This window comes from Jeotgalibacillus malaysiensis (genome assembly GCF_044789845.1).
Lineage (GTDB): Bacteria > Bacillota > Bacilli > Bacillales > Jeotgalibacillaceae > Jeotgalibacillus > Jeotgalibacillus malaysiensis_A.
Map to the genome: position 1 here is coordinate 3,014,664 of NZ_CP085252.1, position 115,343 is coordinate 3,130,006.

108 protein-coding genes and 1 riboswitch (2 of these 109 cut by a window edge) are annotated in these 115,343 nt (G+C 44.8%); of the genes, 45 read left to right on the forward strand and 63 right to left on the reverse strand.

Going from position 1 to position 115,343, the window contains the following annotated elements:
• The 4 genes from argS to speE all read right to left on the reverse strand — a co-directional run.
• Positions 1-1,139: the 5' portion of an arginine--tRNA ligase gene (argS, locus tag LG330_RS15705; protein WP_404405473.1), read on the reverse strand. 532 nt of this gene lie to the left of the window's left edge; 1,139 of the gene's 1,671 nt are visible here — the first part of the coding sequence; it begins with the start codon at positions 1,137-1,139; its stop codon lies off the left edge, out of view.
• Entirely contained in the window at positions 1,136-1,567 is a 432-nt protein-coding gene (locus LG330_RS15710) for a DUF1934 domain-containing protein (RefSeq protein WP_039811703.1), read from the reverse strand. Before LG330_RS15710 ends, argS begins: the two co-directional genes overlap by 4 nt.
• Positions 1,568-2,240: 673 nt before the next feature.
• Positions 2,241-3,113, reverse strand: a complete 873-nt coding sequence (gene speB, locus LG330_RS15715; RefSeq protein WP_404405475.1) for an agmatinase — start codon at positions 3,111-3,113, stop codon at positions 2,241-2,243.
• A gap of 12 nt (positions 3,114-3,125) precedes the next feature.
• Positions 3,126-3,956, reverse strand: coding sequence for a polyamine aminopropyltransferase (gene speE / locus LG330_RS15720; protein ID WP_404405477.1), 831 nt, complete (start codon positions 3,954-3,956; stop codon positions 3,126-3,128).
• A gap of 658 nt (positions 3,957-4,614) precedes the next feature.
• Between speE and LG330_RS15725 the strand changes: the two genes are divergently transcribed.
• Complete coding sequence (locus LG330_RS15725; RefSeq protein ID WP_404405479.1) at positions 4,615-6,663, forward strand: transglycosylase domain-containing protein; 2,049 nt, start codon at positions 4,615-4,617, stop codon at positions 6,661-6,663.
• A gap of 162 nt (positions 6,664-6,825) precedes the next feature.
• Here the strand turns inward: LG330_RS15725 and LG330_RS15730 are convergent, their stop codons facing one another.
• The gene (locus tag LG330_RS15730) at positions 6,826-7,341 is read right to left on the reverse strand and encodes a YwhD family protein (RefSeq protein WP_404405481.1); all 516 of its coding nucleotides are present in this window, start codon (positions 7,339-7,341) and stop codon (positions 6,826-6,828) included.
• A 237-nt stretch (positions 7,342-7,578) separates the two neighbouring features.
• Here LG330_RS15730 and LG330_RS15735 point away from each other — a divergent pair, with 237 nt between their 5' ends.
• Positions 7,579-7,764 carry a 2-hydroxymuconate tautomerase gene (locus LG330_RS15735; protein ID WP_322420190.1) on the forward strand — a complete coding sequence of 62 codons (186 nt, stop codon included), beginning with the start codon at positions 7,579-7,581 and terminating at the stop codon, positions 7,762-7,764.
• Between the two features lie 571 nt (positions 7,765-8,335).
• On the opposite strand, the gene LG330_RS15740 is transcribed toward LG330_RS15735, so the two are convergent.
• The 5 genes from LG330_RS15740 to LG330_RS15760 all read right to left on the reverse strand — a co-directional run bounded on the left by LG330_RS15740 (position 8,336) and on the right by LG330_RS15760 (position 14,355).
• Positions 8,336-10,201: a fructose-specific PTS transporter subunit EIIC gene (locus tag LG330_RS15740; RefSeq protein WP_404405484.1), complete on the reverse strand. Its 1,866-nt coding sequence runs from the start codon at positions 10,199-10,201 to the stop codon at positions 8,336-8,338.
• Positions 10,198-11,118, reverse strand: a complete 921-nt coding sequence (gene pfkB / locus LG330_RS15745) for a 1-phosphofructokinase (RefSeq protein ID WP_404405486.1) — start codon at positions 11,116-11,118, stop codon at positions 10,198-10,200. Before pfkB ends, LG330_RS15740 begins: the two co-directional genes overlap by 4 nt.
• The gene (locus LG330_RS15750; protein WP_404405488.1) at positions 11,115-11,870 is read right to left on the reverse strand and encodes a DeoR/GlpR family DNA-binding transcription regulator; all 756 of its coding nucleotides are present in this window, start codon (positions 11,868-11,870) and stop codon (positions 11,115-11,117) included. Before LG330_RS15750 ends, pfkB begins: the two co-directional genes overlap by 4 nt.
• Before the next feature lie 661 nt (positions 11,871-12,531).
• Complete coding sequence (locus LG330_RS15755) at positions 12,532-13,032, reverse strand: YwgA family protein (protein WP_404405490.1); 501 nt, start codon at positions 13,030-13,032, stop codon at positions 12,532-12,534.
• Positions 13,033-13,047: 15 nt separating this feature from the next.
• Entirely contained in the window at positions 13,048-14,355 is a 1,308-nt protein-coding gene (locus tag LG330_RS15760) for an HD domain-containing protein (RefSeq protein ID WP_404405492.1), read from the reverse strand.
• Positions 14,356-14,904: 549 nt separating this feature from the next.
• On the opposite strand from LG330_RS15760, the gene LG330_RS15765 reads away from it, so the two are divergent.
• Positions 14,905-15,603 carry an RsfA family transcriptional regulator gene (locus LG330_RS15765; RefSeq protein ID WP_404405494.1) on the forward strand — a complete coding sequence of 233 codons (699 nt, stop codon included), beginning with the start codon at positions 14,905-14,907 and terminating at the stop codon, positions 15,601-15,603.
• Between the two features lie 280 nt (positions 15,604-15,883).
• Here LG330_RS15765 and LG330_RS15770 read toward each other — a convergent pair whose 3' ends face one another.
• On the reverse strand, positions 15,884-16,726 hold the full coding sequence (locus LG330_RS15770) for a biotin/lipoate A/B protein ligase family protein (RefSeq protein WP_404405496.1): 843 nt from the start codon (positions 16,724-16,726) through the stop codon (positions 15,884-15,886).
• Between the two features lie 170 nt (positions 16,727-16,896).
• On the opposite strand from LG330_RS15770, the gene LG330_RS15775 reads away from it, so the two are divergent.
• The 3 genes from LG330_RS15775 (at position 16,897) to LG330_RS15785 (ending at position 20,729) form a co-directional block, all read left to right on the forward strand.
• Entirely contained in the window at positions 16,897-17,982 is a 1,086-nt protein-coding gene (locus LG330_RS15775; RefSeq protein ID WP_404405498.1) for a Fe(3+) ABC transporter substrate-binding protein, read from the forward strand.
• 390 nt (positions 17,983-18,372) lie between these two features.
• Positions 18,373-20,013, forward strand: coding sequence for an ABC transporter permease (locus tag LG330_RS15780; protein WP_404405500.1), 1,641 nt, complete (start codon positions 18,373-18,375; stop codon positions 20,011-20,013).
• A gap of 2 nt (positions 20,014-20,015) precedes the next feature.
• Entirely contained in the window at positions 20,016-20,729 is a 714-nt protein-coding gene (locus tag LG330_RS15785; protein ID WP_404405502.1) for an ABC transporter ATP-binding protein, read from the forward strand.
• Between the two features lie 258 nt (positions 20,730-20,987).
• Here the strand turns inward: LG330_RS15785 and pta are convergent, their stop codons facing one another.
• Positions 20,988-21,959, reverse strand: a complete 972-nt coding sequence (gene pta, locus LG330_RS15790) for a phosphate acetyltransferase (RefSeq protein ID WP_404405504.1) — start codon at positions 21,957-21,959, stop codon at positions 20,988-20,990.
• A gap of 604 nt (positions 21,960-22,563) precedes the next feature.
• Between pta and hemQ the strand changes: the two genes are divergently transcribed.
• Positions 22,564-23,313, forward strand: a complete 750-nt coding sequence (gene hemQ / locus LG330_RS15795; RefSeq protein ID WP_404405506.1) for a hydrogen peroxide-dependent heme synthase — start codon at positions 22,564-22,566, stop codon at positions 23,311-23,313.
• Between the two features lie 132 nt (positions 23,314-23,445).
• Positions 23,446-23,823 (forward strand): spore coat protein GerQ, encoded by a 378-nt coding sequence (gerQ, locus tag LG330_RS15800; protein ID WP_404409637.1) that lies wholly within the window; start codon positions 23,446-23,448, stop codon positions 23,821-23,823.
• Between the two features lie 39 nt (positions 23,824-23,862).
• Here gerQ and LG330_RS15805 read toward each other — a convergent pair whose 3' ends face one another.
• The 5 genes from LG330_RS15805 to LG330_RS15825 all read right to left on the reverse strand — a co-directional run bounded on the left by LG330_RS15805 (position 23,863) and on the right by LG330_RS15825 (position 26,257).
• On the reverse strand, positions 23,863-24,234 hold the full coding sequence (locus tag LG330_RS15805) for a DUF423 domain-containing protein (RefSeq protein WP_039811746.1): 372 nt from the start codon (positions 24,232-24,234) through the stop codon (positions 23,863-23,865).
• A 223-nt stretch (positions 24,235-24,457) separates the two neighbouring features.
• Entirely contained in the window at positions 24,458-24,748 is a 291-nt protein-coding gene (locus LG330_RS15810; protein ID WP_404405508.1) for a YwdI family protein, read from the reverse strand.
• Positions 24,745-24,933 (reverse strand): uracil-DNA glycosylase, encoded by a 189-nt coding sequence (locus LG330_RS15815; protein ID WP_404405510.1) that lies wholly within the window; start codon positions 24,931-24,933, stop codon positions 24,745-24,747. The genes LG330_RS15810 and LG330_RS15815 overlap by 4 nt, the downstream gene beginning before the upstream one ends.
• 14 nt (positions 24,934-24,947) lie before the next feature.
• Entirely contained in the window at positions 24,948-25,619 is a 672-nt protein-coding gene (locus tag LG330_RS15820; RefSeq protein WP_404405512.1) for a uracil-DNA glycosylase, read from the reverse strand.
• Between the two features lie 14 nt (positions 25,620-25,633).
• On the reverse strand, positions 25,634-26,257 hold the full coding sequence (locus tag LG330_RS15825) for a DUF4230 domain-containing protein (protein ID WP_404405514.1): 624 nt from the start codon (positions 26,255-26,257) through the stop codon (positions 25,634-25,636).
• 222 nt (positions 26,258-26,479) lie between these two features.
• On the opposite strand from LG330_RS15825, the gene pdxK reads away from it, so the two are divergent.
• The 4 genes from pdxK to bshB2 all read left to right on the forward strand — a co-directional run bounded on the left by pdxK (position 26,480) and on the right by bshB2 (position 28,834).
• Entirely contained in the window at positions 26,480-27,319 is an 840-nt protein-coding gene (pdxK, locus tag LG330_RS15830; RefSeq protein WP_404405516.1) for a pyridoxine/pyridoxal/pyridoxamine kinase, read from the forward strand.
• A gap of 71 nt (positions 27,320-27,390) precedes the next feature.
• Positions 27,391-27,666, forward strand: coding sequence for a hypothetical protein (locus LG330_RS15835; protein WP_404405518.1), 276 nt, complete (start codon positions 27,391-27,393; stop codon positions 27,664-27,666).
• 115 nt (positions 27,667-27,781) lie between these two features.
• Positions 27,782-28,132 (forward strand): YojF family protein, encoded by a 351-nt coding sequence (locus LG330_RS15840; protein WP_404405520.1) that lies wholly within the window; start codon positions 27,782-27,784, stop codon positions 28,130-28,132.
• Between the two features lie 18 nt (positions 28,133-28,150).
• Positions 28,151-28,834, forward strand: coding sequence for a bacillithiol biosynthesis deacetylase BshB2 (bshB2, locus tag LG330_RS15845; protein ID WP_404405522.1), 684 nt, complete (start codon positions 28,151-28,153; stop codon positions 28,832-28,834).
• A gap of 139 nt (positions 28,835-28,973) precedes the next feature.
• On the opposite strand, the gene LG330_RS15850 is transcribed toward bshB2, so the two are convergent.
• The 3 genes from LG330_RS15850 to sda all read right to left on the reverse strand — a co-directional run bounded on the left by LG330_RS15850 (position 28,974) and on the right by sda (position 31,127).
• Complete coding sequence (locus tag LG330_RS15850) at positions 28,974-29,906, reverse strand: aminoimidazole riboside kinase (protein WP_404405524.1); 933 nt, start codon at positions 29,904-29,906, stop codon at positions 28,974-28,976.
• A gap of 88 nt (positions 29,907-29,994) precedes the next feature.
• Positions 29,995-30,864, reverse strand: a complete 870-nt coding sequence (locus LG330_RS15855) for a Cof-type HAD-IIB family hydrolase (protein WP_404405526.1) — start codon at positions 30,862-30,864, stop codon at positions 29,995-29,997.
• A gap of 128 nt (positions 30,865-30,992) precedes the next feature.
• Positions 30,993-31,127: a sporulation histidine kinase inhibitor Sda gene (gene sda, locus LG330_RS15860; protein WP_404409639.1), complete on the reverse strand. Its 135-nt coding sequence runs from the start codon at positions 31,125-31,127 to the stop codon at positions 30,993-30,995.
• 289 nt (positions 31,128-31,416) lie between these two features.
• Between sda and LG330_RS15865 the strand changes: the two genes are divergently transcribed.
• Positions 31,417-32,778 carry a YjiH family protein gene (locus tag LG330_RS15865; RefSeq protein WP_404405528.1) on the forward strand — a complete coding sequence of 454 codons (1,362 nt, stop codon included), beginning with the start codon at positions 31,417-31,419 and terminating at the stop codon, positions 32,776-32,778.
• 387 nt (positions 32,779-33,165) lie between these two features.
• On the opposite strand, the gene LG330_RS15870 is transcribed toward LG330_RS15865, so the two are convergent.
• From LG330_RS15870 to nikC, 6 genes are all read right to left on the reverse strand, one after another.
• Complete coding sequence (locus LG330_RS15870) at positions 33,166-34,464, reverse strand: ATP-binding protein (RefSeq protein WP_404405530.1); 1,299 nt, start codon at positions 34,462-34,464, stop codon at positions 33,166-33,168.
• Between the two features lie 438 nt (positions 34,465-34,902).
• Positions 34,903-35,853 carry an L-threonine 3-dehydrogenase gene (locus LG330_RS15875; RefSeq protein ID WP_404405532.1) on the reverse strand — a complete coding sequence of 317 codons (951 nt, stop codon included), beginning with the start codon at positions 35,851-35,853 and terminating at the stop codon, positions 34,903-34,905.
• 582 nt (positions 35,854-36,435) lie between these two features.
• Positions 36,436-37,491, reverse strand: coding sequence for an ABC transporter ATP-binding protein (locus LG330_RS15880; protein WP_404405534.1), 1,056 nt, complete (start codon positions 37,489-37,491; stop codon positions 36,436-36,438).
• The gene (locus LG330_RS15885; protein WP_404405536.1) at positions 37,460-38,494 is read right to left on the reverse strand and encodes an ABC transporter ATP-binding protein; all 1,035 of its coding nucleotides are present in this window, start codon (positions 38,492-38,494) and stop codon (positions 37,460-37,462) included. Before LG330_RS15885 ends, LG330_RS15880 begins: the two co-directional genes overlap by 32 nt.
• 29 nt (positions 38,495-38,523) lie before the next feature.
• Positions 38,524-39,474, reverse strand: a complete 951-nt coding sequence (locus LG330_RS15890; protein ID WP_404405538.1) for an ABC transporter permease — start codon at positions 39,472-39,474, stop codon at positions 38,524-38,526.
• A gap of 16 nt (positions 39,475-39,490) precedes the next feature.
• Positions 39,491-40,384: a nickel transporter permease gene (gene nikC, locus LG330_RS15895; protein WP_404405540.1), complete on the reverse strand. Its 894-nt coding sequence runs from the start codon at positions 40,382-40,384 to the stop codon at positions 39,491-39,493.
• 610 nt (positions 40,385-40,994) lie between these two features.
• Between nikC and LG330_RS15900 the strand changes: the two genes are divergently transcribed.
• Positions 40,995-42,632, forward strand: coding sequence for a glutathione ABC transporter substrate-binding protein (locus LG330_RS15900; protein ID WP_404405542.1), 1,638 nt, complete (start codon positions 40,995-40,997; stop codon positions 42,630-42,632).
• 116 nt (positions 42,633-42,748) lie between these two features.
• Here the strand turns inward: LG330_RS15900 and LG330_RS15905 are convergent, their stop codons facing one another.
• Entirely contained in the window at positions 42,749-43,939 is a 1,191-nt protein-coding gene (locus LG330_RS15905; protein ID WP_404405544.1) for a glycine C-acetyltransferase, read from the reverse strand.
• A 222-nt stretch (positions 43,940-44,161) separates the two neighbouring features.
• Here LG330_RS15905 and LG330_RS15910 point away from each other — a divergent pair, with 222 nt between their 5' ends.
• Positions 44,162-45,436, forward strand: a complete 1,275-nt coding sequence (locus LG330_RS15910; protein ID WP_404405546.1) for a tetratricopeptide repeat protein — start codon at positions 44,162-44,164, stop codon at positions 45,434-45,436.
• 70 nt (positions 45,437-45,506) lie between these two features.
• Here LG330_RS15910 and LG330_RS15915 read toward each other — a convergent pair whose 3' ends face one another.
• Both LG330_RS15915 and LG330_RS15920 read right to left on the reverse strand, forming a co-directional pair.
• The gene (locus tag LG330_RS15915; RefSeq protein ID WP_404405548.1) at positions 45,507-45,668 is read right to left on the reverse strand and encodes a hypothetical protein; all 162 of its coding nucleotides are present in this window, start codon (positions 45,666-45,668) and stop codon (positions 45,507-45,509) included.
• 88 nt (positions 45,669-45,756) lie between these two features.
• The gene (locus tag LG330_RS15920) at positions 45,757-46,083 is read right to left on the reverse strand and encodes a hypothetical protein (protein WP_404405550.1); all 327 of its coding nucleotides are present in this window, start codon (positions 46,081-46,083) and stop codon (positions 45,757-45,759) included.
• A gap of 322 nt (positions 46,084-46,405) precedes the next feature.
• Between LG330_RS15920 and LG330_RS15925 the strand changes: the two genes are divergently transcribed.
• The 3 genes from LG330_RS15925 to LG330_RS15935 all read left to right on the forward strand — a co-directional run bounded on the left by LG330_RS15925 (position 46,406) and on the right by LG330_RS15935 (position 49,130).
• Complete coding sequence (locus LG330_RS15925; protein WP_404405552.1) at positions 46,406-48,055, forward strand: PTS transporter subunit IIBC; 1,650 nt, start codon at positions 46,406-46,408, stop codon at positions 48,053-48,055.
• Between the two features lie 3 nt (positions 48,056-48,058).
• Positions 48,059-48,847, forward strand: a complete 789-nt coding sequence (locus LG330_RS15930) for an endonuclease/exonuclease/phosphatase family protein (protein WP_404405554.1) — start codon at positions 48,059-48,061, stop codon at positions 48,845-48,847.
• 88 nt (positions 48,848-48,935) lie between these two features.
• Positions 48,936-49,130, forward strand: a complete 195-nt coding sequence (locus LG330_RS15935) for a hypothetical protein (protein WP_404405556.1) — start codon at positions 48,936-48,938, stop codon at positions 49,128-49,130.
• 275 nt (positions 49,131-49,405) lie between these two features.
• Here the strand turns inward: LG330_RS15935 and LG330_RS15940 are convergent, their stop codons facing one another.
• The 4 genes from LG330_RS15940 to ybaK form a co-directional block, all read right to left on the reverse strand.
• On the reverse strand, positions 49,406-50,515 hold the full coding sequence (locus LG330_RS15940; RefSeq protein ID WP_404409641.1) for an acyl-CoA dehydrogenase family protein: 1,110 nt from the start codon (positions 50,513-50,515) through the stop codon (positions 49,406-49,408).
• A gap of 108 nt (positions 50,516-50,623) precedes the next feature.
• Positions 50,624-51,265: a YitT family protein gene (locus LG330_RS15945; RefSeq protein WP_404405558.1), complete on the reverse strand. Its 642-nt coding sequence runs from the start codon at positions 51,263-51,265 to the stop codon at positions 50,624-50,626.
• Positions 51,266-51,558: 293 nt separating this feature from the next.
• Complete coding sequence (locus LG330_RS15950) at positions 51,559-51,891, reverse strand: general stress protein (protein WP_404405560.1); 333 nt, start codon at positions 51,889-51,891, stop codon at positions 51,559-51,561.
• An 87-nt stretch (positions 51,892-51,978) separates the two neighbouring features.
• A complete protein-coding gene (gene ybaK / locus LG330_RS15955) occupies positions 51,979-52,452 on the reverse strand; it encodes a Cys-tRNA(Pro) deacylase (RefSeq protein WP_404405562.1) in 474 nt (157 codons plus the stop codon).
• A 544-nt stretch (positions 52,453-52,996) separates the two neighbouring features.
• On the opposite strand from ybaK, the gene LG330_RS15960 reads away from it, so the two are divergent.
• Positions 52,997-54,376 carry an MFS transporter gene (locus LG330_RS15960; protein WP_404405564.1) on the forward strand — a complete coding sequence of 460 codons (1,380 nt, stop codon included), beginning with the start codon at positions 52,997-52,999 and terminating at the stop codon, positions 54,374-54,376.
• A gap of 144 nt (positions 54,377-54,520) precedes the next feature.
• On the opposite strand, the gene LG330_RS15965 is transcribed toward LG330_RS15960, so the two are convergent.
• From LG330_RS15965 to LG330_RS15990, 6 genes are all read right to left on the reverse strand, one after another.
• Positions 54,521-56,671 carry a DNA topoisomerase III gene (locus LG330_RS15965; protein ID WP_404405566.1) on the reverse strand — a complete coding sequence of 717 codons (2,151 nt, stop codon included), beginning with the start codon at positions 56,669-56,671 and terminating at the stop codon, positions 54,521-54,523.
• Between the two features lie 298 nt (positions 56,672-56,969).
• On the reverse strand, positions 56,970-58,805 hold the full coding sequence (locus tag LG330_RS15970) for a cation:proton antiporter (RefSeq protein ID WP_404405568.1): 1,836 nt from the start codon (positions 58,803-58,805) through the stop codon (positions 56,970-56,972).
• Between the two features lie 73 nt (positions 58,806-58,878).
• The gene (locus LG330_RS15975; protein WP_404405570.1) at positions 58,879-59,526 is read right to left on the reverse strand and encodes a hypothetical protein; all 648 of its coding nucleotides are present in this window, start codon (positions 59,524-59,526) and stop codon (positions 58,879-58,881) included.
• Positions 59,527-59,660: 134 nt separating this feature from the next.
• Positions 59,661-60,512, reverse strand: coding sequence for a transglutaminase domain-containing protein (locus tag LG330_RS15980; RefSeq protein WP_404405572.1), 852 nt, complete (start codon positions 60,510-60,512; stop codon positions 59,661-59,663).
• 51 nt (positions 60,513-60,563) lie between these two features.
• Entirely contained in the window at positions 60,564-61,532 is a 969-nt protein-coding gene (locus tag LG330_RS15985) for an alpha-E domain-containing protein (RefSeq protein WP_404405574.1), read from the reverse strand.
• On the reverse strand, positions 61,513-62,979 hold the full coding sequence (locus tag LG330_RS15990) for a circularly permuted type 2 ATP-grasp protein (protein ID WP_404405576.1): 1,467 nt from the start codon (positions 62,977-62,979) through the stop codon (positions 61,513-61,515). Before LG330_RS15990 ends, LG330_RS15985 begins: the two co-directional genes overlap by 20 nt.
• A 367-nt stretch (positions 62,980-63,346) precedes the next feature.
• Between LG330_RS15990 and LG330_RS15995 the strand changes: the two genes are divergently transcribed.
• Both LG330_RS15995 and LG330_RS16000 read left to right on the forward strand, forming a co-directional pair.
• Positions 63,347-63,517 carry an SE1832 family protein gene (locus LG330_RS15995; protein WP_404405578.1) on the forward strand — a complete coding sequence of 57 codons (171 nt, stop codon included), beginning with the start codon at positions 63,347-63,349 and terminating at the stop codon, positions 63,515-63,517.
• Between the two features lie 105 nt (positions 63,518-63,622).
• Entirely contained in the window at positions 63,623-65,689 is a 2,067-nt protein-coding gene (locus LG330_RS16000; protein WP_404405580.1) for a cation:proton antiporter, read from the forward strand.
• Between the two features lie 41 nt (positions 65,690-65,730).
• Here the strand turns inward: LG330_RS16000 and LG330_RS16005 are convergent, their stop codons facing one another.
• Together LG330_RS16005 and LG330_RS16010 are read right to left on the reverse strand one after the other, a co-directional pair.
• Entirely contained in the window at positions 65,731-67,110 is a 1,380-nt protein-coding gene (locus LG330_RS16005; RefSeq protein WP_404405582.1) for an MATE family efflux transporter, read from the reverse strand.
• Positions 67,094-67,561, reverse strand: coding sequence for a MarR family winged helix-turn-helix transcriptional regulator (locus LG330_RS16010; RefSeq protein ID WP_404405584.1), 468 nt, complete (start codon positions 67,559-67,561; stop codon positions 67,094-67,096). The genes LG330_RS16005 and LG330_RS16010 overlap by 17 nt, the downstream gene beginning before the upstream one ends.
• Positions 67,562-67,709: 148 nt before the next feature.
• On the opposite strand from LG330_RS16010, the gene LG330_RS16015 reads away from it, so the two are divergent.
• The gene (locus LG330_RS16015) at positions 67,710-69,266 is read left to right on the forward strand and encodes an ABC-F family ATP-binding cassette domain-containing protein (protein ID WP_404405586.1); all 1,557 of its coding nucleotides are present in this window, start codon (positions 67,710-67,712) and stop codon (positions 69,264-69,266) included.
• A 255-nt stretch (positions 69,267-69,521) separates the two neighbouring features.
• On the opposite strand, the gene proC is transcribed toward LG330_RS16015, so the two are convergent.
• On the reverse strand, positions 69,522-70,331 hold the full coding sequence (gene proC / locus LG330_RS16020) for a pyrroline-5-carboxylate reductase (protein ID WP_404405588.1): 810 nt from the start codon (positions 70,329-70,331) through the stop codon (positions 69,522-69,524).
• A 463-nt stretch (positions 70,332-70,794) separates the two neighbouring features.
• Between proC and LG330_RS16025 the strand changes: the two genes are divergently transcribed.
• The 5 genes from LG330_RS16025 (at position 70,795) to LG330_RS16045 (ending at position 74,542) form a co-directional block, all read left to right on the forward strand.
• On the forward strand, positions 70,795-71,142 hold the full coding sequence (locus LG330_RS16025; RefSeq protein ID WP_404405590.1) for an ArsR/SmtB family transcription factor: 348 nt from the start codon (positions 70,795-70,797) through the stop codon (positions 71,140-71,142).
• 18 nt (positions 71,143-71,160) lie between these two features.
• Positions 71,161-72,456, forward strand: coding sequence for an arsenic transporter (locus LG330_RS16030; protein WP_404405592.1), 1,296 nt, complete (start codon positions 71,161-71,163; stop codon positions 72,454-72,456).
• A 357-nt stretch (positions 72,457-72,813) separates the two neighbouring features.
• Positions 72,814-73,233, forward strand: coding sequence for an arsenate reductase (thioredoxin) (arsC, locus tag LG330_RS16035; protein ID WP_404405594.1), 420 nt, complete (start codon positions 72,814-72,816; stop codon positions 73,231-73,233).
• Positions 73,234-73,324: 91 nt separating this feature from the next.
• On the forward strand, positions 73,325-73,609 hold the full coding sequence (locus LG330_RS16040; RefSeq protein ID WP_404405596.1) for a HesB-like (seleno)protein: 285 nt from the start codon (positions 73,325-73,327) through the stop codon (positions 73,607-73,609).
• Positions 73,610-73,735: 126 nt separating this feature from the next.
• Positions 73,736-74,542: an alpha/beta fold hydrolase gene (locus LG330_RS16045; protein WP_404405598.1), complete on the forward strand. Its 807-nt coding sequence runs from the start codon at positions 73,736-73,738 to the stop codon at positions 74,540-74,542.
• A 50-nt stretch (positions 74,543-74,592) separates the two neighbouring features.
• On the opposite strand, the gene LG330_RS16050 is transcribed toward LG330_RS16045, so the two are convergent.
• The 3 genes from LG330_RS16050 to LG330_RS16060 form a co-directional block, all read right to left on the reverse strand.
• Positions 74,593-75,549 (reverse strand): RimK family alpha-L-glutamate ligase, encoded by a 957-nt coding sequence (locus tag LG330_RS16050; protein ID WP_404405600.1) that lies wholly within the window; start codon positions 75,547-75,549, stop codon positions 74,593-74,595.
• A 12-nt stretch (positions 75,550-75,561) separates the two neighbouring features.
• Positions 75,562-76,620: an LLM class flavin-dependent oxidoreductase gene (locus LG330_RS16055; protein WP_404405602.1), complete on the reverse strand. Its 1,059-nt coding sequence runs from the start codon at positions 76,618-76,620 to the stop codon at positions 75,562-75,564.
• A gap of 81 nt (positions 76,621-76,701) precedes the next feature.
• Positions 76,702-76,805: riboswitch (SAM riboswitch) on the reverse strand.
• A 120-nt stretch (positions 76,806-76,925) separates the two neighbouring features.
• Complete coding sequence (locus tag LG330_RS16060) at positions 76,926-78,197, reverse strand: hemolysin family protein (RefSeq protein WP_404405604.1); 1,272 nt, start codon at positions 78,195-78,197, stop codon at positions 76,926-76,928.
• Between the two features lie 626 nt (positions 78,198-78,823).
• On the opposite strand from LG330_RS16060, the gene LG330_RS16065 reads away from it, so the two are divergent.
• On the forward strand, positions 78,824-80,197 hold the full coding sequence (locus tag LG330_RS16065; RefSeq protein WP_404405606.1) for a dipeptidase: 1,374 nt from the start codon (positions 78,824-78,826) through the stop codon (positions 80,195-80,197).
• Between the two features lie 270 nt (positions 80,198-80,467).
• Here the strand turns inward: LG330_RS16065 and LG330_RS16070 are convergent, their stop codons facing one another.
• The 6 genes from LG330_RS16070 to LG330_RS16095 all read right to left on the reverse strand — a co-directional run bounded on the left by LG330_RS16070 (position 80,468) and on the right by LG330_RS16095 (position 85,541).
• The gene (locus LG330_RS16070; protein WP_404405608.1) at positions 80,468-80,680 is read right to left on the reverse strand and encodes a hypothetical protein; all 213 of its coding nucleotides are present in this window, start codon (positions 80,678-80,680) and stop codon (positions 80,468-80,470) included.
• 99 nt (positions 80,681-80,779) lie between these two features.
• Positions 80,780-81,430, reverse strand: coding sequence for a PolC-type DNA polymerase III (locus LG330_RS16075; protein WP_404405610.1), 651 nt, complete (start codon positions 81,428-81,430; stop codon positions 80,780-80,782).
• A gap of 14 nt (positions 81,431-81,444) precedes the next feature.
• Entirely contained in the window at positions 81,445-83,319 is a 1,875-nt protein-coding gene (locus LG330_RS16080; protein ID WP_404405612.1) for a DUF294 nucleotidyltransferase-like domain-containing protein, read from the reverse strand.
• Positions 83,288-84,964: a sodium:solute symporter family protein gene (locus LG330_RS16085; protein WP_404405614.1), complete on the reverse strand. Its 1,677-nt coding sequence runs from the start codon at positions 84,962-84,964 to the stop codon at positions 83,288-83,290. Before LG330_RS16085 ends, LG330_RS16080 begins: the two co-directional genes overlap by 32 nt.
• Positions 84,965-85,035: 71 nt before the next feature.
• Positions 85,036-85,338 carry a DUF4212 domain-containing protein gene (locus LG330_RS16090; protein WP_404405616.1) on the reverse strand — a complete coding sequence of 101 codons (303 nt, stop codon included), beginning with the start codon at positions 85,336-85,338 and terminating at the stop codon, positions 85,036-85,038.
• Between the two features lie 17 nt (positions 85,339-85,355).
• Entirely contained in the window at positions 85,356-85,541 is a 186-nt protein-coding gene (locus tag LG330_RS16095) for a hypothetical protein (RefSeq protein WP_404405618.1), read from the reverse strand.
• A gap of 323 nt (positions 85,542-85,864) precedes the next feature.
• On the opposite strand from LG330_RS16095, the gene LG330_RS16100 reads away from it, so the two are divergent.
• Positions 85,865-86,056 carry a YwbE family protein gene (locus LG330_RS16100; RefSeq protein ID WP_374096966.1) on the forward strand — a complete coding sequence of 64 codons (192 nt, stop codon included), beginning with the start codon at positions 85,865-85,867 and terminating at the stop codon, positions 86,054-86,056.
• A gap of 196 nt (positions 86,057-86,252) precedes the next feature.
• Here the strand turns inward: LG330_RS16100 and LG330_RS16105 are convergent, their stop codons facing one another.
• The 3 genes from LG330_RS16105 to LG330_RS16115 form a co-directional block, all read right to left on the reverse strand.
• Positions 86,253-88,499, reverse strand: a complete 2,247-nt coding sequence (locus tag LG330_RS16105; protein ID WP_404405621.1) for a helicase C-terminal domain-containing protein — start codon at positions 88,497-88,499, stop codon at positions 86,253-86,255.
• Positions 88,500-88,701: 202 nt separating this feature from the next.
• A complete protein-coding gene (locus LG330_RS16110; RefSeq protein WP_404405623.1) occupies positions 88,702-89,883 on the reverse strand; it encodes a class I SAM-dependent rRNA methyltransferase in 1,182 nt (393 codons plus the stop codon).
• A complete protein-coding gene (locus LG330_RS16115; RefSeq protein ID WP_404405625.1) occupies positions 89,864-90,334 on the reverse strand; it encodes an SRPBCC family protein in 471 nt (156 codons plus the stop codon). The genes LG330_RS16110 and LG330_RS16115 overlap by 20 nt, the downstream gene beginning before the upstream one ends.
• A gap of 159 nt (positions 90,335-90,493) precedes the next feature.
• Here LG330_RS16115 and LG330_RS16120 point away from each other — a divergent pair, with 159 nt between their 5' ends.
• Positions 90,494-91,303 carry an SGNH/GDSL hydrolase family protein gene (locus tag LG330_RS16120; protein ID WP_404405627.1) on the forward strand — a complete coding sequence of 270 codons (810 nt, stop codon included), beginning with the start codon at positions 90,494-90,496 and terminating at the stop codon, positions 91,301-91,303.
• A 137-nt stretch (positions 91,304-91,440) separates the two neighbouring features.
• On the opposite strand, the gene LG330_RS16125 is transcribed toward LG330_RS16120, so the two are convergent.
• The 6 genes from LG330_RS16125 to LG330_RS16150 form a co-directional block, all read right to left on the reverse strand.
• Positions 91,441-91,749: a hypothetical protein gene (locus tag LG330_RS16125; protein WP_404405629.1), complete on the reverse strand. Its 309-nt coding sequence runs from the start codon at positions 91,747-91,749 to the stop codon at positions 91,441-91,443.
• A 14-nt stretch (positions 91,750-91,763) separates the two neighbouring features.
• Positions 91,764-92,768, reverse strand: coding sequence for a peptide-methionine (R)-S-oxide reductase MsrB (gene msrB, locus LG330_RS16130; protein WP_404405631.1), 1,005 nt, complete (start codon positions 92,766-92,768; stop codon positions 91,764-91,766).
• Positions 92,729-93,517 (reverse strand): hypothetical protein, encoded by a 789-nt coding sequence (locus LG330_RS16135; protein WP_404405633.1) that lies wholly within the window; start codon positions 93,515-93,517, stop codon positions 92,729-92,731. The genes msrB and LG330_RS16135 overlap by 40 nt, the downstream gene beginning before the upstream one ends.
• A gap of 236 nt (positions 93,518-93,753) precedes the next feature.
• A complete protein-coding gene (locus LG330_RS16140) occupies positions 93,754-94,131 on the reverse strand; it encodes a response regulator (RefSeq protein ID WP_404405635.1) in 378 nt (125 codons plus the stop codon).
• Between the two features lie 201 nt (positions 94,132-94,332).
• The gene (locus LG330_RS16145; RefSeq protein WP_404405637.1) at positions 94,333-94,704 is read right to left on the reverse strand and encodes a VOC family protein; all 372 of its coding nucleotides are present in this window, start codon (positions 94,702-94,704) and stop codon (positions 94,333-94,335) included.
• Positions 94,704-94,964 carry a hypothetical protein gene (locus LG330_RS16150; RefSeq protein WP_404405639.1) on the reverse strand — a complete coding sequence of 87 codons (261 nt, stop codon included), beginning with the start codon at positions 94,962-94,964 and terminating at the stop codon, positions 94,704-94,706. Before LG330_RS16150 ends, LG330_RS16145 begins: the two co-directional genes overlap by 1 nt.
• A 309-nt stretch (positions 94,965-95,273) precedes the next feature.
• Between LG330_RS16150 and argC the strand changes: the two genes are divergently transcribed.
• The 9 genes from argC (at position 95,274) to LG330_RS16195 (ending at position 105,901) form a co-directional block, all read left to right on the forward strand.
• Entirely contained in the window at positions 95,274-96,305 is a 1,032-nt protein-coding gene (gene argC, locus LG330_RS16155; RefSeq protein ID WP_404405641.1) for an N-acetyl-gamma-glutamyl-phosphate reductase, read from the forward strand.
• A gap of 54 nt (positions 96,306-96,359) precedes the next feature.
• Entirely contained in the window at positions 96,360-97,586 is a 1,227-nt protein-coding gene (gene argJ, locus LG330_RS16160; protein ID WP_404405643.1) for a bifunctional ornithine acetyltransferase/N-acetylglutamate synthase, read from the forward strand.
• Positions 97,549-98,319 (forward strand): acetylglutamate kinase, encoded by a 771-nt coding sequence (gene argB, locus LG330_RS16165; protein ID WP_404405645.1) that lies wholly within the window; start codon positions 97,549-97,551, stop codon positions 98,317-98,319. Before argJ ends, argB begins: the two co-directional genes overlap by 38 nt.
• Positions 98,316-99,470 (forward strand): acetylornithine transaminase, encoded by a 1,155-nt coding sequence (locus tag LG330_RS16170; protein WP_404405647.1) that lies wholly within the window; start codon positions 98,316-98,318, stop codon positions 99,468-99,470. Before argB ends, LG330_RS16170 begins: the two co-directional genes overlap by 4 nt.
• A gap of 473 nt (positions 99,471-99,943) precedes the next feature.
• A complete protein-coding gene (locus LG330_RS16175; protein WP_404405649.1) occupies positions 99,944-101,005 on the forward strand; it encodes a carbamoyl phosphate synthase small subunit in 1,062 nt (353 codons plus the stop codon).
• Complete coding sequence (locus LG330_RS16180) at positions 100,998-104,066, forward strand: carbamoyl phosphate synthase large subunit (protein WP_404405651.1); 3,069 nt, start codon at positions 100,998-101,000, stop codon at positions 104,064-104,066. Before LG330_RS16175 ends, LG330_RS16180 begins: the two co-directional genes overlap by 8 nt.
• A complete protein-coding gene (gene argF / locus LG330_RS16185; RefSeq protein ID WP_404405653.1) occupies positions 104,063-105,004 on the forward strand; it encodes an ornithine carbamoyltransferase in 942 nt (313 codons plus the stop codon). The genes LG330_RS16180 and argF overlap by 4 nt, the downstream gene beginning before the upstream one ends.
• Before the next feature lie 175 nt (positions 105,005-105,179).
• Complete coding sequence (locus LG330_RS16190; protein ID WP_404405655.1) at positions 105,180-105,650, forward strand: hypothetical protein; 471 nt, start codon at positions 105,180-105,182, stop codon at positions 105,648-105,650.
• Positions 105,651-105,724: 74 nt separating this feature from the next.
• Complete coding sequence (locus LG330_RS16195) at positions 105,725-105,901, forward strand: hypothetical protein (RefSeq protein WP_404405657.1); 177 nt, start codon at positions 105,725-105,727, stop codon at positions 105,899-105,901.
• Here LG330_RS16195 and LG330_RS16200 read toward each other — a convergent pair.
• From LG330_RS16200 to LG330_RS16210, 3 genes are all read right to left on the reverse strand, one after another.
• The gene (locus LG330_RS16200; RefSeq protein ID WP_404405659.1) at positions 105,896-107,098 is read right to left on the reverse strand and encodes a general stress protein; all 1,203 of its coding nucleotides are present in this window, start codon (positions 107,096-107,098) and stop codon (positions 105,896-105,898) included. The genes LG330_RS16195 and LG330_RS16200 overlap by 6 nt on opposite strands.
• Before the next feature lie 306 nt (positions 107,099-107,404).
• Positions 107,405-108,232: an aldo/keto reductase gene (locus tag LG330_RS16205; RefSeq protein WP_404405661.1), complete on the reverse strand. Its 828-nt coding sequence runs from the start codon at positions 108,230-108,232 to the stop codon at positions 107,405-107,407.
• Positions 108,233-108,334: 102 nt separating this feature from the next.
• Positions 108,335-109,078 carry a Cof-type HAD-IIB family hydrolase gene (locus tag LG330_RS16210; RefSeq protein ID WP_404405663.1) on the reverse strand — a complete coding sequence of 248 codons (744 nt, stop codon included), beginning with the start codon at positions 109,076-109,078 and terminating at the stop codon, positions 108,335-108,337.
• Between the two features lie 419 nt (positions 109,079-109,497).
• Here LG330_RS16210 and LG330_RS16215 point away from each other — a divergent pair, with 419 nt between their 5' ends.
• The 6 genes from LG330_RS16215 to LG330_RS16240 form a co-directional block, all read left to right on the forward strand.
• Positions 109,498-110,484 (forward strand): LacI family DNA-binding transcriptional regulator, encoded by a 987-nt coding sequence (locus tag LG330_RS16215; protein WP_404405665.1) that lies wholly within the window; start codon positions 109,498-109,500, stop codon positions 110,482-110,484.
• A gap of 21 nt (positions 110,485-110,505) precedes the next feature.
• Positions 110,506-111,828, forward strand: a complete 1,323-nt coding sequence (locus LG330_RS16220) for an ABC transporter substrate-binding protein (protein ID WP_404405667.1) — start codon at positions 110,506-110,508, stop codon at positions 111,826-111,828.
• Between the two features lie 402 nt (positions 111,829-112,230).
• Positions 112,231-113,508: a carbohydrate ABC transporter permease gene (locus LG330_RS16225; RefSeq protein WP_404409643.1), complete on the forward strand. Its 1,278-nt coding sequence runs from the start codon at positions 112,231-112,233 to the stop codon at positions 113,506-113,508.
• Positions 113,509-113,520: 12 nt separating this feature from the next.
• Positions 113,521-114,342: a carbohydrate ABC transporter permease gene (locus LG330_RS16230; protein ID WP_404405669.1), complete on the forward strand. Its 822-nt coding sequence runs from the start codon at positions 113,521-113,523 to the stop codon at positions 114,340-114,342.
• A gap of 177 nt (positions 114,343-114,519) precedes the next feature.
• Entirely contained in the window at positions 114,520-115,248 is a 729-nt protein-coding gene (locus LG330_RS16235) for a ThuA domain-containing protein (protein ID WP_404405671.1), read from the forward strand.
• A gap of 3 nt (positions 115,249-115,251) precedes the next feature.
• Positions 115,252-115,343, forward strand: the 5' end (the start) of a protein-coding gene (locus tag LG330_RS16240; protein ID WP_404405673.1) for a Gfo/Idh/MocA family protein. It continues 931 nt past the right edge of the window; only the first 92 of its 1,023 coding nucleotides appear in the window; its start codon is at positions 115,252-115,254; the stop codon falls past the right edge of the window.

Here is a 115,343-nt window from a genome sequence, read left to right on the forward strand (position 1 = left end):
TTCTCGCCGTCTTTATAAAGCTGAACCATCTGGATGACTTCAACTTCAAGACTGTCCCGTTTATAACCAAGCGCTTCTACAGCCGCTTTCATACGCGGGATGTAGCCGTGGTGATCAGCGCCCCAGATATTGATGACTTTATCAAACCCGCGCTCGAATTTATCACGGTGATAAGCAAGGTCAGGCGTCAGGTACGTGTAAGAACCGTCATTTTTAATCAGAACGCGGTCTTTATCATCACCAAGCTCCGTTGAACGGAACCATGTTGCCCCGTCTTCTTCGTAAATGTGGCCGTTTTCTCTTAACACTTTTAGCGCGTCATCAATTTTACCGCTCTTATAAAGTGATGTTTCAGAGAACCATACGTCAAATGGAACGCGGAATGCTTCCAGGTCGTCCTGCAGCTTTTTCAGCTCAAATTTCAATCCGTATTCACGGAAAAATTCGTAGCGCTCCTCTTCAGATGCATTCACGTATTGATCACCGAATTCTTCGGCAAGCGTATTGGCGATGCCGATAATATCCGCACCGTGATAACCGTCTTCAGGCATTTCTTTTTCCTGACCAAGCGCCTGGAAATAACGTGCCTCAACTGATAATGCAAGGTTGTGGATTTGATTACCGGCATCGTTAATATAGTATTCACGTGTCACATTATAGCCTGCTTTTGCAAGAACGTTAGACAGCGAATCACCAACTGACGCACCGCGCGCATGTCCAAGGTGAAGATCACCGGTCGGATTCGCTGATACAAACTCAACCTGCACTTTTTCACCTGCGCCTGTATCCGTTTCACCGTATGCATCGCCTGCAGTCAGGATTGATGGGATCAGGTCAGTGAGGTACGAGTTGTCCATATAAAAGTTGATGAATCCCGGTCCTGCGATGTCGAGCTCTTTAATAGAAGCTTTTGACTGATCAAAGTTGTCAACGATGTCCTGTGCAATCTGACGCGGCGCCTTTTTTGCAACACGCGCAAGCTGCATCGCCATATTTGTCGAAAAGTCGCCGTTTGCTTTATCTTTAGGTGTTTCCAAAATGACTTCAGACAGCTGCTCTTCAGTTGCGAGCCCTGCTTTTAATACTGCATCTTTGATTTCCTGCTTCAGTTTCTCCTGTACATCTAATGCAATGGTCATTGCACAGCCTCCTTGTAATCAATCGTCATTTTATAAGTGCCAACACTTGAGCCCTGCATTTCAAGACCGTACGTGATTTGAAAACGTCCGTCTTTTTTGCCTGGCGTATGATGTGTGTATGCTTTGGTATTTGTTAAAAGTGAAAGCGTGCCATGCTCACTTTCGTAAGAGCTCATCATTTTATTACCGCGGCTGAAAGCGAGTCGCATTTTAACCGCTCCGCTCCGCAGAATGACAGCACTGTCTTCTTCCATTTTCACAATGGTCCGGACGGTGCCTCCGTTTTGCTCTTCTTCATATTTTAAATAATCAATGTTGTTTTTTTGAATCCATTCCCCTTCAGACTCCAGGGTTAGTTTTTCCTTTGAGCCATCGGGCTGTGTGATCACTGTTGTCAGATGAATGGAGACGGGTGTTGCATTTTCCATCTTGCTCACTCCGTTTCGCTCAATTAATAACTTATCTATTATAAAAGAGGGTGGGTGTAAAATGCAATGGAAGTTGTCGGGGAAATTAATGAATGCTAGTACGCAGTCATTTTTTGATACCGGTTGATCTACGTTTCAGGGGGACGCTTTCCGGACGGAGGTTGCTGAGCCTCCTCGCCTTCGGCTGTGGGGTCTCAGCTTCCCTCTAATCGTCCCGGAGTCGCCCCCTGAAACTCCGCTCAACCTGAAGTAGTTTAAAATTTAAAGGATTTACATTGAACTCCTCTCTCTCAAGTGAGGAAGTGGATATAAAAGAGTAATGTATCTTAGTTTATGAGTGACGTAAATACACATTTGAGGTAGCGGCACACCAGGGTTAAGTGCTGTGAAACGTTGATCGAGTGTTGTAATGCTCAACTTGAACACTCTTCTAATCTAGACCACATGTTAGTTTATAGGACATTATTATTTCACACACAGCGGGTCCTTTCCGTGGCGGGCGAAGACTCCCGCCCCAGAAAGGGACAGGTGAGACCCCGCAAGCGAAGCTGAGGAGGCTCACCGCCCGGGGGCAGGAAAGCGCAGCCCGCCACGGAAAGGTCCAGCGCTTTTGAAAAATACACAAAATAAAAAGAATGGCCCTTATAAAAAAGAGCCATTCTCAATCCATTCGTTATTTCACAAATCCAAGCAGCATTTCGCGCAGCATTTTACTCGCTGTGTTAGCCGTTTGTTCTGAGTGATCATAAACTGGTGCGACTTCAACTAAGTCTGCGCCTACCACATTTACATTTGATCCTGCGATGGCATGGATTGAGGCAAGCAGTTCGCGTGAAGTGATGCCGCCTGCGTCAACTGTGCCGGTGCCTGGTGCGTGGGCCGGATCGAGTACGTCGATATCGATCGTTACGTACACGTTACGACCTGCGAGCGTCGGCAGGATTTCTTTTAGCGGCTCAAGCACTTCAAATTTTGAGATGTGCATGCCGTTTTCTTTTGCCCACTGAAACTCTTCTTTCATGCCTGAACGGATACCGAATGAGTAGACATTTTTCGGGCCGATGTGCTCAGCAATTTTTCGGATCGGCGTTGAGTGTGAAAGCTCTTCGCCTTCATAGTCTGTGCGGAGGTCTGTATGTGCGTCAAAATGAATGATGGCAAGATCATCATATTTTTTCGCAACAGCCTTCATCACGGGCCACGAGACAAGGTGTTCCCCACCCATACCTAGCGGAAACTTGCCGTCTTTTAAAAGAGAATCGATATATTCTTCGATTAAGTCGATGCTTTTATAGGGATTGCCGAATGGCAGCGGGATATCGCCTGCATCGAAGTATTTTACTTCATCAAGGTCACGATCGAGGTACGGACTGTACTCTTCAAGACCGATTGATACCTCACGGATACGGGCAGGACCAAAACGTGAGCCCGGACGGTAGCTGACTGTCCAGTCCATCGGCATGCCGTAAATGACTGCCTGGCTTTCCTCATAATTCGGGTGACTTTTAATAAAAACATTTCCTGAATACTGCTCATCAAATTTCACAGGGGATGCCTCCTATTCAGTTAAGTCTTTCACGAATTTCGGCAGCGCAAATGCTGCGTTGTGAAGCTCTTTCGTGTAGTACTTTGTATCAATTTCATGGAATCTTTCTTCCGCTACTTTTAATGGATCATGCTTTTTAGATCCAAGTGTAAATGCCCACAGACCGCTTGGGTACGTTGGGATATTTGCTGTGTAAAGGCGCGTGATCGGGAAAATTTCTTTTACATCACTCATGACCTGCTTGATCAGGTCAGATTTAAACCATGGGTTATCTGACTGGGCAACGAAAATACCGTCTTCTTTCAGCGCTTTTGAAATGCCTGAATAGAAGCCTTTTGTAAACAGGTTAACAGCCGGACCTACAGGCTCAGTTGAATCAACCATGATTACATCATACTCGTTTTCGCTTTCAGCAATATGCATGAAACCGTCTCCAACAATTACTTCCACGCGCTCATTTTCAAGGTCTCCTGCAATTTCAGGAAGATATTTCTTTGAGTATTCGATTACTTTTCCGTCGATTTCAACAAGTGTTGCTTTTTTAACAGATGGGTGCTTTAGTACTTCACGGATTACGCCACCGTCTCCGCCGCCTACAACAAGTACGTTTTCAGGATTTGGGTGTGTGAACAGTGGTACGTGTGCGACCATTTCGTGATATACGAATTCGTCTTTTTGCGATGTCATGACCATGCCGTCAAGGAACAGCATGTTGCCCCATTCTTCTGTTTCAGCCATGTCGAGCTGTTGGAAGTCTGTTTTTTCTGAGTGTAGTGTTTGTTTGATTTTCATTGTGATGCCAAAGTTTTCTGTTTGTTTTTCTGTGAACCAGAATCCGCCCATTTTGCATTTCTCCTTTTTAAATGAAATTGACTGAACCGCAATTTTTCTCCATGGAGGGCTGCGCTTTCCGCGGCCGCGCGGTGAGCCTCCTCGGCTTCGCCTGCGGGGTCTCACCTGTCGCTTCTATGCCGCAGGAGTCTCCGCCCTCCACTCCGAACAATTGCTATATCAGGTTTAACACCGTAAATATCTTTTATAAACAGAACAATCACTGTAGATCACATCATGATTGAACACAAAATCTATCCATACTAAATGTGTTTTCCACGCTGGGTTAAAAGAAAACACACATGAGGAAAAGTATAAACTTTTTTGGGGAGAATTCAAGATGTTTTTTGGATTGTTTTTGGGTGGTTGTATGAATTTTTTGATGCGAGTGTTTCTTTTTATAGGGTTGGGTAACTGGCTTTTGGTTTGTTAAGGGCATGAAGAGGTTGTGGGGGGCAACTATATTTGAGTAAACGACATCCTGGAGGGTAATTGCTACAAGTTCCCGGGTGTATCGCTACATCTTGAGTGCGGATTTGTGCATCTCAGAACGGAAATGCTCCATACTCAGCCAAAATAGATACATCTGCTAAAATCCAGCCTTCAGCTTTATAGATTAAATCCATCAAACTTTGCACATACTAATTTAAAAAAACAGGAGGCGGGGGCGTTGGGACGTGTTTCTCGGAGAAAACAGAGGAAGCGGGTAAGGATTTTGCAGCTTGCTCTGTTCAGTATGATTTCGTTCGTATTTTTATGGGGTGCTTCAGTTACTGTGCTGTATTTTTACGCTAAGACGACCGGTCCCCCTTCTATTGCCGTTACGCAATCAACGCTGCTTTTTGATGGGAAGGATCAGCTGATTGGGGAGCGGTCAGCGGGTGAAAAGCGTTACTGGAAGTCACTTGAAGAGATTTCCCCTTTTGCGGTGAATGCTGTGATTGCGGTTGAAGACCGTAAATTTTATGATCATAAAGGCTTTGATTTTAAAAGAATTGCAGGTGCTGTTGTAGCTGATATCCAGGCAATGGCAAAAGTGCAGGGTGCAAGTACGATTTCACAGCAGTACGCGCGAAACCTGTATTTAACGCATGATAAAACATGGGCGAGAAAGTTAAATGAAGCTTTATATACGATCCGGCTGGAATGGAATTATGAGAAGGAAGATATTCTTGAAGGTTATTTAAATACGATTTATTACGGACATGGGCGTTACGGTATTGAAGCGGCCAGTCAGTATTATTTCGGCGTTTCCTCTGAGGATCTGACGCTTGCACAGGCTGCTATGCTTGCAGGAATTCCAAAGTCTCCGTCCGGTTATTCTCCGGTCGATTATTTTGATGATGCGAAGGAACGACAGGAGCTTGTGTTGTCTGAAATGCTTGAGAACGGTGATATTACTGAAGCTCAGGCTGAAGAAGCGCTAAAAGAGAAGGTCCATGTAACAGCAACTCCACCTTCAGAGTCACTTGGCGCTGCCCCATTTTTTCAGGAGGCAGTGTGGAAGGAGCTTGAGTCGATTGATCTTGAGCCCTACTATTTAAAATATGGCGGGCTTAAAATTTATACGACGCTTGATACTGACCTCCAGAAAATTGCCGATGAGGTTGTAAAAGAAAATATGCCTGCCACTGAACTCGAAGTCGCATTTTCAGCAATCGATCCTGATAGCGGTGAAGTCAAAGCAATGACTGGCGGAAGGGATTTTGAGAAGAGTCCATTTAACCGGGTCACCCAGGCACTCAGACAGCCCGGGTCTACAATGAAACCGATTCTTTATACGGCTGCGCTTGAAAAAGGGTTCACCCCAGCTACAACGATGCGCAGCGAGCCGACTACATTTACCTATGATGAAGGCAGAAGTGAGTATGCACCGCAAAATTTCAACCAGAAGTATGCGAATGATGCGATTACACTTGCTCAGGCAATTGCCATTTCAGATAATATTTACGCTGTAAAAGCGCATGAGTTTCTCGGTAGCAATGTGTTAAAAAGTCAGGCAAAGGAGTTCGGTTTGAGTACACCGGTTGAAGAGGTCCCTTCTGCTGCACTCGGCACGTCTGAAGCTGTCCCGCTCGAGCTGTTTAATGCTTACTCCGTTTTTGCAAATGGCGGGAAGATAGTAAAGCCTGTGCTGATCAGAAAGATTGAAGCGCCTGATGGTGAAGTCATTTATGAGACAAAAAAGAATGCAAAGCGGATTATTGATGAACAGCAGGCGTTTGTCATGACGCATATGCTGACAGGAACGTTTGATCCGGCTCTGAATGATTATTCCACTGTAACAGGGATTACGCTTTTAGATGAAAAGACGCGTGAATACGCTGCGAAATCAGGTACAACTGACACAGACCAGTGGATGATCGGCTTTTCACCGGCGCTCACTGCAGGCGTCTGGACAGGCTATGACGATGCGCGGACGCTGACACTGACTGAAGATAAGCAGGCTGCGAAATGGATCTGGCTGCGATTTATGGAGCGGGCTCATGCAGATAAGCCGGAGGAGTTTTTTGTCCCTCCGCCTGGCGTGACTGCCGTTCAGATGGATCCGCATACAGGCCTTCTAGCAGGAGAATCTTGCGGAAAGCGCACTGCCTATTTTGTGGAAGCAACAGCACCTTTAGAGGATTGTGATGGAAATGTTGCGCCACCACCAGGAGAACCGGTCAATGGTCATACAGAAGATGAAAACTGGTTTGAAAAATGGTTTATGGAATAGACGCAAATTGCATGCAAAAAGACCCGAGGTGTGCGGCCTCGGGTCTTTTCGTGTCCTAGCTACATATTCAATGCAACTGTAAAATAATTTTACTCTCTTTATTCGCCTCTAGCAATAATCAGTGACAGTTTTCTACAATCCGTCACAATTTGTTCACGAATGTCATTTTTCTGTTGACAGCAGCGCCTCATGAAGCTCCGGCTCTGACGCCTCCCAAAATGCTTCATTATGAGCTTTCAGGAAATCTGCCAGTACTTTTTTAGAGGTGTCGTCCATGTGATCAACGATGATTTTACGCTTCATTGATTTATCCATCAGGTTCACATGATCTGCGAGAAGTTTATAACCTCTTCTCTTCTCTACATTCACAACCATTTCACATGCCGTCACACCCGCATAATAAGGTCCTTCAGGTTTACGGTCAATCGTCACCCAGACGAGCCAGTAATCCTTGCCGCCTGCTGAATCTTCACGGTTTGTTGTAAATTTAATTCGCTTTTCCACTTTGGATCTCGCGTGCATCGCGCCGATATCCACTTCTGCTTCCCGCTCTGCAACATCAACAATGACTGGTGATACATTATCAAGGCTAAGTGAGCCGACACCGAATCCGCCGTGGCCGTCTGTCGGGTCGTTTTTGATGATATTGAAACCGATGTTTTTCTTTTTGTCTGACATGTATGTTCGCTCCTTTACGTGTAACTTTTCTAACAACGGCTGTTGATTTCCACTTTCGCTCCAATCACAGCTATGCAGGTATTTTTAAAAGTGTTCCTAACCAAAACCAGCAAGTCAATCTTTACTTTATGTAAAAGTGTAAAAAATCATATACAATAAATGTGCGTTATCGTAGTTAATTGTATCATATGAGATCAATTGAAGACGATGAATACACTTTGGAAGGGGTTCTGAGATATGCCGATCGTTACAGTAAAAATGATTGAAGGTCGCAGTGATGACCAGAAAAGAGCACTTGTTGAAAAGGTGACAGATGCAGTCGTTGAGACAACTGGTGCAACGCCGGATAAGGTTTCAATTATTATCGAAGAAATGAAGAAGACGGATTATGGTGTTGGCGGCGTTAGAGTAAGTGATCAATAAGAAAAGCGGAAGCGCCTTGTTCAGACCCGACAAGCATAAGGCGACCTGAGAAACGGGTGGTTTTCCCCGTTTTCTCAGGTTGACTTATGACTCGAGGGTCTAGGCGCCTGGAGCTGGACAAAGAAAAGCGGAAGCGCCTTGTTCAGACCCGACAAGCATAAGGCGACCTGAGAAACGGGTGGTTTTCCCCGTTTTCTCAGGTTGACTTATGACTCGAGGGTCTAGGCGCTGGAGCTGGACAAAGAAAAGCGGAAGGCGCTTGTTCAGCTCCGACAAGCTTAAGACGCGGAGCAGAAAACGGGTGGTCTTTCCCGTTTACTGATGCGTGGCTTATGACTCGAGGGTCTGCCTGCTGGAACTGGACAATAAGAACAGAAAAAACTTCCTCAGGCTCTGCCTGCAGGAAGTTTTTTGGTGCTTTCACGCATAGGTCAAATGATACGAAGCCTCGAAGTTAGTTCATAAAGTGGCGAACCACCAATATTTAGTGGCGAACATTATACTTCTTCCACCGAACACTGGTAGTTCAACGTCGAACAAAACACATTCAACGCCGAACCGCACACGCCACTTACGCCACAACCGGCTTTTTCAAAAACCCAACCGTCAGCGCAGTCACAACTGTACCCGCAACAATCGCAATCGCGTACAGCAAAATGTTAATCACTGCCCCTTCAAGCGTTGGGAATACGAAGATCCCGCCGTGCGGTGCGCGCAGTGCAAGGTCAAACCATAGCGTCAGACCCCCTGCGACTGCTGAGCCGGCAACTGCTGAAGGAATCACGCGCAGCGGATCGGCTGCTGCGAACGGGATCGCACCTTCTGTGATAAAGAATGCACCAAGGAAATATGCTGAAACCCCTGTTTTACGCTCCTGCTCATTGAACTTTTTACGGAAAAGTGTTGTTGCAAGTGCCATTCCAAGCGGCGGCACCATACCACCGGCCATAACAGCTGCCTGAGGTCCGAACTGACCGTCAGCTGCTACTGCAAGTGCGAACGCATAAGCGGCTTTGTTAATCGGACCACCCATATCAATCGCCATCATACCGCCAAGCAATAATCCTAATAGCGCAAGGTTTCCTGTTCCAAGACCACCTAACCAGTCAATGACGCCCTGATTAATCGCGCTAAGTGGTTGAACTGCCCAATACATGATTAACCCTGTAATCAGTATCCCAAAGAATGGATAAATCAAAACCGGTTTCAACCCATTAAACACTTGTGGCAAGTTTGCAAAGACACGTTTCAATCCAAGTACTAAGTAACCGGCAAGGAAACCGGCGATAATTCCTCCAAGAAAACCTGCATTCCCTGTAGCAACCATCAAACCACCGACCATACCAGGTGCAAAGCCGGGACGATCAGCAATACTCATCGCAATGAACCCTGCCAGTACAGGAATGATTAAAGCAAATGCGTTTGCGCCACCAATATAACTTAAGATATCACCAAGTGCTGAACGCTCACCTGTGATTTGATCTTCAAACATAAAGGATAGTGCAATCAGGATCCCTCCACCTACGATAAACGGAAGCATATTGGATACACCGTTCATCAGGTGTTTGTATACGCCTGAACGTCCTTTTGCCTGACCCTCTTCTTTCTTTTCACCCGATCCACCGCTGCCCTGGTACACAGGTGCATCCTGTTTAATCGCGCGGTTGATCAGTGTTTCAGTCTTACGGATACCGTCTGTTACAGGTACTTCAATGACTCGCTTCCCTTTAAAACGTTCCATTTCAACCTTTGTATCAGCTGCCACGATAATCGCTACAGCATTTTCAATTTCTTCAGCAGTCAGCACGTTTTTCGCACCGTCTGAACCGTTCGTTTCGACTTTGATCGGCACATTCATTTCTTTCGCTTTATTTTTCAGCGCATCTGCTGCCATATATGTGTGCGCGATACCTGTCGGACATCCTGTTACTGCTAAAATCTGCCCCTGCACTTCTCCAGTCGTTTGCTCTTCTTCTGCTTCCTCTTCTTCAAAGCTCGAGATCAGCGCAATGACGTCATCAGGCGTTTTTGCATCAAGCAGTCCCTGTTTCACTTCATCTTTTAAAAGTAGTACTGACAAACGGCTCAGCGCCTGTAAATGTGTGTCATTTGCGCCTTCAGTTGCTGCTATCATAAATACGAGATGTGCCGGCTGGCCGTCGAGCGATTCGTAATCAAGTCCTTCTACTGAGCGTCCGAATGCAATGGCAGGCTCTTTTACTGCCTTTGTCTTTGCATGCGGAATCGCAATGCCTTCTCCAATACCAGTTGTCGTCTGGTCCTCACGTGCCTGGATTGCTTCGCGGTATGCTTTCGCATCAGCAAGCTTTCCTGCACGATCTAACAGGCTGACCATTTCATCAATCGTGCCCTGCTTTTCTGTTGACTTCAGCTCCAGATTAATTGTGCTTTTTGTGAGTAAATCCGTAATCTTCATTTTACTAACCCCCTTATTTGTACCATTGGCAAGTAGTGATCAATTTGTTCTTTTACAGCAAGACCTTCTGAAAATGCGGTTGCTGCGCCGCATGCCATACTGAGTGCAAATGTATCTTCTATTGAATAACCTTTTTCAACACCTGCAAGGAACCCTGCTACAGATGAGTCGCCTGCCCCTACACTGTTAATCAGCTCACCTTTTGGCGGCGTTGCAATGTAAGTTTCATCACCTGCAAATAATACTGCTCCATGTTCGGCCATCGATACCATTAGGTAGTCAATGCTGTGTTCATTGTAAAATTGCCTGCCATATGTCACTGCATCTTCCACCGTTTTAATCTCACGGCCAATATAGCCGCCGAGTTCTTTATGATTCGGCTTAATTAGTGCGAGTGGCGTATCGAGCGCCGGTTCAAGCAGTGATTTTTCAGAATCAATGACAACCTGCATATCATTTTTGTGAGCTGCCGCTGCAAGTTTTCCATATAAATCCCGCTCCACGCTTGAAGGGATACTTCCTGCAAGCACAAGCGTATCGCCTTTTCCGTAACGGCTGACCAGCTCAACTAGTTCATCCACTTTTTCAGATGAAATCAAAGGCCCGGCTGCATTAATTTCCGTTTCTTCATCCGTTTTGAGTTTGATATTGATACGCGAAGGATCTTCCACGTGGATGAAATCAGCTTTTATCTGTTTTTCAGAAAGCGTATCTTCAATGAACCTTCCGCTGAAACCGCCGGTAAATCCTGTTGCCGTACTCTGAACACCCAGCTCTTTTAGCACCTGCGAAACGTTAATGCCTTTTCCACCTGCATAAAATGCCGTCTGATCCGTTCTATTTAGATGTCCCTCGTTGAATTGTTCAACGCGGACTACGTAATCCACTGAAGGATTGAGTGTCACTGTTAGAATCATGCTTTCACCTCTTTTACACTGGTCTGGTTTTTATAAAGTGCTAAGTTTTCCTCAAAAGTCTCTGTAATGAGCACCGCTTCACTTAACTCGCCAAACCTTGCAAATGCAATTTCACCGATTTTTTCTGAATCCGCCAGCACAAAAGCTTCCCGCGAAAGACTGATCGCCGCTGCTTTCACCTGGGCTTCCTCAGGGTCAGGCGTGGTGTAACCCGACTCGTAATGGACGCCGTTCGTTCCCATAAACGCTTTATCAAACCTGTAGCCGTTCAGCGAATCAATCGCTCCCCTTCCGATCAGTGCATTCGTCTTCGGCTTCACCGCACCACCTGTCAGATAAGTACGAATTCCTTTTTTCATTAAAGCCTCAATGTGCATCAGACCATTCGTGACAACGATGATGTCTCCGTCAGGCAAATAAGGAACCATGTGATTTGTCGTCGAGCCTGCATCAATAAAAATACAGTCACCTTCTTCCACAAATGCTGCCGCTTCCTGAGCGATTAGCTGCTTTTGATAAAGGTTTTTGACTGATTTCTCTTCCATACCCGGCTCATCCATTTTCCGTTCCATTCTTCTGGCCCCGCCATGAATCCTTTTAATGAACTTCTTTTTCTCAAGCTCCGTTAAGTCACGCCTGATTGTAGATTCTGAAGCACCGGTGATCTCGATAAGCTCCTGAATTTTCACTGTTTCAAAGGACTTCAGCTTATCTAGAATGATGGAATAACGCTCTTCGGTCAGCATTTCCATTCTCCTTCTCGTGTTGTTTATAATTTCATTATAAAGAGAACGCTTACATAAATCAATCATTTTCTTTCAAAAACATTCAAAAACGTTCAAAAAAATATAAATTAGTGTTCTATACAGGTTTATTTCCGCTTCAGGGGGACGCTTTCCTTTGCCGGGCGGTGAGCCAGCAGGCTTCGCCATGCTCTGTCTCACACGTCCCTTCCTGCCACAGGAGTCACCCCCTTACGCTCCAATAAACCTGAGTGGTCATTATGTTTTGTAATTACAAATCATATTTCTATCTGAAAGAGGCAGGTCAAATTACACAATTTCAGTAAACACATATAAAATTTCCTGAACCGCCGTGGTAATCTCCTGAACACCATGTGTAATTTCATGAAAATACAATATAATCTCCGGGACACCACCGGTAATTTCCGGAACCACCATCTGACATGACAGATCAGCACAAAACAAAAACCCCTCCATCATTGGAGAGGTTCAAAGTAAACAAAGAATCTTATAAATAAAAATTTTTTTATACCATCTAGCGGTTGATCGTAGTGGAGGACGGAGACTCCCGCCCCAGGAAGGGATAGGTGAGACCGAGCATGGCGAAGCCTGCGGGCTCAGCGCCCGGGGGCAGGAAAGCGCAGTCCTCCACGGAGATCAATCGCGGCTATTAAGATAATGTCTTCAAATGTGCTATGTAAGCCAAGGCTTCCTGACATTCTTCATCTGTATAGTTCTGTTTTTCTTTCACTTTTCTTACCTTCTCAATACACTCCTGCTCTTCCAGTGAATCAAAGTAAAGAATCGTTGAGACAAGTTCTAAAAATCTGGAGGATTGCTGGTTGAGGTCTGTTAGAAACGGCTTCAGTTCAGCTGATGGCAGTTCCTGTGATGCGAGAAAGTCTCTTCCTTCATCCGTGATTTCGTAGCGGTACTGGTAATAGCCACTTTTTTTCTCGTTATACTCTTTTAAAAAGCCCATATTACACAGCTCTTCCACTCTTAGCGTCAATTCTTCCGAGTAAGGTCCGAAGAAGTGGAACTGATATTTTTCGTGAAATGCATAATCGTGCTTTTTGGCGATAAAAATGATCTTCTGCAGCTTCTTTCTGCCGACAATTTCATCTACTGCTGAAAATGCCTGCATGAGCCGGGCGTGATCCTTCATCATTGACTTTCTCCCCTTTTAGCGTTCTGTTACCCCGAGGATGTCGAGGATTTTCTGTTTTGTATCTTTATGAGATGAATCATCCATCAGGCAATCTTTTGGATAATACAATTTATGGTCTGTTCTTCTTTTCCCTGAAATTGCGTCTACAATCTCAGATTGACGTGAAAGTTCTCTAATTTCACCGCCGGGCATTAATAAATGGATCGGAACTCTTTCCTCTTCTTCTCCAGGCCGGTAGAAATCATACGGCAGATCTGAAGACGAGTCAACCACCAGATAATAGTCCGGATCGAGCTCAGCCTCTTTAAACAGCTGTTCAAGCTGATTCAATTTTTTATATTCCTTCGATGGATCGAATTCGACATATTTAAACAGCCTGCGCTGCATAAAACGGTCACACAGATCTCTTAAAATCGGATCCTTTTCATCTTCCCACATTTGAAAATAGTAAGTGACAACGGACTCATCAAGATTCAGGTAATCTTTCAGCGTAACGTTACCTGTGAACATTGACTTAAAGTGTCTTGGCTCATAAGCGAATTCATACCCTTCGGCGCTTAATTCTTTTGCACGGTGAAGGATTTTCGTCAAAATGACTTCCGAGCTTCGCGTAACCGGATGGAAGTACACCTGCCAGTACATCTGATAGCGGCTCATAATATAGTCTTCCACAGCGTGCATCCCGCTCGATTTAATGACAACCTGATCATCCACAGGTCTTAACACACGAAGGATTCTTTCCATATCAAAATGCCCGTAGCTGACGCCTGTAAAATAAGCATCACGCTGAAGATAATCCATACGGTCAGCGTCAATCTGACTTGAGATCAGGCTGATGACCTGTTTGTTGTCATAGGTTTTTGCAATGACATCTGCCACTTTCTGAGGAAAGTCAGATGAGACTTTCGATAATACCTGATTTACTTGGGTATTGCCTAAAATAATTTCCTGTGTGAAATCTTCATGATCGAGATCAAACACTTTTTCAAACGAATGTGAAAACGGACCGTGCCCCAGATCATGCAGCAGAGCAGCACACAGGCATAACAGCCGCTCGCTGTGATCCCACTCAGGTCTCGAAGTAAAAACGTCATCCACGATCCGGCGGATAATTTCATATACACCGAGCGAGTGATTGAAACGGCTGTGCTCTGCACCATGAAAAGTCAGATAGGTCGTCCCGAGCTGGCGGATTCTTCTCAGACGCTGGAACTCACGCGTTCCGACAAGGTCCCAGATCACCTGGTCCCGAACGTGGATATAGCGGTGGACCGGGTCTTTGAATACTTTTTCCTCAGCCAGTTTTTGCTGCGCATATGTCATGTGTGTCCCTCATCTCTTTCGTTATTTCTTATTATAACGGGTTATTTTTTTACTTCACGACTTGACAAATTTCAAGGTTTTTCAAATGCCGGCGTCTCAGTTTTTGAGACGGGAAATTTTTTTAGAGAATGAAAACTTTTATAATCGCTGGCCCTTTCCATGTAGGACTGCGCTTTCCTGCCCCCGGGCGGTGAGCCCCTGAATGCTTCGCATCCAAGGTCTCACCTGTCCCTTTCTGGGGCGGGAGTCTCCGTCCTCCATTCCAAGGACCAGCTGAGTATATGATCTAAATTTACTTGATCTCAATTAATTAAAACATCAACAACCATATATCCTCTTTTCATAAGTAAACCAGCCATCAGCTTTATCCAAAACGGCTTTTAAATATGTATGTGCTCAAATGGATTCGTTCGCTACCTGTAATTGTAACTGACATGAAGTCACAGTTTCAATTTTGTAAGGTGGAATCTTTTTTAAAGCGGGATGTATAAAACTTTTACACTGGGGAGAAAATGGTAGCAGAAAGATTCAAAGATTGGAGTGACGAGGATGAAAAACCGTCAGGATGCATGGATGGAAGAGGATGATTTGTTGCTTGCAGACACTGTGCTGCGGCATGTAAGGGAAGGGAGTACGCAGTTAAATGCATTTGAGGAGGCCGGAGATAAGCTGGACCGGACTTCAGCTGCATGCGGGTTCAGGTGGAATGCGGTTGTTCGCAGTCAGTTTGAACACGCTTTAACTCTCGCAAAAAAGCAGCGGAAACAGAGGAATCGCCTATTAGGTAAGGATCATTCTGGTAAAAAGAAAGTATTATATCAGCCAGATTTTTCTGTTCCGGAAGGCTTTGAAATAGAAGAACCTGTTTCGCTGAATGAGGAAATTGCTGAGGAGCATGCTGAATCGGCACCTGCCTTCGCACAGCCTGCCCCTCAGCCGGAAAAGCGCGTATCAGAATTATCGCTGAGCGCTGTCATCGCCTATCTTCAGCAGCTGGACCGCACCGGCTCTCTGCAGGTTTCTGACAGGCTCTCATCAGAAGTGAAAGTCTGGCAGGAAAAGTGCCGCTCTCTTGAAAAGAAAGTACAGTTTTTAGAAGAACGAGAGTCTGCCATGAAAGAGGATTACGATACCTTGATGCAGATCATGAACCGCGCGAGAAAGCTTGTGCTGTTCAATGAGCAGGAGCATGCGAATACATTTAAGATGGACCGGAACGGGAATTTGGAGAAGGTTGCTGAGCACTGATACAACAGCGCACCACCAGTTCAATTACTTTAATTGGTGATAGATAAAAATTAAATGATGATTCAAATGTGGACAGTGGTGATCCAATTAGCTTACTTTCAAGGTATCGCTGATGCAATTAGTTGTCCCGCTGATTCAATAAAGAGTTTAGATGAATCAATTATCATTAGCCCCTATTCAATTATAGAAATATACCGGTACGGGCGCTTTGACCAATCGAGATAAGCTAAACATAAAAAGCGAAAGACCTTCACATCCCCCGGTCTTTCGCTCATCTTTTTTATCGCCCCAGCACACTCTCATTCCGCTTTACAACCCGGTCATAATAAGCTGCATACAAATCAAGCTCTTCACCATTCAATGAACCGGCAACCAGTTCGCCGCTGACTGACTTCAGTGCGTTTAAAAAGCGGAGCATGCCATCCTGAACCGTCAATTCAACGCCGAACAACTCTGATAAAGATGCCATGTCTTGCGGGTGAATGTCGGGATAGCTGAATTTTGTTTCTTCTCCCTGAATCGCACATTCATAGAAACGACGCACAAGTTCTGCACGCTCAGCGCCGCTGCCATTCATACACAAATAGATCTGAACGGCAATCCCGCCGCGCAGGCGTCTTTGTGAAATACCGGCAAATTTTCTGCCATTTATACTTAAGTCATAGCTCCCCGGGCAGTACGAGTGAACAATCTCATATGCCTCAATGTCCTGACCGAAATCAGCAAACATTTCTTTTACCAGGGCATGCATTGCGTCATAGCCGCTATTTATATCAATTCCTTTATCTGCTTCAGAAAATACGAGTGAGATGTTTAACACGCCATCATCAAGCACGACCGCCAGTCCACCTGAATTCCGGACAATGTAGCGCCACCCTTCTTCTTCAAGGAGTCTTAATCCTTCTTCTAAATGTGGTGTGCGGGCATCCTGCGTGCCGAGTACGATTGTACGGTGGTGCACCCATGAGCGTGCAGTGGCCGGTGCTTCCCCGCTTCCGGATGATGCACATAGTGTATCGTCCATTGCAAATGATTGCAGCGCTTCAAATGAAGGCCCGAGACTCGACTGGTCAATCACTCTCCACACAGGCTGTTTTAAAAGCGTTAAACCCTGATCTTCCATACGTTCTGATTCTCCTCTTTATCAAACTGAGAAAATTATATCACAGATACTCGGGAGAAAACGTTCACACTAATTTTCAAATAGCTATTGACTTGAGAATGATTATCATTATAATTTAGAGTGTGCTGATAATCATTTTCAATTAAATCTACATAAGAGGAGTGTACATCATGAAAAAAGCATGGTATTTATTTGGCTTAGCTCTGATCCTTGCAATCTTAACAGCTTGCGGAAATTCAGGTGAAGAGGAAACAACAGAAGAAAACGGTTCTACAGACGATTCTGCAGCAACTGAGGAATCAGGCGGAGAAGTTAATCTTTATACTGGCCGTCATTATGAGACAGACCAGTCGCTTTATGATCAATTTACTGAAGAAACGGGCATTGAAGTTAATGTCATTCAGGGTAAAGATGATGAGTTGATTGCACGTCTTGAGCGTGAAGGTGTGGCATCAGGAGCTGATGTATTTATGACAGCTGATGCAGGACGCCTGCACCGTGCGAAAGATCTTGAACTGCTTCAGTCAATTGAAAGTGATACATTAAATGAAAATATTCCGGAAAACCTTCGCGACACTGAAAATCAGTGGTTCGGGTTAACAAAGCGTGCACGTGTATTCGTATACGATCCGGAAAAGGTTGACGCTGAAGAAATCCAGACGTATGAATCACTAACTGAAGAAGACATGGCAGGCCGCGTGCTGATCCGTTCTTCTGAAAACATCTATAATCAGTCATTAGTAGCATCTTTCATCTCACTTAACGGTGAAGAAGAAGCAAAAGCATGGTCACAGGGAATTGTAGACAACATGGCTCGTAATCCTGAAGGTGGAGACCGCGACCAGGCTAAAGGCGTTGCAGCCGGTGAAGGTGATGTAGCTGTGATGAACACTTACTACCTTGGTCAAATGCTGAATTCTGAAGATGAAGAAGAAGTTAAAGTAGCTGAAGGTCTTGAGATTGTATTCCCTAACCAGGATACAACTGGAACACACGTAAACATCAGTGGTGCCGGCGTGACTGCAAGCAGCAAGAACACTGAAAACGCTCAGAAGTTCATTGAGTTCCTTTCTTCTGAAGCTGCACAAAAAGAATTCTCAGAAGCAAACTATGAATACCCTGCAAACGAAAGCGTTGAAGCTTCAGAGCTTCTTCAAAGCTGGGGCGAGTTCAAAGCACAGGATATCAACCTGACTGAGCTTGGTGAAAACAATGCCCGTGCCCTTCAGATTATGAATGAAGTTGGCTGGAAATAAGATGATCTAAGCTGTGTCGCCTGTTTTTAGGTGATGCAGCTTTTTTATATCACCTTTTGTGAGATATCTATCACCTTTTTGCTTATTTAACTCACCTTTTTGTGTTTTCAGCTCCTGCAGCCTGATAACGTGATTATTACCTCATCTCGGTAGATTTATCTATCACCTCCACACTTTTATCGATCACCTTTTCATTTTTTCGCCACCCCCTGCCCGATCACCCAGAATTTGTCTAAAATTTGACACAGCATACACTCTTTACTGCGACCATTCCTGCTAAAAAAGCGTTTACAGCTATACAAAACAATTGAGAACTGTTATCATTATCAGGGAACGATTGCAAGCTTTTTGTTTGTACATTGAATTGCAGATTTTAAGGACGTGTCCAGCTTGAAGGTGTTTCGAAAAATACCAGGTTATTTAAATATCTGGTCACTCTTAAGCTTAATCATTGTCATATTGATTTTGCTGCCGAATTTAACGATCTTAATTAACTTTTTTACTGAAAGAGCAGAAAACTGGGCACATATCCAGGAATTTATTCTGCCTGACCTGTTAAGGAATACAGGTTTGATCATGCTATTTACCGGATTTTTTACGATTTTAGTCGGTACGAGTCTTGCATGGCTTGTATCTGCATATGACTTTCCAATGAAGAAATTTTTCAAGTGGGCATTAATTTTGCCGCTTGCGATCCCTCCATTTATCGCAGGATACACATATAACGGGATCCTCGATTATACCGGAGTGATTCAAACAACGCTTAGAAACAACTGGGATATTACGGTGAATCAATCGTATTTTAATATCCTGAACCTGCCTGGTGCAGTGTTTATTTTTACAATGTTTCTATTTCCTTATGTATATACGATTACACGCGCTTTCCTTGCGCATCAGTCAGCATCACTTGTTGAAAATGCGCGGCTGCTTGGCAGGAATTCATGGGACATTTATTTCAAAGTGGTCCTTCCGATTTCCCGCGGAGCCATTGTAGGCGGCGTCAGCCTGGTCCTGCTTGAGGTGTTAAATGATTACGGACTCGTACAATATTTCGGTGTTCCAACGTTCAGTACAGCCATCTTTCAGACATGGTTTGGCATGAATGACTTAAACTCAGCGATCAAGCTCGCAGCAACATTAATGTTTATCGTATTTGCCATTCTGATTCTTGAAAAAGTGATGCGCGGGAGGAAGAAGTACAGTTCAACGACTGCCAAGACCAGACCGCTTGCACCGATTAAACTAAAAGGATCAAAAGCATGGATTGCTTTTAGCTACTGCTTATTTATTTTCATGCTGGCCTTCCTGATTCCATTTATTCAAATGGTGGACTGGATGATCTTAACGTTTGAAAAGATTGCATCGCCTGAATTTACATCATTCATTACAAATTCAGTCCTTGTTTCCTTTATCGGAGCAGCACTTGTTATGGTATTTGCAGTGATTATCGCTAACTTTGCCAGAATGCATCAGAGCTTTGTTTCCAAGTCTGCAGCCCGCGTGACGATCCTCGGATACTCAATCCCCGGAGCCGTTATCGCAGTCGGAATCAGTACAATCTTTATTGATCTTGATAAATGGCTGTTCGCTTTTTATGAAGCAGTCGGGATGGAACCGTCACTTTTCCTGAGTACCAGCTTATTCATTCTGATTTCAGCGTATATTATCCGTTTTCTTGCGATCGGCTACAATTCAGTTGAAGCCGGCTTTGATAAAATCGGAAACAAATATACTGAAGCGTCAAGAATGCTCGGTGAAAACCTGACGAAAACATTTTTCAAAGTAGACCTGCGTATGATTAAAGTTCCGCTGATCAGCGGATTTATCCTGGTCTTTATTGATATTTTAAAAGAGCTGCCATTAACCCTGATTTTACGGCCATTTAACTTTGACACTTTAGCCACTAAAGCTTACCAGTACGCAAATGACGAACAAATCCATGAGGCATCACTTGCTTCGATTCTAATTGTCGTCATCAGCGGTATTGCGATCTATATCTTCCATCAAGTTTTAGAAAAGGAGCCGAATTGATTATGTTCGTAGAAATCAAAGATCTGTGCTTTTGTTATGGAAAAACGAAAACAAATACAATTAACCATTTTCATTTAGAAATTGAACAGGGTGAAATTATTTCAATCCAGGGGGACAGCGGCAGCGGAAAAAGTACTGTACTGCGCCTGCTCTGCGGTCTTGAAGTCCCTTCCTGCGGTAAAATCTCAATTGACGGTGCAGTAATGACGGATGACCGCCGCTTCGTGCTTCCTGAAAAGCGCGGAATCGGCATGGTATTCCAGGATTACGCCCTGTTTCCACATATGACTGTGCTTGAAAACATTCAATTCGGCTTAAAAAAACTCAGCCGCCGCGAAAGAAAGCAGCGTGCTGAGGAAGTACTTGAGCTTGTGAATATGACTGCCTATGCAAAGCGCTATCCGCACGAATTAAGCGGTGGACAGCAGCAGCGTATCGCACTTGCACGTGCACTTGCACCGAAGCCTTCTCTTCTATTGCTTGATGAGCCATTCAGTAACCTGGATGCCGGCCTGCAGATTAAAATCCGCAGCGAGCTGAGAGAGATTATCAAAAAGACAGGCATCACATCAATCTTTGTCTCACATGACCTGGAAGATTCTAAAGCCATCGCAGACCGTATTGTCACAATGCGTGACGGCGCAGCACATGACTGGGAGTCGATCTGTACGACGAAGAAAGAAAAGCCTGAACTTCAATTAGTTGAAATGAAATAAGGTTTTTGGACAGCGGAGCGTGTGTCTCCGCTGTTTTTTTGTGGAGGTGGAGCTGGTGCGGATTGGTGTGTGTTGGCATTCAGGTTGGCGGATAGCGCACTCAATTGGATTTATACAGCACTCAACCCGGGTGGATCGCTACCTCAAATCGCTGCATACAACCTCCAATCAAAAACATACGACATTTCATCCCCTCATAAAATGCTTCGCACACCAAAAAATCCCCGGTCTGAACATCCAGACCGGGGATTCGTTAAATTATAGTGACTGACCTGCAGTAATTAATGCAAGCTTATACACGTCTTCTTCGTTACATCCGCGTGAAAGGTCGTTCACCGGTGCGTTCAGCCCCTGAAGAATTGGGCCTACTGCTTCGAATCCGCCTAGGCGCTGTGCGATTTTGTAGCCAATGTTACCTGCTTCAAGGCTTGGGAATACAAATACATTTGCATCACCCTGAATGTCTGAATCCGGTGCTTTACTTTTCGCTACTGAAGGAACGAAAGCTGCATCGAACTGGAATTCACCATCAAGTGTCAGTTCAGGATTCGCTTCTTTTGCGATCTTAATTGCGTCCGTTACTTTTTCAGTTTCAGGTGATTTCGCTGAACCTTTTGTTGAGAAGCTCAGCATTGCAACGCGCGGGTCTACATCGAACATTTCAGCAGTCTTTGCACTCTCAAGGGCAATTTCAGCTAGGTCGCTGCTGTCCGGTGAAATATTGATTGCGCAATCCGCGAATACATACTTTTCATCGTCGCGTACCATAATGAATACGCCTGACGTCTTTTTAACGCCTTCTTTTGTCTTAATAATCTGAAGTGCCGGGCGCACTGTATCAGCAGTAGAGTGTGCCGCTCCACTTACAAGACCGTCTGCACGGTTCGTGTATACAAGCATTGTGCCAAAGTAATTTTCATCTAAAAGAATTTCGCGTGCCTGCTCTACTGTTGCTTTCCCTTTCCGGCGCTCAACGAATGAAGAAACGAGTTCGTCGAATTCCGGGTAAGATGACGGATCTACGATGTCGCATCCATCTAAAATTACGTTTACGCTATTTGCTTTTTCTGCAATCGCATTTGGGTTACCGACAAGAATTGGTGTTAAAATATTTTCTGCTGCAAGACGGCTCGCTGCTCTTAAAATACGCTCGTCCGATCCTTCCGGAAATACGATACGGCGTTCTTTACCAGTTAATTTTTCTTTTAATCCTGTGAATAAATCGCTCATGATTCATCCTCCTAAATTGGTCTCTACTTGTAAGCATACCCCATCTGTAAGTGAATTCAACCAATAGCCTTTATGTCAACGTTTTCATAGAAAAAGTTTTAGTTTTCGGACAATTTTAACACTAAGGTTGTTGAAAACCGCTGATTTTCGTTCCAGGCGGGAGGCTTTCCGGACGGTGGTTGCTGAGCCTCCTCGCCTTCGGCTGTGGGGTCTCAGCTTCCCACTATTCGTCCCGGAGTCCCCCGCCTTCCACTACAATCAGCTAAGATTGTTTGAAACAAACTAATTTCAAGTATTATAAATGGGGATGGAGATAAAAATACTTTTAGCTAAACTTTAAATTGAGAAAGTATCATTCAGGTGATTGCAGCGGAGGAGGGGCGACTCCTGCGGCATAGAAGCGACAGGTGAGACCCCGCAGGTGCGAAGCGTCCGAGGAGGCTCACCGCGCGGCCGCGGAAAGCGCCCATCCGCAGCGGTAATCAGCGCTTAATAACTCCAACAATTTCATGAACCCTCCTCCCCTCATTAGCTGTCACACATTCCTTTATGATAAGATAGAAACAGTGAGTTTATATGACATTTCATTTAGGAGTGATGGAATATGAGTGAAGCAGCAACTACGCTGGATGGCTGGTATGGCCTGCATGATTTTCGTAAAATGGACTGGACTTCGTGGAAGCAGCTGACTAGCGATGAGCGCACAGCCGCAATTAATGAGTTCCAGCAGTTTTTAAAGAGACTGAATGACGTACAGGACCAGGATCAGGGCAGTCATTCGTTCTATTCAATCGTTGGACAGAAGGCAGATTTCGTATTATTTATTTTGCGTCCGACAATGGAAGAGCTGAATGATCTTGAGAATGAATTTAACAAATTAACGATTGCCGATTATACAGTACCTACTTATTCGTATGTATCTGTTGTTGAGCTTGGAAGCTACGGTTCTAAGGAATCTGATGAAGATCCATATGAGAACCCTTATGTGAGATCACGTCTGTATCCGAAGCTGCCAAAATCAAAGCACATCTGCTTCTATCCAATGGATAAAAAGCGTGAGGGCAATGATAACTGGTACATGCTTTCAATGGAAGACCGTAAAAAGCTGATGTATGATCACGGCATGATCGGCCGCCAGTATGCCGGCAAAATCAAGCAGATCATCTCAGGATCAGTCGGATTTGATGACTGGGAATGGGGCGTAACACTTTACGCTGATGATGTGCTGCAGTTTAAGAAAATTGTATATGAAATGCGTTTTGATGAAACGAGTGCGCGCTACGGTGAATTTGGTGCGTTCTATGTAGGTAACCTACTTGAAGATCAGGACCTGCCAAAGTTTCTGCACGTATAATGTTCTTCCTCCAGTCAAATAAGGCTGGAGGTTTTTTATGTATAAAATCCTTCTCCGTCACATAGCGTGTAATTGACAGGTTCGCAAAAAGACTGTCTAGCCTATTTTCAGAAATGGAGGATCACAATGACAATGAATCCATCTTATTCTACAGGGCAGTACGGTACGGGTCAGTACGGCGGTTACTACCCTAATTATCAATATTACTATGGCCAGCAGCCGCAGGCTCAGCAGCCGGCACGTCCGCCTGTGGAGGAATCGTATATTGAAAATATTTTCAGATTAAATCGCGGTAAGCCAACGACTGTCTATATGACATTTGAGAATAACAAGGACTGGAACGCTAAAATTTTCAAAGGCATTATCGAAGCAGCCGGACGCGATCATCTGATTTTAAGCGATCCCAATACTGAAAAAAGATATTTACTGCCACTCATTTATCTGGATTATGCAACATTTGATGGAGAAATTGAGTATGAATACCCTTTTAATAACACCGGGGGCCAGTAAACGAAAAGAGAGCCCGGAACCCCGGACTCTCTTTACTTATTATAAAACCTTCGCAATCGCAATAATCAGGCAAACCCAGCCGCCTAAGAATAATAGGCCGCCGATTGGTGTGATGGCACCTAATACGCTGATCCCTGTCAGACTTAATACATAAAGGCTTCCTGAGAAGAATACAATCCCCCCGACAAATAGCCACCCTGCAGTACCGAAAAGTCCTGATGCAGGAAGCGTACCGATTAATACGCCTGTGATTAAAATCGCTGTTGCGTGGAACATCTGATATTGCACAGCTGTGTTCCAGGTATCCAGATATTTCGGCTCTACTCTTCCTTCAAGTGCGTGTGCACCAAAGGCTCCGAGCGCGACTGATAAAAATGCGTTTATTGCACCAATAATTAATAGTATTTTCATTTGAGACTTCCTTTCTAGGATCATTCATTGCCGGGCTGCTGGCTGAAAAGTCGCAGATGTAGCAATTTTATTCCAGCCTGTTCGAATCTGTACTCAGGATGTAGCGATACACCCGGCAATTTGTAGCAATCAACTTCTAATTTGTAGCAGTTCCCCTCCAGCTTGTAGCAATCACCAAACGCGATGTCATTTCCATCAAACTGGTCGCAGTACTACACGTCTTTTAAAAATCAAACAGCGAATCGCCATTGCCGCCGTCTGTTTCGATTGGCTTTTCCTGTAGCGGGCTTGGCTGCTGGTATGATTGTACCTGCTGCGGCTGTGGTTGTACTGTCTGCTGAACCGGCGCAGGCTGCTGCCTTACAGGTGCTGAAGATTCCTCCTGCCCGAGAGCGAGTTCGCATAACGTCTGAATTGAACGTAAATGCTCGCGTTGACGGCCTGGCGTTGCACCCTGGGCTCTATTTGCTTCCTGCGAAATTTTCTGAAGCAGCTGTTCATATGAAATATTCATGTTGATCTCCTTCCCTGCTTTGGTTCAAATGCATAGCATGGCTGTCCTGATGCCCTGAACACTTCTAGTGATGGAAGGTGTCTGGTTTTGAACCCATGCGCTTTACATCCTTTAGGAAAGTTCGGATCCCAGGTGACATAATAGTATTTACACGCATTACAGTTAATACGCTTTGATTCAGTCAAAACGGATGCCTCCTTCAATCAAGTGACCAGTCGATCGGGTCAATGCCATGCTTATGCAGAAATTCATTCGTTTTGGAAAATGGCTGACTGCCAAAAAATCCTCTGTGCGCAGCAAGCGGACTTGGGTGCGGCGAGTTTATAATCAAATGCTTATCTGTATCGATCAGCCTGCTTTTAGCCTGAGCGGGCTTCCCCCATAAAATAAACACTAGCGGTTCTTCTCTCTCACCTAAAAGCCTGATCGCCTCATCAGTAATCTGCTCCCAGCCTTTCCCCTTATGCGAATGAGCCTGTCCTTCCTTTACTGTCAGTACTGTATTCAATAGAAGAACGCCTTCATCTGCCCACTTCGTTAAGTCCCCGGACTTTGGCGGGTCAACATCTACATCTTCCTTCAGTTCTTTAAAAATATTCTGCAGCGATGGTGGAATTCTCGTTCCCTCCTGAACTGAAAAGCTCAGTCCATGCGCCTGACCTTCCCCATGATACGGATCCTGGCCAAGAATAACCGCTTTTACTTTATGAAAAGGTGTCCGCTTGAATGCTTCATAAATATCATCCATTGGTGGAAATACTTTACCTGAGCTGTATTCCTGCTTAAGAAATTCTCTTAACTGCTGGTAATCCGGTTCATCAAAGACCGGCTGAAGCTGATCCTGCCAATCGTTTTGAATATTAACACCCATACGTGAGCACCTCATTATTCGAAAGTTATATCTGCATCGTACCCTGTAAACTCAAAGAACTCAGTTAAAGCCAATTCAGCATTGATTTCCGCCCGCTCAAGCACGCCTTGATCAATTGCCTCTTTTTTCATTTTCTCCTGTGCTGCAGCTGCAAAATCAACACTTTCTTCAAGGTTTACATTGCTTCTGAAAATTCCTTTGGTAGTGAAGGCTTCTACCTCATCCATTTGGATGGCAGGCTCCTGAAGCAGTTTTGCGCGCGGCAGCGTCAGGGAAACTGTTTTGTTTTCTTCATCTACTTCAATGTCTTCTTCTGATATCTGATCCATATCTATCCCTGCAAGGACTGTTCCGGGAACAACCATGAAAACTCTTCTTTCTGTACCTGGGAGATTCAGATTAATGTCCCATCCAAATACCTCATTGTCTTCCTCATCTATAACTGTTTTTAGAAAAGCCTGGGAAGTAGCAAGTGCATTCATATCTTTTATCTGCTCAACAAACGTTGCTGACCTTTGATTGTTGTCCTCTGTCATGTATTGATAACCAAAAAAACTTACTCCGGCAAGTAAAACGATCAATAAAAGTGCGAGCATTGTATTCTTCAGTCTTAAAAACATGTAAACTGCGTTTCTCATTTCATCACCATTAACAGCCTTCAGCTGGATTTTTTATTACATCACTCATTATACGGAATTTGCCGATCATTGGAAACCTGTTCCTGATATCAGGTGACACACAATGCTTCCCTGCGACAAAAACCTGTCAAAATTCCTCACTATTTCCCGGGAAATGCAGGACGTTTTCAAACATTTCCTATGCGTGCTATGATGTAGGAAATAATCTTTGGAGGGTTTTTTATGTCTTTAAATAAAACGTTAACGATCGCAGGATCAGATACAAGCGGCGGCGCAGGGATTCAGGCTGACCTCAAAACTTTTCAGGAGCACGGCACGTACGGTATGACGGCTCTTACGACAGTGGTAACGATGGACCCGTCAAATCACTGGGCGCATAACGTTCATCCGCTGCCAATTGATACGCTGAAAGCGCAGATCGACACTGCGCTCTCTACAGGCATCTCTGCTTTAAAAACAGGTATGCTTGGATCTGTTGAAATCATTGAGACTGCAGCTCAGGCAATCGACCGCGCTGAAACTGATAAAGTCGTCATTGACCCGGTTATGGTTTGTAAGGGTGAGGATGAAGTGCTGCATCCGGAAACGGTTGGCGCTATGCAGGAGCATCTTCTGCCCCGTGCAATGGTAGTCACACCTAACCTGTTTGAAGCATGGCAGCTGTCTGGTATAGGACCAATCCGCACAATTGACGATATGAAAGCTGCGGCAGCAAAAATTGTTGAGATGGGTGCAAAATCCGTGGTCGTAAAAGGCGGCAAGCAGCTCAAGCACGATCAGGCAGTTGACCTATTTTATGACGGTGAGACTTTTACTTTACTGGAAGCTGAAAAAGCAGAAACTTCTTATAACCATGGTGCAGGCTGTACGTTTGCTGCAGCGATTACAGCAAACCTGGCTAACGGACTTGAATTAAAGGAAGCTGTATCAAATGCAAAAGAATTCGTGACTTCAGCGATTCACCACGGCTGGCGTTTAAATGAATATGTGGGTCCAGTTATGCACGGCGCACACAGCCGCTTTGGCAAGGTAACTGTAAATAAAGAAACACTGAATACGTAATGATAAGTTTATTTTTTCTATTTTAAGGAATACACGTAAGAAATAAGGATTCCTTAAAATGAGGTGAAACGATGATTAACTTTATTATCGCAATTGCTGTTGTGCTTGGCGTATTCGGCGGATTTTATCTGATTACCGGATCGATTGGTATCTCTATTGTTGCCGGACTGATCGGCGGTGTGATCGCTGTTGTTGCTGTTGGAGCATATACAGGACAGCGCAAACAGCAGATCAAGCAAAATAATGAAGCACCACTCCATACAGACCGCACACCTGAAAGAGAAAATAAATCAGGCTACAATCCTGATAAAGAAAATGAACGCAAAATTAAAGATCCATCAAAATAACAAAAAGCCGCTCAGCGGCTTTTTGTTATTTTCAGGACAATCAAAACAGCCTTTTCGCATTCCGGAAAGTTTTGCAGTAAAATAGAACATATGATTAAAGGCAAGGAGGAGCATCATGGAGCCTGTCAAAATAGATGACGTACAACAACTGATTAACAGCTTCGCAAATAAGGAAGTGTATATCCATTTAGAAACTACGAACGGATCTTACGCTTCTCATTTTGATGAAAAGTTTTTTAACGCAGGGGCTTTTATCAGAAATGCAAAGGTAGAATATGAACTTGGTAAAATCATTGGCGATCCGCCATCACGAGTTGGCTTAAAGCTTGGAAACCTTGGATGGATTTATGCTCAGGGTATCACGCATTATGAACTGGATGAGAAAGGACGCCTGCTGATGGCTGGACACGATCATCAGGGTAAGCTTGCCGTCTCGCTGCAAATCAGTGAAACACCTTTTGAGTAACAGGAAGGAGTCAGAAATATGATTGAACAGGAAAATCACGTGTTAGTCGTGTTCCCTCACCCGGATGATGAAGCGTTCGGTGTATCCGGCACGATTGCATCACATATTAAAAATGGTACTGGTGTCACTTATGCATGTCTGACACTTGGACAAATGGGAAGAAATCTCGGCAACCCACCATTTGCAACAAGAGAATCTCTTCCTGAAATCCGTAAAAAAGAATTAAAAGCAGCTGCAAATGCTATGGGTCTTGCTGACCTCCGCATGATGGGTCTGCGTGACAAAACGGTTGAGTTTGAAGATGATGAATATATGGTTGAAATGATGGAATCACTGATTCAGGAAACCAATCCTTCACTCGTCATCACATTCTATCCGGATTATTGCGTTCACCCTGATCATGAAGCGACTGCACGTGCAGTGGTAAGAGCTGTCCACCGGATGAACGAGAGTGAACGGCCTAAGCTTCACTGTGTGGCGTTTGCTAATAACACAGCAGAAGAGCTTGGTGAACCTGATGTGATCAACGATGTAACTGAGGTAATGGATATCAAGTTAAATGCGATGCGCGCTCATATTTCGCAAACAGCATGGATGCTTGAGGATCTTGAGAAAAGACTTGGAGAAAATGACCCTGAAGCGATTCAGTGGGTGACGCAGGAGAGGTTTTTCAAGTATAGATTTGATCAAGGTTACGAATAAGAAAAAGGAAGATGGCCTTGTGCCATCTTCCTTTTTTAGGGTGACACAGCGGGGACGGAGTTGACTGTGTCGTTTTTAGAATCATTCTAAAAATGAACCACTGAACTCCGTCCCCAATGAGTCTCCTAATTAATCGTAATTACCCCTTCAATTCCTCAATCGTAGGCAGTGCTGTCATTGCACCTTTCACCGAAGCAGCAAGGGCACCTGAGCGGCTTGCAAGCTCCACCATTTCAACTGCCTGGTCAAGCTTCAGGTCGCGCACATCCCCTTCATATTCGTGAAGTGAATACAGCATACCTGATACAAACGCATCACCAGCACCTGTGGTGTCAACAGCCTCCACTTTTTTAGCAGGGACATGGCGCGTCTCTGTCTGCGTAAAGATCCAGCTTCCTTCAGCACCCATTGTGATCAGAAGTAGTGGAATGCCAAACTGCTTCAAAACCTCAGCACCTTTTTGAATATCCTCCGTACCTGTTAAGAACTCCAGCTCTTCTTCTGAAATTTTCACAACATCCGCCTGGTCAAGCATGGAAGAAATTGTTCTGCGTGCTTCTTCTTCGTTTGACCACAGTGACATCCGGAGGTTTGGATCATATGAAACGATCATTCCTTTTTCACGTGCCAGTTCAACTGCTTTTTTCGTTGCCGTTTTAGCAGGCTCACTGATCATTGAAATGGAGCCGAAATGAAGAATTTTCGCTTCTTCAAAAAGTGCCACGTCCAGCTCCTCCGCCTTAAGGAATCTGTCAGCACTCGGATCTATGTAGAAATCAAAGCTGCGCTCTCCTTGATCAAGCGTCACAAATACTGCTCCAGTACGATGATCCTGATCGAAATGTAGATGATCTGTATTTACCCCATACTGATTTAACGTACGTTCTAAAAACCTGCCCAGCACATCTTCCCCTACATTTCCTGCAAAATAGGATGGCAGTCCAAGACGAGCTACTCCTACAGCTACGTTAGCCGGTGCACCACCCGGACTTTTATAATAATAATCATTTGTTTCATCTGTTGGAATAAAATCAATTAAAGCTTCACCTAATGAAATAACACCTTTTTTCATCTGAGATCCTCCTGTTAATAGATAATAGTTAAAAGTTTATCATATAACAGAAAAACAAGCCGCTCCTAATACAGGATACGGCTCAGAATTATACTTTTGCTTCTGTTTCAGTTAATTTACGGATTGCTTTTGCTACGCCTTCTTCACGATTTGTAAAAGTCACAAAACGGCAAAGTTCCTGAATGTCTTTCGGTGCATTGCCCATTGCGACTGACCAGCCGGCAAGCTTCATCATTGAAACGTCATTGTAGTTATCGCCGATCGCCATTACATCTTCCGGATCAATGCCACGCTGCTTAACGTACCAGTCGAGTGCAATGCCTTTTTGAGCTTCAACACTTGTAATTTCAAGGTTTTCTTTACCTGATGAGCTGATCGCAAGGCCGCCCATCTGATGAAGTGCTTCTTTTGCCTGCTCAAGTTTTTCGGGCTTCGATGAAAACGCCAGAAACTTATAAACCGTTTCCGAGGAGTTAAACACTTCGTGGTAATCACCTACTACATGTACGTGACCATCATCATAGCGGTTTGCAGCTTCTTCCTGTACGTGGGGAAGTGGTGTGTCCGGATTAGATGTGAGGAAGATATCGATTAACAGCTGAATGCCGTGTTCTTTATGATTGGTATACGTACCATTTTCAGTATAAATCTCAAAATAAACATCCAGCTTTTCAAGGGCATCTGCTGCCTCTTCAGCCTTTTCAGGATTCAGCCCTTTTTGATACAGCTGCTTCCCTTCCGTATCCCTGATCTCAGCGCCGTTCACTACGATTAAAGGAAGTGAGAGACCTGCATTTTTAATAGGGAGAACTGCTTCTTTATAAGATCTGCCGGTTGCAATGATGACTTCAATCCCGGCCTCTTTTGCTTCTTTGATTGCGCTGATCGTTTCCTGACCAACTTCATGACTGCCATTTAGCAGCGTACCATCCATATCAGATGCGATTAGTTTAATCATCTTTTCACCTTCTTGTATTTGTTTGGACCATTGTATCACAGTGTCAGAACTGGAAACCTTTTCACTGCTCAGTCTTTACAAATTTCATACAATTAAAACTCAAAAATAAAAACAGCAGACAGCTGCTGTTAAGAACATAATAGAGCCCTTAGACCCCTTTTTTCTGCTTCTGTTTCGAGTAATTGAATAAAATCTTTAGCCAGGTTCAGCTTTTTGGCTGATTCTAGCGCTTCAAGTAACTTCTCATTTGATAAATGACTCATTGTATTCACTGAATCTCCGCCTCTCATTTTTCTCCATATAATAATGATATTTTGCCCGGATTAAATCATCATTAAACCTTGGAGTGTGAAATATATGTGAAATTTAACCACTGGGGCATCAACAAGATCATTGCCTATCCGATTTGAACGTGTTTAAATTAAGTTGCAAGCGCTTACTTCAAGTTTTATCAGTAAATCATTGATTTCACTGGGGGTGTGAATTAAAATTGAACTTGTCTTATTTTTATTCACTTTATTATTATCAGTCCATTCATAAAGGAGAAAAACGATGAATACTTTTACAACAAAAGATTATTTGCGCTTTATAATCCCTTCTATTATCGGGATTTTTCTATTCATGATGCCTCTTCCATCAGAAGATGCAGTTACGATTCCAATTGCGATTCTATCAGATTGGCTTCAGGGATTAATTGGCGGTGCCATTCCGGCAATTATGACTTTCATTATTGTGATTACAGCAGTTCTTTCTTTAATCGCACGTGCGGGAAAACCTGACTTCATCACGAACAATGACTTCAGAAATACTTTATTTAATGTGACGTGGTTCTGGGTAATTGTCAGAATTCTCGCTGCAGTATTTGCCCTGATTACATTTTTCCAAATCGGAGGAAGTTCAACAGAGCTGATCTGGTCTGAATACACAGGCGGTTTACTATTAGGTGAAGGCGGCCTGATTACGCTATTATTCTCTCTATTTCTATTTGCAGGTTTGTTCCTGCCATTACTTCTTAACTTCGGTTTGCTGGAGTGGTTCGGTACACTGATGGCTAAGATTATGCGTCCGTTATTCAAGCTTCCGGGCCGTGCTTCAATCGACTCTCTTGCTTCATGGCTTGGAGACGGGACGATCGGTGTTATGCTGACAAATAAACAGTATGAAGAAGGACATTATTCAAAGCGTGAAGCTGCAGTCATTGGAACAACCTTCTCAGTTGTATCCATTACTTTCAGTATCGTAGTCATTGAAACTGTTGGCCTGGCATCTTACTTTGTTCCTTTTTATCTGACTGTTGCATTCTCAGGTTTTATTGCGGCAATCATTATGCCACGGATTCCACCTTTGTCTTTAAAAAAGAAAACTTATATTTCTGAGGCTGAAGAGGAAGATTCCATAGAAGATGTGCCAGAATATAAATCTCGTATTCAGCATGGTACCGAGCTTGCGATCCAGACCGCGAGAAAAAATAACAGTGTTGGTCACTTCTTTAAAAGCGGTATGAAGAACGTGCTTGATATGTGGCTTGGCGTTGCACCAGTTGTTATGGCTTTTGGTACAATTGCGCTGATTCTGGCGGAAGAAACGAGCTTCTTCGTGATCCTTGGTACACCATTTGTTCCGATTCTGGAACTGTTACAGGTTCCGGAGGCTGCAGACGCGGCACAGACAATGGTTGTTGGCTTTGCAGATATGTTCCTGCCTGCGATTATCGGGGCTGATATTTCATCTGAAATGACGCGCTTTATTATTGCAGCCGTATCTGTTACTCAATTAATCTATATGTCTGAGGTCGGTGGCGTACTGCTTGGTTCAAAGGTACCGGTTAACTTCCTGGACCTTGTTCTGATCTTCCTTCTGCGTACGTTGATCACACTGCCTATTATTGCAGGTATTGCGCATATTTTATTCTAATATCGAAAAGCGTAAGCGCCTTGAACAGACCCGACAAGCATAAGACGCACTGAGAGAAATGGGTGAACTTTCCCATTTTCTCAGTGTGGCTTATGACTCGAGGGTCTAGGCGCTGGAGCTGGACACCATCGAAAAGCGGAAGGCGCTTGTTCAGCTCCGACAGGCATAAGACGCGCAGCGGAAAACGGGTGCAGTTTCCCGTTTACCGATGTGTGGCTTATGACCCGAGGAGCTAGCGCCTGAAGCTGGACATACCGAAAAGCGGAAGCGCCTTGTTCAGACCCGACAAGCGTAAGACGAGCTGAGAGAAATGGGCGACCTTTCCCATTTTCTCAGATTGACTTACGACTCGAGGGTCTAGGCGCTGAAGCTGGACAAAAAAGACACTTACGACGTTGTAAGTGTCTTTTTCTTTGAATACAGTGGTAACTGTACAATCGCATTCGTTCCGCCATCAGGCAGGTTTTCAAAAGCAAGTGAGCCACCGTGGGCAAGTACGATCCGGTGACAGACTGTCAGACCGAGACCCATTCCTTTTTCTTTCGTTGTATAAAAAGCTTCTGAGATTTTTTCAATCATCTCTTCAGGAATACCAGGTCCGCTGTCGCGCAGTTCGACCTGAATTTCATCTCCCTGCACAGATGGCTTAATTAAAATCTCCCCATCTTCCTCAATCGCTTCTATACTGTTTTTCACTAAATTCATAAACACCTGAACGATCTGATTCCGGTCACCATAGACAAATTTATCATCATGATTTAACCGTTTGACTTTAATATCAATATTTTTTGATGCCGCCTGGTACCTCATAAAATTAATCACATATTCGACTGAATCACAGATTGAGAACTGCTCATGCTTTTTAATTTCAGGCTTTGAAAGGATCAACAGTTCCTCTGTAATCGCATGGATGCGGTCAATTTCTGACGCCATCAGATTAACTCTCTCTGCTGTTAATGAGCCCGTTTCCTGCATCAGCTGTACATACCCTTTCAGACTGGTCAGCGGATTTTTGATTTCATGCGCAATCCCTGACGCCAATTCACCAGCAACTGAAAGCTTTTCTCTCCTCAGCAGCTGTTCTTCAGCCGCTTTTTGCTGGGAAATATCACGTCCGATCGTAATTAGTGCTTTCCGGCTGCCGTCTTTATGAAATATAGGTACTTTTATTACGTCGAAGGATTTATATTCACCTGATTCCACGTAAAAGGATTCCTCACTGCGGTCAGTCTCTCCCTTTTGCCAGGTTTGTTCGTCCGTCACTACACAATAATCGAACGCTTCTTTAAAAAAGGGATTCACTTCCCCAAGTTCAGCGTCAGTTTTACCGATATAGTGCTTTCCTTTTAAACCATACAGTTCAAGTCCGAAGTCATTCGTTCTGATCCATCTTCCTTTGCCATCTTTAAAGCACACAAAGTCAGGCATAGACTGGATCATTGCAGACATTTTAAACTCTTCCTCTTCCATGTCCTTAAAAAGACTTCTTAGTGCTGTAGCCCGCCTGTATATCATAAACGCCAGCCACAGCAGTATGATTGCCACAGCTACCTCAATCACAATGTAGGTTGTAGTGGGAAACCACCCGTTAAAGCCTGCAAATATAAAGATGATCTGTACAATAAAAATAAGTCCGATAATCCCGATCAGGCCTCTGATTTGTGAAAACGTATAGGATTGCAGCATTTTATCACCTGCCAATCTTAAAATTAGTCCAATCTTAAATCGTATGTATATGGTAAATATTTGCTCATAGCAGCATCAAAAAGATCCATTCAATACTACTATTATACCATGTCGATTTTTGAAGGAAAAGGTCGAAGCAAATACAGATGTTTTCTCTACCTTTTCCGGTATTGTAAAAGTCCTGTTTTTTAAAGGCTTTATAAAAGTGGGCTGATGATTTCAGCTTCAGGGGGACGCTTTCCGCGGACGAACGCTCAATCCTCCTCAGACAGAAAACCACTGCCTTCCGGGGTCTTTCACGATCGTTTTTCCGCAGGAGTCGCCCCCTTACGCTTCAATCATCAGCTGTGCATTTACAGCAATGACCTTTAACTAAGTTGTTAAAAAAGCTGTTCCTGCAATCCATTTGTGAGATTGCTGAAACAGCTTTTAATCACGTTAGTTTGTGATTGTCGTTTTTAACTTTGACAGCATATCAATTGTCATTGAAGACAAGTCATGCTGCGATTTGAATCCCCATTCCTCTTTTGCAGCGGTCGCATCAATCGCATCTGGCCAGCTGTCGGCAATTGCCTGACGAACAGGATCCGGCTGATAGTGCATTTCAAAAGAAGGCATGTGCTTTTTAATTTCTGCTGCTACCATTTCAGGCTCAATGCTCATTGCAGTTACATTGAACGCGTTGCGGTGCTTGAGCTTAGCAGGATCTGCTTCCATCAGGTCGACAATCGCCTGAAGCGCATCCGGCATATACATCATATCCATATAAGTACCCTTATTAATTGGAGAAGTATAGCTGCCTGATCTTAAAGCTTCATAATAAACTTCAACTGCATAGTCAGTCGTTCCACCACCAGGAGGTGTTACATAAGAGATCAATCCCGGGAAACGCACTCCGCGTGTATCTATGCCGAAACGCTTGAAATAATAATCACACAGAAGCTCACCGGATACTTTATTCACGCCATACATTGTTGTCGGGCGCTGAATCGTATCCTGGGGTGTATGTGTTTTTGGGGTATCCGGACCAAACGCACCGATCGAACTTGGTGTAAAGAACTGCAAATTGTGCTCACGCGCTGTCTCTAGCCCGTTCATCAGCCCACCCATATTCAGATGCCATGCAAGTTGTGGAGCTTCCTCAGCTTTAGCAGAAAGCAATGCTGCCATATGCATCATTGTATCTACCTTATACTTAGACACGATCTCATTCATTTTCGCGCCATCTGTCACATCCAGGATTTCAAAAGGTCCTTCTGTAACCGCTTCTGTATCTGCCGTACGAATATCAGATGCGATGACATTGTCTGAGCCGTATTCTGCACGCAGCTTTGTAATTAACTCTGAACCGATCTGACCAAGCGCACCTGTTACTAATATACGTTTCATGAGAAACCCTCCATTGCTATTAAATATTAGGCTTTGAAAAAATTGGCTGATGACTTCCGCTTCAGGGGACGCTTTCCGTGGCCGGGCGGTGAGCCCGCAGGCTTCGCCATGCTCGGTCTCACCTGTCCCTTCCTGCCACAGGAGTCGCCCCTTACGCTACAATCATCAGCTGTGCAGTAATAATAATGATCTTTAACACTTCGAAATATTAAAAGAACATTTGTCCTTATGAGAAATACACTTAAAGTTAATTTATAGTTGTTTCTTTACTAATTTAACATAAAACATGTGAAATGTTTATATCGGAAGGACATTTTTATTTGAGTTTGCAAAAGTTTGTGTTAGTTTGGCGGGGTGATTTGTATGGAATTTTGATGGTGTTCGACACTTAACATGCAAGGTTCGGGTGATAGTTGATGATATTCGGCGTTTAACTAGTCTGGTTCGCCACTTGAACTGCGTGGTTCGACGTTTAAGCGCTGATGTTCGACACTTAGGGTCATCTGACCTACTCCGTCACCCTTCTGTTCCACATTCCATCACACAAAAAAACCAGCCCGCAGGCTGGTTTTTCACAATCTATTATACTTCCTGCCCCTTACCGACAATTGCTTCAGCTGAATAGTCCTTTGGCTTGCGTTCACCTGATTCGATTTCTTCGATATAGTGACATGCAGCCTGATGACCTTCCTTCATGAAGTCAGTGGTGCGCAGTTCAGGTACGTCTGTTTTACATTTTTCAGTCGCAAACGGGCAACGCGTATGGAAACGGCAGCCTGCTGGCGGGTTGATTGGAGAAGGTACATCTCCTTTAAGTGCAATACGTTCTTTTTTAGCGTCAGGATCCGGAACCGGAATCGCTGACAGCAGCGCTTTTGTATAAGGATGCTGCGGATTATCAAACAGTGAATGCTTATCACCGATCTCAACAATTTTACCAAGGTACATAACAATGATCCGGTCAGAAATGTGACGAACAACACCAAGGTCATGCGAGATAAAGAGATACGTCAGTCCGAATTCTTCCTGCAGCTCTTCTAGCAGGTTCAGTACCTGTGCCTGAATCGATACATCGAGCGCTGATACTGCTTCGTCACAGATGATCAGCTTCGGATCTACAGACAGGGCACGTGCGATTCCGATACGCTGACGCTGACCACCTGAGAATTCGTGCGGATAGCGGTCTGCCTGGAACTTCTGCAGTCCTACTGTCTGAAGCAGTTCTTCGATTTTTCTGCGGCGGTCTTTTTTCGGTACCGCATTTTGAATATCCATTGCTTCTTCAATCACAGCAGATACGATCTGACGCGGGTTGATTGATGCGTATGGATCCTGGAAAATAATCTGAAGATCTTTGCGCATTGCGCGCATTTCTTTTTTACTTAATGTTGTCAGATCTCTTCCTTCGAAGGAAACTACACCTTCTGTCGGCTCATCCAGACGGAGGATTGCTCGTCCGGTTGTTGATTTACCACAACCTGACTCCCCTACAATACTCACTGTTTCACCTTCATATACTGTAAAGCTGACATCATCAACGGCTTTAACGTGGTTAACGGTACGACCGAAGAATCCACCTTTAATCGGGAAATACTGTTTTAGTCCCTCAACCTTTAGTAGTTCTTTCTTCGCTGTCATGGACATTCACCTCCGGATCGCCGTCCCACTCATCTGAGTAGATCCAACAGCGAATCTGATTATTATTTTCATCTGTTACAAGTTCAGGCATCGTTTCGCGGCAAAGCTCTGTCGCAAATGGACATCTCGGTGCGAATCGGCAGCCTGTTGGCATATTGTGCGGACTTGGAACTGTTCCATTGATTGGCTTCAGCTTGTCCTGCTCGATATCGTGTCTTGGCAGAGAGTTCAGCAGCCCTACTGTATACGGGTGCTTTGGATTCTTGAAAAGTGACCGTACATCAGAGAATTCTACTACCTGCCCAGCATACATAACGGCTACGTAATCACATGTCTCGGCTACAACACCAAGATCATGGGTAATCATCATGACAGACATGTGTAATTTATTCTGTAGTTCACGGATCAGATCAAGAATCTGCGCCTGAATTGTTACATCGAGTGCAGTTGTCGGCTCATCGGCAATCAGCATATCAGGATTACAAGAAAGTGCGATTGCGATCATGACACGCTGTCTCATACCGCCTGAAAGTTCGAATGGATACTGGTCCACACGTTTTTCAGGAGAAGGAATACCAACCAGCTTCAGCATTTCGATTGCTTTCAGCTTCGCTTCACGCTTATTCAGTCCCTGGTGAATACGAATCGATTCCATGATCTGCTGACCGACTGTGTATACAGGATTCAATGAAGTCATTGGCTCCTGGAAAATCATTGAGATATCATTACCACGGATGGCACGCATCTGCTTTTCTGAATACGTGAGAATGTTTTCTCCTTTAAAGCGGATTTCCCCGCCTTTAATTTCACCTGGCTTAGCCAGCAGGTTCAGAATCGATAAAGCTGTAATACTTTTACCTGATCCGGATTCACCTACTATACCAATCGTTTTACCGCGTGGCAGAGAAAAGCTTACGCCGTCAACTGCTTTTACTTCACCTTCATCTGTGTAGAAAGATGTCTGAAGTTCGCGGATCTCTAAAATATTTTCTGATGAGCTCATGTGATCACCCCTCATTTCTTTTAAAAATCTTAGTTCAGATCTATACGTTTATTCAGGAATCTGTAAGAAATATCAACAAGTAAGTTTACCATTACGAACAAAACGGATATAACAAGTACTGTACCCTGTACAACCGGGAAGTCACGCTGTCTGATTGCATCAATTGTCAGACGGCCCATTCCGTTGATTGCAAAGATTGTTTCAGTTAGTACTGTACCACCTAAAAGTGCACCGAATTCAAGACCGACAACCGTTACAACTGGAATCATAGCATTTTTAAGAGCATGTTGATAAATAACAACTCTCTCTTTCACACCTTTTGCACGGGCTGTACGAATATAATCCTGACTGATGACTTCAAGCATACTTGAACGTGTCATACGTGCGATAATCGCTGCACCTGCTGTACCAAGCGTAATAACCGGCAGGACAACCTGTCTCCAGTCATCACCCCAGCCGGATGCACGCATCTGCAGGAATGGCTGTAAGGAATCAGGGATCCAGTTACCAATTGCAAACCACTGGATCAGCATCAGTCCAAGCCAGAAGTTCGGCATTGAAAGTCCAAAGAGCGCGACAATCATGATGACTACATCTGATACAGTGTAGTGACGAACTGCTGACACGATTCCTGCAATCAGTCCTAAAAATACACTTAATATTGTACTATAAACTGCTAATTCTACGGTGACCCAGAAACGGGCACTGATTTCATCTGCAACAGGACGGCTGCTTCGTACTGAAGTTCCCAGATCACCTGTTACAACATTTCCAAGAAACGTACCATATTGTACATGTAATGGATCATTTAAACCCAATCTTTCACGAATCTGTTCAACCTGACGCTCAGGTGCAGCTTCTCCGGCGATAATCTGTGCCGGGTCACCCGGGATCAGGTGCATCAGAGAAAATACTAATATCGTAACCCCAAGTAAAACAGGGATCGTCTGTAGTAAACGACGGACAATAAATTTCGTCATATCAAAGCACCTCCAGTTATTGTTTCATTTTCGGATCTAGTGCGTCGCGGATTCCATCTCCAAAGATGTTGAACGCCAGAACGACAAGCACAATCATCATGCCAGGGAAGAACGCAACGTGCCATGCATCGTAAATGTAAGCACGACCTTCAGACAGCATCGCTCCCCATTCAGGCATCGGCGGCTGTGCCCCAAGACCAAGGAAGGAAAGACCGGCAGCTGTCAGAACTGCTGTTGCAATTCGAAGCGTTGCCTGAACAATAATAGGAGACATAACGTTTGGCAGGATGTGACGAAAGATAATTCTGAAATCTGTTGCGCCAAGTGCTCGGACCGCGTCTATGTATTCAAGCTTCTTAACTGACAGCGTTGAACCGCGGACAATACGCGCAAATGCAGGAATTGAGAAAATACCTACAGCAATAATAACGTTTTGAAGACTTCCACCAAGAACACTTACGATCGCGAGTGCGAGAAGAATACCCGGGAATGCAAGCAGAACATCCATGATACGCATAATCACGTTATCAATGCGTCCTCCATAATAGCCCGATATGATTCCAAGCGGCACCCCAATGACCAGACCAATCACCACAGATGTAAAACCTACATATAAGGTAATACTCATTCCATGGATAATCCGGGTGAAAATATCTCTTCCGAAGTTATCAGTCCCAAACCAGAATTCAGCTGATGGACCTGCAAGTTTGTTTGCAATATCTGTTTCATTCGGTGTTTTAGATAAAAACATCGGTCCAAAAATTGCAACAAGTATGAAAAAGACAATTAAATATCCGCCGATTAAAGCTGCTTTATTCTTTTTAAGTCTTTTCCAGATCATTTTATAGTTTTCTATTCTGGGATTGACTTTCTTAGCCGTAACCGGATGATTAACCGTATTTTCACTCATTTTTTTACACCCTCTCTTTTACGTATAAATCGTTTTGTAAAGTAATAGGAAAGAACTTTACGCACCTCAACAATATTAACGTATTTTCAACAAAAATGAAACTATTCTAATATCTTTTTTTATGAAATGATTTGCATAAAATCAGGCATGAAAATTTTCGTAAGGATAATAATGTCACATTGTTGATATTAGAATAACATTATTAAAATTACATATTTTATTTATATGTTTTTTTACAGCTTGATCTATGTGCTGACAAGCTTATCCTGACTTGCAAAGTTTTCTGTAAAATCTGGTTCGCGCAGATTTTTTCACTAAATTCAGTAATGAAAAAACGTTTTATTCCTGCTGATAAAAACAAAAGCTCTTTTGCAGTATTCATTATTTTAGCAGAGTAACGCTTTAAAGCTAAAACTAATCGCATAAATTATTCTAATATAATTATAAGATTTTCCAATATCATGAACATAGTTTGATATTCTTTATAAATACTACTGAAACTATTTTTACACGCTTGTAATATTTTAAAATTTGCGATATATTATTTTTTGAATATTGCGCTTTGTGCGTACATTTCAGAATCACTATCTAAATATGGGGGGTAATTTTTTTGACAAGTAAAAAGACGCTTTGGGCATTTTTACTAACGCTTGTACTTGCAATGTTCCTTGCAGCATGTGCCGGTGGAAGCGATGACGCTGATTCAGGCGACGGCGGTTCTACTGACGACGGCGGCGAAGAGACTACAGATGACGGCGCTACTGCTGAAGGCGGTTCAGGCGGCGATTTAATGCTGAATGTACTATCTGATGCATCATCACTTGATCCACACGGTTCAAACGATGTTCCTTCATCAAATATTCAGGCAAATCTTTATGAAACACTTGTATTCCAAAACGCAGATAACGAAATTGAGCCACTACTGGCTGAATCTTGGGAATCTGTAGATGAACTTACTTGGGAATTCAAACTTCGTGAAGATGTAACATTCCACGATGGTTCAGCTTTCAACGCTGACGTTGTAAAAGCTAACCTTGATCGCGTACTTGATCCTGAAGTAGCATCACCACGTGGTTTCCTTTATGAAATGATTACTGAAGTTAACGTAATTGATGAGTACAATGTACAAATCGTTACTGAATATCCATTTGCTCCACTACTTGCTCACCTTTCTCACAGCGGTGGCGGTATGATTTCTATGGATGCAATTGAAGCAGACTATGCAGCAATGGAAGAAGGCTCTGAGCCAGGTTCTGTTATTGCACAAGAGCCAGTTGGTACTGGATTCTTCAAATTCGAAAGCTGGACTCCTGGTGAAGAAATCGTTCTTGCAAACAACGAAGAGCACTGGGATGGCGGAGCACAGGTTGATACTGTAACATTCCGCGTTGTTCCTGAATCAGGTACGCGTGTAGCTGAACTTGAAACAGGTAACGCACACATTATCGATCCACTTCAGCCAAACGAAGTTTCACGTGTTGACAACCTTGATAATGCATCTGCACAAATTCAGGGATCAACATCACTTTCTTACCTAGGATTTAACACTGAAAAAGAGCCTTTCAACAACGAACAGGTTCGTCAGGCAATCTCTATGGCAGTTGATAAAGCTTCAATCATTGAAGGTATTTACGATGGATACGGCGTTCCTGCTGTAGGTCCAATTCCTCCAGGCGTATTCGGTTACGATGAAAGCATCGAACCACTTGAGTACAACATGGATGAAGCAAGAGCACTTCTTGAAGAAGCTGGATTTGCAGATGGATTCTCTACTTCTATCTGGACAAACGATAACCCACAGCGTATGGATACAGCTGTACTTGTTCAAGAAGCACTTGCTGAACTGAATATCGACGTTGAAATTGAAGTAATGGAATTTGGTTCATTCCTTGATGAAACTGCTGCGGGTAACCACGACATGTTCATCCTTGGATGGTCAACTCCAACAGCTGATGCTGACTATGCAACATATGCACTATTCCACTCTTCTCAGGTTGGAGCACCGGGTAACCGTTCATTCCTAGCGGATGACGAAGTTGACCAGCTGCTTGACCAGGGTCGTCAGGAAACTGACCAGGACGCTCGTGCTGAGATCTACTCACAGCTTCAGGAACGTCTTGTAGAAGTGGCACCAATGGTTTACATTCACCACCAGGAATACCTGACTGGTGTAAGCGATAATGTATCTGGATTCTCTACACTTCCAAATGGTCTTTATCAGCTTAAAGATGTTACAATTTCTGAGTAATCAGATATGATAAAAAACCCCGTCCGGAGCGATCTGGACGGGGTTTTTTTGCTTTATAAAAGCGGCTGCCCCATATAAACTGGTGCAGCCGCTTTTTCCTGGTCATCTTGTATTTTTTACTTAATAATTTCTAATTCCTTACCAACCTTCTCATACACAGCAATTGCTTCATCCAGCATTTCTTTTGTATGCGCTGCTGTTGGCATGTTTCTAACTCGTCCTGTGCCGCGTGGAACCGTTGGGAAGACGATCGATTTCGCATATACGCCTTCTTCAAACAAACGTTTGCTGAATTGCTGAGTCAGCTTTTCTTCGCCTACAATACAAGGTGTAATTGGCGTTTCACTTTCACCTATATCAAATCCAAGCTTCTTCAGGCCATCCTTCAGGTAACGTCCGTTCTCCCACAGCTTATCGTGAAGCTCTGTGCTGTCGATCAGAATTTGAAGCGCTTCTGTAATCGCTACAGTATCTCCAGGTGTTAAGGCTGTTGAGAACAGGAATGGGCGTGAACGTACTTTCAGCAGATCAATTAGATCCTGCGTACCTGCCACATACCCACCTACTACACCGATCGCTTTAGACAGTGTACCCATCTGGAAGTCCACTTCTTTTTCAAGACCAAAGTGCTTAACCGTACCAGCACCTTTACCCATTACACCTGAACCGTGTGCATCATCTACATACGTAATCAAATCAAATTCTTTTGCGATTTCAACGATTTCAGGGAGCTTTGCAACATCTCCATCCATTGAAAATACGCCATCTGTAATGACCATCACTTTGTTATACTGGCCGGACTCAGTTGCTTCCTTTGCTTTTGCACGAAGATCTTCCATATCCGAGTGTTTTACACGAATAATCTTTGCTTTAGAGAGACGGCAGCCATCAATAATAGAAGCATGGTTCAGTTCATCTGAAAGAATCGCATCATTTTTATCCATAACAGCTGAAATCGCAGCCATATTACAGTTAAAACCTGACTGGTATGCGATTGCAGCTTCCGTTCCCTTGAATTCAGCAAGCTTTTCCTCAAGCTTCACGTGCACGTCAAGCGTACCGTTGATCGTGCGGACAGCCCCTGCTCCTACACCATAATGGTCAATTGCCTTTTTTGCTACTTCTTTTAAATGCTCATTTGTAGCAAGTCCAAGATAGTTATTTGAAGATAAATTGATCAATTCCTGACCACGAATCTTAATTTTCGCACCGTTAGGACCCTCTACCGGATCAATTTCATTGTATAGACCCTTTTCCTTAAGATCATTCAGGTTATCCTGTAAAAACTGATGAAGTACTTTAGACATCTTATTTCCTCCTCGTTTACATTTGTCCTTCTGAAAAAGACATTATTTGTTGTTTTAAAAGTATTTAACACACTTTTCATTTTAACATGTTTATGTATTGTGGACAAAGTAATGTGTATACAGTTTATCTTTTCCCTCATCACTACCTGAATATTCATTTTACAGGCAAAGCGATTTAAAAAGTATGATATAATAAGTAAGAATTTGAGAGGAGGAACGAGAATGATGAATCATACCTTTTATTTAAAAGATAAAGATCAATCACGGACCGCCCTGACACCAACCCGTCTGGCTATTCACGTTCCATGTACGATTCTTGAAGCACAGGATGAGTACCGCCACTTATATCACTTATATTTTAAAGACCAGCAATTCCTTGCCGCTAAAAAGGTGAGCCGCTCCAGAAGGCGCAGCTACACTGAAAAAGCGTTCACGCAGGGAATTGTTTTTTTATGTCCCCATCCGCTTGCTGATCAGCTTATTGGACCAAAGTCAACGATCGTGAATCAATCTTTTACTGCCTTACTGAAAAAAATAGAGCATGACCCGATGCAAACCGTAGAAATCTTTAGCTGCTTCGACGGGCTGATTAAAGAAGAAAAGCTGTTTAAAGTTTTGCGGGATCACTACTATTCGTATAAACGCGACGGAAAGTTTAAAAAAGCAGCCATTGTCTGTGACCGGATCAGATCCATTTATCCGGATCACGAATGGATTCAGTCAATCCGTTCTGAAAAAAATGATCCGGCAAATGATCAGCGCACGTTGTGGGAAGCACGCAATCTGAAAGTAGGTTTTTCAATTCAGCATCAGCTTGCTGCAGCCGAGGAAGAATACAGATCCTCCCCCGCTCCCGGAACTTTTAAGACACTGCTCGAATTTACAAACGTTCACTATTCACCGCCACAGCAGCAAACGCTCTATGACAGGCTGCTTGCAGACGGTTATGACGAACCGGCCAGGAATGCATTCAAAGAATACATCAGAAATCATCACCCTGTTGAAGCCATTCAATTGCTCGCACAGTATCCATTTACACTCAGGGCGTCAGATGTCCGGGACCTGAGAACGCTGCTGCATGACCAGGACAATCTGAGATCACTATCGTTCGAGACCCTTTGCAGTAAGCTTGCACCGCTCCTTGCTGACTATCCTGAGGAAATGAACGACATGATTCTGGCCGCCATCAAACGTGTTCCTGATCGTGATGTAAATACGTTATTACACCATCTGACTTCACTCACAAACCTGCCAGTCTATGAGCTTATAAAACAGCTGTCAGAAACTGCGGAAGACCCTGAACAGCAGGCTGCTGCAGGTGAACTCTATGAAAAAATCGGTTTCTACCGGGAAGCCATTGACTGCTACACATACGAAATGGAGCTGCACCCAGAATCACGGGAACCAGTTGAACGCCTGTCCCGTACCTACCTTGCTGCCGGACAGGCTGAGGAAGCGAAGGCTTATCAGGATTTGCTGAAGACGATGGTTTCATAGAAAAAGGACATTCCGTGATGGAATGTCCTTTTTCATAGTTGTGAACTTAATCATATTTTTTATAAGAAATTTAGAGGCTAGCTTCTGACTTCACAGTTAATTGAATCAGCGGTCTGGATAATTGATTCATCAGAAATGATAATTGCTTCACCTGTCCGGATAATTGAATCAGCAGGGCTGTCGGAACAGATAATTGAATCATGGACAGGCATAATAGGTTCACAGCCAGCATTAATTGAATCACCTCTCCACTTATTTGAACGCCGCAGTCTGGTTAATAAGGCACAGCGGCATACTCCGTCCCCACTGTGCCGCTCTCCTCATCTCCCAGTCACCTTCTCCACCGCCTGCAGCTTCTGATTGATCCACTCGCGATCCATTGCAGGCATCTGATCAAGCTCAGCTTTTTCAATCACATACCGGGCAGTTTCTTTTAGTGAGTCAAGGTGCTGCTGCGGTGCACCTTCTCCTGCGAATGCGATGGCTTCAAGCATGGCGGTTAAAACTGAGACGTCTTCTTTTCCGTAATGACGCAGTTGAAAGAATGTTTTATATAAAATATCCCTGTAGGACGGCAGATTGAATTTCATCAGTCCTTCTCCATTTTCGCCAGTGATCAGGATTGGTCTGACAGGAAACTGCGCCATGTTACCAAGCAGATACCGATATGTCTGATACTGTCATTTATAGTGTTTGCTGTATGTCTGCTTATGAATATTATATCTCAGGCGGCACAGTGGGGACGGAGTTGGCTGTTCTGTTTTTAGAATGACTACAAAAATAACTCACTAACCTCCGTCCCCGCTGAGCCGCTGCCACAATCAAACAAATTTTTTATAAAAACGCTTGCAAGTTCTTCGTCTTGTATATACAATATTCTACATGAACAATTAGTGCAAACGGTTGCATCAAGTTGTACATAATACAATCAATTACTCTATTTATACATAGAACCTTGGAGGGCTTGTTATGAAAAAGATTTTCGGTTCCTTTGATTTCTGGCAAAAGTTCGGTAAAGCACTGCTAGTTGTGGTTGCTGTTATGCCGGCTGCCGGGATCATGATTTCACTTGGTAAGCTGATCGCGATGATGACTGGCGACATCGTGTTAATGCAAACGATTGCACGTGTCATGGAAGACATCGGCTGGGCAATTATTACGAATCTGCACATTCTGTTTGCAGTCGCAATTGGTGGCTCATGGGCAAAAGATCGTGCAGGCGGAGCATTTGCTGCATTGATCGCATTCCTTTTAATTAATAGAATTACTGGCGCAGTATTCGGTGTAAACGCTGATATGCTCGCTGATCCTTCTGCAACAGTTACATCTCTTTTAGGAGCTGAACTGGTTGTTGCTGATTACTTTATTTCAGTCCTTGGGGCACCTGCACTGAATATGGGTGTGTTTGTCGGAATTATTTCCGGTTTCCTTGGGGCAGCACTTTATAACAAATATTATAATTTCAGTAAGCTTCCACAGGCGCTGGCTTTCTTCAACGGTAAACGTTTTGTACCTTTCGTTGTAATCGCAGGTTCTGTTGTTGTTGCGCTGATCATGTCTCTTGTATGGCCATTTATCCAGGGGCTGCTGAATGATTTCGGTCAGTGGATTGCGAGTTCAAGAAACTCAGCGCCAATCATTGCACCATTTATTTTCGGTACGCTTGAGCGTCTGTTACTGCCATTTGGCCTTCATCACATGCTGACGGTTCCGATCAACTATACTGAGCTTGGCGGTACTTATGTGATCCAAACCGGTGCAAGTGCAGGCAGCATGGTATCCGGACAGGATCCACTATGGCTCGCCTGGGTTACCGATCTTTACAATATGCTTCAACAGGGTAACACTGCGGGCTACAATCAGCTGACTGAAGAAGTTGTGCCTGCCCGCTTTAAAGTTGGACAGTTCATTGCATCATCTGCAGCGCTGATCGGACTTGCGCTTGCGATGTACATGAATGTTGATAAAGACAAACGCACAAAGTATAAATCAATGTTCCTTTCAGCAGGACTTGCTGTATTTTTAACAGGTGTCACTGAACCAATTGAATTCATGTTCATGTTCGCAGCACCACTTCTTTACATCGTATATGCAGTGCTGACTGGTGTTTCGTTTGCACTTGTTGATTTAATTGATCTGCGCATTCACGCATTTGGATTTATTGAATTCCTGACAAGAACACCGCTGATTGTAAATGCCGGGCTTACCCGCGACCTGATCAACCTGGTATTGGTATCTGTGATGATGTTCGCAGTGAACTTCGGAGCAGCCTACTTCCTGATCAAACGCTTTAACTTCCCTACTCCGGGACGTGCAGGAAATTATATTGAAGAAACGACAGGAGAGAAGGTTTCATCTAAAACAACTGATGGCAACAAAGATTCACAGGCTGTTGCGATTATCGGTCTTTTAGGCGGAGAAGAAAATATTGAAGATGTGGATGCATGCATGACGCGTCTTCGTGTAACAGTAAAAGATATCGCTCTTGTAGCAGACGAGAGAATCTGGAAGCAAAACGGTGCCCTTGGACTTGTGCTTCGTGACCGCGGCGTTCAGGCAATCTACGGCCCTAAAGCAGACGTTCTCAAATCTGATATCCAGGACGAGTTAGGAGCTTAACCGATGAAACTGCTCACACTGAACTGTCATTCCTGGCAGGAAGAACAGCAGCTTGAGAAGCTTGATATTCTGGCAAAAACAATCACAGAACGTGATTACGATGTGATCGCCCTGCAGGAGGTCAGTCAGCTGACTGATGCGCCTGCAGAAGGTGATTATAAAAAAGGACACTTTGGTCTCGAACTGCTGAAACGTTTAGCAGCATTCGGGAGAAAAGACGATCGGATGCACTGGACTTTCTGTCATTACGGTTATGATATTTATGAAGAAGGCGTTGCACTCATTTCACGCCTTCCGATCACAGCAGCGGATTCATTTTTTATTACAGAATCTGTTGACCCTGATCACTGGAAGACACGTGCAGTCCCACGGATCACAGTGGACGCCGGTGGCCAGTTGATTGACTTTTATTCATGCCACCTCGGCTGGTGGAGTGATGAAGAAGAGCCTTATATTGAACAGGTTGAACGCTTAATCGGAAAACAGCACCCTGATAGACTTTCATTTTATATGGGAGACTTCAACAATCACGCAGGTTTAAAGGAAGAAGGCTATGGCCTCCTTCTATCAAAAGGTCTGGAGGACACTTACACACTTGCTGAATCAAAAGACAGCGGCACAACCGTATTCGGCGAAATCGCAGGCTGGGAAGGAAACGCACAGCCGCTCAGAATCGATTACATTTTTGCGTCAGCTCCTGTAAAAGTAAGGTCCTCTAAAGTGATTTTTAACGGGGAACACTACCCTGTTGTATCCGATCATTTTGGTGTTGAGGTGGAAATAGAGATTTAATTGATAAAACGATCTCTATGGTGGAATAAATTAGATTTACTAGACACATTTCCTATGACATCTAAGTGTAGCGGACCGTAAGATTGAAGTGACGCTTGAAACTGCTGCTTATGCAAGGTCACTATCTGAAATCGTCGAGCTTACAGGCGATCAACAGACATATGAATTCACTTTTACTGCAGCGACTCAGGAACCACTTAGCCTGAAGTCTCTAATGGGAACTGTTGCCGGTGAAGCAAATGAAGCGCATGACATTACGATTGATAATGTAACATTGGAATAGGAAAAAGCCGAGATCCGGGGAATGTCCCTAGTCTCGGCTTTTTTGTATGGTGTGCGTGTTGGCGTTCAATTATGTCTCGGGATGATTCGATTCATGCGGGCGGTGAATCAATTATGACGAGTGATGATTCAATTCCGCCAGTCCGATTAGCTGAACGTTCAATAAAGTGTAGAGATGATGCAAATAATGACAGCGGTGAACCAAATATCATCACCAATGATTCAATTAAATGCCAGCACCCGCTTCAGCAATCGACAGCCATCTTCCGCGACCCATCACTCACCCACCATCTGCTTCCCAAACTGCCCTTTCACCATATCCTCCATCGGCGGGTTATGCAGTCCCATCCGCACGTCCCGGTAATAGCGCTGCATTGGACTTTGCGCAGACATACTCTGCGGTCCGACAATTCTCATGGATTTTTCTACAATCTCAATTGCAGCATTGGTTACATGGACTTTAGCTGAACTTAAGAGTGATCGCACATCCTCTTTATCATCAGCCCGCTCGTAGGCTTCAGCTGTATGATAAAGCACCTGTCTCGCACTTAATAGCTTCACTTGCAGATCACCGAGCTTTTCCTGTACATTTGGCAGGCTGCCGATCGGTTCGCCCAATGAAGCAGGTTCATAAGCTGCGGCAAAAGCAGTAGCGTCTTCAAGTGCAGCGCCTGCAATACCGATATAGCATGCAGGTATATGAAGCAGCCAGCTCATTGGCGGCTTGGCACCGGCTTCTTTTCCATCCTTCAACAAATAGCGCTCAGGCACTTCAACCTTTTCTAATACGAGGTCATGACTTGCCGTACCGTGCATCCCGATACTGTCCCAGGATTCTCTGATCGATACACCTTCAGCATCCCCAGGAATAATAAAAGTTGCGACCTGCTTTGTCCCTTCAATGACCGCAGTGACGAAAATGTAATCGAGCATTGGCGCAAGAGATGTGTAGGATTTCTCACCTGTAATCTCCCAGCCTGATGCAGTTTTGACAGCTATTGTTTTTGGCAGCGCTCCTCTTGCAGGACTGCCTGCACCTTTTTCAGTGGCGGCTGTATTTACAATTGCACCGTCTTTTATTTTCTCCAGGATAAAATCGGCTGCTTCCTTTTTCCAGTGACGTCTTTCACTGAACTCAAGCAGCGTACCCGTGTGCCAGCCGATCGAAAGCGCAGTTGCACCGCTTCCTTTGGCGATCGCCTCCTGACCAAGTACAAGTTCATAAAGCCCTTCTCCCTGACCACCGAATTCCTTTGGCAGGGTCAATGTTGAATAGCCGTGTTGAATCAGTTCTTTTATATTTTCTTCTGGGTAAGCATTCGGTTCATCAAGTAAATGTTCACGTTTTTTAAATGAAGGAATGAGTCTGTTCAGGTCAGCAATCATTCTCTTCTGTGCATCTGTTTTTGTAAAATCGTACACACACATCACTCCTGCGTTTTCATATAAGTTTACAGGACGTTCATTTTAACACCAACCAATCTGCTCGGAAAATCACGCATGATGCGCTGCTGGTTTTGTATCTTTTGCAAGCAGTTTCGTGAGGGCAAGCTGACTTTGCGGCAGCGACAGATTAACAATCGTACCGGTAAAAAATGCAATTAGAATCGTTCCGATACCGACAGGACCACCTAATAGCCAGCCTATAGCGAGTGCCACAATCTCAATACTGCGGCGTACCTTAGACACATTCCACCCCGTTTTTCTCACAATCATCATCATAATCGTATCTCGGGGCCCCTCACCAAGATTTGCAGATACATATATTCCCACACCATAACCTGATACAATAATGCCTGCCAGCAAAATAGCAGTCGCTCCGACGATAGACTGCGGCTCCGGTATCAGCCAGTTAAAGAAATCAATAAATACTCCGATTAACAGCATATTCAAAATTGCACCAATGCGTGGCGGCTTTTTCGTCATTAATACCGTTAATCCAATGATCAGTGCACCAACTAAAATGGCCCATGTCCCGACAGTCAGGCCAAACTGCTGGAACAATCCGACGTGCAGCACGTCCCACGGTCCGATACCGAGCTGCTGTCCCTTGATTGTCAGTGTAATGCCGAGCCCTAATATCACAAGACCCGTCAGGAAGAAGCTCCAGCGCAGCGTTTTTTCTCTTCTATTCATAGAAAATCCTTCTTTCATTAATAGAGATCATATTTTCACTTAGACTACTTTAACATATTTGATATTTTTTTGGTTGATGAGGGATTTGTAGTGCTGGTTATGACGTGGTTCGACGGAAAACGTTTGGTGTTCGGAGGATAACGGTTGGGGTTCGACAGTAGATGTTCGATGTTCGAAGGTTAAACAGTGATGTTCGGCGTTTAACCAGCTATGTTCGACGCTTAGTGAAAATATACCTATATCTTTCAAGAAAAAAATCTGCCCTGCTAAGAGGACAGATTTCTTATCAAAAATTATACTGTAAAGCCTGCCGGCGCGTCTTTTACAACGACAATGACTTTACCTTCATCAAGTTTTTCTTCTAAACCTTCTGCTTCAGTAGCTGTGAAACCCAGATCCTTGAACTGATCACGCAGCTCATCGCCTTTTTTGCTGAAAATGTTTTTCGCTTTTGTTGCGAATCCGCCTGGCGTATTTGCGTCAGCGTTATCCGCAATTCGTTTTGTACGGTCGTCATCATGTGTTACGACATAGATCGTATCCTCGTTAACACCCTTTGCTTTAATGGAGCCAATTGCATTTACTACTTCCTCATCGTTTGTGAACTCTTTGTAAAATAGACTCATGCTTATCTCCTCCTGGTTAATTGCTGTAAATTGCTCTACAGAACAATTCTACCCGGCAGGAGAAATAGTTAAACTTTCGAAAATTTTTTATGTGAGTACTGAAAATGCTCCACCCGTGACATGACTGAGGTCATCGGGATTTATTTCAATTTGTTTACCAACCTGACCAGCGCTTACTAAAATGGATTTTTGCGTTTTTGCAGGCTCATCTATAAAAGTTGGAAACTGCTTTTTCATGCCAATCGGAGAACAGCCGCCTTTTATGTAACCGGTAATCTGCTGCAGGCTTTTCATCGGAATCATTTCCACCTTCTTTTCCCCTGCTGCAGCTGCTGCTTTTTTAAGGTTCAGCTCACGGTCTACAGGAATTACAAATACATAATACTGTTTTGATGTTCCCTGAGCAATAAGGGTTTTAAATACCTCATCTGCTTTGCGGCCGACTTTTTCTGCGACTGCCACGCCGTCTGTCAGCCCGTCCTTTGAATCGTAAGATGTTGTGCCGTATGAAATGGATGCAGCATCAAGTATTCTCATTGCATTCGTCTTGCCTTTTGCCATTACCAAACGCCCCTTTGTGTTTTCTGATTATTTTTATTTTACACGAATCCGGCTAAACCGTTTTACAATTTTCCCTTGAGGCTCTATGATTATTTTGGATAGCGAAATATTTAACTCACATAACCGGTGTTGATCTCCGTGGAGGACTGCGCTTTCCTGCCCCCGGGCGCTGAGCCCGCAGGCTTCGCCATGCTCGGTCTCACCTGTCCCTTCCTGGGGCGGGAGTCTCCGTCCTCCACTACGATCACCACCTTAATTTTATCTAAATATTCTCTTAGACTCAGCGGTTATATTTTAAAAAATGAAGCGTTGTTTCTAACAACTTCAGATAGTAATATTGAAGCTTACCAAAATTCATTGTTGTATCTGCACAGCTGATGAACGGAGCGTAAGGCGGCGACTCCAGCGGCGGATAAGGGACAGGTGAGACTCTGGAATGCGCAGCATGTAAGAGGCTCACCGCCCGGCCGCGGAAAGCGTCCGCCTGAAGCGGAGTTCATCAGCCACTATTTACAAAGCTAAACAGAAAGTAAGAGGTTTTAACATGACAGATATAAAAGAAGTGCCTGATAGTCAGAAGAAAAAGCTGACTTTTTTAATTTGTTTAATACTCGCGTTTACAGTAATGAATGGGACGATGTTTAATGTCGCGGTACCGGATATTGCGGCAGACTTTGGTTTGTCTCCATCCCAGGTAAGCTGGGTGCTGACCGGATATATTTTAGTATTTGCCATCGGATCGCTGATGTATGGGAAGCTTGCTGACTTGTTTGCGATCCGTACTTTATTTACGATCGGTATTTCGTTATTTGCGATTGGTTCGTTAATTGGATTTTTATCACCTAACTTCCCCACTCTAATTGTGGCGCGGATCTTTCAGGCAATGGGTGGTGCGAGTATTCCTGCGCTTTCGTTTATTATTCCGGCAAGGTTTATGCCTTCGAGCCGGGGGAAGGTGTTTGGATATGTTGCGTCTACTGTTGCCTTCGCTTCAGGTGTTGGGCCAATTGTTGGCGGATTAATTGGCGGCGTGCTGGACTGGCGCTTTTTGTTTATCCTGTCGATGATGTCTGCTCTGTCGATTCCGCTTTTCAGAAAGTGGCTGCCGATTGAGGATCGACGTAAAGGAAGTATTGATATTCCGGGTGCCATTTTAATTGCGATTACGGTTGCGAGTTTATTGTTTGTGATTACGACATATACGCTATGGATTCTTGCTGTGACGGCTGTTGCCGGGGGCTTGTTCGTCTGGTGGACGCTGAAGGCAAAGAACCCGTTTATCCAGCCTGCGATTTTGAAAAATAAGCGTTATACAGTGACGGTGTTGACGAGTTTTTTTGGGACGTCCTGTCTGTTTGGACTAATTTTTATCATCCCGATCATGCTACGTGATTTAAATGCACTCTCGACCATCGGCATTGGTCTTGTACTGTTTCCTGGTGCGATTATTTCAGGCTTTCTAGGACAATATGGCGGTCGTGTGATTGATAAGCGCGGCGGTGTGCCGGTTGTCGTTACAGCTTTATTGTTAATCGCCGGCGGCTGTCTGCTCATTTCAACTTTTGCCGGCAGTCAGGCGTGGATTATATCAATTTGTATGCTGGTGGCCTATCTTGGCTTCCCGCTCGTACAGAGTTCAACTGCTGACATTCTCTCTTCTACGCTTAGCCGTGAGGAAAATGGGGTAGGCATCGGACTGTTCAACCTGCTGAACTTTATGGGTGGAGCATTTGCAAGTGCGATCTTTGGAGCCGTTCTTGAGATCCAGGGTGTGACGCTGAGACTGAACCCGTTTTCTTCAAGTGGTGATAACGTCATATACAGTAACCTCTTTCTGGTATTAACGCTTCTTGCAGCGGCGAGTGTGACATTCTTTATGATTTTTTATAAGCGGGCTTCTGCTAAGAGTGTGGAAGTAGGTTAGATAATATTTAGGCGACTCACCAGGGACGGAGTTGTGTGGTTCATTTTTAGAATGATTACAAAAATGGATCAGTCAACTCCGTCCCCGCTGCGCCGCTACCAAAAAAAGCGTTTCACTCCATCAACCGGAGAGAAACGCTTTTTCTTATAGTTTCAGGTTTTTCAGTGCATCAGCAAGAGCTGTGTTGACGGGCTCTTCTTTGTCCTGCTTTTTCATGTATTTCTTGACGTCCTGCTTACCTGCTTTGTTCTTTTGGTTTTCTTTGCGGCGCTTCTGGAAGGCATCCATTTTCTCACGGTAGCCGCAGACACAGCTGAATGTCTGTGCATCCCCTTCACCGCGCAGGTCCATTTTCTTTTTACATTTTAGACAGCGTGCATTGGTTTTCTTGGCGATATTTTTACGGTGTCCGCATTCACGGTCCTGGCAGACGAGCATTTTACCATTTTTTCCGTTCACTTCGAGCATCAGCTTGCCGCAGTCAGGACAGTGCGTGCCTGTCATATTGTCATGCTTATATTGCGCTTTACTGTTTTTGATTGAGCGCACCACGTCTTTAGAGAACTGCGTCATTTCGCTCATAAATGCCTGCTGCTTCAGCTTACCGTCAGCAATAGCTGAAAGCTTCTGTTCCCACTCGGCTGTCAGTGCCGGTGATCTTAATTCTTCCGGTACAAGATCAAGCAGCTGACGTCCTTTTGATGTAAGGAAAATATCATTGCCGCGTTTTTCGATCAGAAAGCTGTTGAATAGCTTTTCTATAATATCTGCACGTGTTGCAACTGTGCCAAGGCCGCCGGTTTCTCCAAGTTTTTCAACGAGCTCTTTCTTTTCACCCTGCATATAGGCTTTCGGGTTTTCCATCGCTGACAGGAGTGTTCCTTCATTAAATCTCGCAGGCGGCTGAGTTTCTCCAGTCGTGATGCTGACGTTCTGCACTTTCAGACGGCTTCCTTTTTCAACGTCAGGCAGTGCCGCATGCTGTTCATCTTCACTCTGATCCAGCTCTTTAAAACCAAGCTTGATTGGAATATTCCCTTTAGCGGTAAAGGTTTCACCGCCGATTTCTGCTGTTACCACTGTCTGCTCGTATTCATAAGGAGGCATCAATACAGCAAGGAACCGCTCAGCTATCAGGCTGTAGATTTTCCATTCCCGGTCGTTCAGCTTTTCAGTCCGCAGCGTTTCCTCTGTCGGGATAATCGCATGGTGATCGGATACTTTTGCATCATTGATAAAGCTGCCTGCTTTAATCGGTTTCCGTAACAGTTTTACAACGTGGGGTGCGTAAGGCTGTACTTTCATCCCTTTCAGGCGGTCAGCAAGCGTCTCTGTCATATCAGATGACAGAAAGCGCGAGTCTGTTCTCGGGTATGTCACGAGCTTATGCTGCTCATATAATTTCTGCAGAATGGAAAGCGTTTCTTTTGCTGAAAAGTGATAGCGTTTGTGTGCGTCACGCTGCAGCTCAGTCAGGTCGTATAAAGGTTTTGGATAAGTCTTTTTGGGTGTCTTTTTCACATCTTTAATGATCAGTTCATGGCCTTTTGTTTTCGCTAAAAGACTGTCCGCTTTTTGCTGATCAAACGTTTGATTGGTTTTTCCATCTGTCCATTTCAGCACCAGCCCATCAGCTTTTGCCTGCAATCCATAAAACTTTTTCGGCTTAAACTGCTTTATTTCTTCCTCACGCATCGCAATCATTGCGATCGTCGGTGTCTGTACACGGCCTGATGACAGCTGTGCGTTAAACTTTGTCGTCAGTGCACGCGTCGCATTGATTCCCACAATCCAGTCAGCCTCTGCACGTGCGACAGCTGAATGGTAGAGCGGCACATAACGGTCGCCGTCCTTTAGATTTTTAAAGCCTTCGCGGATCGCTTTATCAGTCACCGATGAGATCCATAGACGCTTAACCGGTTTATTCACTTTTGCCTTCTCTAAAATCCAGCGTGCAACAAGTTCCCCTTCACGCCCCGCATCAGTTGCAATGACGATCTCACCAACATCTCCGCGCGTCAGCTGGCTTTTAACTAACTGAAACTGTTTGCCTGTTTTCTTAATCACAACAAGCTTCATTTCCTTTGGCAAAATGGGCAGGTCTTCAAGTCGCCATGACTGATACTGATCTCCGTAGTGATCCGGGTCCGCATGTGTCACTAAATGCCCAAGTGCCCATGTGACAATATATTTGTCTCCTTCAAGATAACCGTTTCCTTTTTTATGACAGTTCAGCACGCGTGCAATATCGCGGCCAACTGACGGCTTTTCAGCCAGTACGACTGTTTTCTTCATTGTTAAATCCGTCCTTTTCAAGTTGAATTCTGTTAGTGAGTATAACATATCCGGGGCAGTCTGAGGGCATATTGGAGGTTCAGCGCTGATCGTTACTGTGCGCCCTGGGGATTGCTACAACTTCCGGGGTGGAGCGCTACAACTCAGTAGGGGATTGCTACAAACTCCCGGGCGTATCACGACAACTCACATACAAATTGCTACAACTACAGCAAAAACCTCGACGCCCTCCTCCCCCGGCAGCCGTCACACCACTAAAAAAATCCGGAAAACGCAGTTCAGCGCCTTCCGGATACCCTTATTTATCACCATTCATCTTCTGCTTTACCTTCTCGACTTCTTTCGTCTGTGCAGTCAGCCTGATTAATGTATCCCCAGGATTAATCACTACTTCCCAGTCTTTTACGAATGGTTCGAAATGTCCTGTTTTGTTAAGTACACCAATCAGTAAATCATCATCATTAATTTCTTCTTTATATTTATCATACGTATACTGCTCAGTGATTTGTGTTTTTCTGAATACGTGACCACTTTCAACGCGGCGATTCAGTTCCTGCAGCGTCGCCTTCTCATTGAACAGCACTCTTCCCCCGACGGTATGACGCAGTTCAGCTAAGTCAGCATCATGTGTTTTTTCCATTGAGATCTGGAACAGATGCTTGCGTCCGATAGAAGGTGTGAAGGTTGAGCAGACAAGTGCATTATATGAATCCAGAGAGGTAGCAGCAAGTATGGACTCATACGGTGTCATATCCAGTCTGTACTCAGTCTGTTCAGATAAAAGCTCTCCGTGAAACGTCGGCACACCTCTTTGTCTCGCTGGTGCAAGGTTGCGCCATGATGAATCAACAAGAATGACAGGGACCTTCATTTCATGCAAGGTGTGAGTCAGACCCCTTGTAAAAGAGTTCCCTCCAACAACGATGACACCCGGTCCTTCATCATTGGCAAGCTTCAGTTTTTTAGCGACCCATCCAATCGAGAAGCCATGCACAACAACTGTTGCAAATACCAGAGCAAATGTTAATGCAGTAAGAATTTCAGCATCTTCAAACCCGGTATCAAGGAGAACTGATGCGAAATACCCCGATACAGTCAGTGCGACAATTCCACGCGGTGCGATCCAACCGACAAGCGTCCGCTCCTGCCAGGACAGGTCAGTCCCAATAGTCGACAGCCAAATGGATAGCGGTCTCACGATCAGAAGCATCAGCACAACATAGCCGATAATTCTCAAGTTAAAGATCTCAAGTAACGTTTCCACCTGAAGTGAAGCCGTCAGCATAATGAAAATCGTTGAGATCAGCAGGACTGAAATATTTTCTTTGAAATGACGCATATCACCGATAGAAGAGATATGCATATTCGCCATCGTCATACCCATTGCTGTAACAGAAAGCAGTCCAGTTTCATGCATGACTTCATCTGCCACACTAAAACAGAACAGGACAACAGCAAATAATACGGGTGACTTTAGGAATTCAGGGATATAGCCCTTTTCAAACATCCAGCCCATTCCACGTCCAAGTGCCCAGCCGAGAACCGTCGCAAATGCAGCCGCTCCAAAGAATAGAAGCAGATTAGCAAATGTCACTGATTCATCGACAAAGAATAGGATAATCTGAAATGCGAATAATGCGAGAAGGACGCCAAATGGATCAACAATGATACCTTCCCATTTTAAAATTTTCGCAGGCCGCGGTTTAAGCTTGGCCTGTCTAAGCAGCGGTAATATGACGGTAGGTCCGGTTACAATAAACAAACCACCAATTACGAATGCCACCGGAAGAGATAATCCTGCTATGTAATGCGCTGTTAATGAACCGAGAATCCAGGCGATAAATGCCCCGAACGTAACGATTCTGAAAACAGGCTTCCCGAGATCACGAATCTCCCGGAAATCCAGCTGCAAACTTCCTTCAAATAAAATAATGGCAACAGCCATTGAAATAATCGGTCCATATAAATCCCCAAACTCCTGCTCCGGGTTAATGAATCCAAGTACTGGTCCAACAATAATACCGGCAACCGACATCACAACAATTGCAGGCATACGGATCCGCCATGAGAGCCATTGTGAAAGGATTCCTAAAAAGACGACGAGCATCGCCGTAAATAACAAAGAATCAAACAATTCCGTGACACCACCTTTATCTTCAAACTGATATGCCTAATACTTTACCAGTTATCGCAGTTGATAAGAAGAATTAAGTTTCTATCTCACTTCTTTTTGTATTTTCAATTTCACCTGATTGATAGACTGCAACGGATGGACATTCTCCATTTAATGCCTTTTCCGTCATCGCAAGTGCCAGCTGAGAGGCTCTGATTCCCTTATAGGTCTTAAGAGGACCAATCATTGCCCAGCCTGCAAAAGTCATCACCTTTTCGGCTGCTGATTCTTTTACACGGTATTCACTTGGATCTGTCAGTAAAATAGACGGTCGAAAAATATGCAGTGAGGGGAAAATAAATTTTTGAAGCTGCAGTTCATATTCCCCGTAACGCCGGTTGAGCTTAAGGGCTGAACGGGCATCTGCACCCATAGAAGATAGTACAAGGTATTGTGCTGCATTGCTCTTTTTCACTGCAGCAGCAAGCTTGAGCGGATCGAACCATGGGTCATCCTTTGCCGGCTGAACACAGCAGAACACGTCATCAACCACACCGAGATGACCTGCTTCTATATATCTGAAATCAATGATCCGCTCTGACATTTTCTCATGACTGTATGGTGTTTTGCTTTCAGACAGAACGATCACTTCATCATAAACACTGCGTGAACATAATTCTTTAATCAGCTCATAGCCTGTTGCCGTATGTGAGCCGATAACTGTTGCGGTTCTTGACCTCATCCTGTTCACCGCCTTTATCATTATATCGACAACTATCTCGATTTCTAAACAATTCCGGCGATGTGGATTTGCTGTGAAAAATCAAAAAAACTATGTGTCATGCGCACAACACATAGCTTTCCTGATCATTCGTATTATTGGTCCAGCAGTTTTACGCTCACCTTTACATCAAGCTCCTGCTCACCCCCGCGGTAGACTCCCTGCAGCGGACTGACATCAGCATAGTCTCGGCCAACACCAATTCTGATATGATTTTCAAGTGCCTCTACATTGTTCGTCGGATCAAGACCGACCCAGCCGATACCTGGCACCATCACTTCCACCCAGGCGTGTGTGGCTGCATCACCCACAAGCGCTGAATCTTCTCCCACATACAAGTAACCACTGATATATCTCGCCGGAATATTATGAGCTCTCAAAAGACCGATCATGACATGGGCATAATCCTGACATACGCCTTTACAGTCCTCTATCGATTCTGTCGCTTTAGTATTGACATCCGTCGCTTCAGGATCGTACGTGAATAGGTCATATACGTATTTCATCAGATCTAGAGAAAATCTCACAGGGTTCTCTGTATTCCCTATTTCATTAACCACTTTATTCACCTGGTCCTGCGTGACATATGTGTACATTGTCTGATTCAAAAACGGCAGATACTGCTGTCTGAAAATCTTGGAATGGAAAATGGATTTCATTTCAGGTGAGTAATCAATCCGCTCGATAAATGGGCTTCGTTGAATACTAATTGTTGAAATGGTCTTCACTTCAAGTGACTGGTGCATCTCAGCAATAAAGAAAGATTCAACATTATTCCCCCAGATATCCTGATACTCCTTTGTCAAAGCAGCCGGCGTCAGCTCTGTCCGGTACGCAAGCAGCCGCTGACATTCGTCTGTTCTCGGCTTCAGTCTGATCTCATTCATACTCTGATCGACTGTTGTTGTATAGTTAAACGAATTGATATGTGTAATTTCATACTTCATCGGTCGTCCGCTCCCTCGTGTTGTAAGTTTCTCCTCTTGATTCTTACCCTTTCAAGAGGATTTTGAAGGTTCGACGAGATAATAAGTCTCAGAAAAAATGCGTCCGATATCATTACACTTGTTCTGGAAATCATCCAGGAAAGCGCTGATGCCTTCTTCTTTTAATGATCTGATCTTCCGCTCGTCAAACTCGTCAATGATCAAATCCAGCGCCGCATACATTCTCCATGAATAGTGCGAAACACGTCCGCCTTCAAGAGAAATAATGGACTCTCTGATATGGTCTATGCAATATTGAATGGCCCGTGGGAATGAGAAATCTGATATAAGAAATGTCAGAACATCCCTCTCATTCATTCTAGGTGGATACTTTTTCAAATATTCCTCATAGCCATTCACCAGCTGCAGTGCCGAGCGCCAGTAATAATAATTTGTACCGTCTGCTTTTTGCTGATTAGCTGCAGACTGATCGTTTAAAATATTTAAAATGCGTGCTGTTTTCTCACCGCGTTCAAGCCATTTAGCAACATTGAAAAATCTGTATGGTACGCCGCGTGTCATCATCGAATCCACAATGCCATGTGACGTCAGCGCTGCGATTTTCACTCTGTTTAAAAAGTGCTGGACATCTCTTAATGACCCTTCTGAAATTTTAATCTCAGTCATTTCAAGATAAAGATTGTTCCAGACTTCAAATAAATCATTCGGGATGATATCACGGGTGGTTCTTGCATTTTCCCGTGCGAACTTGATACAGCTTAAGATTGAATTTGGATTTTCTTCTGAAAAGGCCAGGTAAACGATCATATGGTTCGTGCTCATTTTAGGATAGAGACGATTGAAATCTGCTACTGAACCACAAATTTCAAGGACCGTTTCCCAATCGTGGCGGGCAAGCGTCTCTTCAGAAGAAGCTTCAAGCATCTGAATCAGCTGTACACCAAGTACACGTGCATTATTTTCTGCGCGCTCAATATTTCGTGACATCCAGTAAAGTGAATCAGCTACTCTGCTCAGCATAGTTGCTTTCGCCTCCTTTTAACACCCAGGTGTCTTTTCCGCCGCCGCCCTGTGATGAATTTACGACAAGCGAGCCTTCCTTCAGCGCCACCCTTGATAGTCCACCAGGCAGCACGTGCGTTTTATTTCCTCTCATCACAAACACACGCAGATCCACATGACATGGATAAAAGCGTCCATCCTGGAAAGCAGGCGCCCTTGAAAGCTGTATGGTTGGCTGTGCAATATACTGGTGCGGTTCTTCCTCGATCTTCTTTTTGAAGCGGTCAATCTCTTCATTTGTAGCATGAGGACCAATCAGCATATCGTAACCGCCGGATGCCCCTACATTTTTCACCACGAGCTGATCAATATTTTCAAGCGCCCACTTACGCTGCTCGATGTTTCTCATAAAATACGTATCTACATTTGGAATGATTGGATCTTCATTTAAATAGTAGCGGATCATCTCAGGGACAAACGCATACATTGCCTTGTCATCTGCAACCCCATTTCCGACACCATTTAAAATCGATACATTCCCTTTTTTATAAGCGCTCATCAATCCGGGCACACCGAGTGCTGAATCTTTATTGAATACCTGAGGATCCAGGAATTCATCATCAATTCTGCGGTAAATAATATCAACGCGCTGCATGCCGCGGATCGTTTTGACATAGACAATATTGTCTCTGACGTGAAGGTCACGCCCCTCGACAAGCTCAATTCCCATCTGCTGGGCCAGAAATACATGGTCATAATAAGCTGAGTTATACATTCCCGGTGTTAACAGGACCGCCCTCGGCTCAGCAATACAATTAATCGGGCAGTGATCGAGTACAGCATCGTGCATATGGGAAAGCTGATGTTCAAGCGATTGAATACTATGACGGTTAAAAAATTCGGGGTATACCTGACGCATGACATAGCGGTTCTGATAAACGTATGACATACCTGAAGGGTTACGCAGGTTATCCTCAAGCACGCGGTATGTACCTTCCTGGTCGCGGATCAGGTCAATACCTGCTAAGAAAATATGATTTTTAAGCGGCACATCAATCCCTGTTACCTGTTTCTTCAGGTAATAAGGGTTCTGTTCGACAAACTCTCTAGGGATCACGCCATCCTTTATAATTTCTGCGTCGTGGTACACATCATCGAGAAAACGGTTCAGTGCTTCAACCCGCTGCCTCATTCCTTTTTCAATCATCATCCATGTTTCAGGCGGCATGATAATCGGAATAAAATCAAAAGGCATTGTACGTTCTGTACCAATATTGTCGTTATAAACAGTAAATGTGATGCCCTGTCTTAAAAAGCTGAGCTGGGCTGTTTCGTGCTTTTCTCTTAGTTCGGCTTCACTGAACTGATCCATGACTTTGTGAAAATCCTGATAGTGCGACCTGACTGAGCCGTCTTTTTCAAGCATTTCATCAAAATTTCTATCAGACTGATACGGCTTGAACATTTGCCTGTCCCCCTTTAAGATGACTTTCTAAAGCCGGCTGCTGATTGCAGTAAGAGGGTGACGCTTTCCTCGGCCGGGCGTTGAGTCCGCAGGCTTAGCCATAGCCTTACACATCACCTTCTTCCTGCGAGCCGTCCCGTACGCTCCAATCATCAGCACTTTGGTAGCTTTTAAAAGTTTTATCGATAAATCATAAAAAACCATCATTAGTACTACATCATTCTTTCAACCTATGAAAACAAAATTCCTCTAAATTTTCTGAAAATACTCTACTCTTTACCCTTCTTCTGTTCTATGTAAGCGCATTGGTTTAAGTTTTGTCGCGATAAATGTAAATTTGTTAGAATGGAAAAATGGAGGGATGATGATGACACAAAGTGAGATTCAAAACAGAATTGCCGAGTTGAAGATGGAATATATGAGAGCGCAGGATGACCTTGAGAAGCTCGAGTCTGTTGGACGGGACGGGGCATCAGCTCAAAAAAGACTGACATTAATTGAAGAAGAGCTTTCTGAGCTTAGAAAACTTGAGGAATAAGTGATAACAGCCGGTTGCCGGAGCAGGCAATCGGCTATTTATTTCCTCACATTTATGTTTCGTATATAATCTGACTATACAAGTCTCAGGAAAGCAGGTTGATCTATGACTCTTCCATTGCAGGAGCCGGTGCTCGTTTTTGGACTGGCTGTCATTATTTTTCTTATTTCACCATTTCTGATGAGTAAGCTCCGGATCCCGGGCATCATCGGACCCATTATCGCAGGGGTGGTTATCGGCCCTAACGGACTTGGTCTGCTGGAGCGCGGGGAGACGATCCAGCTCTTAGGTACAGTTGGCCTCTTATTCATTATTTTTATTGCAGGGCTTGAACTTGATATTGATGGCTTTAAAAAGTACCGATCGAGAAGTATTTTATTCGGTCTGCTTTCATTTTTTGTTCCTTTATTATTTGGTACAGTATTAGCATATTATCTTGGCTTTTCATTCAGCGCAGCCATTTTACTCGGCTCAATCGTGGGCTCACATACGTTGCTTGCCTATCCGATCGCTTCAAGACTTGGCATTGCGAAAAATAAAGCCGTCACTACAGCGATTGGCGGAACGCTTTTAACGGATACATTCGCTATGCTTATACTTGCTGCAGTGGTTGGGCTTGCCGGTGGAGACACAAGTGCAGAATTCTGGTTCCGCCTGATTGTTTCCACGATTATTTTTGGTCTTGTCGTGCTTGTAGGTGCACCTTTTACAGCTAAATGGTTTTTCAGAAACTCGAATAATGATGGACAGATGGAGTTTAACTTCGTTTTAACTGTCATGTTTGTAGCAGGGGCGCTTGCACTCCTTGCAGGACTTGAACCGATTATTGGTGCATTCCTTGCAGGTCTTGCATTGAACCGCTATATTTACGACCATGGAACGCTGATGAACAGAATCCGTTTTACAGGGAATGCACTCTTCATTCCGTTCTTCCTGCTGTCTGTCGGGATGCTGATGGATTTATCTGTGCTGTTTTCAAGTTTGGATGCATGGTTTATGCTCGGTGTTGTACTTGGATCAGTGCTGATCGGTAAATCAATCGCGAGCATGGTGACCAGTAAAATCTATCATTATAACCGCCTTGAGAATTTTGTCATGATCGGCCTGACGACACCACAGGCTGCTGCAACGCTTGCCGCTACACTTGTCGGTTTTGAAATCGGGCTGCTTGATGTTGCAACAGTGAATGCAGTGATCGTCATGATTCTCCTCACATGCATAACAGGTCCTTATCTCACAGAAAAGTTCGGCCGTAAGCTTGCAGAAAGTGAAACGCTTGAAGCGCCTCAGCTGAGCGATGAGCGTCCGGAAAGAATTCTCATTCCGGTTGCCAATCCGAAAACAACGGAGACTTTACTCGACCTCAGCTTCGTAGTCAGACGGGCAAAAGCTTCTGAAGAACCAATTTACCCACTAAGCGTTGTACAACGTGACGTGAAATCTGTTGAAAACGCAGTCGCAAGCGCTGAAAAAATGCTGACACAGGCAATCGCCCATGCAGCGAGCGCTGAAATCCCGGCGAGGTCACTGATCAAAGTTGACAGGAACCCGGGACGTGGAATTGAACGGGCTGTAGCTGAAGAGCGGATTACAACCATTATTGCCGGGTGGAATGGGCAAAAGTCCACGAAGACCAAGCTTTTCGGCAGTGTGATCGATAACTTTCTGGATCATACAAATGAACGGGCAATGATTGTAAAGCTTGGACACCCGCTGAATACGACTGACCGGATTATGTTGTTAGTCCCGAGCGGCTCTGACCATAAACCTGGATTTGCTGATGCCCTGAGAATTGTTAAAGGGATGGCAGCACAATTAAATACATTATTAGAAGTCCTGGTCGTCCGCGATCAGACTGAACCTTACGAAAAAATTCTCGGTGATATTAAACCAAACGTTACAACTGTCATTCACAGGCTAGCTTCCTGGCAGGAACTATACAGGCAGCCTGTTGAATCATTACGCAAAAATGATTTAGTGATTGTGATGAGTGCCAGGAAAGGGACCATCGCGTGGCATCCGCAGCTTGATCAGCTCCCAAGCCGACTGGCTGTTGCCAACCCTGAAAGTTTTATTATCTTCTACCCGACAGAAACCGGTGAAACCGACGTCCGCGGAGCACGTGGAACAGAAGTACCGAAAGAAGTGCTATTCAGACGCGATTATGATTAACTTAAAAACACCCTTAGCCGATTTGGCTAAGGGTGTTTTCGTTAACTGTGCACTTCCGCCTGACGCAATTTTGGTGCAGGCATTTTTTGAAATAAACTTCTCCGATCTCTCCAGACAAAGAAGAGCGATAGCAGAAACGCAAGTAAGTCTGCAATCGGGAAAGCAAGCCAGACACCAGTTAATCCAAGGAAGGTTGGCAGAATTAACACAAGCGGAATTAAAAAGATCAGCTGCCTTGCCATAGACAGGATAAAAGAAATTTTCGCTTTTCCGAGCGCCTGATACAGTCCACCTGTAACCATCTGGAACCCGATAATCGGTACGATCAGGAAGATAAAGCGCATTGCTTCTTCCCCTCCTGCAATGACTGCAGGATCCGTTGAAAATACTGACATCATGGCACCTGGGAACAGCATGGTTACTGCCCATACAAATATCGCCATCACAGTCGAGATCCCAATCCCAAGCTTTAACGTTTCACTTACACGGTGGTGCAGCTTCGCACCGTAGTTATATCCAATGATCGGCTGCATCCCCTGTACGATTCCAAACATCGGCAGGATCGCAAACATCATAATACGGTTAATAATCCCGAAGATTGCCACAGCAGACTCCCCGCCGTAAATGACAAGCATCCAGTTCACCGCAATAAACATCAGACTTCCTGCAGTCTGCCGCACAAATGTAGCGGAACCGATCTGCGTGATTTCACGCACCACACGCCAGTCCGGCATAAACCCGATCCATTTGAATTCGAGTGAGCTTTTCCCTGCACGGAAGTATAGATAAATCCAGATCGCTCCGACTGCCTGTGAAATGACAGTGGCAATTGCAGCCCCGGCCATACCCATATCCAATGTAAAGATAAAGATCGGGTCAAGCACGATGTTCAGTCCAGCTGAGATAATCATCGTCAGCATCGCCATTTTCGCATTTCCTTCAGAACGCACGACATTATTCATCGACATCGCAAATGCCTGGAAAATCGCTCCGTACAAAATAATCGACAGGTACTCTGCTGCATAAGGAAGGATCTCTTCAGTCGCACCGAATGTCACCAGAATCGGCTCTAAAAATACGAGCGCCGCAACAACCATCAGGACACTCAGGAACCCGACAAGCCAGATCACATTTCCGAAAATTTTATTCGCTTCATCGAGCCTGTTCTCACCGAGGCGTCTTGAAATAATAGACGCCCCACCAATTCCGATTGCTGCTGCAAATGCTGTAATAATCAGCTGCAGCGGAAAAGCAATCGAAAGTGCCGCAACCCCGACTGTTCCGACGCCTCTTGCAATAAAGAATGTATCCGCAATATTATAAAACGCCATTACGAACATTCCGATAAATGCCGGAACAGAAAAGCGCACCATCAATGATGAGATTTTTTCAGTCCCGAGTCTTTCACTCTGCTGCTTCATTCGATGTCACCTCGTCCCTTCCCTCGACTTCGCGTACTGCATTGCCTGCCATCCGCTTCAGCAGTTCAATCGCAAGCTTTTGCTCTTCTTCTGTAAAGCCTGCTGTTAACGTTTCAGTCCAGTACGCCATTTCCTTTTTTACAAATGACTCTATATCCTTTGCTTTTTCAGTCAGATAAATATAATTCGATCTTCTATCTGATTCATGCGGCATTCTTTTCACGTAACCCTCTGTCTCAAGCTTACGGACAGCACGCGCGACAGTTGCTTTATCAATATTTAACTCATTCGCCATATACTCCTGCGTCAAACCGTCCTGTTCAAAAAGCATCATTAGAAATTTTATTTGCCCCTGCCCGATTCCGTATTCAGCAAAGGTCTTACTTAAAAATATATAACTGTACCGGTGCACCGTTGATAGCCAGCGCCCGGCAGTGTGTGCGTGTTTCATCAATATCATCCCATTTCTATTACACTGCTGATTAGTATAAACCCATTTAGTTGCATACGCAACTTTACAGCTTCCGAAGGTTTTTAAGGTGGCGGGAATAGGTTACATCTATTATGATGTAGGAAGACTTTGATTTTGGAGGACAAACATGAGTGTACTAACTGTAAGTAAGCTGTCCCATTCATTTGGAGACCGCACACTTTTCAAAGACGTTTCTTTCCGGTTATTAGCCGGTGAACATATTGGACTTGTCGGTGCAAACGGCGTTGGTAAATCAACGCTGATGAATATATTAACGGGAGAGCTCATTCACGATGAAGGAAAAGTGGAATGGCTGCCCGGCACGCATTACGGCTACCTTGATCAGCACACACAGCTGACACCCGGCCGAACAATGCGCGAAACACTTGGTGATGCCTACCTTCCTCTATTTAAAAAGGAAGAAGAACTGAATGAAATCACAGGTAAAATGGCGGATGCCACGCCTGAAGAGCTTGAAACTCTTTTAGAGGAAATGGCTGAGATCCAGGATGCGCTGGATGCTGGTGACTTCTATACGCTTGATATTAAAATTGAAGAAGTTGCACGTGGACTCGGTCTTGATGCAATCGGTCTTGACCGTGACGTATCTGCACTGAGCGGCGGTCAGCGTACGAAGGTTCTTTTAGCGAAGCTTTTACTTGAAAAGCCGAAAGTATTGCTGCTGGATGAGCCGACCAATTACCTTGATGTCGAGCATATCCGCTGGCTTTCTATGTATCTGAAGGATTATCCACATGCATTTCTGCTGATCTCACATGACACGAATTTTATGAATGATACAGTGGACATTATCCTGCACCTAGAGTTTGCCCGTATGAACCGCTATACGGCAAGCTATGATAAATTTATTGAGCTTGCTGAGCTTCACAAAAACCAGCACCTGCAGGCGTATGAGAAGCAGCAGGAATTTATTAAAAAGCAGGAAGACTTTATTGCGAAAAATAAAGCGCGCTATTCAACAACCGGTCGTGCAAAAAGCCGTCAGAAGCAGCTTGACAGAATTGAGCGGATCGACCGCCCTGAAACAGCTGCAAAACCAACATTTGATTTCAAAGAATCCCGAGGCAGCAGCCGTTATGTTATAGAAGCTGAAAACCTTGAAATCGGTTATGACGAGCCGCTCCTGCCGAAGATGACGCTTGAAATTGAGCGCGGTGAAAAAATCGCTGTTGTCGGCTGCAATGGTGTCGGTAAATCAACGCTGCTGAAAACTATTATGGGTAAGCTTGATCCTCTGGGCGGAAAAGTGATTCACGGCGACTTCCTTTATCCTTCTTATTTCGAACAGGAAATGAAGCCGAAAGCGATCACGCCGATCGAGGATGTATGGAGCGAGTTTCCAGGCATGGACCAGCATCAGGTACGCGCTGCGCTGGCAAGATGCGGATTGAAAAATGAGCATATTTCACGCCAGATGAATCAGTTATCAGGTGGCGAACAGGCGAAGGTCCGCCTTTGTAAGCTGATGATGCATGAGAGTAACTGGCTGCTGTTTGATGAGCCGACGAATCACCTGGATGTGACAGCGAAGGAAGAGCTGAAGCGTGCGCTGAAGGCGTATAATGGAACGATTGTACTTGTGTGCCACGAGCCTGATTTTTATGAGGATTGGGCGACGCGGACGTGGAATGTTGAGGAGTGGAGCGAGAAGGTTAACGCTTAGGTTTGCTTTTGATAAACCGCAGGTGATTTCCGGGCAGGACTGCGCTTTCCGCGGCCGGGCGGTGAGCCCGCAGGCTTCGCCATGCTCGGTCTCACACGTCCCTTCCTGCCGCAGGAGTCTCCGTCCTGCCCTCCAATCACCTGCTGGGTATGCTAACTCAATCTTCTCTGTCTTTTGATTTTGAGAGTAAAAAACCAGATTGCATGGGAAGTTTATATGCTTTTCACACAAAAATAAGCAGCGCTGCGGCGCTGCTTATTTTTTGTTGCCTAGTTCTTTTACGGTTGTGGTGCAGCTTTCCATGGCTTCTAGGATTGCGCCTCTGAAGCGGTGTTTTTCGAGTGCTTCTGTTGCAGCGATGGTGGCGCCGCCGGGTGAGGTGACCTGGTCTTTCAGTTCCCCTGGATGTTTGCCGGTATCAAGGACCATTTTAGCTGCGCCGAGTACTGCCTGGGCTGCAAGTCTGTAGGCCTGATCACGTTTCAGTCCCTGACGCACACCGCCGTCTGCCATGGCTTCAATCATCATATAGACATAGGCCGGTGATGAGCCGCTGATTGCCGGGATGCTGTCCATCAGATCCTCTGAAATCACTTCTGTTTTGCCGAATGAACGGAACAGTTTGAGCACTTTCTGAAGCTCTTCTTCAGTGACTTCATCATTGACGCTAATCGCTGTCATGCCTTCTCCTGCAAGTGAAGGTGTGTTAGGCATCGTTCTGATGACCTTCAGTTTCCTTCCGGCAAATGCAGAGATGTCAGCAGTTGTAAGTCCGGCTGCGATTGTGATGATCACTGTCTCTGCTGACAAATGGGATTTAATTTCTTCAAGGATCTGCCTGTGGAGTCCCGGTACAATTCCTAAAAACAACAGGTTTGCTTCTGCGGCCACTTTCGTGTTGTCCCCGGTTACTTCAATGCCAAATTGATCTGATACTTTCACTCTTGTTTCTTTGGTTGTTGCGCTTGCGATAATCGATGAGGGTTTGACTGTTTTGGAGCGGATCATGCCGCCAATCATTGCCTGAGCCATTTTTCCGCATCCGATAAATCCGATTTGTGTCATGTGGTCCTCCTACTTTTTTGCTCTTGAACTGATATATAAAATGCCTGCCGTTACGACTGCAATTGTGATAACTGTTAAGATCAGCGATGTGCTGAATAACGGAAATCCTTCCATGGTCCATCTCCCTTTCGTCCCGGTTTTGTTTACTATCTCATATTTTCCCTGAAAGCTCTATCTAAAACGCTGTCATGTTTTTTAAGAGAATGAATAGGGTTTGACGATGTAAGGATGAGAGCGAATATGACTCCTTTTCGCGTGTATTGCTACAGGTCCGATGGGAAATGATACAAGTTCCCGGGTGTATCGCCACATCCCGGAAGCGGAATGCTACATCCTCAGCTATTATTGTTGCATCCCGCTCCTTGTTATATAAAATTTACAATTAAATTCAGACGAACATATTGCGTATATAAGCATATGCCTATATACTAATCAGCGGATGAACTAAATGGAGGTGTGAGCCATGCTCGCAAAGGAAGCCATTTCAATTGAAAAAGCTTCAGCCGCTTTAAAGCTGATGGGTGATAAAACGCGCTTGACGATGCTCCGTATTCTTGCAGATCATGACTGCTGTGTATGTGAGTTCGTCGAAATTTTTCAGATGAGTCAGCCTTCAGTCAGCCAGCATGTCCGGAAAATGAAGGACATTGGGATGATTAAGGAGCAGCGTAAAGGACAATGGATTGTGTATTCGCTGAACGAATCCTTTGAAGGTTATGACATGATCCACAGCATACTAGAACAGCTGCCGGCGCAGGATCACCATCTCGAACAGCTGATTGAGCAAGGGAAGCGTGTTTCCTGCAACTAAATTTAAAGGAGTCTGGTCATGGATGTATTTTTAGCAATATTGATTTTTCTTATTACGTTAACACTTGTCATCTGGCAGCCTAAGGGACTTGGCATCGGTTACTCCGCAATGGGCGGTGCTGTCATTGCCCTGATTCTGGGCGTTGTATCCATGCAGGATGTTGCTGATGTGACAGCGATCGTCTGGAATGCCACGCTGACATTTGTCGCACTCATCATTATTTCGTTAATTTTAGATGAGATTGGATTTTTTGAATGGTCCGCACTTCATATGGCGCGATTTGCTAAAGGCAGCGGGATCAGAATGTTTATTTACGTAACATTACTTGGCGCGCTCGTTGCAGCATTCTTCGCAAACGACGGTGCCGCACTGATTCTGACGCCGATTGTACTCGCAATGGTGCGTAACCTGAACTTTAAAGAAGCCATGATCTTACCATTTATTATGGCCAGCGGATTTATCGCTGATACAGCTTCCCTTCCGCTGATCGTCAGTAACCTGGTCAACATTGTTTCTGCTGACGTTTTTGGCATCGGATTTGCTGAGTACGCAAGCCGTATGATCATTCCGAACTTCTTCAGTATTGGCGCAAGTATTTTAGTGCTCTGGCTGTTTTTCCGTAAAAGTATTCCGGAAAATTATGATTTATCACAGCTGCGAAAACCACAGGAGGCACTCAAGGATCCGAAAATGTTCCGCCTTTCATGGGGCGTACTTGCAATTCTGCTTGTTGGTTATTTCACAAGTGAATTCGCTGAAATTCCGGTATCCATTATTGCCGGTATCATTGCGATTATCTTCCTCCTGATTGCGAGAAGAAGTCCTGCTGTGAATACGACAACTGTAGTAAAAGACGCACCGTGGGCCATTGTATTTTTCTCAATTGGTATGTATGTGGTTGTTTACGGACTGCGAAACGCCGGTTTGACGAGCCTTCTTGCTGATGTGCTTGATGCAACTGCTGACCATGGCCTGCTGGCTGCAACAATGGGAATGGGATTTATTGCTGCGTTCCTGTCTTCGATTATGAATAACATGCCAACTGTGATGATTGATGCGCTGGCGATCCAGGAAACTGCAACGACCGGAGCTGTAAGGGAAGCGCTGATTTATGCAAATGTCATCGGTTCTGACCTTGGACCGAAAATTACACCGATCGGCTCCCTCGCTACGCTATTATGGCTGCATGTACTGAGCAAAAAAGGCTTCAATATCAGCTGGGGCTACTACTTTAAAGTAGGAATTATCCTTACAATCCCAACACTGTTTATTACACTGTTCGGATTGTATCTGTGGCTGCTGATTATTTTGTAAGTATATATTCCTTTAATAACGCTGCCCCTCTCCGTGGAGGACTGCGCTTTCCTGCCCCCGGGCGCTGAGCCCGCAGGCTTCGCCATGCTCGGTCTCACCTGTCCCTTCCTGGGGCGGGAGCCTCCGTCCTCCACTACGAGGGGCAGCTGAGTAATACTTTCTTACTCAGGAGCTTTAAATTAAATAGAGTCGTGACTTTGTACAATCCTTTATATCAAACTAATGAAGCAACACCTAGCTGAGTGTTGGAGTGGAGGGCGAAGCCGAGGAGGCTCACCGCGCGGCCGCGGAAAGCGAAGCCCTCCACGGAAACACTCAGCGGTTCTTAAACCAAACCAATTTTAAGGAGTGTTTCTCATGTCTAAAAAAACATTATATTTCCTATGTACAGGTAACTCTTGCAGAAGTCAGATGGCTGAAGGCTGGGGCAAGCAATATTTAAGCGATGAGTGGAATGTGCTGAGCGCAGGTCTTGAAGCGCACGGACTCAATCCAAATGCGGTGAAGGCGATGAACGAAGCCGGCATTGATATCTCAAATCAGACATCTGACACGATTGATCCGGAGATTTTAAACAATGCTGATCTAGTTGTCACACTGTGCGGACATGCTGCAGACCACTGTCCTGTCACACCTCCACATGTTAAGCGTGAGCACTGGGGCTTTGATGACCCGGCTAAGGCGGAAGGCACTGATGAAGAAAAATGGGCATTCTTCCAGCGCGTACGTGATGAGATCGGATCAAGGATCAAGGAATTTGCTGACACAAGTAAGTAACAGACTGCCCGTAAAACAGCATCATACTTGCGTTTCTCTTCTTTTTCGCACATCATGAATGTATAAGATTAAGCGAGAAAGGAAGACATGTATGATTATCACAGATGAAGCAAAAGAAGCTTTCAAAACGCTATTTTACCAATATGAATCTGAAAATATCCGCGTTTATTTTGCCGGACAGGGAGAAGGCAGCCCTGAAATTGGTCTGTCATTCGATGTACCGGAAGAAAATGATGTGATCCAGACGATTAATGGCATTAAAGTAGCGATTGATCCGCAGATTTTATTCGTCGCAGAAGAATTGACGCTTGATGTGCAGGATACACCAGAAGGCCGGGGGATTGTCATGACCGGCGGACCTGATCAGATGATGTAAATAGCTTGTTAGATCCGCAGCCTCAGGGGTGCGGATCTTTTTGATGCAACTTCAAACTGTCAGTATCTGGAGTACATTAAAAAGTTTCGGGTATATAACTACTATCTTAATTCAGGAGGTTGTTTGATGTCACATCGAATTGAAGTTGAAAAAGGTGTATCACTATTTGTAGAAGATATCGGTGAAGGGCAGCCGGTTATTTTCATCCATGGCTGGCCAGTCAATCATCGTATGTTTGAATATCAGATTAACGAAATTGTGAATCTCGGATATCGTTTTATAGGGATTGATCTAAGAGGATATGGACAATCTGATAAACCGTGGAGTGGTTATAACTATGACCGGAAAGCGGATGATGTCAAAGCAGTCATTGACCATTTAGGATTAAAGAACGCGGTGTTAGCGGGCTTTTCAATGGGTGGACCAATTGCGCTCAGATATATGGCGCGACACCAGCAGCATGGTATTTCCAAGCTGATGCTGCTTGCCCCCGCTGCACCACGTTTTACAAAAACAGATGATTTCCCTTATGGTATTGAAGCCAAAGAAATCGATGGGATGATTGAAAGTATTCAAAAAGACCGTCCGGCTTTCCTGGATGAATTTGGCGATATGTTCTTCCACCAGGAGCCTTCAGAAGCTTTCAGGCACTGGTTTGGCACGCTCGGTCTGCAGGCATCTGCACACGGCACCATTCATTCTGCTGAAGCACTCAGAGATGAAGATGGACGCGGTGATCTTGAACATGTAACTGTGCCCGTCCTGTTACTTCATGGTATAAACGATGAGATCTGTCCAATCGACTTTTCTGAATATCTGCAGTCCCATCTGCAAAACGCAGAACTTGTTAAGTTTGAAGAAAGCGGACATGGACTTGTCTTTGAAGAAACTGAAAAGCTGAATGCAGAGATTCTGCAGTTTTTGCGTAATTAATCAATGAAAAAAGCCCTGTCTTCTGAACAGGGCTTTTCAAATACAACATGTTAAGCTTCTACAACCGAATACTCACGCTCAAGCTTTTTCTTCAGAAACTTCGCAAGTTCAAGCATCCCATACGTACCATAAGCCGCTTCAGCATCCGCATTGTAGTTTGTGTTTGTATTGATGTCATATACGTAAATCTCGCCATCAGCATCCTTGATAAACTCAATGCCTGCAACAGCTATATCATTTCTCGCCAGAAAATACTCAAGCTGCGTGATCAATAAGGGCTCTTTAAAGTCTTTTACCACCTGGAACTTAGACTTCTCCTCGACCTCTTCGCCAACCGGGCAGAACAGATCATCAATCTGGCACGCATCCGCCGGGCATAATTCAAAGCCCTCAGAAGTATCCACACGGACCGCATAGACAAATTTCCCGCCTACAAATTCACAGCGCGTAATATAAGATTCCGGCGACTCAATGTATTCCTGAATCAGCGTAATCCCGTCAACTGGCAGCTCGAAATCATCACTGTTCACATACTGCTTCAACGCATCAATCGAATGGAATAACTGCACGCCAAGCCCTTTACCTGCGCGGTTATGCTTTGTGATAAATGAAGGCTTATCAAGCTTTTCAGCCGCTTCTATAATCTGCTTGCGTCCGACCGCAGCAATCGTATCAGGAGTTTTGATCCCATTTAGCTGAAGTGCCGTATACTGATTAACCTTGCTCACTTCAAGACGCAGCGCACGTGAGCCGTTCAGGACGGTTCTGCCGTGCTGCTCAAGCCATGCAAGCACTGACTCTGTTAATTCCGGCGCAAAACGGTGACCACGCGTATGTGATGATGCGCTCATTCTGCTGTAAAAAATGCCTTCCGGCGGCTCTTTCGTTAAATCAACAATGCCTTCATCAAGATGCCATACTTCATAAGGTACCTCAAGCTCATCCAGTCTTTTCGTCAAATGAACCGTCCACTCATCATTTTCATGCAGTATATATGCTTTACTCATGCTGTTTCCTCCCTAAATGTTGATTTCCTGCTGAATCTTTCTCTTCTTCTCAACCAGTGGCATTACTTTTTCAGAAAAACGCTTCATCTCTTCAAATTGAGGCGAGAATTGAAGCAGTAACAGGTCAAGGCCTGCATTTTCAAATTCAATAATCCGTTCGGCGATCTGATCAGGCGTTCCGATCAGGTTCGGTCTCAGTCCGCGGTTTGATACAGAGTAATCCATCAGCTTTACCTGCTGCTCAAGCTGGGACTTGCTGACGAAATCATTGTAGCCTGCATATCCGCTCACATCTTTCACATCGGTGATTCGCTCAAGCTCAGTCTGCACTTCTTCTTCTGTGTCACGGCAGACAATAAATGCAGCCATTCCAAATGATCCAAACGGATCTTTTTCAGCTGCTGCGCGGCGAGACTTCATATCAGCAATCTTCGCTTCAATCTCTTCAACAGTACCGCCATGCATCACATAAGAGTCACAGTTATCAACAATTGACTGCTTACCGCGCGGGCTTTCACCGCCTGCATATAGAATCGGATTCGGACGCTGAACCGGCTTTGGCTCAAGCTTTGTATTTTCGATATCATAATATTTCCCTTTAAAGCTGAACGTGTCTTCTGTCCAGAGCCCCTTTAAAATCGTCAGGAACTCATCTGTACGTTCATAGCGCTCATCATGTTCTGTAAAAGCTCCACCGTACTGCTTCGCTTCCTCAGCCCACCAGGCAGATACAACATTTAGTGTGAATCGGCCGTTTGAAATGTGGTCGATATTTGAAGCCATTTTTGCAGCAACCGCCGGATTATGAAACCCGGGGCGGATGGCCGTCATGATCTCAATCTTTTCAGTAACTGCTGCAAGTGCAGCTGCAGTTGACCAGGCTTCAATTGAATCCCGCTCCGGTCCTTTTATATCGTTCAGGTAAAGTTCAGCGATTAATGTCGTATCGTAACCCCACATCTCTGCTGACTGAGTTACCTTTTTCGCATAATCAAATGTTGGTGGCATATTTTCATCTTCAACATTGCGCAGCCACCCGCCAAAAATCGGAAGCCAGAAACCGTATTTCATCCTGATCCACTCTCCTTGTCCTTGTTCATAAAATAAAAAAACTCCCTCTGCAACAGACAGAAGAAGAACCTTTGAACTCCTGTCTTATCTTTCAGGCAATGCCTGATGGATGTAGCACCTTTCTGACTAAGTCAGCGGTTGCCGGGCTTCACAGGGCCATATCCCTCCACCACTCTCGATAAGAGCTATTCACTTTAATACGCTAATCCTATAACATCACTTGGTATTCGTCAAGACCCAATGTGTGAATTTTCTAATCTATTCGCCCGACGAAACACTATTAAAAAAGCTGACGGCATCTGCCATCAGCTTTCAGTGTCTATATCTTTATCATCCGCAATCCCGTCAATGACGCGTTTTTCAATGCGGACCTTTGTAATTTTGTTTTTCTCCATTTCAAGCACGGTAAAACGCAGGTGCTGGAAATCAAATTCATCGCCTTCTTCAGGAAGATGGCCGATTTCTTTTAACACAAATCCTGCAAGCACATCCTGCTCTTCAGGAATTCTTGTTGAGAATACTTCATTTAAACGATGAAGATTTAACTTACCATGACAGACAATCGTTCTTTCAGTCAGCTCATCAATCCAGGACTCTTCTTCATCATCATTTTCATCGGCAATTTCCTGACCGATCATCGCTTCAATGATATCTTCATGCGTAATAATACCAAGCGTGCCGCCGTACTCATCCAGTACAATGGCAAAATGCTTTTTCGCCTGAAGCATGCGTTTGAAGATGCGTTCAATGGATGTTGTTTCCACTGTAAACAATGGATCATTATCCATGAAATCTGATAAAGGCTTCTCAGGAGTCAGAGACCATTCGATTACTTGTTTGGAATGGAACACGCCAATGATATTGTCCATGTTATCTTTATACACCGGGTAACGCGTGTAAGGATTATCGATCACATAATCACGCACTTCTTCAAAAGTTGTTTCAAAAGGAATACCAATAATATCAACACGCGGCGTCTTCATTGCATCGCCTACGTCTTTTTTCTGAAAATCAAGAACACCTTTGATACGCAGAGATTCATCCCCCAGAAATGTTCCTTCAGTTGAAGCAATATCAACCATTGTGCGAAGCTCTTCTTTTGTAATGGTTGCTTCTTTAATGTCCCCTCTGGAAAGAATCCGTATAACAATATTTGTAAATTTAGAAAGGAACCACGTTATTGGTTTAAAGATAACCATTAAAATACGGATCACTGGTGCTACAATGTAGGCAATCCGGTCAGCAAAAGTCGCAGCAATTGTTTTCGGCAGTACTTCAGAGAAAACAATGAGTGTAACGGTCAGAATACCTGTTGCGAGTGCAACTTCAATGTTGTATTCAATTGCAATAATTGTTACGAGCACAGGCAAAAGAATATTTGATATATTGTTCCCGATCAGAATGGTTGTAATCATCTGATCCGGCTTTGACACCTGCTTCAACAGCTTTTCAGCCGCACGATCACCCTGCTCAGCACGGGTTTTAACCTTCATTTTATTAACAGCAGTCAGTGCTGTCTCACTACCTGATAAAAAGAATGAGGCAAAAAGCAATGCAGCTATGGCTATAAATTCCAACGATATTCCTCCTGATAAAATAGCAATATGTAAAAAAGTAGATAGAAACAGCGTATACTATCCTGATTAAAAATTCCACTATCATTCACTGAAAAGTCAATCTTTTTGGGTTTAGATGGAAAGAAAATTGAATTGAGTTTCATTTAGGAGTAATGTTAAGAGGATTGGTGATCTGCCTTACGGGAGCGGCATTACATAATACCTAAAACAACGAAAGCCCTAACCTCTCTTTCGTCCTTGCAGCTCCGAAGCTGCGCCAGTGTGAATCAGATACTACTTTAAAACGTTCAATGCGTTCATAAAGTAATCTGGAATTTTTGGTCTGAATCGGTTCGGTGAGATAGAACCTTTAGAAGTGCACAGTTACTGCGTAGTAGTTTGAAGTACTGTTTCCGGGCAACGACCCCGGCTTTTTTAGAGGGTTTTTGCTTCAATCGGTGAAATAGCTTAACTGCTTAGCAAACTCAGAAGGTGAGTCGCTGAATTCAGGCCTTAGATTTCCAGACCTTGTTATTTAATTATGGCGGTTGGCGATATCCGCCTGATAACCGCTCCCGTAAAACGATCAACCATTAGCATAACAAACCAGCAACCTGCTGTCAACCTAATCAAAGGAGTGTTTCAATATGGCATTAGATCAATACTTTCGCGACAACCGTGACCGTCATTTAGCAGAACTGACAGAATGGCTTTCGATCCCAAGCGTGAGCTCCCTGTCAGAACACAAGCAAGATACGCTAAAAGGCGGCGAATGGATCGCAGAAAACCTGCGAAAAATTGGAATGGAAAATGTCCAGATCATCCCAACACCTGGTCACCCTGTCGTATACGGCGACTGGCTGCACGCTGATGGCGCACCAGCTGTCCTCGTTTACGGACACTATGACGTCCAGCCCGTTGACCCGCTTCATTTATGGGAAACAGAACCATTTAAGCCTGCGATCCGTGACAACAAAATCTTTGCACGCGGCGCAACAGATGATAAAGGACAATCATTTATGCATGTAAAAGCTGTAGAAGCTTTATTGAAGGAAAACAGCAGCCTTCCGGTTAATCTGAAGTTTTTAATCGAAGGTGAAGAAGAAATCGGCAGTGTAAACCTGCCAAAGTTTGTTGAAGAAAACCAGGACCTGCTGTCATCAGACGTGATTGTCATTTCAGATACAGGCATGCAGGAAAAAGGACAGCCTGCGATCTGCTACGGGCTGCGCGGACTTGCAGGCATTCAGATTGACGTGAAAGGTGCAAAAGGCGACCTTCATTCAGGTCTTTATGGCGGCGCCGTGCAAAATGCCCTTCATGCGCTTGTCAGCCTGCTTGACTCTTTCCGGGATGAAAACGGCGTGATACAGGTGGACCGCTTTTATGATAAAGTCGAGCCGCTTACTGACGAAGAAAAAGCAGCCTATGAAGCACTGAACTTTTCAGATGAAAATTTGAAAAAAGAGCTTGAAGTCAGCGAGCTGTTCGGTGAAAAAGGCTATACTTCACTTGAGCGCATGTGGACACGCCCAACACTTGAAATTAATGGCATGTGGGGCGGATTTGAAGGCGAAGGCATTAAAACTGTCCTGCCAAATGAAGCGCATGCGAAGATCACCTGCCGACTCGTACCGCATCAGGATCCTGATGAAATCGTTGAACTGCTGACAAAGCACGTTGAAGCGCATACGCCACCTGGTGTAACGGTCGAAGTAACACCATTTGATAAAGGTGCGCCTTACGTAACACCTTACGATCACCCGGCAATTCAGGCTGCCGGCGCCTCGTATGAAAGAGTATACGGCGTGCCGACCCAGTTCATTCGCGGCGGCGGCTCGATTCCGATCGTTGCGGTGTTTGATCAGATTTTACAGAAGCCGATTGTATTAATGGGATTCGGTCTGCCGGGCGAAAACTTCCACGCACCGAATGAACATTTCCATTTAGAGAATTTTGATCAGGGACTGCGGGTAATTGCTGATTATTACAGCACGCTGCCGGAGGTTTTGAAGAAATAAATTGAGCTTTGGACCGCCGCTTTTTTGAGTGGCGGTTTTTGCGTGGGACAGCTGACGGTTGAGGAAGGTTGGCGCGGGCAGATGCATGCTGTCCGGATAGGTCTTTTTACACCTTCCTCCGAACATCTATGATTAACCTTCGAACATCGCTTAACGAACGTCGAACATGGCCGGTTGAACGTCGAACACCCGATGTTTTCCCCCGAACCAACATTACTTCAAATAAAAACCGTCCGGCACTTACCCACCAAACGGTTCTCATCCCACTATTTAAGTATCCATTAACCTATTACTCGCAATCAATCTGTACACGGTACTCACTGATCTATTTTTCTCTTCCCATTCCGTAGTAATGACATCAGGGATTTCATAAGACTGTTCCATCCGGATCATCAAATCAGCATATCTTTCATCAAGTAAATCTACTGGAATGGACTCCGCTTTTAATGTATGGAATTCCTGTAAAATGCTTTGAAGCGTCATTTCTGACAATCCTCTCTATGTTCAATTTACTTCGTGCACCTTACTATTCCCACATAACAAAATGTTTCAAACCATTTCCAGCATATTGTTAAAAATTTGTCACGGTGTTCTCGATGAACGCAGTGCCAGAAGCTCCCCCCAGGTTGTGATCCCTCTCTCTTTCACACGTTCACACAGCTCGCAAAAAAGGTAGGCTGCTGTCAGTGCATCTCCGAGTGCTGTATGCCGGTCATACATCCTCGTTTCAAAGACAGATGCATAGTAGGCAAGGTCCTTCATTTCCCAAGTCGGTACGAGATAGGAAAGCAGGTCGAGTGTATCCATTGCCGGAGGCTCCTGATAGCGGAGTGAGTTTCTTCTGAGCTCATGTTTAAAAACGAGCAGATCAAATGAAATATAGTGCCCGGCAAGCGCATGAATCCCGAGCTGTTTTCCTTTGTCAAAAAGCGCTTCAATGGCCTCCATCGCTTCAGGTGCATCCGCTACATCCGATTGTCTGATTGACGTCAGGTCTGTGATGACAGGCGGGATGTCTCTTCCCGGGTTCACGTATGACTGAAATGACTCTTTCTCCAGTACCTTCAGCCCCTTAACGGGCACGGCGCCAATTTCAATCAGCCTGTCATCCTTTCCCACTGCAAAGCCTGTTGTTTCAGTATCTACAACGAGCAAATTCAATTCTTCAAGCGGTGTGGAAAGCGGAATATCTGTGATGATCTGATCATCAAATTTCTTTGACCATATCGCCATGTTGCCCCCTCCTTTTACACACCCATTCCTCTAACTGCTGCCTGCTGAAAATTGCGCAGCGTTTCAAGTGATTTTGACAGTAAGGCTTTCTCTCTTGAGGTCAGCTGATCCGGACGGACTTCTGATGTTCCTTCCTGCTTGCGCTGAAGGTTCAATGATAGGATAAAGTCGATGCTCTCCTTCAGATCTGCATCCTCTTCAATCTTCCCTTTTTCCGTCAGATTCGCAATTCTTTCAGCAGTTGACCCTTCTAATATGCCTGCACGGATTGAACTGATTTGCAGTGCATGATGGAATGGAAAAAGTACCTGCTTTTTCAGATCAATCACTTTACCTTCTCGTAAAATGAAGCTTCGAATCCGGTGGTCAATTGAAGGGATGGGCGCTGTTTTAATTTCCTCTGCCATTTGTCTGAGCAGCACACCGGAGTGATCAAGTTCTTTCTTCAGCCCCTGCATGAAAGCGTGATGGACCTCGGCACTTCCATAGAGCCATCTCATTGCAAAAAAGTTATAGGCATATAGGATGTTTTGTGGTGTAGAGCGTAGTGCCCACCTTCTGATCCGCTGCTGCCAGTCAGTAACAGACCCTCTCCACATCGGGTTGCTGACCATCATATCACCATCGCATAATCTGAAGCCGGCTCTTTCCAGCAGAGACGTGATTTCTGTGCCCAGCTTTTCAAAATAAGCCTTTTCTTTCTCACCATTTCGTTCAAAAACAAGAAAATGATCCTGATCAGTCATTTGGAACTGCTCACCGCGGCCTGCACTTCCCATTTGATAAAAGGCAAATTCACATGGCGGTTCCCCGATGTTTCTAACCGCATCGTTCAGCAGCTTTCCTGTCAGCTGATCAAAAAGCGGTGTCATAGCTGAAGACAGCATACGGATACTCGCACGTTCAACGATCAGCTGTGAAGCCATTTTCTTCAGATCCTCTGACAGCTTTTTCAGTGATGACGGGTCAACTGACTGGATTTCCTTCATCAGGTGCTGGATGGATCTGTGACGCTGTTTTAAGGCGTCTGAAAGGGTCAGCATGCCGATCGGACGCTCCCTTTCGTCAAGAACCACAATGTGTCGCAGGTCACCTTTCATTTGAAAAACAGCGAGCGCATCATAATAAAATGCACTTCTTTTAATGACGGCGCATTCCTGACCGATCTCTGACAGCTGTGCAGTAAGCGGAACTTTTTCAGCGATCGCTTTCATGACTTCTCTCATGGACACAATATAAGGAATGTCATTTTTCACAAATACAGCAGCACTCAGTTCGTGACGTGCCATAAAACTGATGCCTTCTTCGATTGTACTGTCAGCTGAAACGGTAAGCAGCGGGGAGGACATCATGTCCTGCACCCGCTGAAATACCTGCTTCTGCTGTTCAATCCACCCTGCCTGCTGCATCTGTTCAGTTAATGACTGATACACATCCTGCAGGCGGAAGATCGCTTTTTCCAAAAAGTACTGCTGTACTGAAGGCTCCCCCCAGAGCTCTTGCAATACGCTGTATGGAATAAATAATCCCTGTGTTGTTTCAAGCGCTAAAATCTCAACGGTATGAACAGGTTCATCCGTTGGTTTCAGCATCGTACTGATACTTGCAAGCCCGACTATTTCGCCGGGACCTGCAAACTCAAGCACTTCTCTTTCATTTCGGAACCCTGCTGCATATACTTCAGCAAGCCCTGATGTAATCAGCAGAATTCCTTCCCTTTTTTTACGCGCATCCGCAATTAAAACACCCTGGTCGTACTGCCGCTCCTGACAGAGGTCATAAAGCCGGCTGAACTCACCTTCAGATCTGTTTTTAAAAAGCGGTGTCTCTTTTATAAATGCTTTGATTGATTCACCGTCACTTGGATGGCGGTACGTCGTTTCCGTCATCAAGCCACACCTCTCCATCGCGGTATGTCATCTGCTCAGGATAACGAAGGTCAATAACCTCTTCCTGAATTTTCTGTGATGGCGGCTTCGTCGCAAGTGATACGACTACGTTTGCAATGATCGCAGCAGATGCACCAAAGACGCCTGCTCCGGTATCAATAATGCCTAAGATCGTAAATCCGCCATATTTAGCTGCGAAAATATAACCAAGCGTCACTGACAGACCGACAAGCATGCCGGCAATAACCCCTTTAGCATTCGATCGCTTCCACCATACACCAAGGAGCAGCGCCGGGAAGAAGGATCCGGAAGCAAGTGCAAAGGCCCACGCAACAATCTGCGTAATCGCACCTGGCGGGTTCAGTGCAATCACACCCGCTGCAAGCGAAGCAAGGACAATCGACCAGCGTCCAACTGCAAGACGTTTTTTATCTGATGCATTTGGATTAATTGAACGGAAATAAATATCATGTGAAAGTGATGCTGAAATGGCAATCATCAGACCACCGGCCGTTGAAAGTGCGGCAGCCATCGCACCTGCTGCCATCAGACCGATGACAAAGATACCGAGGTTTGCTATCTCAGGCGTTGCCATAACGACAATGTCATTTGCGATTTGCAGCTCCTGCCATTGCAGCACGCCGTCTCCACTCGTGTCTGCAACCTGCAGCATTCCGGTATCCACCCATGACGCTGTCCAGGCAGGAAGCTGATCAATTGGTGAACCTGCAACCTGTGTCATCAGGATAAAGCGTGAAAATGCAGCATATGCTGGTGCTGAAAGATATAGAAGTCCAATGAATAACAGCGCCCATGCACCACTCCAGCGGGCAGCTTTCATGGTTGATACTGTGTAAAAGCGTACGATTACGTGCGGAAGCCCTGCAGTACCGGCCATCAGCGTGAACATCAGCGCCAGGAACTGCCACTTGGTTCCTTCTGTAAACGGAACAACATATTCAGAAATACCAAGTTCCCGGTCAAGTACTCTCATTTCCTCAATCACTGAACCATATGAAACCCACGGCAGTGGATTATTTGTCAGCTGTAGCGCCATAAAAATAACAGGTACAAGATACGCTGTGATTAACACGCAATACTGTGCAACCTGTGTCCAGGTAATCCCTTTCATCCCCCCAAGTGCTGAATAAAAGGCAATCAGACACGCCCCGATGATGGTACCGACCCGGTAATCCACTTCAAGCAGACGTCCGATTACAACGCCCGATCCTGACATCTGTCCGATTGAATAAGTAAAACTGATAATGATTGTTGCAACAGCAGCAATCAATCTGGCAAGATTACTCCCATAACGATCCCCGATAAACTCAGGAACCGTATAACGTCCATACTTACGAAGCTGCGGCGCCATCAGGAAGGTTAATAATAAATAACCGCCTGTCCACCCCATAATATAGCCAAGCCCGTCATATCCCATGATCATGACAGTTCCGGCCATACCAATGAATGAAGCAGCACTCATCCAGTCAGCACCAATTGCCATCCCATTATAAATTGGCGGCACGCCGCGTCCTGCTACATAAAAGTCCGATGTTACTTTCGCCTGATTATAAATGGCGATTCCTATGTAAAGGCCAAATGTGATCAGTATAAAGGCGAGTGAAACTATAAACTGACTATCCATTCTGTATCCCCCTTTGAATGACACTCATTCAATTAGTTGTCTAGACAACCATTCTTTCAGGCCTATCCCCTTTAATGGTCGACAGTCTTCCCTGAACCAATCGATTCATTTTTCGCTTCATCAATGCCATACTTTTTATCAACACGGTCGCTGACGATCGCATTTACAAACAGCAGAATAATAAAGGTCAGTACCGCACCCTGGGCACCCATATAATAATGAACCGGAATCCCGTTGAACGTAAACTCTGACAGCGGCTCCGCGAATAGTACAACCCCATATGAGACCGTTGCACCGATTGCCAGATAAATCATGATCAGCGTTGTACGTGTCTTGAAATAGGAATCTGCTACCTTCTTATCAATCTTCTTCATAATTCTCCCCCTTTGCATTAACCTCTCAAGTCGAAGATAAATGTCACAGTATCCCAAAACGGCATTGGCACTTTCACGATCTCAATGAATATTAATGCGCCTACACCAAGCACCGGTGTTAAAAGCAGCCGTTTTTTCTTCAGCTTTAAAGCCAGAAAAACCGATACAACCGTCAGTATTCCTAAAAACCACACCGAAAACATAACATCCTCCTTTGTAAGCGTTATCATTTTTATTTAATAAAAAGAATGAATATTCAACCTTTTTACATTATTCATTCAATTAGCACCTGATGTCAAGAATTGTTCACAACCCAAAAGGGGTATTTGGTCCTGTAATACTGACCGGTCAGGCAGCTGTACTGCTTTTAAAATCCTGTAATACCGTAATTTTCACTACCAAATGAACTCTGTATTAATACAGAATACTTTTTTAATTTTTTTGTAATCATGCGGCAGTTTTGACGAATATTGAGGAGTCACGTTCTGTGATATACTAAGAAAAAATTGAAACGGGGTTATTCAGCATGAATGGACAGAAACGAAGCGATATTGCACCTGGTAAAAAAGTCGATATTGTCTTGAAAAAAGACCAGCGATCAGGAAACCTGACAGCTGGTACAGTAAAAGATATATTAACGAACTCACCAAGCCATCCGCACGGGATCAAGGTGCGCCTTGAGGATGGACAGGTTGGTCGAGTGAAAAAGGTGTATTGATTTTTATGAGTGTGCGGTTCGGGAGACTTGGCTTCCGGATCGTTTTTTTGTGGTCGGGGCGTAGGTCTAATAGCATGAAGCGGCGAAGTTTGTGTAGTGAACGGCGAACCACCGGGGTTATACGTCGAACAACCCCTGCGATGCGTCGAACAGACAACATTTCCCGGCGAACGCCAGTCATTTCCTATCGAACACCCTACTTCCACTCATCCGGCAGCAATTTCTGATACTGCGCCGTCAGATACCGGTCATCAATCAGCAGCAGAATCCCGCTGTCCTGTTCAGTGCGTATCAGCCTTCCACCTGCCTGCAGCACCTTATTCATCCCTGGAAAAACATACGCATACTGATAGCCGTTCAATCCTTTGTCCTGAAAATATTTCTTCAGCTGGTCCCGCTCAGGGTTGATCTGCGGCAGGCCAACACCAACAATCGCGACACCGGTTAACTGATCACCCGGAAGATCCACTCCCTCGGAAAAGACGCCGCCAAGCACCGCAAATGCTGCAATTCGCCGTTCATTTTTGAATGAAGCTAAAAACGTATCACGCTCAACTTCATTCATTCCTGAAGACTGCATCATCAGCTCGACGCCTTCGATCCCTTCTTCTTCAAAAAACTCATAGGCCATTTTCATATAGGCGTATGAAGGAAAAAAGACCATGAAGTTGCCTGTGTGACGCTCAATGGCGCTTCTGAGTTCGTCTGTAATCCGTCTGATCGTTGCTTCACGATCCTTATATTTAGTAGAAACAGGCACCGTTTTAACTTCTATCTGCTCTTTGCTAAATGGTGACGGCAGATCAAGCTGAAAGTCTTCCTGTTCCCCGCCGAGCATCGTCCGAATATAGGAAACAGGCTGCATTGTGGCACTGAAAAAGACGGATGCTCTGTACCCCTTTGCAGATCCCTGAATAAATGCTGAAGGATCCATGCAGACGATCTTAATCAGCACATCATTTCGCATTTTCTGAATGTAAATGTAAAAGCGCTCATCAATCTGTTCGGCTGCTGCGGTCAGCTGGCGCACGGTGAAGTACTGATCAATCACCTGATCATCGCGCACTCCTGACTGCACAAGCCTTTCTGCTTCTGTGAAAAATGCCTGCACCGCTTCAAGCCAAACTTCGGGCAGCTCATCTACAATTGCAAAGGATTCACCCAGCTCTTTTTTCACTTCCAGGAATGCTTTGTTTACACGCTTTGCTGCCTGCTGAAGCGCGGGGTGCTGATCATTTCTGCTAAGCTGTAAGAATGGCGCCTTTGTTAATGAAGCTGAATACATATTACTCGCACGGTCCGGCAGATTATGCGCCTCATCCACCAGCAGCACTGAGCGGCTCTTCTGCTCGCCTGCCATGCGCTTTCTTGAAACGCGCGGATCAAATACGTAGTTATAATCCCCAATCATCGCGTCCGTTACATAAGAAAGGTCCATTGAAAATTCAAACGGGCATACGCGGTGCTTCATTGCATACGTCTCAATCACACTGCGTGTCATCATTGTTTCATTTGCAAGGATATCCATCACGGCCCCATTAATCCGGTCAAAATGCCCGTCAGCAAATTCGCAGTACTCTTTCTGGCAGATCGTTTTTTCCTTAAAACAGATTTTATCCTTTGCCGTCATTGAAACAGCCGACATCTTCAGCCCTTTACTTTGCATCAGGCTGAACGCTTCTTCTGCAGCAATGCGTGTCGTTGTTTTAGCGGTTGTATAAACGATCTGATTAATCTTTTCTTCACCCGCCGCTTTCACAGCTGGAAATAATGTCGAGATGGTCTTTCCGATTCCGGTCGGCGCCTGTGCAAACAGCTTCGCCTTTTCGTTAATTGTCTTATAGACTGAGCCGGCGAGCTCCCGCTGACCCGGTCTGAATGTCTGAAATGGAAAGCTGAATGTTTCAATAGAGTCCTGTCGATCCTTCCTCAGACTTTGCATCAGTAAAGCAAAAGGCTCATAAATTTTCACCATTTCAATGACTTTATCTTTTAAAAAGGAAGCACTGTATGTCTCGATAAAACGCATTTCCTTACGCGTAGAAGACTGCACATAGGTCACCTGGACCTGAATCTCTCCAAGACCAATCTCTTCCGTTAAAATCCACGCATAAACAAACGCCTGCGCTTTGTGGACCTCTGCAGGCGATTCTATGTCATCAAGCTGTCTTGAGGTAGATTTAATCTCATCTACAATATAACCGCTCTCACGCTTTAAGAGACCATCACAGCGTCCCTCTAAGATAAATGTTTTACCATCGAGATCAAGTGCGCGTGACAGGAATTTTTCTTTTTCGTCTTCCGCACCGTACGTTTTCTGGATCGCCTGATGGATTCTGGTCCCTTCCATCATGACATTGGCGCTTCCAATTGCAGCGTCTATACTGCCGCTGCGGTGAACGTATTCAGCAAGTCTTCTTGCAGATAATGTAACGGGCTCCATCAGGGATCCTCCTTTCGTTCGTGAGTTTGTTTTGTGGTGTCAGGGTTGCGGGTGATTACGGGATATGGACAGGATCAGGCGGGATTGCGACCGCCTGCGCTGTGATGGAGACAAGTTCCCGGGCGTATCGCTACATCCTGCGGCACAATTGCTACAACTTCAGCCAAAATAGCGATATCCTGCTCAAGCCATCCCTAAAATCCTACATCGTCTGTATCACACATACCTTCAAATAGTCTCCAGCCGGATAAGCTTCTGTGGTGCGGAAGTCCTCAGGAAGCGAGAAGGTTTCAATGATCTTATAGCGTGCACCTTTTTCTTTGAATGCCTGATCAATAAATGACCGGAACTTCTTCATATCAAAAGAAGCGGCGTTTGTAGACGCAACGATGATCCCTTTTTTCTCGGTGATATCAATGGCCTGCTTCACAAGGTTCATATAATCTTTTGACGCAGAAAATGTATGTTTTTTCGAGCGCGCAAAGCTTGGCGGGTCCATGATAACCAGGTCAAATTTCACTTCGTTTTTCACACAATAGTTGAAGTAGCGGAAGACGTCGCGCACAAGGATGTCCTGCGCTTCATAATCAATGCCATTCATGCTGAACTGCTCAATTGTTTTTGGGACACTGCGATTTGCAAGGTCAACGCTCGTTGTTTTCGTTGCACCGCCAAGCGCAGCAAAAACGGAGAAAGCGCCTGTATATGAGAAAGTGTTAAGTACCGTTTTACCTTCAGCGTATTTGTCCCGGATCGCTTTTCTGACATTGCGCTGATCAAGAAATACACCTGTCATCGCCCCATCATTCAGATAGACGGCGAAGTGTGCGCCATTTTCTTTTACAAGCAGCGGGAAATCAGGTCGCTCCCCTTTTACAAAGTCATCATCTTCGACGTACTGCCCTTTTGAATCAAAGCGCTTTTTTTCATAGATGCTTTTATAAGAAAGAATCTGTTCAAATGCACTCAGAATCTCATCTCTGAACTGATAAATCCCAGTGCTGTACCACGTGAACAAATAGTGCCCAGCGTAATGATCGATCGTCAGACCGCCAATGCCGTCACCTTCTCCGTTGAACAGGCGGAAGGCATCTGTCTGATTGTCATCAAAGAAGTCTTTACGAAAAGCCACAGCCTCTTCAAGCTTATTTTTAAAAAGGGGCTCCCGGATTTCCTCGTTTTGATCCCATGTCAGCAGCCAGCCTGATCCTTTATTCTGCTTGCCGAGATATCCTTTTGCGAGAAACTGCCCGCGCGGATCAATTGCTGTAAATACTTTTCCTTCCTGTTCAATATTGCCCTGCTGGATCATTTCTTTTGTTAGCAGCGGGAATCCTTCGCGAATTTTTTCTGAATAACCTTTTTTAATCGTTATTTTCGTCATGCTTGCCCTCCGTACGGCTTTCAATATATTTTTTCAGCTTCTGTAAATGGAATAATTCTTCCCTTGAAATCATGCGGACGATCATTCCTTTAAATAAAGAGCGTGCAAAGCCCTGAGTTGTGATGGTACCGTCGAACGTTACAAAAGTACTGTTCTCATCCTCTTCCCTGAATGTATAGCGGAAATTGATTTTCACACCGTTTTGCTCACTTGTTACAGCATAGGATTTATTCTCTGCAAATTCAGTAACGACCAGTTCAGACTGGACTTTCCGGCCGCCGAGATCTCTGACTTCTTCATACTTTGTTCCTTCGCCGATCGGTCCTTCAGTCAATTTTTTCACACTGATCACCTGATCCATGATCTCAGGTGACTTTTCCATTTGTATCGTTTCATTAAAAACCGTCTCAACCGGACGGTCAATCACCATTGTCTGATTCAAAGCACCCATTCCGAACCCCCCTGTACACATTGTCTATTTTCTATTATAACGCGTTCCTCCTGCTTATGCCGAGAAGGACGACAGACGACCTATTGAGGTATTATTACATTTTTGTTACAATTGTATTTATAACGTGTTACCGAAAAACGAAAGGAATGTACCTGCCAGATGAAATATTTAACTAAGCTGCTGTTGATCAGTTGTGTCTTCCTCGTACTGATGGGAATGGTACGCGGTGAATACCGCTCAAAGCAAAGTGCTGTAGCGGAAGAAATGCACAAACTTAATCCTGCATATAATACTGATCTTTCATATATAGATTTTCTCACGTACCGAGTATTAAAAAATGGTTCAGCACGCGTTGCCATTCTTGGCAGCAGTGTAACAAAAGGGGTCGGCGCAAGCGCTCCTTCATACAACTGGAAAGCCCTGCTGCAAAATGAAATCCGCAGCACATCCAGACCGCTCCGCCACGTAACCATTGCGAACCACGGGCACTCCGGCTACACTTCTGAAATGCTGTTAAGACCGGAAGTCATTGAAGGTGTGATAAAAAGCAGGCCGGATCTGTTAATTCTTGAGACATCCGTAATAAATAATTACCGTAAAAACGTACCTTTAAATGTCACTGAATCATCACTGAAAGAACTGTATCGTACATTTACCCAGGCAATCCCCGGGCTTGAGATCCTGTTCATCTCACCAAATCCGATTCTAAAAACAAACCTGACAGAATCAGGTCTGAATGAACTCGGCTTAACATTTGCAGATTATAACAACCTGACCAAAGCACTTGCCGCTGAAAATGGCTGGCACTACTTTGACACACACGATGCGATCTTAAATGAAATGACTGAACGCAACATCGCCATAGAAGATATGCTGGCTGACAAAATCCACCCAAATGACCTTGGATATGAAATGTGGTTTAACCAGTTGTATCACAACAAGATGACATTGCCTAAGTTTGGGGAGTAATCGAAAAGAGCCGGAGATTGGTCTCCGGCTCTTTTTTACATGTTTTAGGCGACTCACTGGGGACGGAGTTCAGTGGTTCACTTTTAGAATCATTCTAAAAATGGATCACGCAACTCCGTCCCCAGTGTGCCGCTGTGTCACCCACCAAATATCGTCGCAAAAATAAACGTAAATAAAATCGGTGCAATCCAAACGATTGGCAGACTGTTCACAAGCAGCATCTTTTTCCAGTTGTATTTATGGTATGACATCCATGAGATCACAATTGCGATCATCAGGATCACCGGGTAAGACCCGACAGCATAGAGTACCATGCGCCCTGCAAATGATCCGTCCTGCTCAATATTCATCAGTGATACGCCGTAGAATGTAAACCAGACCGGCAGGAATAATACATAAAAAAACTGGCTTCCGAATAACAGCAAAGCCACTTTGGCATTTTTCAACAGAAGGTCCTCCTCTAATCTTTCTTTAAAGCAAATAATATCATAAAGTCACCGTAACCTTCTTCATCAAGCCGTTCTTTCGGAATAAATCTGAGCGCTGCAGAATTGATGCAATAACGCAAACCGCCTTTTTCCCGAGGCCCATCTTCAAACACATGTCCCAGATGAGAATCAGCGTGACGGCTTCTGATCTCACGACGCGTATTTTTCGTTGATACATCCCACTTCTCTTCCACCATCGAATCAGTGATCGGCTTTGTAAATGATGGCCACCCGCAACCCGCATCATACTGATCCCGTGACGAAAAGAGCGGCTCCCCTGATACGATATCCACATAGATACCCTCACGCTCGTTACCCCAATATTCATTTTCATAAGGAGGCTCAGTTCCATTTTCCTGCGTCACTAAATACTGCATGTCTGTCAGCTTCTCTTTTAAATGCGTTCGGTTTTTTGGCCAGAATTTACGCTGGAACTTTTCACGGCCTGACCCTTGAACATAGAGCGCATAGCGGAAGCCATTTTTCAGATCAAAGTCCTGATGAAAATCCTCTGCAGGATAAAACGGACCTGCTTCCCTGATTTCTGTTACAATCGGCTTTTCAAAACGGCCGCTCTCTGCAAGCTCATTTCGAGACTTTAGCGCCGCCTGCCTCTGCCCATCTGTATACGTAAAAATAATCGACCTGTACGCATCCCCGCGGTCTGAGAACTGCCCCGCTGCATCAGTCGGGTCAGTCAGCGGCCAGTAGATACCCAGTAATTCCTCATAAGAAATCCGCTCAGGATCATACTCAATATAGACTACCTCCACATGACCCGTCCCGCCGTTTTTCACCTTTGAGTAAACAGCGTTTTCTTCAGCGCCACCGGTATAACCCGAGACCACTTTCAGCACGCCATCACGTTCCTGAATCGGTCTGACCAGGCACCTGAAGCAGCCGCCTGCAAATATTGCTTTTTCCATTTTGAACACCTCTACCTGTTGCCTCGCTGCAGATAGCTCATCCAATAGCATACGACTGCTGCAGCAAGTGTTTTTTCATTTTCAGAAAGCTGACCTCCTACTTTGACAAGGTCAAGCGCAGTAGATTTTTGAAACTGCGGCTTTATCGCATAGTCGAAATAACCGTGTCTGTACGAGGCGAAAAAGCGCCCGTCCTGCGTTGACACATCAAAGTCTCCAGCCATCGATTTTGTTTTTACTTCACATAACAGTTCTCCGTCTGCTGTATAGATCGATCCATTGGTTCTGGTTAATTTTCTTTCTTCTTTAAAGAAGCCTGCTGTCTCACCTTTATGATTTCTGATCTCAAGCACTACGTTGCCGTCTTCTTTTCTCTTCTGAAAAGCCACCGCAGGTTCATTATGAGAGGTAAAGATTCCTGCTGTAAAAGAAAAGTATGCTTCCAGGCCGGCAAAAGCTGCAGACATCAGTTTTTTGATCAGCGGCAGATTTACGATTTTATAAGCACCGAGATATTCTCCGTCTTTATTAATGATTGTCATTGCCCCGGCTGAACTGCCACTCCACTCAAAAATCCATTCATCTTCATCCAGCAACGAACGCCCCTCAAGATCAGCAGCCTTTGCTAACCACTTTGCCTGCTTTTCTTTCGATCTTATGTAAAAGTACGGCGACATCCCGATTGCAAAAACCGGCAATGCCAATGCACTTAAGAATTCAACTTCCAAATAAAGCATGAGCGCAACAACTGCCCCCATAAAAATAAAGCCTGCTATCAATGCGACGTTCTCTTTTTTCATCCCGGCCACCTCACTATTCTAATTATTTATACGAACGAGCGAGGCAAGCGTTTCAACTATATGAGGCATGAGCGGAGTTGCAGCACTCCACCCCCAGGTTGTAGCGATACACCCGGATACTTGCACCAACCCACACTCAGTTTGTCGCAATCACCGCTCACCCGGTAGCAATCACTCACAACCTGCTCCCCTAAAAATCCCGGCATAAGAAAAACCCCCAGGCCTTTGCCAGGGAGTCAGTCATTTAGTTTCAATCTATTTTTTAAATGCTGAGTTAAAGTTGTTCTTAACATTTCCGACGTCAGCGGCAATATGTCTCCAGTTGACTTGCGTCCTTCTCTTGCCACTTGTAACCCTCTTGTTGCATCTTCGTGATGCCACAGATAGACAATCGGACATTTGGAATACTCTCTGATTTGACGGTACCAGTAAAAGCCGTCGAAAAAAGGCAGTTTCACATCCAAGAGCACCAGGTCTGGCTTTTCTTCGATGAAATGCTCTATAATCCGTTCAAAATCTGTGACCGGTATGGATTGATACCCCAGGTCAGAAACCTGTTCTGTGAGATCCAAGCGAAGGTCAGCGTTATCTTCAATAATCATGATTCGCTGCATGCTGATGACCTCCTAACTACTTCATTCCATAAGCCTGATGGTCACATTTATTAACTGATTTAAATCTAGAAAAAAATACGCTCCTTACATTTGAAAACAATCGTTCAACAGACTGCGATCTGTTGTTCCCATTTTTTCATACTTAACCGTTTTTGTCAAAGGCTGCAAGGGAACTTACTTGTTTACCTCACATAATAGGTTTTAAACGTGATACTCCAGAAATTCTAACTTATTTCCAAAAGGATCTCTGACAAAAAACCTGGTTCTTCCTTCGATCGGCTGCTCTTCCTGAATCGTTATGTTCTCTTCAGATAAACGTATGCGAAGTTCCTCCAGATTCTTTACAATAAAGGCTGGATGTGCCTTACGCGGAGGAGTATACGGCTCCTCACGCCCGATGTGTATTTCCTGGTTTCCACATAAAAACCAGCACCCACCGTTCCCACGAAGGTTAACAGGCTTAGGCGTTTCTTTCAACCCAAGCAGGTCAGAATAAAATCTGCGCGCCTCATCTTCACTGCCTTCAGGTGCTGTCAATTGCACGTGGTCAATGCCTTCAAACTGAAAACTCATCACATCATCCCCTTTATTTTTTCTTCTACCATTTTAATAAATTCAATCGGATTTTCTCTGACTTTATAAGGGTATAGTCCGCGGGTCGTATGCACGTACAATAGACCGAAGCTTCTCTGGCTCTCTTTATAGGAAAGGTCAAGAATTTCGTGGAAATAAAATTCATTGGAGTCGTCAGTCAGTTTTTGAGGGTAAAGGTGCAGAAAGCTTTCATGTTCAATGATGTGTTGTTCTTCCCACTCAATCTTACGTGTGATCATCACATACGGATGCGAAGCAATGCGGCTGATAAAAAAACCTCCCTTAAATTCGATTACTTCCTATTATTTTAACGAATTTAACCTAAGAAAGATATTCACAGAGCTTAGTCATAAATATTTAATCTCATCGTAATAATTACTTCATTAAAAAGTTTTACACAGATTTATTAAAATAAGTTTATTCCTACTGCTATCTATGTTGTAAGCGTTACCATAAACTGAATTGCGTAACATTTTATAAAAATACGGTTGATTTTATTTTTATACATCCCTATAATATGCCTAACATATTTTTTTGGAGTGATGGATGTGAAAGTTGGAATTATAGGTGCAACCGGTTATGGCGGTCTTGAGCTCATCAGGCTTTTACATCGTCACAGCGGAATATCATCAATTGACCTGTTTACTTCTTCTGATGAAGGAGAGTTATTTTCTCATAAATATACATATTTAATGAATATTTATGACACCCCTCTTCATAAAATCAGAATTGAACATTTAGCAAAACTGGATGTCATATTCACAAGTACACCAAGCGGCGTAACAAGCAGACTGCTGCCCCCCCTCATTGGTAAGGGGCCGCGCATCATCGATCTGTCAGGCGACTTCCGGCTATCCGCTGAAGATTACAGTGAATGGTACGGCAAAGACGCTGCCCCTGAGTCTTCCCTTCAGAAGTCAGTGTACGGGCTGACTGAATGGAACCGGGATGCTGTAAAGGATGCAGTCATGGTCGCAAATCCAGGCTGCTATCCGACAGCTGTGCTGCTGAGTCTGCTTCCTGCTGTTAAAAATGGGTTGATTGATACTGACAGCCTGATCATTGATGCGAAAAGTGGTGTATCAGGTGCAGGTAATAAGCCAAATCAAATGACTCACTTCAGCGAAACAAATGAAAGTCTTTCTATCTATAAAGTAAATAAACATCAGCATATACCTGAAATCGAAACGGGCCTTGCCAGGTTTGCGGAGAAGACACGACCCATCACCTTCAGCACCCACCTTGTGCCAATGACACGGGGAATCTTGGCAGCCGCTTATGCACCGCTTGCTGACGGTGTAACTGAAAAGCAGCTGCAGGAATGTTACCAGGACAGCTACCAGAATGAAACGTTTGTCAGACTGATGCCGCCGGGACCAAAGTTCAGCACAAACCAGGTATACGGCTCCAATTACTGTGACCTTCAAATCCATGTAGATCAGCGTACAAATCGCGCCACAATCGTCTCAGTAATTGACAACCTCGTAAAAGGTGCTGCAGGTCAGGCGATTCAGAATATGAACGTTCAGTTCGGATTTAAAGAAACAGAAGGACTCGATCTCGTTCCTTCGTATATATAACTGACAATGAACAGCTATTTAAAGAGCACCGCATTTTAAGGAGATGAAGTTTGTATGACGACTGTCTATCCATCAATTAAGAAAATTTCAGGTAATAATATTGCTTCGCCAATTGGATTTAAAGCTGCAGGGCTTCATTGCGGCATTAAACATAAAAAGAATGATCTCGCACTCTTAGTGAGTGACGTCCCTGCAAACGCTGCGGGTGTTTATACGACGAATGCGGTTCAGGCTGCTCCTTTAAAAGTGACAAAGGAAGCACTGGCTGTTGATAAGAAGATGCAGGCAATTATCGTGAATTCCGGTAATGCCAATGCCTGTACAGGGAAGCAGGGCTATGTGGATGCGCAGACGATGCAGCATTTAACAGCTGATCTACTAAATATCGAGCCTCACCTTGTAGGCGTCGCTTCAACAGGTGTGATCGGTGAGAAGCTGCCGATGGACCGCTTAAAATACGGGATCCCAAAGCTTGAGCCGGTTGCCGGACTGAAAGGATCAATCGACTTTTCACAGTCCATTCTGACGACTGATACCGTTTCTAAAAACACTGCTTATAAAGTGGACATTGACGGAAAAACCGTGACCGTTGCAGGTACTGCGAAAGGTTCCGGTATGATTCATCCGAATATGGCAACGATGCTTGGATTTATTTCAACAGACGCTGCGATTGAATCTGATCACCTGCACAGCGCACTAAAATCCGTAGTCGACCGATCATTTAACTCGATTACGGTAGACGGTGATACGTCAACAAATGATATGGTGCTCGTAATGGCAAACGGACTTGCTGAAAACGAGACGCTCTCTCCTTCCCACCCTGACTGGAAAGTGTTTGTTCAGACACTTTTACACGTCTGTGAGGATCTTGGCAAAATGATTGCGAAAGACGGTGAAGGTGCGACAAAGCTGATCGAAGTTGAGGTGAACGGTGCAAAGAACGATGAGGAAGCACGTAAGATCGCTAAAACAGTTGTCGGCTCACCGCTTGTAAAAACGGCGGCATTCGGCTGCGATGCAAACTGGGGCCGTATTCTTGCTGCAGTCGGCTACAGCGGCATGACCATCGATCCGAATGAAGTTGAAATTCTGATCGGCACCACACCGGTTGTGCGCGGGGGAGAGCCACTTCCATTTTCAGAGGATGAACTGACTGAATACCTGAAGCAGCCTGAAATCAAACTGAAGGTGAACGTGAATCAAGGCGATGGAAAAGGACTTGCCTGGGGGTGCGACCTGACATATGACTATGTCCAGATCAACGCAAGCTACAGAACATAAAACGGTCATTAAGCTCGGGGGCAGTCTGCTAGAACGGCTGACACCCGACTTTTTCAAAGGCATTCAACAGATGATTGAAAACGGCAAAAAGGTGATCATCGTTCACGGTGGCGGTCCGGCCATCAACCGCAGGCTGAAAGAGGCGCAGATCGAAACGTCTGTTGTGAATGGTCTGCGCGTTACACCTGCTGAAGCGATCGAGATTGTGCAAACTACATTGATTGGCTCAGTGAACCCCTGGATCGTCCATCAGCTTGAACAGGCAGACATTCAGGCAGTCGGCTTAAACGGCTTTGACGGCGGATTAATGAAAGCATCCTTTTTAGATCAGGAAATATACGGCTACGTCGGACAGATTGATGACGTGAACCCTGCCCTGCTCCACCTTCTAAAAGATACTGTACCGGTGATTTCATGTATCGGCAGAACAGACGAAGGACAGGCGCTGAACATTAATGCTGACACAGCTGCCGAAAAGATTGCTGCTGCAGTTCAAGCAGATGAACTGCTTTTTGTGACTGACACGCCGGGTATCAAAGTAAACGGGCAGACCGTCACAAGGACTCACCCGGATGAAATTAACGGCTGGATTACAGACGGCACAATATACGGCGGAATGATTCCAAAAGTTCAGGCAGCTGCCGGCTGTTTGGAAGCGGACATTCCAGCTGTCCGGATTGTCAATGAAATGCTTGAAGGCACAACGATTTTAAAGGAGGTGGCTGTCGGATGAGTGCACTTTTTCAAAACTACGCGAGACGTTCCCTTCACATCGTGAAAGGTGAAGGGACCACGGTATGGGATGACCAGGGTAAAACCTATCTTGATTTCACAAGTGGGATCGCTGTTGTCAGCCTCGGACACAGCCATCCGAAATTGGTAAGTGCGCTGCAGGCACAGGCTGAAAACCTATGGCATATTTCAAACCTGTTTGAAAGTCCTGCCCAGGAAAAGCTTGCTGCTGATCTTGTAAAAGACACACCGCTTTCCCGCGCAATGTTTTGTAATAGCGGCGCTGAAGCAAATGAGGCAGCAATCAAGCTTGCAAGAAAAGCAACAGGCAAGCACGTGATCATCACATTTGACCAGTCCTTCCACGGCAGAACAACCGGCGCCATGGCGGCAACCGGTCAGGATAAAGTAAAAGAAGGGTTCGGACCGCTCATGCCTGAGTTCCGGACCATCCCTTTTAACAATATAGAAGCTTTAAAGACGGCAGTTGATGAAGACACAGCAGCCGTCATGCTCGAAGTCATTCAGGGTGAAGGCGGCGTGAATCCGATTGATGAGGATTTTGCAGCTGAACTACAGGAGCTAAGTGAATCAGCAGGATTTCTGCTGATCATCGATGAAGTACAAACTGGCATCGGCCGGACAGGTACAAGATATGCATTCGAACAGACGCCGCTTAAACCGGATATTGTTACGCTTGCAAAAGGACTTGGCGGTGGATTCCCGGTCGGTGCAATACTCGGATCAGAACCGCTAGCCGAATATTTCGGTCCTGGTTCACACGGATCCACATATGGCGGCAATCCGCTCGCTATCACTGCAGCTCAAACGGTTGTAGACCATGTATTTGATGAATCATTCCTTGAGGAAGTCCGGCAAAAAGCCGCTTACCTTCGCGAACAGCTCGCATCGCTTTTCGGACTTTCACAGGTAACATGCATACAGGGTAAAGGCTTAATGCTCGGCATCGTGCTGAGCACAGAAGCTGCGCCGATTGTTAAAAAAGCTGAGGAAAACGGCTTGCTGCTCGTGCCAGCAGGACCAAATGTAATCCGGCTGCTCCCTCCGCTGACGGTCAGCTACGAGGAGTGCAAGCAGGCAGCTTCACTGCTTGAGAAGACGATGATGCAGGTGGAGTATACGGTGAGTTGATGGGTTAGTGTTTGGAGGTTCGACGAAAAATCGTGTGTGTTCGGCGTAAATCATCGCTGGTTCGACGTTCAATCACTCATGTTCGACGGAAAAACAAAACGGTTCGACACTTAGCTATCGATGTTCGCTACTTAGTGTAATTTGACCTATACCATACGAGCAAATTGACCACCGCGATCAAACCTAAATACCAGCTGTCCCGGAAGCCAACACCTTCCCGGACAGTATTCTTATTCACACAAATGAATAAAATTACATTATTTTTTATATTTATTCATAAAATCACAGACTTTTACATCTATTGAAGCGTTGATTGAAGTGAAAGGCGGCGACTCCAACGGGATAAAACGGACAGGTGAGACCCCGCAAGCGAAGCTGAGGAGGCTCACCGCCGTTCCCGTGGAAAGCGTCCGCCTGTAACGGAGATCATAAGCGATTACTTAATATCATTTAATTTAAAGGAGGCGGTTCTCATGAAAGGAACGCTGTCACTGTCAAACGGACAGTCATTTGAAGGAGCATGGAAAGGCGCAGTTAAAGACGTACAGGGAGAAATCGTCTTCTTCACCGGAATGACCGGCTATGAGGAAGTGCTGACTGACCCTTCTTACCATGGACAAATCATTGTATTTTCCTACCCGTTGATGGGTCAATACGGTATTCAGGAAGCGAATCTGGAATCAAAGAAAATCCAGCCTGCAGGCATTGTTGTGACTGAACTTTATGAAGGTACGCTCGAGCGTGGTGTTTCACTTTTAGAGTTTGCTGTGATGCATAATGTCCCCATTATGTCCGGCGTGGATACGCGCTCTGTGATTCAGACGATTCGTGAGGACGGAACGATGCAGGCTGTGATGCAGCTTGAAGGAAAGCCGCTTCCTGCCTGGGAGCCGATTCGCACATTTGTCGTGCCACACGTGACTGCAAAGACTGCAGTGACACACGGTGAGGGATCCCCCCATATCGGACTGATTGATTTTGGCTATAAAAAATCAATTTTACAGGCACTGCTTGACCGTGGATGCAAGGTAACGGTCTTTCCTTATACTGTCTCAACGGATGAGTTGATGGATGTTCCTTTAGATGGATTGCTGTTTTCAAATGGACCCGGGGACCCTGCATCTCTAATGCATAAAATTAATGATTACCATGCATGGGCGAATGCGTATCCGACACTTGGCATCTGCCTTGGTCATCAGCTGCTCGCAATTGCATTTGGCGCATCCACTGAGAAGCTGGCATTTGGGCACCGCGGAGCGAATCATCCGGTGATGAACCTGAAAACAAAGCGTGTGAGTATGAGTTCTCAAAATCACAGCTACGTTGTAAAAATGAATTCTATCCCCTCTAATGTGGAGGTTCTTTATACAAATGTAAACGACAGCAGTGTTGAAGGTCTGCAGCACAAGGACCTGCCGCTGTTAACGGTTCAGTTCCACCCTGAAGCTTCACCGGGACCGGCTGAACACCATGAAGTATTTGATGAGTTTTTCAATCTGATTCAACAGGAAAAGAAGGTGTCGCAACATGCCTAAACAGCAGGATATTAAAAAAGTATTAGTGATCGGTTCAGGTGCCATTGTGATCGGGCAGGCTGCCGAGTTTGATTATTCAGGTACGCAGGCGTGTACCGCCCTTCGTGAGGAAGGCATTGAAGTCATTTTAATTAACAACAACCCGGCGACGATTATGACAGATGAAACGACTGCGGATCGCGTCTATTTTGAGCCGCTGACAGTCGAAAGTGTAAAAGACATCCTTGAAAAAGAAAAGCCGGATGGCCTGCTTGCAACAGTTGGCGGCCAGACTGGACTGAACCTTGCGATGGCGCTGACAGACCAGGGCATTCTTGAAGCGAATGGTGTGAAGCTGCTTGGTACTGATATTCACTCGATTAAAAAAGCAGAGGATCGTGATGCTTTCCGTTCGCTGATGAAGGAACTGAATGAACCGGTACCTGACAGTGAGATTATTTACAACGAAAAAGAAGCACTGGCTTTCGCTGATTTTTGCGGTTACCCGATCATCGTCCGTCCTGCTTACACACTTGGTGGGTTTGGCGGCGGTATTGCCAAGGATGAAAAAACATACTTAACACTTGTGAAACAGGGACTTTCAGCAAGTCCAATTCATCAATGTCTTGTTGAGAAGAGTATTGCAGGCTATAAGGAAATTGAATATGAAGTGATGCGTGACGCTTCCGGCACCTGCATTACGATTTGTAATATGGAAAACCTTGATCCTGTTGGTGTGCACACAGGAGATTCAATCGTGACAGCACCGAGTCAGACGCTGCACGATAAGGAATACCATATGCTCAGAACGTCTTCCATTAAAATTATTGAAGCGCTTGGCATTGTCGGCGGGTGTAACATCCAGTTCGCCCTTCACCCGTCAAACGGCGAATACTTCCTGATTGAAGTGAACCCGCGTGTGAGCCGCTCATCAGCACTTGCGTCAAAAGCAACGGGCTATCCGATTGCGCGTCTCGCTGCAAAACTGGCAGTCGGTTATCACCTGCATGAGCTGAAAAACCCTGTGACCGGCACGACATTTGCAAGCTTTGAGCCGGCACTTGATTATGTGACGGTTAAAATACCGCGCTGGCCATTTGACCAGTTCAGCGATGCGAACCGCGAGCTTGGCACCCAGATGAAAGCAACGGGTGAAGTCATGGCGATTGAACGTTCAATCGAAGCGGCGTTCCAGAAAGCAATCCGTTCACTCGATCAGAAAATTGACGGTCTCTTCCTCCCTGCTTTGTCAGCACTTGAAACACAGGAGCTTGAAGCGCTTGTCAAAGAACCGGATGACCGCCGCCTGTTTGCAATTTTTGAACTGTTGAAAAGAGGTATTTCCACAACAACACTTCACAATTGGACGAAGATTTCGCTTTATTACCTGTCTGTATTGTCACGACTTGTGAAAGCCCAGCTTGCTTATGAAGATCTCGCCTGGCTTGAAGTAACGAAAGAGAAAATGCTTGAGGCGAAAAAGCTTGGTTTTACAGATAAGCAGCTTGCCGCTTGCTGGAACGTTCCCACTTCTTTGATAAAAGAGCAGCGTCAAAAATGGAACATCACACCTGCTTACCGTATGGTAGATACGTGTGCTGCTGAGTTTGAAGCAAAGACAAACTATTTTTACTCAACGTGGAGCGGCAGTTCAGATGACCGCAAGAGTAAAAAACCGAAAGTCGCTGTCATCGGTTCAGGACCGATCCGTATCGGCCAGGGAATTGAATTCGACTACTGCTGCGTACACAGCGTGCTTGCTCTTCAGAAAATGGGCTATGAAGCAGTGTTGATCAACAATAACCCTGAAACAGTGAGTACAGATTACGAGGTGGCAGATGCGCTTTATTTCGAGCCGCTATGTGCTGAAGACATTATGAATGTGCTTGAATTTGAAGGCATTAATGCTGTTATTGTTCAGTTTGGCGGACAGACTTCGATCAATGTCGCAAAAGAGCTTGAAGGTGCCGGTTACCACCTCCTTGGCTCATCGTCAGACATTCTTGATGAGATGGAAGACCGTGACCGTTTTTATACTTTCCTGAAAAATGCAGGACTGCCCGTGATCCCTGGCTTCACTGCCAACCAGCCCGCTGAGGTGTGGCAGGCTGCAGATGACCTGAGTTACCCAATCCTGCTCCGCCCTTCTTACGTGATCGGCGGAAGCGGCATGATGAAGCTGAACAGCGATGAGGAGCTTGAAGCCTATTTAGCTTCAGCACAGATCGAATACCCTGTGCTTGTTGATAAATTCATTCAGGGGAAAGAAGCTGAAGTGGATGTCCTGTCAGACGGTAAAAACGCCTGGGTTGCAGCTGTCTATGAACACATTGAAGGTACCGGCGTGCATTCAGGTGACAGTATTGCGGTTACACCGCCGCTTTCACTGTCCGCTTCCATGCTTGATCAGGTATGTGATACAGCTGTTCATATCGCTAAAAGCCTTGACTTTAAGGGTTTATTCAATATCCAGTTTGTCTGTCAGGATAGTGGTTTATATGTGATTGAGATTAACCCGCGTGCATCAAGAACCGTACCAATCAGCAGTAAATCAACAAATGTACCGCTTGTCCAGCACGCAACTTCTCTGATGCTTGGAAAGAACCTGAATGATCTTGGTATTTCACAGTCATTCAACGGTCAACGAGGCTTTACTGTAAAAGCACCGGTGTTCTCTCACATTAAGCTGCCAGGTCTTTCTCCCGAACTGACACCTGTGATGACATCTACCGGTGAAGTCATGGCGTCAGACAGAGACCCTGAAATCGCAATGAAAAAAGCATTATCAGGTGCGAGTCAGCAACTTGCTGACCTGTGGAACGGCGGCAGTATTTTTATTACCAACCATTTTGAAACCGCACTGATCAAATCGTGGCAGGAAAAAGGATTTCTTGTATTTACGCCGGAAACGTTAACGTTTGATCAGTGGATGGACCGTGACGATAAAAAAGCTGTGATTTCTCTTGAAGCGGATCCTTCAGTGATCAGAACGGCGTCGATCCACAGACTTCACGTCTGGACGAGAAAAGAAACGGCTGAAGCATTCTTCAGTACGCTTCCCAAAAAAGGAGTTTTCGTATGAATATGCTCATTCCCACGCTTCAGCATAAGGATTTGCTGACGTTAAGAGACTATACATCAAATGAAATATTAGAGCTGATTGAATTTGCCGCTGAACTGAAAAAGCCTGAGAACAAGCACCTTCCCCTTTTGCAGGGAAAGGTGCTTGGGATGATTTTTGAAAAGTCATCGACCCGTACACGCGTCTCATTCGAAGCGGGTATGCTCCAGCTGGGTGGACACGCGATGTACCTGAGCACGAGAGATATTCAGATGGGACGCGGCGAAACCATTGCTGATACAGCACGCGTGCTCTCAGGTTATCTCGATGGCATCATGATCCGCACATTTGCTCAGGAGACTGTGCAGGAGCTTGCTGAAAACAGTTCAATCCCTGTGATTAACGGCCTGACAGATGACTATCACCCTTGTCAGACGCTCGCAGATTTACTGACTGTCTATGAAACGTTCGGTTCGTTTAAGCATAAAAAGATGGCATATATCGGAGACGGGAATAACGTTGCACATTCCCTCATGATCGGTGCTGCTAAAACAGGAATGCACTTCACGCTCGCCTGCCCTGCCGGCTATGAGCCTGACGCTGAAATCCTTGCATACGCACAGGCTGAAGGCGCAAAAACCGGCGCTGATATCATCGTGACGCATGATCCGGTCCAGGCTTCAACAGGCGCACATGTCATCTACACTGATGTCTGGGCAAGCATGGGGCAGGAATCTGAACAGGTTGAGCGACTGCAGGCATTCGAAGGCTTCCAGGTCAATGAACAATTAACTGCACATGCAGAACCGGATTATATTTTCATGCACTGCCTCCCTGCCCACCGCGAGGAAGAAGTGAGCACAGCCGTACTTGAAGGTCCGCATTCAGTTGTTTTCCGGGAGGCTGAAAACAGATTGCATGCACAAAAAGCGCTGTTGGTTGCGTTGATGGGGAAATAAGATTACACGAATCAATTTCATATGGTTTAAATTGCACTTCATGCGTTTAAAGGATGGTTTCCTACATGCATGAAGTGCTTTATCGTGCAAAGCAATTAAAATCATACGAATATGGTGAACTCAGTTCAATATGCTATAATAAACGGCATGAATCAATGGAACGGAGGCAGACGTAATGCTGACTTTTGAAGAGAAGCTTAAAATTATTGAATCATTTAAAGAATTAACACGGCACAACGTTTCACTCGGACGGGTTAATTTTCACTTTGAAGGAAGCATCCGTGAGAAAAAAACGGTTGTCTATCACCTTCATCCTAACGGAAATGGCTTTGTCTACACGGCCCACCTGAATGACTATCCTTCTGACTCAAAAGGAATGACGAATATCCGTGACTGCAGCGAAGAGGATTTGCGGAGTCTTATCGCAGCTTCTATCGATTCACTTCTGACTGAGGAACTCGCAGACTTTGAACCCTTTAGTGATGAGCCATGGGTGAATGCAAATGGTCAGGAATTGATTTTAACGCGTGAGGATGCTGACACATGGAGCGTGTACGCTGACGATATGCTCGATGGCATTTTCACCACATATGATGAAGCCGCTTCTTATCTGGATCAGGAAGGCTTTTCGAAAAAAACGCGCTGATGGCGCGTTTTTTGTTTGTGTTTTTTGGGGGCGTAGTTCAGTAGATTATGTGTGATGTTTGGGAGATTACATGCATGGTTCAGGAGATTAACCCTGGTGTCCGTGAAATTACACTGGTGCTTCAGGAGATTTCTTCTGCCGTTCCTGAAATTGGGTCATTTGACCTCCCCTCCTCTCTCCCACACCCAACAACAAAAAACCCAAAGCAAGCATCTCTGCTCACTCCGGGTCTCTGCATACTCGTATTATAAACGATCCTTATTTCTAAAATGATTTTCTTCCATTAGTAACCGTCGTTCTTTTTCTTCTTTATCAAGCGCAGGGTCATGTGACGGCTTGGCGCGGTCACGATCACGCAGTGTGCTTTCTTCGCCAGGATGCTCCTGATGCGCATGATCATTTGGATTCTGCTCTGAGATATCCTCCTGCCCACGCAGGCGTCCTTTACTGTCAGCCTGTGCTTTCACATCCTTGTTACTGTTTGACTGACTTTTGTCTACCCATACTGACTCCTGACCATCCACAACACGGCGATTATTATGAGAACCGCCATGCTCTTCCGGTGGTTCAACCTCTTCATGACGGTGTTTACCTGACGGATCACCCTGATAGTTCGGCTGATCAGGTCTTACCTGACCACGCGGTGTGCCGGCATCTACTGCATCTGGTGAATATTCTTCACCATGGCCGCCGCCATACTGTTGTTTGTCATGCTCAGAAGGCTCCAGGATTTTTCCCTCGTCATCCGGGGCACGATATTCTCTTGCGTCCTCATCATGATCGTCCGCTGCTGCAGCATCTTTGTGATTTGTATGATTTGGCGTTCCCTGCTCTTCAGCACGGATCAGATCTTCTCTGCTATCGTTTACCGGCTGAGTCGGCTCCGGGTTATCGATGTTTGGATCCACGTAGCGGTCACGATCACCAAGTGCTTTTTCATGATCCACGCCAGCTGTGTTTTGATCCGTTTGTTCAGCAAGAGGTCTTCCGGCACCCTCAGCAGCTGATGTATGAGTATTCTCTTGTTCATTCGTAAAATTTGTTCCGCTCACCTTATGGTCTGCACGCGAATCCGGATCAAGCCCCCCGGCTGCCGGGCTAACATAATCATCATTATCATCTGCGTAAGCATTATCCGCATATAATAAAAATGCGCCATTTCTTACTTCATCGTAATAGCGTTCTGCATCCTGCTTATCCATTCCCATCCGGTCAAATGCTTCCCTTACTGAAGAATCGCCGGCGACAAATGCTTTAAACTTGTCCCACCAGTTTCCTTCTACAGCTTCAATATCGGCATCTGTGCGTCCTCTGACAAGTGACAGTTCATCTTTATCACGGGCTACAACGTACATATCGCTTTCTTTATATCCCTGGAGCTTCAAGTCTTCGATCTTCTTTAAAACGTCCTGCTCAGAATGAAATGTTTCAACAAATGTTTTTGACATGGTATTTCCTCCTTAGGGTCGTTCTAATTTTTCAGCATAGTTTGGAAATACCCTGTCTTTTAATGATTAAAACAACTAGAGGCGTATCGTAATGGTAAATACTGATATTTACCTACTATTTGTAATATTTGTTATATAACCATTTCACTGTGTCTTGGGCTGGCGCTTTCCATGATGGGGCCGTGAACCCCTCCACTTAGCTATCATGAATGATTAACACGTCAAACTTCTATATAATTACTTTCTCAAAATAACTTTATCCATAAAAAAACCGGAAGCACTCGAGCTCCCGGGTCTATCAGTCAATCACTCTTTATGCATTTCATTTGGATGCGGGCCTTTGCGTTCACCGCGGTCCAGATCGTTGATGCTCTTCAGTTCATCGGCAGTCAGCGCAAAGTCGAATACGTCAAAGTTTGATTCGATACGTGATGGTGTGACTGACTTTGGAATGACGATGCTACCTGACTGGAGGTGCCAGCGAATAACCACCTGTGCCGGCTCTTTTCCATATTTTTCAGCGATGTTGCGGATGATGTCGTCTTCGAGGACTTCTCCACCCTGCATTAGCGGGCTCCATGCTTCAAGGAAGATATCATGCTTTGCACAGAATTCCTTCAGTTCAAGCTGTGCTAAGTATGGATGGCACTCTACCTGATTTAATACAGGTTTCACTGTACACTCATCCAACAGGCGCTGAAGGTGTTCAATTTCAAAATTACATACGCCGATTGCTTTTACTTTACCGTCTTCATAAAGCTTTTCGAGTGCTTTATATGTTTCGATGTATTGATCTTTTTCAGGCATAGGCCAGTGAATCAGGTAAAGGTCTACGTAATCAAGTCCAAGCTTTTCAAGGCTCGCTTCAAGCGCCTGAAGTGTACTGTCATAGCCCTGATCTGCATTCCAGACTTTTGTTGTGATGAACAGCTCTTCACGCGGTACGCCTGACTCACGGATTCCCTGTCCGACTGCCTCTTCATTTTTATAAATCATTGCTGTGTCAATTGAACGGTATCCTGTTTCAATTGCTTTTTTTACTGCATCTACACCTGTCTGATGGTCTTCTACCTGCCATACGCCAAGTCCAATTTGAGGCATTTTCAGCCCGTTGTTTAATGTTACGATATCCATGCTTAAAACTCCTCTCGAAATTGAAAATTCAGATTAAGTATATACATGTACTTTCGTAAAGTCACATTCTATGTTATTTCCGATTCCGAAAGAAATAAACCATTATTTGAGCACAAAGCGCCTGATCGCTTCTGCCACGCCATGATCCTCATTCGAATGGGTAACCCAGTCAGCTGCTTCTTTCACTACATCCTGAGCGTTTTCCATTGCAACACCGATCCCTGATTCTCTAATCATCGCAAGATCATTCAGACTGTCACCAACGGCCATTACCTGGTCCATCTGAATGTTCAGGCGCTTACAGACTTTACGGATCGCTGCTGCTTTATTGATACCTGCAGCGTTTACTTCTATATTAGTCAGGCTCGAATTCGTCACTTCAAGTTCCTGACGTTTTGTGAGCTCTTCCCAAATGGATTTCCTTACTTCGTCATCTTTTATGTCAAAGCCGAATTTCAACCACTGATAGTCATGAATGTTTTTTGGAAATGTGGTGTTTTTATTCCACACGCCCTCTACTGTTGATGACCAGTAATGCGTATCATGCTTCAGTGCCATCTCCAGCATAAATTCAACGTGAGAAGACTCGATCATTGTGCGCTCGATCAACTCGCGATCCGGATTCCAGATCTCCCCGCCATTCACTGTGATGAGATAAGTTGACAGCTTTAGTGAATCAACAATTTCCTCTGCGTATAAAAGTGGACGGCCGGTACTGACCATGACTGCCTTCCCCTGCTCCTGTGCTTTTTTAATCGCTGCTCTGTTTTCTTCAGAAACGCTGTGATCATTTCTCAGAAGTGTGCCGTCCATATCCAGCGCAATCAGTTGTATATCGTTTTTCATGTGGATCTCCTTCCAAATCTGCTGTTTATAAGTATAGACGCTTCTCCGGTTATAATCGACCAAAACCCTTTGTGAATCAGCATTTACGAATAGTATTTCGCTCCCCAAAATACTATTAGCGTAATAATATTTCAAAAGATGTATAGACAAGAATGCGCTTTCATGGTTTTATAGTGTTAGCCCTTTACCTCCCACCATTTATTAAAAAGGAATACATATGAAATCTTCTTTTAAAGGTAGTTACGCCTATTTAATCCAATGATAACCATTTCAATTGTGATTTATTTTCAGAATAAAAAGAATATTAAGAATTTTTTTATTTGGTATTGAAATCGATTTCATAATGTTATATGATTTAGTCGTGAAAACGATTTCATACGACTTCACAATTGGGGGTGTTCCTATAGGAGGGTTAGCGCGTGTACACCATTAAAGATGTGGCGTTAAAAGCTGGGTTGTCACAGACTACCGTATCAAGGGTAATCAATAATCATCCGTACGTCAGCGAGGAAAAAAAGCAGGCTGTTCAAAAAGCGATGGAGGAACTTGGATATGTACCGAACTCCTCTGCACAGAGATTACGCAATATAAAGACAAAGAAAATTGCGGTACTGATCTCAAGAATCGTGAATCCCTTTTTCAGCCAGCTGGTCGATGCGATGGAACAGAATGCAGCCAGACATGGGTATCAGCTGATTTTATGTAATACAAGAATCAGCCCTGAAAAAGAATTGGAATATTTTCAGCTGCTTCAATCCAAGCAAGTCGACGGCATTATTCTGGCAGCAGCCGAAAACAAGTGGGAAGCAATTGCGCCCTACACCAAATACGGCACTGTCATTTACTGTAATGAATATGATCCCGATGCAACAGTCACGAGAGTCCGTCTCGACCAGATAAAAGGCGGATACATTGGTACAAAGCACTTACTCGACAAAGGACACAGGAAAATCGGATACTGCCAGGGGAATGACAGCAGCGTTTCTGTCAATCGAAGAAAAGGTTATTTGAAAGCGATTACAGAAGCCGGAATCGAACCAAATCCGGCCTGGATGTTTAAGGACGTCTTCACTGTTGAGAATGGAAGAGAGATTTTCAGACACATTGCCACAATGGATGACCCGCCCACTGCATTCTTCACTGGAAGCGATGAAGTAGCGGCAGGAATGATTAAGGAAGCCCAGCTGAATGGCTGGTGCGTCCCGGACGATCTTGCAGTTGTCGGATTTGATGATCAGCCCATTGCAACGCTGATGGATCCGCAATTCACAACGATTAACCAATTCACTTCTGACATTGGCGAAAAAGCAATGGAAGTCATGCTTGAAATTATTGAAGGAAAACGTGAAAACAAGGCAGAAGATATTCTTCTTCCTTTGGAATTAATTGAAAGACAATCAACTTAAAAACTAAGGGGGCTTTACTTTATGAAACTTTGGAACAAAAAAGTTGCCGGTGCTACTGTTTTAACAATGAGCTTACTTCTTGCTGCATGTAGCGGAGACGACGAATCAACGGATACTGGCACAGACACTGGCGGAGATACTGGCGGGGATGAAGGTACTGAGGAGCAGGAACAAGTCACGATCACTTACGCTGCCGGGGTTGACGTAACAGGTGCAACGGACATTCTGATTGAAGAGTTCGAAGCGCAAAACCCTAACATTACGGTAGAATATCGTGAAATGCCTGCTGATACAGGCGCTTCTCATGACCAGTATGTAACGATGTTCAGTTCGCAGGATGCTTCAATTGATGTATTTGACGCAGATGTAATCTGGCCGGCTGAATTTGCCCAGGGTCAATACGCACTTGAGCTTGACCGCTTTATTGAAGCAGATGGCATTAACATGGATGACTACTTCCCTGGTACGGTTGCATCAGGTCAGTTTAACGGCCGTCAGTATGCAATGCCGAAATTTACAGATGCCGGGCTGCTTTACTACCGCACTGACATTGTAGAAGAGCCGCCTACAACATGGGACGAACTGATCACAATGGCTGGCGAGCTTCAGGGTGAAGCAGGAACTGAGTTCGGCTACCTGATGCAGGCGAATCAATATGAAGGAATGGTAACAAACGCAATTGAGTTCATCGCTTCTCACGGTGGACAGGTTGTAAATGAAAACAACGAAGTCGTTGTTAACAGCCCTGAGACAATTGCCGGAATCCAGACAATGATCGACATTGTTAACTCTGAATTCGTACCAAGCAATATCTTAAGCTTCCAGGAAACTGAAACAAACAACGCATGGGTTGGCGGACAGGCAGTATTTGCCCGTAACTGGCCTTACATGCAGTCAACTTCAGCTGACGAAGAAGCATCTGAAGTTGCAGGTAACGTAGGATTCGCAACACTTCCTGAAGGGGATGCAGGAAGCGCAGCAACACTTGGCGGATGGATGACAATGATCAACCGTTACTCTGAAAACCAGGAAGCTGCTTGGGAATTCGTTAAATTCATGACTGGGGCAGAAGGTCAGACGATCAGTGCAGTTGAAGGTGGACGTGCTCCAACAATCGAAGCACTTTATGACGAGCCTGAAGTTCAGGAAGCTGCAACACTATTTGCTAACGAGCAGTTCGTTGAAACACTTCAAAACGCTGTACCAAGACCAGTAACGCCGATCTACCCACGTATTTCTGACATCATGCAGGTTCAGCTTTCACAAGCACTCGCTGGAGACATCACAGCTGAAGAAGCTGCAGCAAACATGCAGGAAGAAATGGAAGCAGCAATGGCTGAGTAAAAGCGGAAGGCGCTTGTTCAGCTGCGACAAGCATAAGACGCGGAGCGAAAAAGGGCGCACTTTCCCTTTATCGCTCAGTGGCTTATGACTCGAGCAGCTAGCGCCTGGAGCTGGATATCAGTAAAAGCGGAAGCAGGCGTTCAGGTCCGACTAGCATAAGGCGCAATGAGAGAAATGGGTGACCTTTCCCATTTACTCATTGTGGCTTATGACTCGAGGACCTGCCTGCTGGAGCTGGATATCAGTAAAAGCGGAAGGCGCCCGTCTAGCAGGCGCTGAATGACAACAGGACGAAGGGGGGGTGTTTTTCACCTCCCCTTCTGTTGATTCAAAAACATTCTATGAAAAAAGTAGGTGAAACCGTTGAAGTTTCAATTGAACGAAAAGCAGCTTGGTTATGTAATGGTCGCGCCCGCTCTGATTCTCGTCATCCTCGTTACACTTTGGCCGGTTGCGCAGTCATTTTACAACAGTTTATTTGATTACCGTCTGAATGACCCTTCCAGATCTGAGCGTTTTCTCAGTTCGAATGTGGACCTTGAGCGTTATGCGAATGACTATTTTTACTTATCAAGAGATTTAGAAGCTTTAGAAGGTCAGTCACCTGATCCTGAAGACGGGGCCGCTGCCGCAGAGATCAGCCAGCAGTTTGAAGCTTATCATGCTGAACTTTTAGAAATGGATGGTCTTTCAGAGCAGTATGAAGAAGTTGAAGGTATGCTAGCTTCTTTCACAGCGATCTCTGACCGTGATTTAAAATATGCTTCAGTTGAAAATGACTGGGCAGAAGATTTCAAAGCATTTTTAGATGACGCAAGTGAGCAGCTGTCAACAATTGCTTCAGACTCTGAAGATGAAGCCTTTTCTTCCACAGCTGGTAACGTGGCAGGTTCTCTTGATTCAGTTAACACTGCTGTGATCGAATCCAACTTTATCGGGTTCAGCAACTACCAGCGTTATCTGACAGATGGCCGTATGTGGCAATCAATGAGTAACACGATGCTCTTTACAGTCGTATCAGTATTTGCAGAGCTTGTACTCGGTCTGATGATCGCCCTTCTGATTAACCGTGCATTCATCGGACGCGGAATTGTCCGTGCTTCTGTACTGATTCCATGGGCAATCCCGACAGCGGTGGCCGCAATGATGTGGGGCTTCCTGTATGACGGACAGACAGGTATCGTCGCCCACTACTTTGAACAGTTTGGATTTATTGACGATGCGTCTGTACTTTTATCTACAGGTGCAGGTGGTATGTTCTCCGTTATCTTCGCAGATGTATGGAAAACGACGCCTTATATGGCACTACTATTACTAGCAGGGCTGCAGACGATTCCAGGCTCACTGTATGAAGCGGCTGAGGTGGATGGTGCCGGTAAATGGCAGCAGTTCTGGAAAATCACACTGCCACTGTTGAAATCATCAATTCTTGTTGCTTTGTTATTCCGTACGCTGGATGCTTTCCGCGTATTCGACCTGATCTTCGTACTGACAGGCGGCGGACCTGCAAACTCAACGGAATCAATTTCAATTTACGCTTACATTACCCTATTCTCTCAATCTAACTTTGGGGCAGGTTCAGTATTATCAGTCATCGTATTTATTTCAGTAGCGATTATCTCAACACTGTTTATCAAATTCATCGGGTCGGATTTGTTTGCCGGCAAAACGGGTCGATAAGGAGGAATCAAGATGAACAAACGTGCAGGAATAGGCTTTTATGTTTTTCTCGTCGTGTTTGTATTTTTCGTGATGTTCCCTTTCATCTGGGTTTTCCTCACGTCGATCAAACCGCCGGGTGAAATTTTCAATAACTTTAACTGGTTTACATCAAATCCGTCTATCGCTTCCTATGAAAATGCGGTCACGAATCGTCCACTATTCAGATATATGTGGAACAGTTTCGTCGTTTCAACACTGACTACATTAATTGCGATTGGATTCGCTTCGATTGCTGCATACGCACTGACGCGTCTGCCGATCAGATTTAAAGGCGTGATCCTGGGTATCATCCTGGCAGCATCGATGTTCCCGCAGATTGCGATCATCTCACCAATCTATAACTTTGTTACTGCTGTTGGTCTTCGTAACAGCTATATGGGACTTGTGATTCCGTATATTACGGTTTCCCTCCCTCTTGCAATCTGGATTCTCGCAACCTTCTTCCAGAAGATTCCGTGGGAGCTTGAAGAATCAGCTAAGCTGGACGGGGCATCTCCTTTCCAGACATTCAGAAAGATTATTTTCCCGCTGGCAGCACCTGGCGTATTTACAACAGGTATCCTTGTCTTCATCGCAGCGTGGAATGAATATTTATTTGCCTTAACGATCAATACATCAGATGAATGGCGTACAGTTCCGGTTGGGATCTCGTTCTATCAGAGTCAGTTCACGATTCCGTGGGGAGATATTTCAGCTGCGACTGTTATTGTAACCATTCCTATTGTTATACTGGTATTGATTTTCCAAAGAAGAATTGTTGCCGGACTGACTTCAGGCTCTGTAAAAGAATAGTGAGTGTGCCGGGTCCCAATGAGGTCCCCGGCCCTCTTCGTGATTGAAGTTGAAGGAAGCGGTACAAATATATTCTTCTAAGCTGTTAAATCTGTTAAAGTAGAGGAAGCGGTTGCATATACAACCTTCCCTATTTTGAAAGTGTTTACAGTGATAAATAAAGGAGTGTTTAATGATATGAACGTTACAGTATGGAATGAATTTAGACATGAAAAGAAGCATGATGCAGTCAAGGAAATTTATCCTGATGGCATCCACCGCGTAATTGCGGATGCGCTTACTGAACACGGCTATGACGTGAAAACGGCTACATTAGATGAGCCTGAGCATGGTTTAACAGAAGACGTACTAAATAACACAGACGTTCTTTTATGGTGGGGTCACCTGGCGCATGACGAGGTTGATGACGCGATTGTTGAAAAAGTACAAAAGCGTGTATGGGAAGGCATGGGGCTGATTGTCCTTCACTCTGCTCACTTCTCAAAAATCTTCAAACGTCTGATGGGTACGGGCTGTGATTTAAAATGGCGTGAAGCGAATGAGCGCGAGCGTCTATGGGTTGTTGATCCGAGTCACCCGATTGCTGATGGTATTGGAGAGTATATTGAGCTTGATGAAGAGGAAATGTATGGTGAGCATTTTGATATTCCTGCACCGGATGAGCTGATTTTCCTCAGCTGGTTCCAGGGTGGAGAAGTATTCAGAAGTGGTGCAACGTTCAAGCGTGGAAACGGAAAGATCTTTTACTTCCGTCCAGGTCATGAAACTCACCCGACTTACCATAACAAACAGATCCAGCGGGTCATTGCAAACGGCGTAAAATGGGCAGCTCCGACAAAGCGTGACTACCCTGTTTACGGAAATGCAAAGCCGATTGAAAAGCTTGAAGGATACAAGGAGGACTAATCAATGGCAAAATTAAAAGTTGGTGTTGTAGGTGCCGGAAGTATTGCAAAGCACCGTCACCTTGCAGAATATGCAGCAAACAAAAATGTAGAAAT

Bases quoted from the DNA above. Each gene is read 5' to 3' on its own strand.
- LG330_RS15710 (WP_039811703.1), bottom strand. From the start codon at position 1,567: ATGGAAAATGCAACACCCGTCTCCATTCATCTGACAACAGTGATCACA.
- speE (WP_404405477.1), bottom strand. From the start codon at position 3,956: ATGGGCGGATTCTGGTTCACAGAAAAACAAACAGAAAACTTTGGCATC.
- LG330_RS15730 (WP_404405481.1), bottom strand. From the start codon at position 7,341: ATGTCAGACAAAAAGAAAAACATCGGTTTCAATATCATCAAAAACGAC.
- LG330_RS15735 (WP_322420190.1), top strand. From the start codon at position 7,579: ATGCCGATCGTTACAGTAAAAATGATTGAAGGTCGCAGTGATGACCAG.
- LG330_RS15740 (WP_404405484.1), bottom strand. From the start codon at position 10,201: ATGAAGATTACGGATTTACTCACAAAAAGCACAATTAATCTGGAGCTG.
- pfkB (WP_404405486.1), bottom strand. From the start codon at position 11,118: ATGATTCTAACAGTGACACTCAATCCTTCAGTGGATTACGTAGTCCGC.
- LG330_RS15750 (WP_404405488.1), bottom strand. From the start codon at position 11,870: ATGGAAATGCTGACCGAAGAGCGTTATTCCATCATTCTAGATAAGCTG.
- LG330_RS15755 (WP_404405490.1), bottom strand. From the start codon at position 13,032: ATGATGAAGGATCACGCCCGGCTCATGCAGGCATTTTCAGCAGTAGAT.
- LG330_RS15760 (WP_404405492.1), bottom strand. From the start codon at position 14,355: ATGACATATGCGCAGCAAAAACTGGCTGAGGAAAAAGTATTCAAAGAC.
- LG330_RS15765 (WP_404405494.1), top strand. From the start codon at position 14,905: ATGAAAAACCGTCAGGATGCATGGATGGAAGAGGATGATTTGTTGCTT.
- LG330_RS15770 (WP_404405496.1), bottom strand. From the start codon at position 16,726: ATGGAAGATCAGGGTTTAACGCTTTTAAAACAGCCTGTGTGGAGAGTG.
- LG330_RS15775 (WP_404405498.1), top strand. From the start codon at position 16,897: ATGAAAAAAGCATGGTATTTATTTGGCTTAGCTCTGATCCTTGCAATC.
- LG330_RS15785 (WP_404405502.1), top strand. From the start codon at position 20,016: ATGTTCGTAGAAATCAAAGATCTGTGCTTTTGTTATGGAAAAACGAAA.
- pta (WP_404405504.1), bottom strand. From the start codon at position 21,959: ATGAGCGATTTATTCACAGGATTAAAAGAAAAATTAACTGGTAAAGAA.
- hemQ (WP_404405506.1), top strand. From the start codon at position 22,564: ATGAGTGAAGCAGCAACTACGCTGGATGGCTGGTATGGCCTGCATGAT.
- gerQ (WP_404409637.1), top strand. From the start codon at position 23,446: ATGAATCCATCTTATTCTACAGGGCAGTACGGTACGGGTCAGTACGGC.
- LG330_RS15805 (WP_039811746.1), bottom strand. From the start codon at position 24,234: ATGAAAATACTATTAATTATTGGTGCAATAAACGCATTTTTATCAGTC.
- LG330_RS15810 (WP_404405508.1), bottom strand. From the start codon at position 24,748: ATGAATATTTCATATGAACAGCTGCTTCAGAAAATTTCGCAGGAAGCA.
- LG330_RS15820 (WP_404405512.1), bottom strand. From the start codon at position 25,619: ATGGGTGTTAATATTCAAAACGATTGGCAGGATCAGCTTCAGCCGGTC.
- LG330_RS15825 (WP_404405514.1), bottom strand. From the start codon at position 26,257: ATGAGAAACGCAGTTTACATGTTTTTAAGACTGAAGAATACAATGCTC.
- pdxK (WP_404405516.1), top strand. From the start codon at position 26,480: ATGTCTTTAAATAAAACGTTAACGATCGCAGGATCAGATACAAGCGGC.
- LG330_RS15835 (WP_404405518.1), top strand. From the start codon at position 27,391: ATGATTAACTTTATTATCGCAATTGCTGTTGTGCTTGGCGTATTCGGC.
- LG330_RS15840 (WP_404405520.1), top strand. From the start codon at position 27,782: ATGGAGCCTGTCAAAATAGATGACGTACAACAACTGATTAACAGCTTC.
- bshB2 (WP_404405522.1), top strand. From the start codon at position 28,151: ATGATTGAACAGGAAAATCACGTGTTAGTCGTGTTCCCTCACCCGGAT.
- LG330_RS15850 (WP_404405524.1), bottom strand. From the start codon at position 29,906: ATGAAAAAAGGTGTTATTTCATTAGGTGAAGCTTTAATTGATTTTATT.
- LG330_RS15855 (WP_404405526.1), bottom strand. From the start codon at position 30,864: ATGATTAAACTAATCGCATCTGATATGGATGGTACGCTGCTAAATGGC.
- sda (WP_404409639.1), bottom strand. From the start codon at position 31,127: ATGAGTCATTTATCAAATGAGAAGTTACTTGAAGCGCTAGAATCAGCC.
- LG330_RS15865 (WP_404405528.1), top strand. From the start codon at position 31,417: ATGAATACTTTTACAACAAAAGATTATTTGCGCTTTATAATCCCTTCT.
- LG330_RS15870 (WP_404405530.1), bottom strand. From the start codon at position 34,464: ATGCTGCAATCCTATACGTTTTCACAAATCAGAGGCCTGATCGGGATT.
- LG330_RS15875 (WP_404405532.1), bottom strand. From the start codon at position 35,853: ATGAAACGTATATTAGTAACAGGTGCGCTTGGTCAGATCGGTTCAGAG.
- LG330_RS15880 (WP_404405534.1), bottom strand. From the start codon at position 37,491: ATGACAGCGAAGAAAGAACTACTAAAGGTTGAGGGACTAAAACAGTAT.
- LG330_RS15885 (WP_404405536.1), bottom strand. From the start codon at position 38,494: ATGAGCTCATCAGAAAATATTTTAGAGATCCGCGAACTTCAGACATCT.
- LG330_RS15890 (WP_404405538.1), bottom strand. From the start codon at position 39,474: ATGACGAAATTTATTGTCCGTCGTTTACTACAGACGATCCCTGTTTTA.
- nikC (WP_404405540.1), bottom strand. From the start codon at position 40,384: ATGAGTGAAAATACGGTTAATCATCCGGTTACGGCTAAGAAAGTCAAT.
- LG330_RS15905 (WP_404405544.1), bottom strand. From the start codon at position 43,939: ATGTCTAAAGTACTTCATCAGTTTTTACAGGATAACCTGAATGATCTT.
- LG330_RS15910 (WP_404405546.1), top strand. From the start codon at position 44,162: ATGATGAATCATACCTTTTATTTAAAAGATAAAGATCAATCACGGACC.
- LG330_RS15915 (WP_404405548.1), bottom strand. From the start codon at position 45,668: ATGCTGGCTGTGAACCTATTATGCCTGTCCATGATTCAATTATCTGTT.
- LG330_RS15920 (WP_404405550.1), bottom strand. From the start codon at position 46,083: ATGGCGCAGTTTCCTGTCAGACCAATCCTGATCACTGGCGAAAATGGA.
- LG330_RS15925 (WP_404405552.1), top strand. From the start codon at position 46,406: ATGAAAAAGATTTTCGGTTCCTTTGATTTCTGGCAAAAGTTCGGTAAA.
- LG330_RS15930 (WP_404405554.1), top strand. From the start codon at position 48,059: ATGAAACTGCTCACACTGAACTGTCATTCCTGGCAGGAAGAACAGCAG.
- LG330_RS15940 (WP_404409641.1), bottom strand. From the start codon at position 50,515: ATGATTGCTGACCTGAACAGACTCATTCCTTCATTTAAAAAACGTGAA.
- LG330_RS15945 (WP_404405558.1), bottom strand. From the start codon at position 51,265: ATGAATAGAAGAGAAAAAACGCTGCGCTGGAGCTTCTTCCTGACGGGT.
- LG330_RS15950 (WP_404405560.1), bottom strand. From the start codon at position 51,891: ATGAGTCTATTTTACAAAGAGTTCACAAACGATGAGGAAGTAGTAAAT.
- ybaK (WP_404405562.1), bottom strand. From the start codon at position 52,452: ATGGCAAAAGGCAAGACGAATGCAATGAGAATACTTGATGCTGCATCC.
- LG330_RS15960 (WP_404405564.1), top strand. From the start codon at position 52,997: ATGACAGATATAAAAGAAGTGCCTGATAGTCAGAAGAAAAAGCTGACT.
- LG330_RS15965 (WP_404405566.1), bottom strand. From the start codon at position 56,671: ATGAAGAAAACAGTCGTACTGGCTGAAAAGCCGTCAGTTGGCCGCGAT.
- LG330_RS15975 (WP_404405570.1), bottom strand. From the start codon at position 59,526: ATGAGGTCAAGAACCGCAACAGTTATCGGCTCACATACGGCAACAGGC.
- LG330_RS15980 (WP_404405572.1), bottom strand. From the start codon at position 60,512: ATGAAGTATGAAATTACACATATCAATTCGTTTAACTATACAACAACA.
- LG330_RS15985 (WP_404405574.1), bottom strand. From the start codon at position 61,532: ATGCTGAGCAGAGTAGCTGATTCACTTTACTGGATGTCACGAAATATT.
- LG330_RS15990 (WP_404405576.1), bottom strand. From the start codon at position 62,979: ATGTTCAAGCCGTATCAGTCTGATAGAAATTTTGATGAAATGCTTGAA.
- LG330_RS15995 (WP_404405578.1), top strand. From the start codon at position 63,347: ATGACACAAAGTGAGATTCAAAACAGAATTGCCGAGTTGAAGATGGAA.
- LG330_RS16000 (WP_404405580.1), top strand. From the start codon at position 63,623: ATGACTCTTCCATTGCAGGAGCCGGTGCTCGTTTTTGGACTGGCTGTC.
- LG330_RS16005 (WP_404405582.1), bottom strand. From the start codon at position 67,110: ATGAAGCAGCAGAGTGAAAGACTCGGGACTGAAAAAATCTCATCATTG.
- LG330_RS16010 (WP_404405584.1), bottom strand. From the start codon at position 67,561: ATGAAACACGCACACACTGCCGGGCGCTGGCTATCAACGGTGCACCGG.
- LG330_RS16015 (WP_404405586.1), top strand. From the start codon at position 67,710: ATGAGTGTACTAACTGTAAGTAAGCTGTCCCATTCATTTGGAGACCGC.
- proC (WP_404405588.1), bottom strand. From the start codon at position 70,331: ATGACACAAATCGGATTTATCGGATGCGGAAAAATGGCTCAGGCAATG.
- LG330_RS16025 (WP_404405590.1), top strand. From the start codon at position 70,795: ATGCTCGCAAAGGAAGCCATTTCAATTGAAAAAGCTTCAGCCGCTTTA.
- LG330_RS16030 (WP_404405592.1), top strand. From the start codon at position 71,161: ATGGATGTATTTTTAGCAATATTGATTTTTCTTATTACGTTAACACTT.
- arsC (WP_404405594.1), top strand. From the start codon at position 72,814: ATGTCTAAAAAAACATTATATTTCCTATGTACAGGTAACTCTTGCAGA.
- LG330_RS16040 (WP_404405596.1), top strand. From the start codon at position 73,325: ATGATTATCACAGATGAAGCAAAAGAAGCTTTCAAAACGCTATTTTAC.
- LG330_RS16045 (WP_404405598.1), top strand. From the start codon at position 73,736: ATGTCACATCGAATTGAAGTTGAAAAAGGTGTATCACTATTTGTAGAA.
- LG330_RS16050 (WP_404405600.1), bottom strand. From the start codon at position 75,549: ATGAGTAAAGCATATATACTGCATGAAAATGATGAGTGGACGGTTCAT.
- LG330_RS16055 (WP_404405602.1), bottom strand. From the start codon at position 76,620: ATGAAATACGGTTTCTGGCTTCCGATTTTTGGCGGGTGGCTGCGCAAT.
- LG330_RS16065 (WP_404405606.1), top strand. From the start codon at position 78,824: ATGGCATTAGATCAATACTTTCGCGACAACCGTGACCGTCATTTAGCA.
- LG330_RS16070 (WP_404405608.1), bottom strand. From the start codon at position 80,680: ATGACGCTTCAAAGCATTTTACAGGAATTCCATACATTAAAAGCGGAG.
- LG330_RS16075 (WP_404405610.1), bottom strand. From the start codon at position 81,430: ATGGCGATATGGTCAAAGAAATTTGATGATCAGATCATCACAGATATT.
- LG330_RS16080 (WP_404405612.1), bottom strand. From the start codon at position 83,319: ATGACGGAAACGACGTACCGCCATCCAAGTGACGGTGAATCAATCAAA.
- LG330_RS16085 (WP_404405614.1), bottom strand. From the start codon at position 84,964: ATGGATAGTCAGTTTATAGTTTCACTCGCCTTTATACTGATCACATTT.
- LG330_RS16090 (WP_404405616.1), bottom strand. From the start codon at position 85,338: ATGAAGAAGATTGATAAGAAGGTAGCAGATTCCTATTTCAAGACACGT.
- LG330_RS16095 (WP_404405618.1), bottom strand. From the start codon at position 85,541: ATGTTTTCGGTGTGGTTTTTAGGAATACTGACGGTTGTATCGGTTTTT.
- LG330_RS16100 (WP_374096966.1), top strand. From the start codon at position 85,865: ATGAATGGACAGAAACGAAGCGATATTGCACCTGGTAAAAAAGTCGAT.
- LG330_RS16105 (WP_404405621.1), bottom strand. From the start codon at position 88,499: ATGGAGCCCGTTACATTATCTGCAAGAAGACTTGCTGAATACGTTCAC.
- LG330_RS16110 (WP_404405623.1), bottom strand. From the start codon at position 89,883: ATGACGAAAATAACGATTAAAAAAGGTTATTCAGAAAAAATTCGCGAA.
- LG330_RS16115 (WP_404405625.1), bottom strand. From the start codon at position 90,334: ATGGGTGCTTTGAATCAGACAATGGTGATTGACCGTCCGGTTGAGACG.
- LG330_RS16120 (WP_404405627.1), top strand. From the start codon at position 90,494: ATGAAATATTTAACTAAGCTGCTGTTGATCAGTTGTGTCTTCCTCGTA.
- msrB (WP_404405631.1), bottom strand. From the start codon at position 92,768: ATGCTATTGGATGAGCTATCTGCAGCGAGGCAACAGGTAGAGGTGTTC.
- LG330_RS16135 (WP_404405633.1), bottom strand. From the start codon at position 93,517: ATGAAAAAAGAGAACGTCGCATTGATAGCAGGCTTTATTTTTATGGGG.
- LG330_RS16140 (WP_404405635.1), bottom strand. From the start codon at position 94,131: ATGCAGCGAATCATGATTATTGAAGATAACGCTGACCTTCGCTTGGAT.
- LG330_RS16145 (WP_404405637.1), bottom strand. From the start codon at position 94,704: ATGAGTTTTCAGTTTGAAGGCATTGACCACGTGCAATTGACAGCACCT.
- LG330_RS16150 (WP_404405639.1), bottom strand. From the start codon at position 94,964: ATGATCACACGTAAGATTGAGTGGGAAGAACAACACATCATTGAACAT.
- argJ (WP_404405643.1), top strand. From the start codon at position 96,360: ATGACGACTGTCTATCCATCAATTAAGAAAATTTCAGGTAATAATATT.
- argB (WP_404405645.1), top strand. From the start codon at position 97,549: ATGACTATGTCCAGATCAACGCAAGCTACAGAACATAAAACGGTCATT.
- LG330_RS16170 (WP_404405647.1), top strand. From the start codon at position 98,316: ATGAGTGCACTTTTTCAAAACTACGCGAGACGTTCCCTTCACATCGTG.
- LG330_RS16175 (WP_404405649.1), top strand. From the start codon at position 99,944: ATGAAAGGAACGCTGTCACTGTCAAACGGACAGTCATTTGAAGGAGCA.
- LG330_RS16180 (WP_404405651.1), top strand. From the start codon at position 100,998: ATGCCTAAACAGCAGGATATTAAAAAAGTATTAGTGATCGGTTCAGGT.
- argF (WP_404405653.1), top strand. From the start codon at position 104,063: ATGAATATGCTCATTCCCACGCTTCAGCATAAGGATTTGCTGACGTTA.
- LG330_RS16190 (WP_404405655.1), top strand. From the start codon at position 105,180: ATGCTGACTTTTGAAGAGAAGCTTAAAATTATTGAATCATTTAAAGAA.
- LG330_RS16195 (WP_404405657.1), top strand. From the start codon at position 105,725: ATGGTTCAGGAGATTAACCCTGGTGTCCGTGAAATTACACTGGTGCTT.
- LG330_RS16200 (WP_404405659.1), bottom strand. From the start codon at position 107,098: ATGTCAAAAACATTTGTTGAAACATTTCATTCTGAGCAGGACGTTTTA.
- LG330_RS16205 (WP_404405661.1), bottom strand. From the start codon at position 108,232: ATGGATATCGTAACATTAAACAACGGGCTGAAAATGCCTCAAATTGGA.
- LG330_RS16210 (WP_404405663.1), bottom strand. From the start codon at position 109,078: ATGAAAAACGATATACAACTGATTGCGCTGGATATGGACGGCACACTT.
- LG330_RS16220 (WP_404405667.1), top strand. From the start codon at position 110,506: ATGAAACTTTGGAACAAAAAAGTTGCCGGTGCTACTGTTTTAACAATG.
- LG330_RS16225 (WP_404409643.1), top strand. From the start codon at position 112,231: ATGGTCGCGCCCGCTCTGATTCTCGTCATCCTCGTTACACTTTGGCCG.
- LG330_RS16230 (WP_404405669.1), top strand. From the start codon at position 113,521: ATGAACAAACGTGCAGGAATAGGCTTTTATGTTTTTCTCGTCGTGTTT.
- LG330_RS16235 (WP_404405671.1), top strand. From the start codon at position 114,520: ATGAACGTTACAGTATGGAATGAATTTAGACATGAAAAGAAGCATGAT.